We start from the raw sequence: 115343 nt of genomic DNA, 5'->3' as shown, positions 1-115343 counted from the left end.
CGACGACCTGACGCGTGCGTTCTATCGGAAATACCCGGATCGGCGGATGATCGCAGCGCATCGCCGGCTCCTCCGCGATGGCCCGCGCAGCGTGGATTTCCGCGCGCTCGCCGAGCAGAAATTCAACACGGCGTCGGACGGGCTGTCGGTCCTCTTGGCAATTCTCGAAGAGAGAGGGTTCGATGCGGTTCACCTAATCCGGGTGGGAACGAAACCGCTCGACGCCCTGTCGGTTGTCAGGATCGTCATCCCCGCCTTGCAGCCGCTCTTGCAGGGGTAGAGACCATGCGCCCGAAAGTCGTCTTCACCGGCCCTACCGTGTCCCATGCCGATGCGTTGAAGGTCGTCGACGCGGTATGCCTTCCCCCGGCCGTGCAAGGTTCGATCGTTTTGGCCGTGCAGCATTTCGACCCGAGTGCGATCCTTGTAATAGACGGCGGTTTTCAGGCCGAGCCGGCGGTTCGGCACAAGGAAATCCTGTGGGCCCTCAGCCGCGGCATTCATGTCGTCGGCGCGGCCAGCATGGGTGCCCTTCGAGCAGCCGAGCTGTTCCCTCATATGCAAGGCGTCGGGCTTATCTACCGATGGTATCGCCGCTTCGCCTTTGCACCCGACGACGCGGTAGCGGTATTGCACGGACCAGCCGAGGTGAATTTCGCTCAATTGACGCATGCGCTGATTGACCTACGCCGGACCGTTCGCGCCGCTTGCCGGCGCGGCGTGATTTCACCCGAACAGCAGGCGAGGCTCGAGGGGGCGGCGCAGGCCGTCAACTTTCGCGAGCGCACCCTGGCACGGATGGTCCGGGATGCGCACGACGGCAAGGACGACGTCGAGAATTTGTGCAGGGAACTCGGCGCGGCTTTCGTCCAGCAAAAAAAGCAAGATGCCCTGCGGGCACTCGAACTTTTGCGGGAGCAAGCATTTGAAAAAGCACACCCCATGCCGGAATTGCAGCTAACCTCGGCCTTCTCCAAGGATATGGATGATGCGGGGCTGGCGCTATAGGCCCTGGCCTCTTGGCGGTCGATGATTTACGTGACGTAAGCGCCGTGATACGGTCATAGGCTCAGAGGGGGCCAAGCAATTGGACGCGGTCGATCGTGTCGTTGCGCAAGATCCCGCGTTGGGAACGCGGTTCCTGGTCTACGCGCAGGTCCCTCACCTTTCGGGTTACGGAACACCTGAGACAGTATGGATTTCTACTCCACCGGATCTGATCCGCCCCGGTCCGGAAGATCACCGCATCTACGTTCGCGATCCGCTCCTTGACAAAGAGCCTTACGACTACCCTTATCTGCCACCCTTTGCCGGCGAAATCTTTCCGCCCGCGGAGGCTGGCTTTGACGGCCATTTCGATCAGCTTTCCTTGACATCGAGGCAGTTCCTTTCCGCGCACGCTTTCGCCTCGGTCAGCCGCGTGCTGGACATCTGGGAAAGCTACCTCGGCAAACCGATTGTCTGGTATTTTGCCGAGACGTACGAGCGGCTCGAAATCATTCCGTTCGTTGACTGGGAGAATGCGCAATCGGGTTATGGCTATCTGGAACTCGGCCGAGAGCGCGGCATCGACGGAGGCAACTATCCCTATGCGCTCAACTTTGACGTGATCGCACATGAGGTCGGCCACGCAATCTTGTTTTCGCTGTTTGGGACACCAGCCGGCGGCCTGACTCAAGGCGATTTCGGGCCGTTCCACGAAGCCAGCTCGGATCTGGTCTCGCTCTTGTCCTTCCTGAATTTCGACAGCGGCATGGACCGGCTGCTGCGGCACTGCGATGGCAACCTGCTTGTTCTCAATGAATTGAACCGGATTGCCGAACTGACTGGCGATCGGCAGATCCGCCTCGCCAGCAACGCACGCCGCATGTCGGAGGTGACGGCGGAAATCCATGACAGGTCACGGCCGTTCACGGGAGCTGTGTTCGACACGATCGTCGACGTCTACCACGCGGCATTAGTGCACGAGGGGTTGGCCGACGAGCGGCTGCTGGGGATCGATATCAGGGATGTCGACCAGTCCGACATGCAGCGCATCTCGGATTTCACGTCCCGCGCCTTCCGCGCTCGGCCCTTCATGTTCAAGAGCATGCTGATCAGAGCAAGGGACGAGGTGGCTCTCGCACTTGCTCAGGCATGGCCACGCCTCGATGCGGATGACCTGTCGTTCGAAAAGGCCGCGGCGTTGGTGGTGGACGCCAGCGATCGCGTCGCGCCGATGCTCGCGGAAAAATTCGATGAGAACTTCAGCTGGCGGGAGATCTTGTGAACTGAAGGATGCAGCAAAAAGGAGCGAGGAAAATGAGCGACGACTATCACCGACCGACACTAACGTTTCCATCAGGCGCTTACAACGCAACACAGGTCAGGCTCTATGGCTTGGGGGCGGAAATTGGACTCAGCATGCCCGGTGCGCCAGCACCCTTTGGGGACACCGGCATGTATGTCGAAACCGCGCCTGGGGAACCCATCACCGACGAGCAACATGTCAAAGCACTTGAAGTGTTGGAAAAATACAACAGCAACAAAGGCCGCCACGATATAATGAATGGAAATATTCCATTTCCACCAATACCAATCAGAGTCTCCTATCATTTCAAGATCGACCTGAAGAATTTTGGCACTGCAGTCATTTCAACGGCAGGAAGTACCTTCCTGTTCGGATCATCTCCAGAGCAGAAAACATCGTGCGGGATAATTGTCGGTTATGCGTATGAGGGACATACTTACGATTTGCCAAAGCCCAAGATAATGATCATCCCGGCGTTTCCGGAGCCCAAGATTCCGGCGGACGATTCGGAATTTGACGCCAAGGAACCTGAAGGCTACGCGGTTTGGCTCGTAGATAAGCTCGACGAATGCGTGGAGTTGGAGATGAACCAAGGCTTCATCGAACAGCTCGTTCTTGACGCCAACATGCCGGGGAAGCGCTCACCAACAATGTACGCTTCCAAGATGACGATGGGCCACCGCAGCGGAAAGCTCAACGACTAGTCTCTCATGTTCCCTGTCAAGGTTCAAGGCAACAAGGCTCGCCTGCTTGGCAGGTTTGCCATGCAGTCGGATCGGCTGAAACTGCACAGGGCTGGGCGTGGAACTCAGAGACGACGGTTGATCAGACTCTCATCCGCGGGTTGGATACCGGCCTTCGGTGCCTTCGTCTCGGGGCTGTCGTCGGTCTAGAGGGCGGGCGTCGGGCGCGTCGGCTCGGCTACATAACTGGCGACGGGAGTTCCGCACCTTGGCCCTACCTCCAGGATCGTCGAAGAAATCGACACCAGTGATTATCGATGTTTGCGCGGTTGTACACAGGCCAAGTTTCCGGGGGAAAGTAGCGGTATCCGAGCGCAACGCAATGCTTGTCGTTGTCACCGCCGGCCGAGATCATCGAATGCTGTCGACACGAACGCGCTTCATCACATCGATATGCGAGAGGCCCTCGGCGTCCTTGGCGTGTCCGGCAAACGGCATTTTAGCTGTCGCGCGAGTCAACGAGTGTGTCTGCTTTCCGAATGCTACCGCCCGAAACCGGACAGGCAGGAAGCGGCCCCCAAGCTGCCGATCGGCAACGCGCCCAAGAGCGGCCGTTGAGGGGATCTTTGCTCCGGCCCGATAGCAGACCTTGCTGGCGACCACCTTGAAATCGCAGTTGCGCCAACACCTGACATTGCTGTTAGAATACCGGAAGGTTGCGATCAAGCCCGCGCTGGCCCTTTGTAGAAGTGCAACGTGAAGATTCCGATTACCAAACCGTTCTATTGTGAAAAAATGTCGAGATTCCGGCTGCCGATCTACCTCGCTGCGAATGGGAGGACAGATCGATTGATTGTCGGTCGACCTAGTATTTCTACTTTCATTCTGCCTATGGTTCGCATCTCGACCTAGTGGGCAGCGCTGCGACCGAGGGCTAGGACCTGCATGCGGCAATCACACGGCAAACTCGAAGCTAGGATTGGGCATCTCACGCGGGAGCTCAACGAAGCGCTCGAACGCGAGACGGCGACCGGCGAGCTGCTTCGCGTCATCGCCTCGTCGCCAACCGACATCAAGCCGGTCCTGGACGCCGTGGCGGCGAGCGCCGCCCGTCTTTGCGACGCCTATGACGTAATCATCCGGCTCAAGAAGAACGACATGCTCCATCTCGGTGCGCATTCGGGCCCGATTGCGGTCGATGAGGCGCCGTGGCCACTGGAGCGAGACCGGGTAATGGCGCGATCGGTGATCGATGTGAGGACCGTGCAGGTCGAAGACCTGTCCGAGGCTGGGACCGAATTCGCGGCAGGACCGGAAAAGGCCATTCAGTACGGCTTTCGCACCATTCTGGCGACACCTCTCGTGGGGGATGGAAGAGCGATCGGTGCGATTAGCCTGCGGCGAAGAGAGGTGAGACCGTTCAGCGACAGGCAGATCGAGCTTCTGAAGACCTTCGCCGACCAGGCCGTGATCGCCATCTCGAACGTGCGGCTGTTCGAAGAAGTGCAGGCACGGACGGCCGAACTGACCGAAGCGCTTGCTCAGCAGACTGCGACCGCCGACGTGCTCAAGGTCATCAGCCGGTCGGCCTTCGACCTTGAACCCGTATTGCAGACGCTACTCGATTCGGCGATCCGCCTGGCAGGCTGTGATATGGGCTCGATCTCACTGCGCGATGGCGATTGGCTACGGGTCATGACCGGGACCGGTTGGACAGATGAACTTCGCGCTTATGAAAAGAGCCATCCACACCCGATCGGGCGTGGGACATTTCAAGGTCGAGCGGCCCTCGAAGCGGCAGCCGTCCATGTGCCCGATGTGTCCAAGGATATGGAATACAATAGGCCGGAAGCGGCGAGCATGGGCCATTTCCGCGCGGCCCTTTCGGTCCCCCTCAAGCGAGGCCAAGACGTGATCGGCGTCTTCGGTATGGCGAGACGGACCGTTGGGCCGTTCTCACAACGCCAGATCGAACTGGTGGAGACCTTCGCCGATCAAGCTGCCATCGCCATCGCGAACGTGCGCCTGTTCGAGGAGGTGCAGGCGCGCAATCGCGAAGTAACCGAGGCGCTGGAGCGGGAGACTGCGACGGGCTCCATCCTGCGCGTCATCGCCGCGTCACCGACCGACATCCAGCCGGTCCTTGACGCCGTCGCCGAAAGCGCCGCGCGCCTCTGCGACGCCTATGACGCGACGATCTACCTGCGACGCGCCGGTCGGCTGGCGGTGGGAGCCCATCACGGGCCGATCCCCGTCGACGACACCGGCCTGCCGGTCGCCCGGGGCGTGGTCACCGGCCGCGCGGTGCTCGATCGCGCGCCGGTGCATGTCCTAGATCTGCAGGAGGCCGGCAGGGAGTTTCCGGTCGGAGCCGAGTTTGCTCGACGGCTCGGATTCCGCGCGATCCTTGCGGCTCCGCTCCTGCGCGAGGAGGACGTCATCGGAGCGATAATGATCCGGCGCGCCGAGGCAAGGCCATTCACCGACAAGCAGCTCGAACTGCTGAAGACTTTCGCCGACCAAGCCGTCATCGCGATTGAGAACGTCCGCTTGTTCGAGGAAGTGCAGCAGCGGACGCGGGAGGCTACCGAGGCGCTAGAGTACCAGACAGCGACCAGCGATGTGCTTGGCGTCATCAGCCGCTCGCCCACTGATGTGCAGCCGGTGTTCAACATGATAGCGCAAAGTGCCGCCCGTCTTTGCGAAGCGCAGTTCTGCTTCGTCTACAGATATGATGGCGAGCTCCTGCATTTTGTGGCGCATCACGGCATCACCGAAGAAAGCGTTCATATCGTACGTAACACCTTCCCCGTGGCACCTACTCGCGGCAGCGCCGCCGAACGGGCGATCCTCTATCTTGACGTGGCGCAGATCCCGGACCTCACCTTGGACAGTGAATTCACGCACCGCGCCGCAGCGGCTTTTTCGGGCCTGCGCAGTGCTGTCGCGGTGCCGATGCTGCGTGACGGCCTTCCCATCGGTTGCATAGCAGTTGGGCGTGCTGAGACGGGCGTTCTTGCCTCCAAGCAAGTAGAACTTCTGAAGACCTTCGCCGATCAAGCCGTCATCGCCATCGAGAATGTCCGCCTTTTCGACGAGGTGCAGGCGCGCACCGAGGACCTGTCGCGCTCGCTGGACGACCTGCGCAAGGCCCAAGATCGACTCGTGCAGACCGAAAAGCTCGCCTCGCTCGGCCAGCTGACCGCGGGAATCGCTCACGAGATCAAGAACCCGCTCAACTTCGTCAACAACTTTTCCTCGCTGTCCGGCGACCTTATCGTGGAGCTGCGCGAGGCGCTGCAAGGCGCGGCGCTTGACGACAAGACCCGCTCGGAGATCGACGAATTATCGGACATGCTGAAGGGCAATCTCGACAAGGTAGTACAGCACGGCAAGCGTGCCGACTCGATCGTTAGGAACATGCTGCTCCATTCGCGCTCGGGCTCGGGCGAGCACCGGCCGATCGACATCAATGCGGTCGTGGAGGAGAGCTTGAACCTCGCCTATCATGGCGCCCGCGCCGAGGGGAATGGCTTCAATATCATGCTGGAAAGGAATTTCGACCCAGGCGCCGGCAAGATCGATCTCTTTCCGCAGGAGATCACCCGAGTGCTGTTGAACCTGATCTCCAACGGCTTTTACGCGACAACGAAACGGCGTGCGGCCAATGGCGAAACCGGCTACGAGCCGGTCCTGGCGGCATCGACGAAGAACCTGGGCGATGCGGTCGAGATCAGGATCCGCGACAACGGCACCGGCATCCCGCCGGAGGTGAAGGAAAAGATGTTCAACCCGTTCTTCACCACCAAGCCGGCGGGCGAGGGAACGGGGCTCGGCCTATCGCTAAGCCACGACATCGTCGTGAAACAGCACGCAGGGACCATAGAGGTCGACACCGAGCTGGGTTCCTTCACCGAATTCCGCATCGTTTTGCCGCGTGGCGCCGCGACGCTCGCCAAAGCTGGAGGAAGCGCTTGAGTCTGCTCATCCTGATCGTCGACGACGAACCCGACATCGAGGTGCTTTTCCGGCAGCAGTTCCGGCGCGACCTGAGAGCCGGGCGCTTCGACATGGCATTCGCGCTTTCGGCGCCGCACGCTCTCAAAGTGATCGAGGCGGCCGAAAGTGCCTCGCTGATCCTCATCCTATCGGACATCAACATGCCGGGCATGAGCGGCCTCGAGCTCCTGCCGAAAGCGAAGGCGTTGCGTCCCGATGTGCCCGTGATCATGATCACCGCCTATGGCGACCCCGAGACCAAGCGGAAGGCGCTCGAAAACGGCGCCGAGGCCCTGTTGACGAAGCCCCTCGATTTCGTCGCGCTGCGCTGCGAGATCGACGCCCGGGTTGGGCTCGCGGCGTGACGGCGCTGATCCTCGTCGTCGACGACGAGCCGGACTTGGAGCCGCTCGTCCTGCAAAAGTTCCGCCGCCAGATCCGCGACGGCGCCGTGAGCTTTATCTTTGCCCGCGACGGCGTCGAGGCGCTGGACGTGATCGCCGCCAATCCCGGCATCGAAATGGTCGTTGCCGACATCAACATGCCGCGCATGGACGGGCTGTCGCTGCTTGCGAAGCTCCAGGACGCCGAGGAGCGTTTGTCGACCATCATCGTGTCGGCCTACGGCGACATGGCCAACATCCGCATGGCAATGAACCGCGGAGCCTATGATTTCCTTATAAAACCGATCGATTTCGCCGACTTGGAGACGACTATCGCCAAGACGCTGAGGCACCTTGCCCTTCTGCGCGACGCGCGGGGCAAGCAAGTGGCGGCCGAGCGCGCGCACGCCTCGCTGTCGCGCTATTTTTCGCCCAACCTCGCCGAGCGGCTCGCCAGCGACGCTGGAGAGCTTGCCTGGCAGCGACGCGAGGTGGCGTCGCTGTTCACTGACATCGCCGGCTTCACTGCGCTGGCGGAAACGCTCGACCCGGCGGTACTGGGCGAACTCCTTAACGTGTACCTCGCCGGCATGACCAACATCGTTTTCCACCACGAGGGCACGGTGGCCAAGATCGTCGGGGACGCACTGCATGTGCTCTTCGGCGCGCCGGGCGAGCAGCCCGACCATGCCGCCCGCGCCGTCGCCTGCGCGCTTGACCTCGACGACTTTTCGGAAGACTTCCGCGCCGGCTGGCGCGCCAGGGGCGTGGCGCTCGGCCCCACCCGTATCGGCGCCCACGCCGGGCCGGCGATCGTCGGCAATTTCGGCGGCGCCCGCTTCTTTGACTACGCTGCCTATGGAGACACGATCAACATCGCGGCGCGGCTGGAAGCCGCCAACAAACAACTAGGCACTCGTATTTGCGTGAGCGAGAGCGTCGCGAGGCAAGTTATGAATTTCCGAGGGCGGCCGGTGGGTGACCTCGTGTTGAGAGGACGAACGGAGTCGCTACGCGCTTACGAGCCAATAAGGCCTGAGCAATGCGACGAGCTCGCGACGAAGGATTACCTCGCGGCCTTCGCTAAGCTGGAAGCCGGCGACCCTAGTGCGGTCACCTCGTTCGCTGCTGAAGTAGGCAGGCGCGCAGGGGACCAGCTTGCGAGCTTCCATTTGAAGCGATTGCTGAACGGGGCAACGGGTCCGCGGATCAACATGGATTGATCGATTCGATGTTCAATGCCCGCTTCCTCTCCCTTCTATTTCTGAGGCTCGTTCCCGATTCTTCAATACGTGGACGGCACCGGCGGGCGCGCCGATCGTAGGATGGCGCGCACCTGTAACATCCTTGGCCATCGACGCATCTTCGATCGAATAACCGATCAAATAGACGGTGTAAGGTAATGTTGCGGAGATAAGCGACGGCTTCGGGTTCTTCAGCTCGTCCGACTTGGGTGAAATTCGGGCGGCCGCCCCTTCAGGCGAATATCTGCCTTTCCATCTTGGCTGCGCAAAGCGGCCTGGCAGCCTTCGGCCCCAAGGCTGCCTGTCAGCTGCCGGCCCCGTGCCCGCCTGGGCGCGCTGCCGTGCGAAATAGTTGAGCGCAACATCGCGCCGCTGGCGTTCCGACAAAATCTCGAGCCCTCTCCGCGGACAGCGCGTCGCGATACTCTGTGGCGCGGCGATCGCGTTCGTATCTGCCGTACCCGCCCACGGTAGCGGATAAGACAGCTCGCCGGCTCCTGTGCGCATGACGCGTCCAGACACTGCTGGGAGCGCGGCGCCCCCAGATGGTCCGAAACATGAGCGAAAGGTATTTCAGCCGGCCTGGTTGCGCCGGTCGAGATTATTGCCCGAAGGCGGTGACACCTGCGTTCGATGTTCAACCGACTCCGGTGGAAAAACGTAGTATCAGCTTTAGCGGGCGCAAGCGGGCCGGTAGGTTTGCAGAGCGGATAGTGAGGATCAGACCCCTGGGTCCGCGTGCATGCGATGTCGTTCAGAGGCTCTTGCGACCTGCTTTGGCGAGCCTCGCTGCGATCGAGCTATTGTCGGTGGTAAACGCCACTCGCCGCGATGAGGCGCACCAGCTCCGCCTGCCGCCGTGTTTCCGTCTTTTCGAACACGTGCTGCAGGTGGGTGCGCGCCCTGGTCAAGCTGATGCCGAGCTCGTCGGCGACCGCCTGAAGCCCTTCGCCACGGGTGATCGCGGTGGCCACGGCCGCCTCGGCCGGGGTCAGCCCGTAGAGATCGCGCAACTGGGCCTGCATGATCCGCGGTGCTCTGTCCGGATCGGCCACGAACACGATCGCGGCTGGGCGGCCGGGCACGAACCATGTCGACTCGATTTTTGAGCGGCGCAACCAGCACGCTCAGCGGTCGACGCGGCAGCGGGCGCGCGAGCGCCATGACGCCCCCCGAGGCGTCTAACCGCTCTGCGGCCGTGGCAATCAACCGGCGAAATTGCGCGGCATCCGCTTGCTTATTTGCGCGCAGCGCCGATTTCTCGATCCTGATTCCATCGGCTTCGGTGAGCAGCGCTTCGGCCGCCCGGTTGGCGAACAGGATTTCGCTATTCGCCGCCACGATCTGCACGCCCTGGGCGACGCGGTCGAGCGCCTCGACATTGGCACTCCTGGCGATCTCCGAACGCGAGAGGCGCAATCCCACGCTCGCCGCTCGAACCAGATGCGGCCCGACGCGGCGCAGCCGGTCGAGATGTTCGGGCTCGAACTCGCCGGCTGTCCTGGAGCGCCCGCAGGTGAAAACGACGCGCATGTCCCGTTCGTTGGCCAGCACGACCCCGATCGGGTGGCACATGTCGCCGGGCCGGCAGAAGTCGTTATAGAACTCGGAGCGCTGGTAGACTTCGCGCGGCAGGAGGTCCCACACCGGAATCAACGCGCCGGCGCGCAGCCTGGCGATGCGCGGCAGGAACACATTGGTCTTGTAGTAATACTGCGCGTAGGTGAGGTCCGCCTCCGGCGGCATGCGCACCGAACTCGCTTCGCTGCGCAATGTCCTTGCGTTCTGGAACGTCAGCTTGGTAGCGGCGCCTTCGAGGAAATCCGACAGCGTCTCGAGAACCTGCGGCCAGCGGCCGGGTTCGACCGCCGCATCGTAGATCTGTCCGACCATGCCGTCGAAGTCGTGCATGCGTGCCGGTTTCACCGCTCCCTCACCTGACGGGATATGCAGTCTGCCGGAAGCCGGCTTTGCTGACAACCATTCTCCCCGCATCTCATATGTTCATACGAGGCGACCGCCCGAGGTCAGCGTGTAGCTATCGTGACGCCATCAAGCTTCACTCCAACCACATGTGGCGAAGATGCAAACGCGGGCAGCACCTGGTACTCAGACCGATTGGAACGGTACGCACTACGAAACGCTCCTGACGGCGCGCGAGACCGGCGGCAAGCTCGGGGCATTTGCATCCAATGCTGGTCCGGGCGACGGACCGCCACGCCACCGCCATTTCGAGGCCGACGAAATCTTCGTCATTCTCCAAGGACGGCTGCGCTTCTGGCGCGCCGGGGAAACTTCCGAACGCAGCGCCGGAGAAATATTCCACATTCCCGCTGGCGTTGAGCACGCGTTCGTCGTCGTCGAGCCTGCGCAATGGATCGCCATCCTGTCCCCGGGAGGTCTCGAAGGCTTTTTCCCGGCGGTTGCCGGGCAGGGACTGGAGATTCCGCGAGATCTGGCCGCTATCAAGGCGATCGCGGCCCAGTTCGACATGGAGATTACCGGGCCACCCTTCACGATCGCTGGGCCATAGCCGCACTGGGCGTGTCGCCGCATTTGGCTTCATCGGATCGAATGGTATGATGGTCGGACCGACCGAGTTCGGGAATGTCGATGGTCGGCTGAGATGATCCACGAAGCTGCCACCAAAAAGGGGCGATGATCATGGAAGCAGCGCCGCGTTCACAGGTTGCTGACCACTACGCACGAGGCACGCTGATCGCAGACATCCGTGATGGTCTTGCCGCCATGGGGAAAACCGAAAGCACGGTCATGGCCGAGGACCTTTCGCCGGTGGACGAGTTTCATATTGGCGGCCGCGCCGCCACGGGAGAGTTGGCAGGGCAACTTGCGCTTACGACAGAGGATCGAGTGCTCGACATCGGCTGCGGCCTCGGCGGACCGGCCAGACAAATTGCTGCGCACTACGGCTGCCAGGTGACTGGCATCGATCTTACTCGCGACTACATTGACGCCGGCAATGTCCTTTCCAGTTGGCTCCATCTCGAGGAGCTCGTCTCGTTGCAGCAAGGCGATGCGTTGGGGTTGCCCTTCCCAGATGGATCGTTCACCGCCGCTTAGAACATTGCCGACAAGGGCGCACTGTTTTCGGAGGTTGCGCGGGTGCTTCGCGCGGGTGCGCGTTTTGGTGTCTTCGACGTCATGCGCGCCGGGGCGGGCGAGCTGGCTTATCCGCTGCCATGGGCGAGTACGGCAGATACGAACGCGATCGCCGCGCCAGAGCAGTACCGTGACACGCTTTCCGCGGCGGGGTTCGAGATTTTGTCAGAGCGCCAGCGGCGCGATGTTGCGCTTGACTATTTCGGGCGGCAGCGCGCCCAGGCGACTACAGGGCGAGCAGTACTGGGCGTCCAGACACTCATGGGAGCGCGGCGCCCCCAGATGGTCAAAAACATGAGCGAAAGTATTTCAGCCGGCATGATCGCGCCGGTCGAGATTATTGCCCGAAGGCGGTGATGGATCGTTGGCTCTGGCCGCTTCGGGTCAGAGGAGCCCTGCCCGGGCAACGTCCAGTAGGAGGTCACTTCGGTCAACTTGCGCACCATGCGCTTGACGAACTCGGACGGCCTCAACGGCGACCGGCGGCAGTCAAGCTGCGCCGAGTTCCGCCTCTGGCAAAACAACCTTGGGTTCCTTGGGTTGTATCCTGCTCTATGCAAGCTTTTGTTTTTTGAGATAATTTTTTAGGACAATGACCTGCCACTGAAGTTTCATCCAACGGCGATTAGAGCCTCGACCGTTTCTGTTACGCCGTGGGGCGCGGGTTGAGCAACCGGCGAAGACGCGGAGCCTTCCATCAGCACAGCATCGGAGCCGGTTGCGGTGATGACCTCGGCATAGGCCGCCGGGGTCTGGTAGCCGAGCGAGGAATGCGGCCTCGCGGTGTTGAAGTCCTCCCGCCATTCGGCGATGGCGCTGCGGGCGTGGTCGAGGCCGAAGAACAGGCTCTCGTTCAAGAGCTCGTCGCGCATGCGACCGTTGAAGGATTCGACATAACCGTTCTGCATCGGCTTGCCCGGCGCGATGTAGTGCCATTCGATCCCGTGGTCCTTCGACTATGCAAGGATGGCGTTCGAGGTGAACTCGGTGCCGTGGTCGGAGACGATCATGCCGGGCTTGCCGCGCTGGGCGATCAGTTCCGTCAGCTCGCGAGCAACCCGGCGGCCGGAGATCGACGTGTCCGGAATCGCGGCCAGGCATTCGCGCGTTACGTCGTCGACGATGTTGAGCACACGGAAGCGCCGGCCGCAGGCGAACTGGTCATGGACGAAATCCAGCGACCAGCGCGCATTCGGCTTTGCCTCTACCAGGATCGGCGCCCGCGTGCCGACCGCTCGCCGTCTTGCCCGGCGCTTGCGCACCGTCAGACCTTCCTCGCGATAGAGACGGTAGATACGGTTGACCCCAGACGCCTCGCCCTCGCGCCTGAGCAGGATGAACAGCCGCCGGTAGCCGAAGCGTCGGCGCTCGTTCGCGAGATCGCGCAGGCGAGCGCGACCTGGTCATCACGGCCGCGGGCGGCCTCCCGGGCGAGGTCATGAAGAACTGGCGCGTCAAGTCGCCCAATACGTTCGACTGTGAATTCGGCTTCTCGTGCATGGGTTACGAGATTGCCGCCGGCTGGGGCGCCGCGCTGGCGGATCCCACGCGAACCCCGATCGTGATGATCGGTGACGGCACTTACATGATGATGAACTCAGACATTTATTCCACGGTCCTGTCGGGCCATAAGATGGTGGTGATCGTCTGCGACAATGGCGGCTACGCCGTCATCAATCGTCTCCAGAATGCCAAGGGCGCGGCGTCCTTCAACAACCTGATCAAGGATTGCCGTGTCAAGGAGCCGTTCAGCGTCGATTTTGTGAAGCACGCCGAATCGATGGGCGCGCTCACCCGGCGTGTCGACAGCCTCGCGGACCTCTCGCAAGCCGTCGATTGGGCGCTCGGAACGGACCGGACGACGGTCATCACGCTGGTGTCCGATGGTTTCACCTGGACACCAGGCGACGCCTGGTGGGACGTGGGTGTGCCCGAGGTAAGCGCCAGGCCGCAGGTGCGGGAAGCGCATGCGGAACAGGCTCAAGCTCGCAGGAAGCAGCGCGTAGGCGTCTGACTTCATCGCAAAACATCCCTCTCTTCCAACTCACGCTCGTGCTGCCGCATTGGCAACGACAAACACCGAATAGAGCGACTGCCGCGCAGTGATGAACAGGCGGTTGCGCTTGGCGCCGCCGAAGGTGAGGTTCGCCACCGTCTCCGGAATGCGGATCTTGCCGATCAGCGTGCCGTCGGGATCGAAGCAGTGGATGCCGTCGCCGGCTCCCGCCCACACACGCCCGGCCGTATCCACCCTGAACCCGTCGAACAGGCCAGCGCTGCAGGTGACGAAAACGCCGAGTTCCCCGAGCGTCGCACCTTCGACGGCGAACTTGCGGATGTGCCGCGGCCCGTCCTTCTGGTGCGTGATGCCGGTGTCGCCGACATAGAGGATGGCCTCGTCCGGCGAGAAGGCGAGACCGTTTGGCTTGGCCATCGTCGAGACGACGCGCGCCACCTCGCCCGTTAGGGGGTCGGCGCGGTAGACGTGGCAGCCCTCGATCTCCTGCTCGGAGCGGTCGCCCTCATAGTCGGTCGCGATGCCATAGGGCGGATCGGAAAACCACACAGTGCCGTCCGATCGCACCACCACGTCGTTTGGCGAGTTCAGCCGCTTGCCTTCGAAACGGTCGGCGATCACCGTGATCGATCCGTCATGCTCGGTGCGGGTGACGCGTCGCGCGCGATGCTCGCAGGTGACCAGCCGCCCTTCCGTGTCGACTGTGTTGCCGTTGGCGTTGCTGGAGGGCGCACGAAACACCGAGACCACGCCGTTGGTATCGTCGTATCGCATGATGCGGTCGTTCGGGATGTCCGAGAAAACCAGATACCGCCCGGCCGCGAACCATGCCGGACCTTCCAGCCAGCGCCCGCCCGTCCACAGCCGCTCGACCGCCACATGGCCGACGAAACAGCTCTCGAACCGCTCGTCGAGAACCTCGAAGCCAGTGCCCTCTATGTCTCCGAACATGCCTCATCCTCCGCGAAACCGGAGCTATCGATAGCCTTCGGGGCGAGCCATTTTCAAGACTTGACCTGCAAAAATGTTAGCGATAACATCGCTGCCAGTTCAGATCCGTCTGTTTGGCTTGGGAGGGCCATGGATGCGGCCCAAGCTCATAGAATTCATCGACATCTCCAAGCGCTTCGGGGGCACGCTGGCGTTGAAGTCGGTCTCGCTCGACATCCACGAGGGTGAGATCGTTGCGCTGCTCGGCGAGAACGGCGCCGGCAAATCGACTCTCATCAAGACGCTGGCCGGCATCTACAAGCGCGACCAGGGCGCGATCCGCTTTCGCGGCGAGGACTATCATCACCGCCCGCCTCGCCCCAACCTGCCGCAGAAGGTCGCCTTCATCCATCAGGATCTCGGCCTCATCGAATGGATGACGGTGGCCGAGAATGTCGGCATGGCGCAGGGTTTCTCGCGCCGCTCGGGCCTGATCGACTGGCGCGACACCGAGCGTCGTGCCGAGAGCGCCCTGGCCCTGGTCGGCTGCGCCTTCGATCCGGCGACGCGCGTCCAGGATCTTTCGCGCACCGAGAAATCGCTGGTTGCCATCGCCCGCGCGCTCGCTACCGAAGCCGACGTGCTGGTACTCGACGAGCCGACGGCAAGCTTGCCCGCGGATGAGGTCGAACGCCTGTTCCACGCACTGCGACCGTTGCGCGAGCGCGGCGTCGGCATGATCTATGTCTCGCACCGCCTGGATGAAGTGTTCCGCATCGCCGATCGGGTCGCCGTCATGCGGGACGGCCGCATGGTGGCGGTCAAGCCGGTCGCCGAGACGACGCCGCAGGAACTGGTCGATCTCATCGTCGGCCGCCCGGCGCACCAGATGTTCGCCAAGTCGCGCTGGCAGGACGGACCCGAGCGGCTGAAGGTCGAGGATTTGCGCTGCGGCAATGTCGGACCGGTCCACTTCGAGGCGCGGTCTGGCGAACTTCTGGGACTGGTTGGCCTGCGTGGTGCTGGACAGGAGGCCGTCGGCCGCGCGCTGTTCGGCGCCGAGCCTTTCGACGGCACTGTATTACTCGACGGCAAACGCCTCGGCCTGTCTTCGGTCGGAGCGGCCCTTGCCGCCGGTGTCGGCTTGATTGCGCGCGACCGCACCGAGGAGTCGGTAGCGCTGTCGCTGTCCGTGCGCGAAAACATGTATCTCAACCCGTCCGCCGTCGGCCGCGGGCTTTTCTCCTTCATGACGCCGGCGCGGGAAAGCGAACTGACGCAGGAGCTCGGTACCCGGCTCGGGCTGCGGCCGAACGATCCGCATCTGCCGATCGAGGCGCTTTCTGGCGGCAATCAGCAGAAGGTGGTCGTCGGCCGCTGGCTGGCGACGGGTCGCAAGCTGCTGATCGCCGAGGATCCGACGGCCGGCGTCGATGTCGGCGCCAAGGCCGAAATCTATCGGCTGATCGCGGCAGCTGTCGAAGCCGGGCTGGCGGTCGTCGTCGTTTCCACCGATTTCGAGGAAGTAGCGCATATCTGCCATCGCGCGCTCGTCTTCTCGCACAACCGCATCGTGCGCGAACTGGCCGGCGATGCCTTGACGACGGCGGCGCTTATCCATGCCGCCTCCGTGTCCGAAGCCGCCTGAGGAGTATCCATGAACTCGATCAAATCGACTGCGCTGGAGCCGACCCGCTCGGAACTCTCCGGGCTCAGCTTTGGCCAGAGGGCGGCGCGCTACCTGCCGGTCTACGGCCTGCCGATCCTGACGCTGCTGCTCATCCTGCTGTTCTCGCTGCTCCTGCCGCGCACCTTCCCGACGCTGCTCAATTTGCGTTCCATCGTCTCCGACAAGGCGATCATCGCCTTGCTGTCGCTGGCGGCGATGATCCCCATGGCTTCGGGCCGCATCGACCTGACGGTCGGCTACGGCATCGTGCTCTGGCATATCCTGGCCATCAGCCTGCAGACCGCCTTCGGCATCCCCTGGCCGATCGCGGTGCTGATCGTCCTGCTGCTCGGCGTCGTCACCGGCTTCATCAACGGCCTGCTGGTCGAGGTGGCACGCATCGATTCCTTCATCGCCACGCTCGGCACCGGCACCGTGCTCTATGCACTCGCCATGTGGTACACGGGCGGCCGGCAGGTCGTCGGCGTGCTTCCCGAAGGCTTCCTCGCCCTCAACGGGACGATGCTGTTCGGCCTGCCGATCACTGGCTACTACGTGATCGTCCTGGCACTGGTGATGTGGCTTGTGCTCGAATACATGCCGATCGGCCGCTACCTCTACGCCATCGGTGCCAATCCCAAGGCTGCAGCGCTCAACGGCATACCGGTGCAGAAATTCGTCATGGGCGCCTTCGTCGCTTCCGGCGCGCTGACGGCGCTTGGCGGCGTGCTGCTCGCCTCCAAGCTCCGCATCGGCCAGGCCAGCGTCGGCCTTGAATATCTATTGCCGGCGCTGGTCGGCGCCTTCCTGGGATCGACCACCATCAAACCCGGCCGCGTCAATGTCTGGGGCACGATCATCGGCGTCGTCATCCTCGCCGCCGGCATTTCCGGCATCCAGCAGTTCGGCGGCTCGTTCTGGGTCGAGCCGCTGTTCAACGGCGTCACCCTGCTCGTCGCCATCGGCATTGCCGGCTACGCGCAGCGCCGTCGCGGCGCGGTCGTGCCGCCTCCACCCAGCCACCAGCCAACCAACAAAGACAAATGACAATGCTTAATGGGAGAAGAAACATGCATCGCAGAACAGTCCTTCAGCTCGGCGTCGCCTGCCTGGCGCTTGGCATTGCCTCGAACGCCCTGGCCGACCCGATGGCCGACGCCAAGGCAGTGGTCGGCAAATATGCCAGTAAGGTCGACAAATGGGATGGCCCGACGACCGGACCGAAGGGCGCGGCCGGCAAGACGATCGTGGTGCTTGGCGCCGACATGAAGAACGGCGGCATCCTTGGCGTCACCAAGGGCGTCGAGGAAGCAGCGGCAGCCCTCGGCTGGACCGTCAAGACACTTGACGGCGCCGGCTCCATCGGCGGCCGCACCGCGGCCTTCGGCCAAGCGCTGGCGCTCAATCCCGACGGTATTATTATCAACGGGTTCGATGCCGTCGAGCAGAAGCCGGCGCTGGAGCAGGCCAGGGCGGCCAAGATTCCGATGGCGGCATGGCATGCGGCGCCGACGGTCGGTCCGATCGACGATCTCGGCATCATCGCCAACGTCTCGACCGATCCGATGGAAGTGTCGAAGGCTGCCGCCGACTGGGCTTTTGTCGACGCCAAGGGCAAGCCCGGCGTCATCATCTTCACCGACTCGACCTACCAGATCGCCATCGCCAAGGCCGACCGCATGAAGAAGGAAATCGAGGATCTCGGCGGCAAAGTGCTCGAATATGTCGACACGCCCATCGCCGAGACCTCGCAACGCATGCCGCAGCTCACCACCTCGCTGCTGCAGAAATACGGCGACCAGTGGACTCACTCATTGGCGATCAACGACCTCTATTTCGACTTCATGGGACCGTCACTGGCGGCGGCCGGAAAGTCCGGCACCGACGCTCCGATCAACGTGGCGGCGGGCGACGGTTCCGAATCGGCTTACCAGCGCATCCGCTCCGGCCAGTTCCAGAAGGTGACGGTTGCCGAACCCCTGAACCTGCAAGGTTGGCAGCTCGTCGATGAGCTCAACCGCGCCATGGCCGGCGAGAAATGGTCTGGCTACATCTCGCCGCTGCATGTTGTGACGTCGGACAATGTCGAATTCGACGGCGGGCCGGATAACCGGTTCGATCCGGGCAACGGCTACCGCGACCAGTACAAGAAGATCTGGGGCAAATAGGCGCCGACGAGTACCTCTGCCAACGGGCAGGACGGTCAACGGCCGGCGGGCAACCCGCCGGCCGTTCTGTTTTGCCCAGTCTCAGGCCGTATGACGCGCGATCACCTTCGGCGTCATGCCGACGACCACCCGATCGTCAGGCGCCCGGCGCCCGTTGAGCAGGTCGAGCACGAGTTCGGCGACACGGATGCCGATCTCATGCGCCTCGACATCGATCGTGGTGATCGACGGCACCGACTGTTCGGCGAGGTCATAGGCGCCGAAACCGGCAATCGCGACGTCGTCGGGAACGCGGATGCCGCGCCTCACGCATTCCATCAGCGCGCCGAAAGCCGAAAGATCCGACACGCACATCACGGCTTGCGTGTCCGGCCAGCGCGAGATCATCTCGACCATGGCGGTGGCACCCTCGCGCATCGAGATCGGCGGCACGCCGGAGGCGATAACGCGCGAGGCGTCGAGGCCGCGGTCCTGTAGCGCCGCGACGAAGCCGCGCCGGCGGTCGAGGCCGCGCGTGTCGCGCGACGTGTCGCCGCCGATGAAGCCGAGCCTCGAGTAGCCGCGCTGAATGAAATGATCGACCATCAGCCGCCCGGCCGCGGCGTTGGAGAAGCCGACGACGTGACCGATCGGATCATCCGGCAGGTCCCAGGTCTCCACCACCGGCACGCCGGCATTCTCCAGCATCTTGCGGCAGCGCGGCGTGTGCCGGCCGCCGGTGACGATGATTGCTTCCGGCCGCCGCCTCAGCAACTGGCCGACCAGGCGCTCCTCCTCCTCGACATTGTAGTCGGTGAAGCCAAGCAGGATTTCCAGCCCGCTGTCACGCAGGCCCTCGGTCATGCCGCGCACCGTGTCGGCGAAGTTGGCGTTGTTGATCGAAGGGATCGTCACCGCCACGAAACCGGAGCGGCGCGACGACAGGTTGGCGGCGATACTGTCGAAGACATAGCCGAGCTCTTCCGCCGTCTGCAGGATGCGGTCGCGCGTGTCGGCGCTCACCGACGCGTCGCTCTTGAAGGCGCGCGACACCGTCATCGTAGAGACGTTGGCGCGATGCGCGACATCGGCCATGGTCGGGCGCTTGGGCGAAGGCTGCATCGCCGTACGTTATCGATATCACTGCGGAATGCAACGCGCCGCGATGCTTATGCGAAGACGATCTGAACCTTTATCGCCCGGCTGCGGTCATTGGCAAGTTCGAAGCCGGACAAGGCCTCGTCGCAGGCCACGGTGTGGGTGATCAGCGGCTTGACGTCGATCAGTCCCTTGCGCATCAGCTCGACCCCGACGGCGAATTCGGGGTGGAAGCGGAACGAGCCGTTGATCGTCAGTTCCTTGGCGGTCACTGCCGACATCGGCAGCGCCATCTCGGCACCACCGAGGCCGAGCTGGACGATGGTACCGCGAGGACGCAGCGCCGCGATGCCCTGCGCCAGTGCCGCCGCGGCACCCGAGCATTCATAGAGGATGTCGAACGTCCCCTTGTCAGCGAGATACGGCGCCAGCCCTTCCGGATCGGCGTTTGTGTTGATGGTCTTGTCGGCGCCGGCGCGCATTGCCATCGCCAGGGTGAAGTCGGTGATGTCGACGGCAACGATTTCGGCGGCGCCGGCGCGCCGCGCGCAGAGGATCGACAAGAGGCCGATCGGTCCGCAGCCGGTCACCAGCACGCGTTTGCCGAGTATCTCGCCGGCCCGGCGTGTGGCGTGGAGACAAACCGCCAGCGGTTCGGCCATCGCCGCCTCGCCGGCGCTCAATCCATCGGCCGGCACGCATTGCAGCGCGTCCGCGACCAGCATTTCACGGAAGGCGCCCTGGATATGCGGGAACGGCATGGCGCTGCCATAGAAGCGCATGTTGAGGCACTGGTTGTGCATCCCTTCGCGGCAGTACCGGCAGCTGTAACAGGGCCGCGACGGCGACACCGCGACCAGCTGGCCAGGCCGCAGTCCGTCGACGCCGGGGCCGAGCTTTTCGATGACGCCGGAGACCTCATGGCCGAGAATCATCGGCTCTTTCAGGCGCACCGTTCCGAAGCCGCCATGATTGTAGTAGTGCAGGTCGCTGCCGCATATGCCGCCGGCGGCGAGACGCAACAGCACCTGCCCCTGGCCCGGCGCCTCGACCGGACGGTCCTCGATGCGCAGGTCCTTCGCGGCGTGGATGACGATCGACTTCATGGTCAGTGAACTCCTCGGGCAATTCCAGGAACAATGTGCAGCGGTTTTCCGTCCGAATCTGCGTAGGACAAGCCTAAAGCACCGGCGTGAGCAATGGCTGGCCAGCGAAATGGGCGGCAAGATTGTCGCGCACCAGTTTGCCCATCGCCTTGCGCGTTTCGATGGTGCCCGACGCATGGTGCGGCTGCAGCAGCACATTGTCGAGCGCCAGGAAGCGCGGATTGAGCTTCGGCTCGCCTTCGAACACGTCGAGCGCGGCGGAGCCCAGCACCTTCGTCTCGAGCGCATCGAGCAACGCGTCCTCGTCGATGTTGGAGGCGCGCGAGATGTTGATCAGCATGCCGTCCTCGCCGAGTGCCGCGAGCACATCCTTGTTGACGATGTGGCGCGTCGCGGCCGATGCGGCAAGCGTCACGAACAGGAAGTCCGAACGCCTCGCCAGCTCGACCGGATCGGCGACGAACGTCCAATCCGGGGCGAAATCCTTCTGGGCGACGTCGCTGTAGGCGATGTCCATGTCGAAGCCGGCGAGACGCTTGGCTACCTCGTAGCCGATGCGCCCAAGACCGAGCACGCCGGCCCGCCGGCCCCAGACGCGGCGCTTGAGCGGGTAAAGCCCCTTCGCCCAGCTGCCATCGCGCACCCAGCGCTCGGCACCGATCATGCCGCGCGACTGGCACAGCATCATGGCGATGCCGAGATCGGCAACGTCGTTGGTCAGCACGTCCGGCGTGTTGGTGACGCGCACGCCTCGCTCCCGGCATGCCGCGAGATCGACCGCATCGAAACCGACGCCGTATACGGAAACAACCTCAAGCGAAGGGCAGGCCTCGATCATGGCGCGGTTCGCGCCGAGCTCGCCACGCGTGGCTATGCCGCGCACTTGCGACCCGATCCCGGCGAGGAAAGCCTGCTTGTCGTCGGCCGCGAAATAGCGGTGCACCGTGAAGGCTTCGTTGAGCGGCTCCTCGTCCCATGCCGGATAGGGTCCAACCTGAAGGATGTGAGGCCGCTGCATCGCTATTCTCTCCACTTGACTTGACAGATCATGTTATCGATAACATAAGACGCTCAGCGACAAGAGGCAATCGGAAAATGTCATCCAATCTGTTCAATCTCGGCGGGCGCACCGCGCTCGTGACCGGCTCCTCTCAGGGCATCGGATTTGCTTTGGCCAAAGGGCTGGCCGAGGCCGGCGCCAGAGTGGTGCTCAACGGCCGTGACGAGGCGAAGCTCACGGTTGCGGCTGGGCAGATTCCAGGCGCTGCGACGCTTGCCTTCGACGCGACCGACCACGACGCCGTCAGGGCCGCAATCGACGCCTTCGAGCAAGCCAGCGAGCCGATCGACGTTCTCGTCAACAATGCCGGCATGCAGTTCCGCACGCCGCTGGAGGATTTTCCCGCCGATGCGTTCGAACGCCTGCTGCAGACCAATGTCGCCAGCGTCTTCCATGTCGGCCAGGCGGTGGCCCGGCACATGATCAAGCGCGGTCGCGGCAAGATCATCAACATCGCCAGCGTGCAGACCGCGCTCGCCCGGCCGAGCATCGCGCCATACACGGCGACCAAGGGCGCCGTCGGCAATTTGACCAAGGGTATGGCGACCGACTGGGCCAGGCACGGCCTGCAATGCAATGCGATCGCGCCCGGCTATTTCGACACGCCGCTCAACGCGGCACTCGTCGCCGACCCGGCCTTCAGCGCATGGCTCGAAAAGCGCACCCCGGCCGGCCGCTGGGGCAAGGTCGAGGAGCTGGTCGGCGCCTGCGTCTTCCTGGCCTCCGACGCATCATCCTTTGTCAACGGACACATTCTCTATGTCGATGGCGGCATCACAGCTTCGATCTGACCGGCCGCCGAGCATGGTGGTCATGGGCGTCACCGGTTCGGGCAAGACGACGATCGGCGAGGCTCTCGCCCGCGCAATCGCGGCGACATTCGTGGACGGTGACCAACTCCACCCTGAGGCCAACATCGCCAAGATGAGCGCCGGCATTCCGCTGGACGATGCCGACCGGTGGCCATGGCTGTCCAAGGTCGGCGAAACGCTGCGGCTAGGGCCCGCGCCGGTCATCGTCGGCTGCTCGGCGCTGAAGCGCGCCTATCGCGATTTCATCGCCGAGCAGGCGGGCGCGCCGGTGCTGTTCATCCATCTCGACGGCTCGCGCGAGCTGATCTCGAAGCGCATGCATGAGCGCACCGGCCACTTCATGCCGGCCAGCCTGCTCGACAGCCAGTTCGCGACACTGGAAGTGCCGGGCAAGGACGAGAATGCGATCGCCGTGCCGATCGACGCGCCGCTCGACGAGATTGTTGCGGACATAACAGCGAAATTCGGGGAGCGACCATCATGACCAACGCAGTCGCCTTGATCGGCGCCGGCGCCATGGGCGGGGCAATCGGCGAACGCCTGCTCGCCACCGGCAACCGCCTTTTCGTGTTCGATCTCGACAAGGCCAAGGTTGAGGTGCTGCTCACCAAAGGCGCGACCGCCATGGCGAGCGCGTCCGAGGCCGCCGGCGCGTCCGACTACGTGATCCTTAGCCTTAATTCGGCGGCGATCGTGCGCCGCGCCGTGTTCGGCGATGCCGGCGTGGCGGCTGGGGCGAAGCCCGGCACGCTGATCATCGACATGTCGTCCATCGACCCCGACGCGACGCGCCAACTCGCCGCTGACGTCAGCGAGAAGGGTTTACGCTGGGTCGACAGTCCGCTGTCTGGCGGCGCGCCCAAGGCGCTGACCGGAGAATTGACGCTGATGGCCGGCGGCGAAGCCGAGGACGTGGCCGACGCCTACAAGGTGCTGCGCCACGTCGCCACCAATTACACGCATATGGGCCCGGCCGGAGCGGGGCAGACGACCAAGCTGATCAATCAGGTGCTGTGCGCGCTGAACTTCATGGCCGTCGCCGAAGCGACCAAGCTGGCGCTCGACGCCGGCGTCGACGCGCTCAAGATCCCGCAGGCGCTGAAAGGCGGCCGCGCCGACAGCGCCATCCTGCAGGAATACCTGCCGCGCTTCGCCACCCGCGACTACCGGCGAACCGGCCGCATCGACAACATGGTGAAGGACCTCAACGCCGCCCAGGACCTGGCGCGGCGCACGCACACCGCAATGCCGCTGACGGCCGTCTGCGCCGAGGTGCACCGGCTATTGACCGCCGCAGGGCTGGGCGGCGAGGACCAGGCGGCACTGATGGAATTTTTCCAACGCAAGGATGAGGAACCGAGCAGATGATCACGCGCTATGCGTTGTTTGAAGGCAAAGTGAAGGAAGGTCAGATCGAAGCGTTCCGCAAGGACGTGATTGAGACGGTTCTGCCGAAGTGGAAGGCCTTCCCGGGCGCGCTCGACGTTCGAGTCAGCTTCGCGGAAAAACGCGACGATGGTGCGCCTGAATTTCCGATGATCCTGGCGATCAACTACCCAGATATGGCGGCCGTCGACGCGGCTTTGGCCAGCCCCGCACGCGCTGAATCGCGTGCCGCGACAGAGGATGTGTTGTCCAGGTACTTCGAGGGTCGCATTCACCACCACGTCACCATCGCCAACGAGTTTTCATTGGCCGGAGATTGACGAATATCAGGACGGAGATTCGATACCTACCAGAGCTCGACAGGAGTCGCAGCATAGAATGCAGTGAGGTCGGATTGGCGCATTCTTTTGACAAAGCGTGCCAGTCACGCCTAACGCCGCCGGCGACGCGAAAGTTTAGCCGATCACGACAAGTCGCTGTCGGGCTACAAGGTGACGCGGCTCACCCATTCCCTTTAGGCCGCCACGCGCCTGGAACGCGGTGCCTACAAAGGGACAAATTCAAGGACAACGCCTATTTCGACGACTGCTCCGAGTTCTGCGAGAAATGGAATCAGTCGACCTTTGGCTACCGTGCCATTCGCCACGACCTGAAAAGGGGCTTGCCGAGGCACCGCCAAGAGAGGAGCCGGCACTACTTGCCGTGTTTCCCATGTCGTGCGGTCGAATCCCCGGCCACGCTGAACAGCGTGGCCGGAAATTCTAACTTATGTCGGAGCCGCCTTGGCGGCTCCTGGTTCTGCCATTCATTCGGCGGCGACTTCGAAGCCTCACCTGCGTCGCTCGCGCTAGTGCGTTCGGAAGATGCCGCATCTGCATCTTCCACGGCCAAATGGTCCGCTGCGGCAGACTCGTCCACCATAGCGCCCCCTGGCTTTGACAGGGAGCAGGTCGCCAGCCGTCGCCGGCCCCAAGTCCTTAGGAGCGCGGGCAACCAGACGGTCCCGGTGTGCCGTCCGGAATTATCTGTCGCTGTCCGGAATTAAGCCGGGCTGCGGAGGTCGTCTGCGGCGGCGTTTCGGCGCGCGCGTAGAAGCCTGAGCACATCGCTGCCGCACGACATGCCGCGAAGCGTGCTCTCTATCCGGGGAAGACGAATGCTGCCGAAGCTGCTGGTCCCGGCAGCGCAATTCTGGAGGAGATGGCAAAGCGCGCGAAGGGAGGGATCGTGTCCCGCGGCGTGGTGTAGCTGGCGGCATTGATCGCCGTGCTATCCGGCATGGGCCGGGCTGATCAGCGCGCCACGGCTGGCAGGCTGATCAGGGGATCATCGCTCATCTGGCTGATCGTTTCCAGGGTCATATATCTGGCCCGCTGCACTGCCCATTCATCGTTCTGTTCGAGCAGGATTGCGCCGACGAGGCGCACGATCGCATCGTCGTTCGGGAAGATTCCGACGACCTCGGTGCGCCGCTTGATCTCGCCGTTGAGACGCTCGATCGGATTCGTCGAGTGGAGCTTGGCGCGATGTTCCTTCGGGAAGGTCATGTAGGCCAGGGGCGACGGCGCGCCATTGTACGGACGCGGCCTCGGGCGCTTCGAACGGGACCAGCTTGTCCCACCTCCGGCTTATGACGACACGCCTTCTTACCCCCTGTCCGATCGACCATGCCGTCCAACCTTCATGCCTTCGTCAAAGCGTGCTAGATCTCCTTAGGACCAGTCGGGAATTGATTGTCGTTGGGGCACATCGGTAACCTGTTGTCCGAAAGGCATTGGTAACCTCTTCGGCACGAAAGCGGCGGGAAATCATCCACTTAGCAGTCCAGCCAACGACAGATAAACCTGGACTCTAGCCCTACCGACGACAGATATTTCCGGACGCCATACCACTGTGGCGTCCGGAATTATCTGTGGCAGTCCGGAATTAAGTCAGGGCGTCGCTGTCGCGCGCAAGTCGCCTACGCTGAGATTCTGACGTCATCTGTCTCAAGGGGTTGCGGGGGAAGTACAGAGCCGAATCTTAGTCGATAAGGCTGCTGCTTTGGTTTACCAATCCTGGGGTTTGGGTTGACCAATTCCCAATCAAAACATCTCCTTAAGGACCAGTCGGAAATTGATTGTCGTTGGGGCACATTGGTAACCTGTTGTCCGAAAGGCATTGGTAACCTCTTCGGCACGAAAGCAGCGGGAAATCATCCACTTAGCAGTCCAGCCAACGACAGATAAACCTGGACTCTAGCCCCTACCGACGACAGATAATTCCGGACGCCATACTGGTAAACTCCGTGAAATGCCAACATTTCCGGACATCACAACAGTTCCCCACTGCCATTTATGCGACTTTTGAAGCACGAAGCGTGAACATCGTACGTTTCGCGCCAGAAGGGGTCATTCGGCTGCGGTCCAGATGCTTGGCGCGGGAGAGTAAACCCAGACCCGCGCCGGCTTTGCCACGAATGACCGCAAGGGAGATCAGCAGCCTGACGCAGAAGTCGGCTGGGTACTCCAGACCACGAATCCAACGCCGACGGGAGATTTTAAGTACCAGGCTCGGCGTTGTCGCCACGGAAGTGGTAGCTGTCCACCACCCTCTCGCGAGCAGGGCCGAACAGTGGCGTCGAGAGTAGATCCTCCAGCTTGGCGTTGGCCGACCAGGGCTCGTCTATGAGGCACCAGTCAAGCAGGGAGTGGTCGCCATCTTTGGAGATCAGCAGCCCAACGCCGATCCGAGTTTTCAGATCGTACTTCGCCGCTCGCGTGAACAGCTCCACGGCGTTCGTTCTCATCCTAATACCGTCCTCGCCGGTCACCGGCCAGTCGGGGTCCATACTTGCGACCATGAAAGTGCAGTCTGTCTGCGGGAATGCGAATCTGAAAGGTCGACGAGGTGTTCCGGCCTTGCTAGCCTCGAGGGAGACGACAAGCCGCCTTTTGAACTCGCGCCAGATGGATCGCGGGACGCGAGCGAACTCCTCCATGATCCGGTAGTAGTCCGTGCTCCTTTCAGGGTTGACGATGTGAAGTTGGAGGTCCCGCAGGATGTATGAAAGATCAAACCCGCCAAGGTCCTGCACGAAGGCGCGCAACTTCTCGATCGATCCAGGCTCCGGCAAATCCATCTCCGACAGGAACGCGACCATGATGTCGGGCTCCTCCACTACCACGCCGGCCTCGCGCAGTTGCGGCAGGACCGACTCTCGATATTCGAAGTACAGCCGCACGTCGTCGGGGACGCGCAGTTTGTCCAATATTCCCAGATAGTCGTGCGCGGCCACGATATGAATGAAACCAACCGTGGCCGAGACGTGGAACTTGGTCTCCCAACAGTCCGCAGGCAGCAGCCGACCAGGAAGGAAGACGACGATCTTCTTGATGTCTAGGAGGTCGACCCCCTTCACCGCTATCTCGTGACCCTGTTCGTTCGTGAGGCGGATCTCCTCGTGCTCGGCCAGGTACCGCACCGTGTCCTTGATCTGATCCGTCGCTTTCCGGAGGACCTTCCTCCGGAACCACTGTCGCTCAGCCTCAGGGTCCGACGTCTCCTCAGCCCGTTCTTTGAGCTGGAACACCATAGCCAATGATCCGATCTTCACCATTCCGTCCGCCAGTTCGACCTGCTGTTTCGGACGAGGGAAGAATCTCGTTTCGGAGAAGGTGAACTCCTTCCAGAAAGTGGTGGCATTGAGCTGTGAGGTGAATTTTTCAAGCGTCATGTCGTACAGATAGGCTATTGCCGGTACACGTTGAAGTGCGGCTAGGGGTCGCCTTTGCGGGTGCTCTCTTTGACGTCGAGAGCAAAGCCCAGATGCTCGAGCACCGCGGCGCATGGCACCTTGCCCTTCAGTTCTTCAGTTGCTGCTTTTCCATCCTGCTCCGCACGCGCTTCGCGCTCCCTTCTCTTCAATTCCGCGCCGGATTTTCGGTGCAGGAACTGGATGCCGCGAAGAGCAAGGCGGGCAAGGGCGCGGCCGGCAAGCCGGCGTTTGTGCCGGGTGGCGCGAATAGAAGGCCGCGGCGCAGCTTCCCTTGCCGGGCGCCGCGCCCAAACGGCAAAGACCAACCCTCATCAGCTCCGCGGTGATGCCTTTCGCGTCAGGGATGAAAGCCCGAAGTGCGAAGACCCGCACAGCGGGGCTTCGGCTCGCCTACAGCCCGGCTCCTGGGGAGGACGCCCACCCCTCAAAAATGCTTCGTCCGTGCACTATCATTCTGCTCCTGTGCAACGCTTACGAACAACATGTCCGCTGGGTCGAATACAGCCAGATGATGATGCAGGATCTCGAACTCGGGATTCCGACGCAGCAGACGGAACTGCACCTGCCGCAATCCGATCTGGTGCGGATCAATGACATGGCGCCGTGATGCCGCTGCCGGAAACGGGGTCGTGCTGGTGCCGATGAACTTCAGCTATGCGCCGCCCAATAGGCCCAAAGTCGGCCCCGACTTCAATATCCGGTCGGAGGGCCGCGACTTTTCCAACAGTGCAGATGCCTAATTCCGGCCTCGGGTTTCTTCGAGTTCACGGGCACAAAATATCCCAAGACCAAGCATCGCTTCACCCTGGCGGGATCGCCCTTCCTCGCGATTGCCGGGCTCTGGCGCGAAGCACAGGGCAATCACCGGGTGAACTTTACAATGCTGACCACCTCGCCGGGGCCCGACATCGAGCCCTACCACGACCGACAGGTCGTCGTGCTGCAGCCGCGAGATTGGGCCGCCTGGCTCTATCTTTACCAAGGCGCAGGCCGAGCTGTTGCGGCCATTGTCGGCTGGGTCGCTTGCGGTCGAAACGGTCCGCCCCGGTTCAGACTAGCCCCTCAGGTCAGAGGGGATGATGCCAATCCGAGCAGCCAGACAGCGTCAGGAATTCGGGGGCTGGGAAGACATGTACCGCCCGGACCAACTCTGCGGGAAGCGGCCGCTTGATGTTGTCTTCGACATCGGTCGAGTTCGGGCTGCGCGTTCCCTGGGCGATGACGTATCTTTGCCCAATGTTCATCGCCAGCCGCAGGCCGCGATCGCGACCACACCACGCGACGGGGATTTCTGCTTCAACTATAGCGGGCCGCCCGACCCCCGCGATGACCTTGCCCATTTCCGGGTGCCGGTCATGCGAATTGTAGACCGCCTCCCCACCCCAATAGCGGAGAAGATCTCCGATACCGCCCTCGCCCGCGCGAGCTGGGGTGAAGAAACAGAACCACAGCATGCCAGCCCGGTATCGCTCCGCGGCTTGGTTGACTGCCTTTAGGCGCGCGCCATGGTTCGACGAGATCAGTTCGTGCCGGATTGCGGCATCGATCCGACGGGACACGAGATCGACGTCGAGGAGCGCCATTCCATTGGCTCTGATGTCTTCGACCTCGTGATCGGCGAGACGCGTGCAATGCCAACCGACGACGCTGTATGGCTCCAACGCCTCGACCACCGCGTAGACCGCAGCATCGTAACGGTCACTCAACGGACCTTTCTCGCGCGAGCGGAGCGCATCTCGATTGGTGGTGAGCACGTCAAGGAGATCAGAGAGCCACGCCTCGGGACGATCGAGCTCGATCGTTGGGCGTCGAGCGTCACTCATTCCCGTTGGCTTCCCGCGCGGCAGCGGCGGCCATGACCCTGTCCCCCTGATGCCTGGCCATCAGCACGGCGAGAATGGTCATGGAGGTCAGTCGAGAGACGCGGAAGAATGCATCGCACACTTCGTAGTACACGCTCTCATCCTGCTTGGGATCGGTGCCGCTGATCGCCATAGTCGCCATCTGTGTTGCCGCATCGGTCTCGGTGATCGCCGTAAATAGATGGCGAAAGCTGAGATGGACGAATTCAGAGGTCTGGCTGTAGAGGGGCTCGATCCAGGGATGCTCCTCCGCGAGCTTCTTTTTGAGGAATGCGTCGGTGAGGCGCTCGGGCTTGCCGCCGCCGGCAGCGGGATTCGAGACCAGGCGGTCAAAGGTGGCGCTCGCCTTTGAAGATGCGCTGAACGTCCGCCTCGACATTCGCCATCATCCTGAGGCCGTTGATGCGCATGGCGGTATCAATCTGCGTGCGCAACAGAATCGTCGCGGAGGGAAAGTTCCTGGTCTCGATGAGCGTCCGGAAGCCGCGGGACTGTGACAGCGTGCGCTGCGTAGCGCCCAGGATGAAGAAATCAACGATGTTGACCGCGCCTTTCGGCAGGATGGCGTGGGCCTTGTCGACGAGCTCGGTCTCAAGTTTCGAGATGGCGCCGAGCCGATGCGTCAGCGTTCCTGGCTGTGGCGTGCTATCCCGCTCAGTCATTGGCGACCTCTCTCGATAGGCGGATTGCGCGGTTGCTAAAGGGCCGATTCGCCAAACGCTGCTTCGGCTTCGCTGAGGCAGCGAGTTCAGAAGACAATCGCTTCGCGGATGGCCGGCATGATCAGGCGACCGTCGGCATCCCGCAACCTGCTGGCGTCCATCGTCGTCACCATCGACACCATGCCGGGCATCGAGGGATCCGCGAGCACGGCCGGGGACTCGAAAGCGTCATTGCGCAGTTCAAGTCCGCCTCGAAACTCCTTGAGCAGCGCGTCGCGCTTGGGCTTGATGAAGCTCTGGAAAATAGACGCCTGCTGCCAGTCGGGCCACTTTCCCTTGGCCCACGCTTTCCGGTCGGAAGTGTCGCAGTCGACCTTTTCGAAGACGTGCCCTACCGACCTCAGAAGGGTGATGATAGCGATGTATTGCGACTGGAACACGATGATGGGCTGCATCGTACTGTCCTGCCGTTCGAACCGCGCGACCAGAGTTTTGATGAAATCGAGCTGCGCGCGAGCCACCAACATGGTCATAACGCCCTGAAGGCGGATTCGATGTCGGCGACTGGCGTGCTGTTGTCGAAGCTATGGAGGACGGCGCCGGTCTGGGTGCGGTCTCTGATCTCGATCTTCTCTGTCTCGTGGTTGTAGGCAAACACATAGACATTCCCGCCGATCTTGGCCCAGAGCATGTTGGCTGGTGTGCCGGCAAAGCTGCGAATTCGGATGGAATCGGGTTCGCCGCGCCAGATGATGCCGCCGAGGATGGCGAGCGCGACCCCCTTAACCTCACCGGCATGGTGGTCCGCGCGGCCCATGACGCCCTCGGCATAGGTGTGCAGTTCCTCGACGTCTTTCGCGGTGATGGCCAATTTGTCCTCCGAGGGTTCGATTCGCGTGATCGGTTATCGCCAAGACGCGATGACGAGATGTCGCTACTGGCGGATGAAGCGACCAGGGCGATTGCCCCGGTTGTTACAGATGAAGGTACTGCCGGTGGCTTCGCTGGACAGCATGACTGAGCCGCGCCGAGGCTGAAGCACAGCTGCAACCGCAGTGGTGAAATCAGCCCATGACATCCCACGCGGACGCACGATCACTAGCGACGTCTTGTGGGGCAGGACCTGTGCGTTGAGCCCCAACCTGCGCAACCTCCTCGCGGCGATACGAATGTTGTCGCAGATGACGCGGTTGAATTCTCCGAAGTACCTCATCTCTCACTCTTCCTCTTCGTCATCGGCGGCAAACGAGATCGAAACGGACGCTAGTCCATTGCTTGGACTGAAGCCGACAAGCACGCCCTGGCGTGTCAGAGCCTTCCTTATCGCCTTGAGTGTTGCGGGCCGACCTTCCCGTCCTCGCTCCACATTGGAGACCGTCGCCGCGGACACGCCAGCCTCTGTGGCAAGCGCGGCCTGATCGAGCCCGGCCAACATACGAGCCGCGGCATAGGTACGACCGCGGGCTTCGGCGTTCGTCAGGCTAAGCGGCATCGCTCGTCTCCGCCTACTTAGTGTGAATTTACATTCATCTGAATACAGCACAATTTTTGTGAAGGCAAGCTATTTTAAATCGCGTGTCTTCACCCTGATGGCTCGACCTTCAAGGTTGGATCAACAAGGTCGCGCGGCTTGAACCCCTTTCGGCAGGCTGCGGGGATCTGGGCCGGGGCCGCAAATTACTGGTCTGTGACATCAGTTGAGACGATGTCGCCTGGTGCAACATCGAAATCAAGCATTGGCGAGATAGAAGCGTCGATGCCCGGTCGGTCCACTATTGCCTGGAAATGACGCTGCGCGAGGGGAGGCGCGGAGCGCTACTGGTCTCGACCGGCGGGATCGCTCCCGCCGCTTTCCGGGCGCTGCGCCGAGGTCCATCAAGACTTCATGCGCTTGGCGGACCAGTCCAAGATCGTCACGAGCTGCCGCTACTTTGCCAAGCGAATGTCCGGCTTATGGGCCGAAGAGCTGCCCGTTCGCAGGGTTCTGTTCGAAGATACGGTTTGACCTGAGCCGGGCTCATGCCGCGACCGCTTGGTCCGGAGTGAAGACGTGGGGCAGATAGTTCATCAGCGTCTGGCCATCGGCACTGCGGCTGAGCTCGATGGTGATCAGCCGGTCGTTCTGGAATGCTGGGCTGAGTTCGAGCGAAAGATAGTCGAACAGGGGCTTTTCGTGCACCGCGATAATGATCTGGCGCTGCAGGTTCGATTTGGCCAACATTCTGAGCAATGCGGTAAATTGGGCAATATGGACCTCGTCCATGCTCTGCACGGGATCGTCGATCACCAGCCAGGGGAGATCGGGGGAAACCGAAAGATGTAGAGCGAGGAAAAGCGTGAGCGCGGACGTGTTGAGGTTGCCAGCACTCAGCATCGCGCGGGGATCACCCCCTTTGCCGCCGGAGCGATACCAGGTCTCAAGCACTGCCTCGACCGGGCCGCCATTGGTTTCGGGGACGGCAAAGGCAGGGACAAATGGCTCTTCCGGCGCCAGCCGCACGAAGAGGTCGCGCCACACCCGGTTTAGCGAGCCATTGAAGACTTTCCTGACAATGGCGGTCCGGGCCTCTCCGGCGCGCTTTGCCAGCTCGCGGGCGTCAAGAATCAGGCGGTCCGCGCGCTGTTTCGCGGCATTCAGCCGGTCAAGGCGACCCTGAGCGGCCCCCGTTGCATCAACGACTGGTTGCCTCAAGGCATTGAGGCGTTGCACTTCAAGGGCGTTCCCCGCCATTTCGCGGCGGATCGTCTGGTTCGCGGTATAGATTTCGACGAGCCGTGAGGCCTCGGCGGCAAAACGCGACAGTGCCGCAGCGATGTCTTCGGTGGGGGCCAGAGGCGCCACGCCGAGCTCCGTGCCGAAGCGCTCGACCGACTGCCGCAAGGCCGTACCGCCCTGGTCCTGAACGGCGAGATCCGAAAGCGCGCGGGAAGCCGTAGCGGCCTCACCGATCAGGCGTTGACCTTCCTCCACGTCGCTGGTCATGCCGGCCAGTGACAGGTCCACTTCCTGCAAGAGCGCCACCCGGGTCCGAAGTGCGTCTCGATTGATGGCGTCGAGGCGTCGCCCTCGGACCTCGCCGAGCTCTCTCTCGGCGACAGCGACGGCCGAGAGGGAGGAGGTCCGATCGCGGCTCAGGGCCTGGAGCTGCCCGGCAGCAGCGGTGAGCTCTGCTATCCGCGCAGAGACATGGGCCTGCAGCGGCACCTCTGAGGTCTCTTTGAAATTGCGACCGCAAACCGGGCAGTCGTCGGTATGGATATGCGGCAGGACGCCGCTCAATGCCTGGGCAAGGGCGCCGCCCTCAGATGCGAGGTTCGAGATTTGCTGCTCCAGCGCCTGTATGCGGGCCCGACCGCGTGTGACGGCGCCTTCATGATCGGCTTCCAGCTTGGCGTCGGCCGCGTCCTTGTCGAGCACATCCTGGCAACGCCGTAGCTCTTCGCGCACCGCTTTTGTCGCGGCGGCGTGGGCTGGCTGGGGTCCGCCGGCGCTCACCGACGGAAGGTCGGAGAACAAGGGCATGAGCCGTTCGAGCACGGCCTGAAGCGTGGCTCCCTTGGTCGCGGACCATGCCGCGAGCGCCCGGCCGGCGTTCTCGCTGCGGGGCTGCGCGGCAGCGCGATCGCGAGCAAGGTCTGTGCTGGCGATCTGCTGCCATTGCAAGGCAGCGGCCTCAACCTCGCGGCGCACCGTCGTGAGCCTCAGGAGTTCGCTCTGCTCGGTCTCGCCGGCAGTTGGGCCGGTGACGGAACGGTCGCCAACTGAGACCAACCGATTCGACAGAGCGTCATTCTGCTCTTCCAGCTGGCGGATCCTGATATCGGTCTTCTCCAGTTCCGCACCCAGGCGGTCACGTTCGCCCTCGACCTGGGGAATGGTGTCCCTGGTCTCGCCATATCCCGGAACGCCGCTTCGCAGCCGTCGCACGTCGCCGGCGTCATGCAGCCCATCGATGATGGCATCGAGGTGATCAAGGCCCAGCAGGTCCTTGACAAACTTGGTAAGGGCGGAATCCGAGCGCTTCGCGGAATCCTGATAGAGCTCGAGAAGGCGGCCCAGCGATGACTGCGCGAGGAAGCAGCGTTCGGCATAGAACCGGGCGAGATCCGGTCCGAGCAGCGCCTCGCCCTCTATCGCATTGGCGGTCACCTTGAGGCTGGTCTCATTGCGATCGAGGCCAATCGTCTCAATCTTGAGCTCCGCGGACTTGGCGTCCTTGTGGACGAGGTGGGCTGCGTAGTCGGGATCGACCCCTTGGAGCGACGCGACTTGGCCCGTCAGAGCCAGCTCGATGGCCGACAACAGACTTGTTTTGCCCGCTCCGTTTGCGCCATGGATGAGGACTATGGGAGCATCCAGCGGGACGGTGATGCTCCCCTTGATGCTGCGGAAATTTGTAAGGGTGATCGAACTCAACTGAGCAGCGCTCATTCCGAAGCTCCCTGTGTTAGCTCTGGCCCAAGATCGATGTCTTCTTCTGGTTCGATTTCGGCCTCGATGGCGGTGTTGAGAAGCTCGTGCAGATGTTGCTGGACGCCGTCTGCGCCTTGGTCTGCGAAGGCGACCAGGCCGACGATATTTTGGTCAAGATCGGCGGATCTGCTGACGATCGAGCCTAGCGATTCCGCCGTGTCGCTGGTCGGGCCAGGCAGCTTGAGCGGCAGCAGGACAGCCAGCCAGTTCTCCAGCAGCGCAGTTGTCGCTCCATGTTCGGTGACACCGACGGGAAGCACACGGCAGACCTTGGTCATCGCATCAAGCGTGGCGGCGGAGGGTTTGGGCCCAACGAGGATCGTGGTCAGGGGACGTTTGGAGCGGGTGACGTCGAGCGCGCGCGCCACCCCTTCCACCTTGCGGAGGATCCTTTGTTCGGTGTCGAACGCCGTGTCAGCGACAAGGATGAGATCGGGCGACGGGCTTTCGCCGACCAGGGCGGCTGGAAGGTCGAAGGTTAGGCCAGCGATCGACAGCGGGACTGACAGCGGGCGGTAACCGGCTTCCGAAAGCAGCGCGACGACTCCCTCGACTGGCGTGGCACTGGTCATATCGCTGCCTCCGAACGAAACTGCTGCATGAGATCTGCCGCACTGGTCGCGTGCTGGAGCAGGTCGTAAATGCTGACCTCCCGCAATCCCAGCACGCCCGTCCGGCCGGGTGAGCTTCGGGGCGAGCGGGGCATCGGCGGTGGCTTCTCGGCACTATAGACCAGGACGGCGTCCTCGTTGTCATCGATATGGCCATTCTGCTGCAGCCGGATCGCTGACCGGCCATTGGCCGCAAGGACAAGCTTGGTGCTTGCCGACGCAGTCACCACCTTCACTGCACCCGAGGCGGGATCAGCGGGATCACTTTCGGCTAGGGACCAGGTGCCGTCCGCCACGCCAATACCAAGCAAACCGGCAAAGACCGCGATCTCCGGCAATCCGGATGAAGGGAGGGCCTGGTCGGCCGCAATCTGGTGAAGCGGCAAGGGCGTTACAGGGTTGTAACGGCGCGGGGCAACCCCTGCGGCTCCGTCCCGGAACATCGTCATCGTGCGCGAGGTGTGGTCGACGAACTTGCGGACGAACTGCAGTCGATCGCCATTGTCGATGGTCGCCAGATGGTCCCGCAGTGCTACCACTCCCTTTTGCAGAGCTGCGCGCGCCGCGGGGTCGAGGGTACCCTGGACCGTGTCGACCATGACCTGCATCTTGTCGGCGATAACAGAGAGGACGAGCGCGAGCAAAAGCGGGTTGGCGTAGGCTGTGACGAGCGACTGCTCGTTGATCTGGTCGCGGGCCGCCGCCGTATAGGTCTGCGGATAGACGTTCTTGAGTAGTCCTTCCTGGTCGGCGCCGACCTGTTCTCCCGAGAAGACGAAGCTGGGCCTGTTTCCAGGCCAAGGCCAGCGCATCACCGACTCCGCCTTTGCGAAGAAGGCCTGAATATTGGAGTCCTGGGCCGACAGGCCCATCATGATGGTCGGCTTCGAAACGGCAATATCGAGCAGACGGTTGATCACGGCCTGATTTTCGGGTGCGGCGGCCCAGCGGTTGATCTGCGAGTAGCGGCCGACAAGAAACGGCCTGTAGGTTTCCTCGTCAGCGACGGCCAACACCGCGCAGCCGTGAAATTTGATAATCTGACCGGTAAGCTCCGGCTGACGAAGATCCTCGGCGCGAACGCAGACCACGAGCTTGGGAACGCCTCCTGTCAGTTCGGCGACAGCCTTCTCGACCAGCCCGTCCCAGTTCGCCGTGGCGATGCTGGACGCACTGCCCTCGAGAACTAGAATGCCCATACACAAATGCTCGACGTCGGGTTCGATGGCGGGGTTCGCGAAGGTGGCGGGGACGCCTACGCCGTCCCACAGCAGATAGTCGTCGGCCTTCCCGGCGACAGTGACGTCGAGCAGCCGAGCATAATTGTTGGTCAGCCGCGCGACAATGGCGGCCTGGTCCGGCCAAGCAGCGAAGCCAAGGGTGAGATCGACCCTTGCCCATTCCTCGGCCGACAGCGGGGCGAGGCCGAGGGCACGCTTGAGGGCTACGTTGTAGGGACAGTTGGGGTTGGTCGGATCGATCTGCTGGCGCAGAAACTCCATCACACGCACGATGATGTGCCTCAGGCCATCCACCCGCCCGAATGAGATGCCCGAACCAAGCCAGAAGGCATACTGGTCCTCGGCGATGCCCCTCGCGACGCTGCGAAAGGGACCATCGAGGATCTCGAGGGTTTTACGAACGGAAATCGTTGAAGCGCTTGGCGCAGCTGGCATACTTTGGCTTTCGACGCACGGATAGATATTGACCGTAGATGAGCATGGCGTGCGCGGCTAGATGGCGACACCGCCAAGTAGAACGCCATGCTCCGGAAGCAGACCCTATTTCGGCGTGTCCGCGACCGGCACATCTCCATTGATCCTCGCTTGCAGCTTTTCGACGCGCGCAAGGATCTCATCGAACGAATACGATTTCTCGTCGAACATCATCGCCTGCATGGCCTGGTAGTCGGTGCGCAGGTCTTTTAGGCGATACTCGGCCGGGATCAGGCGCAGGGTACCCGGATGCGCGGTGTCATAGTTCGCCCAGCTCGATCGAAAGTACACGGCCTTGTGCCTGGCGACCTGCGCCAACATCTCGAAGTCGACCGCCGCCGCCTGCCCCTCAGCCGTGTCGAGAAGCATCGCCACATCATAATAGTGGCGTGAAAAATACTGAGGGGTGGGAGAGTCTTCGGGACGGTGCGCTTCTGAGTGAAGCGCAGTGACCTTCTCCCAGAACGTTCTGCGCGCCGCCAGGACCGTAACGGTGCAATCCGGATTCTCGAAGAAAGTTGGGAAATCGTCCGCTGAATAGGGTCGGATGGTCTTCTGCTCGGTAGGCCAAGGATCGCCGCGCGCACCGAACTCCAGTTTGACGCGCGGGGTGATGTAGGTGACGCCTTGATAGTCCTGACCGGTCAGTGCTGCCGGGTAGTGAAAGTTCAGGGTTTGGGGATCGTTGGCGTCGATCTCGAGCGACCAGTTGCCCTTTACCGGCTCGGCAAGTTGGGCGGCGATCGCCTCTCGCAGGGCAGGAAGCATCTTGTTGGCGATGTGCTTTTCGACATCGGTCATGAGCGCATCGATGAGCTTGGCGGACTGCTTCTTGCTGATCCCTTCCCGCTCTGGATCACGATCGCCGTCATAGCCGAGGCCGGCACGGTCGAAGGAGAGGTCAATGTCTTCCGAAAAGCGTCGGATTGCACCATAGGCCTTGGAGAGAGAGGTGCCGCCTTTGAACACCAGAGTGGGCGCACCGCCCTTCTGGAGTTCAAAGAGACGCTTCAAGGTCCAGCAAACCCAGAAGTCCTTCTCGATGATAATGCTGGCGACGCCACGCAAGGCGGCGGACTCGCCGAAGACAGCCGCTCTTTCGGACGCGTCCTGGCGAGCGAAGCTATCCATTGACCGCGTCCGATCTGGTGTCCGCAATGGCGCGCAGCGTAGAGCGCATCCAGGCGGGGGCCTGAACGACCGTCGAGGCTAGCCTCTTCTTGTCGCTCGGCGACAGCTGGCGCGACGCGACATGAACGATATCGGCCGCCCGTGACGGCCCCAGGTGGCGCAGCGCCTGAACAACAGTCCCCGCCGCGCTGCCCGGTGCGATGAGATGCTTGGGCGAAGCGTGGCGGAGATCGACGACGCGTTTTCCGAGCACCACCCGACGGGATGGACCATCCGTCAGGTATGAACTGCGGGCCGGAACCTGGGTCGATAGACCGAGGACATTTGCCGCGCGCGAGCCGGCAACCTGCACCTGAGAGCCTGTCTCTCTGGCCAGTGCCTGGGCAACGTCATCGGGGGCCGGAGAAAGCGGGCCAAGCTTTGGATGCACTTTGGGGAAATCGTAAAGGCCTCGAGCGAGGCGACGGAGCCTGCCGCTCTTGACGAGGCGAGACAGAGCCTGATCGATCGCCGCCCGCCCAGCCAGGTCAAGGAAATCGGTGGGTGTGAAAACGCTGCCACGCCCGCTGCTGCGGGCGCGCCTTACAATCCGATCCGGAGCTGAAGACGGTGTCATATCCATGTGTCAGAAAATAGTTCATATTTTTCTGACACGCAAGAGATGAAACTAATCGGCGGCAAACCCTTGTTTTCTGACCTTTCGGGAAAGCCTATAGCCGACGAGCACTGTCCCGGACATACTCTTCGAACGTCAAGAACGACAAGCTGCCCTTGGCTGCGTTGGACTTGGCAATGCGGGTCTTGCCGATCCGCTCCTGGAGATAGCCGCAGAGCTCGGGCAGTCTTTCAATCGACAATGCGCGCCAAGCGGCCCGGAACCTGGCTTCGATGTTCTTGGAGATTGCGCCATAACTGAACTTGGTTGCCCGAGACGTGTCGGCCGAGGCGAACTTATTATAGCGCCCGATCAGGTACTGGACATAGCGGCTGGCGTCTTGGTCCGCCCCAATCGTTCCTGCGGCAGGAAGGATCTTCACAGCGTTGCGGGCAGCCTTGATGTTTATGGTTCGCCCGACGATCGCCCCTGGGCTGGCGATCACAACGTTCCCGGCATTGTTGTTGACCTCGACGCGCCGCATAGAATTGAGCAGGAGCTTTGCGTAAAAGGCATCGGTCTCCTGTTCGGGGCGGCCGAACTGTCTTTCCCCGATTGCCTTGAGTTCTTCGAGCGCATCGACGGAATAGAGTTCGGGTTCTTCGTCGACGATCCGGTGGTGCCGACGGCAGAGGAGAATCAGGTTCTTATAGGCGTGTCGCGCTTCTTGGGTCTGCGAAGCGTCGAACCGGGGGCCTCCAGGGCTCTGCGCACGGATGTGACAAATCTCACCAGTGAGCGTTCCGTTCACCTCGACGAGCGGGGATGGGCAGCCAAGAAACGCGCAACTATTCCCCGACATGGCGAACAGCCGGCGGATCGTTTTTTCCGATGGTCCCGACAATCTGCCCCCAATTCTCGTCTCGCCCTTAAGACCGCTGCACCAAGTCTACCAGAAATACCTCACGATCGACCGGAGACCGCCCCGCCCGGCCCAAGGCCTGGCCGATCAAAGCCGCTACGACGCGCCTAGCCAGCCTTCGGGCACGGAACCGATCGGCACTTGAGATCGGCGCCATCGGTCGCCCATGTACATAGGCACTGCGAAGATTGAAGAGCGCTTCGAACTCGGTGCCGGCGGCAAGATCATCTAGAAGAGCTGCAACCCTACCCATCATGATCTGAGTGACCCTACGGCCCTTCCGAGGATCGCTCGCGGGCTTCCCACCGTAATCCGATTGCAGCCCGAGCGCCGCTTCGAGAACCGTCAGATGTGCGATGAATTCGTCGATGCCGGTGGAATGGTATGCTCGTACAAGGAAATGCCGGATCGGAGTCTCGAAGAGGGGCGATTTGAAGGCGCAAGCAATATCCGCCCACGTTCCGTCGTTGACATAGATCGGCAACTCCGAGGCCTCGTCGGCGAGGCTGAAGCGGGCGGGTATCTCGACCTCCTCCGCCGATTCGCCATAGGCGTCAAAATAGGTGTACGGAAGCCAGGTGAGGCTGCTGTCGAGCGGAGGCGGCTTCAGAGGAACGCAAAGGTCGTCGTTCACCGAATAGACCCAGGGAATGCGAAATCCACGCCAGTCGACTTCCTGCGCCTGCGACCAATCCTCCCACGGCGCTAGCAGCAGCAGGAAAAGGGCCTGTTCCACGGCCGGCGGAAAGCGGTCCTCATGGGCGGTGATCGCACCGTAGTCGCGATTGATCTCATACATGAAGGGACTGGTCCGCGCGCCCGGCTCGCCGGCAATCGGCAAGGTCTCTTCGACGACGAGCCAATAAAACTCGGAGAGCCGCTCCCAATCCGGCTGGGCGTTGGGGAAGGTCCGGGTAAGGCGGGGCGCATCCAGAATGGTCATGAGTTCGCTCGACGAAAACCTGCTGAGGCGGCTGCTCCCGAAGTCGACAGGAGGCGGGTCGTCCGCCCAGTCGAGGGGGCAGAGATGGACGATCCTTGCGGTTGTCGTGGTCAAGGCAATGTGCAGTCCCTTTGCAGCCTGTTCGGCCGTCAATGAGAGCGCCTGCTTGTCCGTCGGCAACAGCATCGGGCAACCGAGGGACTTCAGGATATGCCACAGAGATGTGGTAAACCAGAGCCCGGCGCCGACGGAATAGGAAGTTGCGCAGGCCTCTTTGAGACCCAGAAACTCGGGTGTCTCAAACGAATTGTCTGGGCGCGGACCTCGACGCCGCCACAAAGCTGCGATGGCCTCCGAGATCACTTCTGGAATCAGGTCGGTCATGTTGCGGCGCCCTATACCGGCACTGTGCGGACAAGCTTTCGCGGCGGCAACTACAAATGCCTAAGCTGGAATGGGTCGAGGCGCATTGAATGCGTCGTCTAGAAGGCTATTCCGCGGCGGCCCGGGTGCTACAGGATGGGCAGACCAGCCTGTCGTTCGGCCTCCTGGTGCCGCTGTAGTAGGGATCGCGGATCCAAGCGGGATGTTCGTGACGGACGACGAGATCAGGAGGAATTGCCCTGGCGAGGGTGAATGTGAAATCGCGTTCAGGCACCCAATCCGGGCGATTGACCTTGATCCGAGTCCATTCTTGCAGGAGCGCTCGGGCGAGCTCGTCCCGGATGCCGGAGCTCACCATGTTGAGGGGGAGATCCACCAGGACAATGGTCGGGTAGCCCCACTTCAGCAGCGCATTGTGGGCGCCGAAGCCCAGGATGCATTGCATCCATTCGCTGCCATAGAGCAGGTAGTGCCCCGCACCATTTGTCTGCGCCCGGTCGTCGAGCGCGAGATGGATCTGGCCGCGGTCGCGGTCGCGATTTTCGAACTGGGCAATCATCCGGTCGATATTCGCCTGATAGAACGCCAGCCCTTCCTCGGCGAAGACCAGGGCTCGTAGATCTGCCGCGAGTACGCTCGGATCGTTAAGCCGAAGGCCGTTTTGATGGTACGACCCGGGGTCTGCCGTGCGGCAGCCATGGAAAGCCCTCACTCGAGCGAACGACAATGCGTTTGAGAGGATTTGGATAACGTCGTAGACGTCGTCGTCGAGCACCCGCTGGGTGAGCTTCAGCCAATCGGAATCATCCCACGCCAGATCCTGCTCGGCGAGCCTCTGCAGATGGCGGATGCCGTTCTTGTTTAGTCCAGGACGCAACCAAGTCGAGAGCGGCGACACATATGAGGCCGGTCGCTTCCACTCGATCAGCGTTCGTTGCCACAGCTTGCTCAAGAGCTTCTCATTGTTCGTCCATTGTTTCGCTTCGAGTACAGAACATCCTCCGGCACGGCCGGTCTTGCAACTAACAGCGGCCGCGAAGCGTGTGGTCTCCTCCGCTCTTGAACTGCGCTTGCCGGCTACCTTGGTTGCAGCGCATATGGGCAGGACCTACGGTCCCGGTGAGTCCGCGCTATTGCAACACCTTTCGTCACGATTTTCCGCTGGGGCAGAATGCCGAACATAGAGGACAGTATCAGCAATGTTCGCGCCTCGCGGGGCGGCCATACGTTCCACGAACGTTGGGCGGCAAGGCGTGCCCTGCAACTGATTTTTCCTAAGGACCGGCTCTTTGCAATTGCCGTTGAAGGCATTTCGTCAACCGAAATAGCGAACCCGGGTGCCGAGGCCGAAGATGTAGCGGACCTGGTCCTCTATTACGGCGAGGGAAACGATTTCGCCTCGTGCGACAGACTGGAGACCGTCCAGTTCAAGTACAAGGAGAGGGGATCCCCTGTAACGGCGTCCTACCTAAAAAAGACCATCGAAAAGTTCTGCGACACCCTGGTTGGCTACGAGAGCGAATTCTCAGGCAACGAAGTCGACGCGAAACTTTCGTTTTCCTTCGTCACTACGGCTGAATTCTCCGAAGGCTTGTGGGATGCGATCGAGGTTCTGAAGGTGGGTCGGATGTCGGCAGATGGCACCGATGCTGAGCCGATCCGGTACCTGACGTCGCTATGCAAGGCTCACAAGGTAGGCGATCCGCGACGGCTGTTCTCGAAGATCGAGTTCCGTGCGGCCGAGAAGAGCCTGCCAGGACAGAGCAACGCGCTCCGCCGGACCCTGACCGATTGGTCCGGCGGAGCCGATGGGCCTGCAAGATTGCGTTTGTTTGGCCTGCAGGAACTTATCCTGAAAAAAGCCGGTCCGGCGGGGCAGAACAACAACCTTGTCCGGCGCGAGGACGTTCTCGATGCCCTAGACTGCGAACCGGAGGATCTGTTCCCCGCCGATACGCGCTTCATCGATGTGGGTGCCGTGGTGAAGCGCGCGGAGCTTGGTGCTGTAGGGGAGCTGGTCCGAAATTCGACGCTGCCGGTCTTTGTCCACGCCGAGGGTGGTGTGGGAAAGACCGTGTTCATCCAGGGCCTGGCAGCAAAGCTGACGGGTCAATTCGAAGTCGTCGTCTTCGACTGCTTCGGCGGCGGCGCGTACCGGTCGGAAGATCAGGCGCGGCATCTGCCAAGTGTCGGCCTGGTGCAGATTGCCAATGAGCTGGCCTCGCGGGGGCTATGTGATCCGTTGCTGCCCGGCGACAGAGACCGCATCGGCCTCATCAAGGCTGCGCGTAAGCGCTTCGCTCAAGCCGCGAAGGCAGTAACTGAACAATCCGAGAAGAGCGGAATTCTGATTGTCATCGACGCCGCCGACAACGCGCAGATCGAGGCCGACAACCGAAAGCAGGACGCCTTTCCGAAACTACTGCTGTCGTCGCTCGACAACGAGCCACTCGACGGCGTGAAATTGCTCCTCACGGCACGGACGCATCGTATGCCTGATGTCGTGGGTCTGACAAAGGTCGAGCCATTTGAGTTGTTGCCGTTCTCCGAAGCTGAGGCGCGCCAGTTTCTCGAGGATCGCCTTGAGACCGTCTCCAATGTTGAATTCATAACGGCCGTGGCGCGGTCGGGCCGCAATGCACGGGTGCTCGACTACCTTGTGCAAACCTGGGAGAGCAACGTGCGCGGTAACGCGCCCAAAACCCCGATTACCGTGCAAGAAATTATCGCACAGCGGTGCGACAAGATATTCGCCGACCTGAGGATCGCTGGTTGGCGGGACGCCGAGGTGGTCGAGTTCTTCGCCGCACTCTCGCTTCTGCCCCCACCTATCCCCTTGGGCGAGCTAGCGACCGCACTCGGGTGGTCGAAGTCTCAGGTGAGTACTGCGGCAGGCGATTTGGTGCCAATGCTGGAACTCGTCTCGCACGGTGCCATATTTCGCGACGAGCCGACCGAATCCTATGTGCGAGAGCAATATTCGCGTGAAACGGCCGCACAACAGGCAATCGCCGAGCGGCTGCTAGGAGCGCAGAGCGCATCAGCCTACGCCGCAGAGGCGCTTCCGCACTTCCTCGTCGTCATCGACGACAGCGATCGGGCTTTTGCGCTAGCGGATTCCAATCAATTTCCGACTGCAATACAATCCGATTATGGCCGTCGGCGGCTGACGCTGGCGCGACTCAATGCTGCCTTTCGACTCGCGGTGAACGCGAACGACATCGATCGCGTACTGGGACTGACCATGCGGTTGTCGCAAGTTGCCGCGGCCAATGTCCGGGGTGACCTGTTTATTCGCCGTTCGCCGGCGCTCGCGACGATGTTGGGCGACCCTGACGCCTATCGCCGGCTGTTCAATGACCGATCGGGCTGGCGTGGTGCCAGAAATGCAAGGCTGACGGTCGCGCATGGTTTTGCTGGCGAACAGGCAGAGGCGCTCATTCAACGTGAGAGCACTATCCGATGGGTTAGATGGCACTGGGAACAGGCCCAAGAAGAGGGGGACAGGGATCGTCAGGCCCCTTCCGCCGCTGATCTCGCTGCGGTCTTTTTTCAATGCGTGCTCGTCGGCGAATACGGTCTTGTCGACCGCAACCTGTCACGGTGGAACAGCAGCTTCTCCCTGTCGGTATGCCGCGAAATGGTATTGTTGCTGAACCTTTACGAGCGCCACGGCGGCGATGTTGTATTGGACAACTTCATAGGGTTCGCATCGAGCAAGACGTGCAAGTCGTTCGCGCTCAAGGTCTCGCTATTGGCTGGGCAGAATCGGCTGAGCGCAGCACAGGCGAAGTCGCTCACGCGAGCTGTTGCCCCTACTCCCAAACAACTGGAGCTGAAAATCAACGACGCGGAGGGCGAACCTGAGCGGGCGATGGAGAACGACGCAGTCCAGGCCGCCTTGACCGCACTATTGTTTAGTTCTCGCGCAGCCGCGCGGCGTATCCTCGGTTCATCGATCGTGGCGCGCCCGTCGAGTTACGACTACAGGGAACGCTACGGACCCTCGGAAGCATGGGGGCCTATCCTGCGAGCCTGTGTGCAGGCGTGGTCGAGCGGCAAGCGCGTTCGCTACCACCACCTCCTGCCCTCCGAGATAAAGGTAACGCGCCAGGCCAAGGGCATTGAGAGCCAAAAGGATCTGGTTGCCTTCCTTGGTCAGCTTCGTGCGGCGCAGCCCCCAGACGCCCGGCGCGGTCGGGTCAAACAGCGTCCGAAGTTGCGTTTCACCGAGCGGGAGCGTGACGGGATCGGCGGCGGCGTCGGGCTTGTGCTCGCGCTGATAGGGCCGATCGAGGATGCGGTACTGACGGGGACGGGTGTCTCGGCCAAAAGTGTCCGTAGTTTCATCGCGATTTGGAAGGAACGGCTCCGCACCGATGTGCATCGCATGGCCGAGCGATCAACGGACTTCCTGTCCCGTACCATTGGGATCGGGTGCGCTCGACTCTTGCTTAGGCATGCCGACGACGTGCTGGCTGACGATGCCCAGACACTGATCGAGCTTATTTCCAATGACCGCTTTTACATTGGTCAAAAAACGGGAGTGCTGAGCCTCCTCGCGGAGCGTCCCAATCTACACGATCTCGCCGGCCGGTTCGCGCGCCACATAGCCGAGCACATTGGCAAAGATGACAATGTGGAGCAGCGCGGGGAATCCTACGCCGAGCTCGCCGCGTCGCTGGTTCCAATGAGCGTGGGGGAAGCGCGGCACTACTACCGCCAGGGGCTCGCGCAACTCGACCAGATGGGTGGCGAAGACCACGACAGAATCTACTCGCTGCTGCACTACGCCTCCGTTCAACGGGGAGGGTTCGTTCGACCGGCCCTGGCGCAGCGCATGATGAACCTGTGCCAGACCGTGGTGCACCAAGACTCTGGTAAATTTGCGTGGCCACTATTCGCGCGCGCGGCAGCGAAGTCGATCGGGCCCGCGGCGGCCCACAAACTCTTGCGATGGGACGATCAGGACGTTGCCGACTTCTCGTACGGGCTGCCGCTACTGGCGTGCTTCCTTGCCAAGTATGGCGCTCTCGACGCACGACGGGGCGCGGTCCTTGTCTCGATCTGCGAAGATCATGGGTGGCATGGGTGGCAGATTGGCGACGGCCTCGGTGACCTCCTCGGTGTCGCCGAGCCAGGCGATCGGCGACCAATCCTGCTGACCATTCTCAACAAACTCAAGGCAGAACGGCCCTTTGGTGCCTGGCCATCACTCTGGGAGGGTATTCTAAAGGCTGGTGACCGGTTCCCCGACAGCCTCGATGAAGTAGATCGGGCGGCGCTGTTACTCCTCACGGCCGACGACGCACGCAAGCAGGACGAATTCAATAGCCGGAACAGCTCTGAAGAGAGATCGGTTTTGGCAGTCGCAAAGGGCAAGAGCTCGGACGCTGAAGTCGATAGCTGGATCGCCCAGCTCGTCGATGCCTGCGATCCGACTTGCGCGCTCGCGATCGATGAAGCCTTGAGAAAAATCGCGGACGACAAGTCGCTGCCCTATTATGGGAGGAAGCGCTTCCTGGATGGCCTTGTTGAGCAGTGCCCGTTTGACGACCGTTTGAGCTTTGTACTCTCCCTGTGCGAATGCTCTGAACTCGAGTTCGACCGCACGACCGATTTGATCGTGGCGTCCGTCGCCTTATGGGACGAAGCCGTTGCTCACCTGCGTGCAAGTGCAAAGCACGTTGTCGAGAAGCTATTTGAGAACAAAGGATCGGAGCTTTTCAATCTCAGATTCTCGAATGTCACTCGCCACATCAGCACCCTTTCGGACTTCTGCAAGGACCCTGGGTTCGTCTTGGGTCAGGTGCTGCGCACCGTGGCCCGGGAGCAGCTCGAACTTGACGGCGATGAATGGCTTCAACTGGCAACCAGCCTCTGCCGGGAGGCCTCCTCCAAGGCAGGTCTGGACGCACTGGAGACCCTCTTGTCCGGATCGTCGGCGCGGATGGCAGATGAGATTGGCGAGGGCGCTTGGCGAGAGGAATTCGAGTCAGGAAACAACCAGGCAAAATTCATTGGCGGGATCATCTGGCATCTGCTCGGGGACGACGACGCCTATGTCAGGTGGGCAGTGGCCAGAAGCTTGGGGACGCTGGCCGATCTGGGCCTACACGAGGAGTTCACCGTTCTTCTCGACGGCTTCGATCAAACCGAGGTCGCGGCACTGGTTTCCCGGGAAACCAGACTATCGTTTCAGAATTCTCAGCAATGGCTCCTGATGGGATTGGCCCGAGCGACTCTCTTCCATGCAGAAAAACTCCAGCACCTTCGACCCGGTCTGGTGGCGCTTGCCAAGCAGCCCAACGTCCATGTGGTGCATAAGCTCCACATCGCCAGATGCCTGGAGAACCTTCGGGTCAAAGGGGCACAGGACCAAGAACTCGATGCGCTGCGGGCGGTGATAGACGTACCTCCACACGGCTTCATTGAGGGGGATGCCTGGCCCGCCGCCGTGGAGTCTAAGTCGGGATTCTCATTCGACTATGACTTTGCAAAGTCGGAGGTGTCCCGTCTGGCAAGGCTTTTCGGGTTGGCGAACGAGGCGGCCACCGACGCCATCGCGGCAGAGATAACGAAGCGATGGCCGAAGGCGACGGGGCTAAACCACTTCCCAGGCCGCGATCGATATGGCCGGGATGGAGACGAGCGGTACGAGTTCTACCGGGAGCATATCCAAAGACATGCTCTGTTCAGTGCGGCCACCACCCTTGTCGGGAATGCGCCCATTGTGAAGCATAGTTACGATGACCCAGATGATGGCTCACCTTGGGCAGACTGGCTGCATCACTACGACATCACCTTTGCGGACGGATCCTGGCTTTCGGATCGGAAGGACTCAGTCCCAGCCGTGGCGAAAGCGAAGCTGCTCGGCCGCAGGATTGGCCAGCAGGAAACGCTTAAAGACCAGGGCACCCTGCTCCAGGCTCTGGGGCTCGTTAGCGAGAGCGTTGAAGGTCTCGTTCCCATCTATGGGAGCTGGGTCTCATCAGACGGGGTGTACGTGCGCATCGTATCTGGACTATCGGCGCGCCGCGGATCGATCGGGAGATGCGCGGCGTTTTCCAAGCTGAGTGACCATGAACTCTGGCTGCCAATGTTCTGGGACCAGGGCCGGTACGAGCGCCGGCGTAGCCATACAAATCCCTTTTTGCCATTTGTTTGGGCACCGGACGCCCATGGCCTTGGCATCGACGTCGGAGACGAAATCGCGGCGCAAGGCCCTGCCGGAAGGCCGCGGCTTGGCATCGAGCTCACCGAACAGCTTGGGTTAAGGCTCAATTCCGATGCCCGAGAATGGTACGATAGGGATGGGCATCTCGCGCTCAGAAGTCAGGTGTGGGGCAATTGGGAGCCGGCTCCAGGGCAACGGCAGGTCGACCATCACAATGACGGCGAGATCCTGTGGGCCGCGCCCGCGTGGCTCGACCGCACGCTTTCCCTGTTTGGCAAGCGGCTCGTTTACTCAATCAAGCTTTCAAAATACGGATCGACGCAGGAGTATGATGAAACAACAGGTGTCACGGCGGTGTTCGTTGGCCTCAGGACCGACGCAGCCGAACCTCGCACCTGGTACGCCAAGAAAGCCTCACGCCAAACGAGCTGAGCCCGATCTCGCAAACCAAGGCATACTGATGCCTTTCATTCGCGGAAGCTTGAACGCCCTCTAGCGATGCTGGCTGTCCAATTCGCCCCAGGCAGCGTCCCACAAGTCCTCGCTCTCAACCGCAACCACAGCGGTCGTTTTCCGATATTCGGCGAGCACCTCCGCTGCCGGCCGTCGCCGGTCCGTCACGGCATCCGCGTAACCGCTGTGTTCATGGCCGTCAGGTTCGAACCATTCCATGCGTTCGACGCTCGCCATCGGATCGCCCTTCGTCCCGCGCGAGATCCTGATGATAGCCGAGCCGCCGAAATCCATAATGTCCGCATCCATAGCGACGCGTCGCCACAGCCTAGCCATCTAACTCTCCACACCCATCTTGTTCCACGGTGGCTGGATCATCTTGATTAGCCCGGCTTCTAGCCCGGCGGCGGTGATCACCGGCAAGCCGTTCCACTCGAGCGCAGGGGGCATCGCGATGTAGATCTCGACGACTGTGCCTGCCGTTACGTGTTCGTTGATGATCTGGTTCACGCGGGCGCTGGTTTTTTGTCCGGCCTGGCCGAGCCGGTAGTTTGACATGCGGCTGCGGATGCCAGCCCGACTCACGCCGATGTACTTGATGAGACCGTTGACCACGAACACGTAGACGCCGGCGTCGCGCGGTGCGGAGGTGTCGAGCCCGATGCCGCCTGCGCCGTCGGCCACCCACGTACCCAGACGCTCGAATCCGGCGTCCGCGAGCACGTCGATCGCGACATCGGCGCGAACCTTCGGGATCGGCTTTGACTTGGGAACAACGACGAGGCCGCGCTGGAGGCCGCCTTCGATGCCGGCGTCGACGGCCACCTTGCGGACGTGTTGGTACCGGATGTTGAGGAAGTCCGCGATCTCCGTCCGCATGTACCCTTCGTGCAACAGCGCGCGGATCTTCTCGCTCTTGGTCTCCAGCCCTGCGATGACGACAGTCATTTCACGCTTCATTGGCGAAGAAGCTGCGAGATCAGCTTATCGATGTCAACTGCTTCCACGGACGGCGTTGGCGGCAGCTTGTATCCAGACAGGCCCAGCTCCCCAAGACTTTGGCTTTGCGTGCATCCGCGCGAGTTTGACGTCGAGAACCCTTGGTTCACCGGCAAGACCAATGTGCCAACATTCTCGCGAGAGGAAATGCTGGCGACGCAACTGCGAGCGCTGCTCCAGCGCGACAAGGGTCGCGATCTATACGACCTTGCTCATGCGCTGGGAACATTTGGCTGGATGCCAGCATGTTATCGAGCTCTTAGGCTAATACCTTGGGTCGTCTGGCCAGGCGCTTTCTCGGGCTCAGGCAGAGGAGCGTATGCTCGCCAAACTCGCAAACCCGCGCTTTCTGACCGACATGAGACCACTGGTTCCTGCCGAACAGGCCGCGCTTTTGACAGACGACTCGACCAGGACCTCATTCCGAGACGTGTTTACCAAATTTATCGAGTTGATACCCGGGGCTGCCTGGGCTCGCACGGACGAGATGAAGTCTCGTTTCGAAGTCTAAGGGCTGCACTAGGACACGACAGCCGTGCGGCAAGTCATGGCACCTTGTCATAGGCAAACTGGCAATCGGCAAGCACGGTCGTCGGTTGATACTCTCCCCATCCGCCGCCCCGCTGCCGACCGCGCTCAGAGAGCAAATGCAGATTTTTTCTTGCTCTGGAGCCGATGACATAAAGTAGCTTGCAGGCGCTCTCAGCGGGAGTCAGGTCGTTAAAGTTTGGCACCATGCCCTCAAGCAGCGCATAACTGATCACAGTGTCGTACTCCGCTCCCTTCACGCCGTGGATCGTCGAGACAGTGATGCCTTTCCGCCCTTCAAATACCCGCTTGAACGTTGCAATCTCACCGATATATTCCGCGCCTTCCGCCTGAAGTCGTTGAATGCGAGCGCGCGAGCTCTCAAAAAATGCATCATGATGCTCAGCCAGGGCCGGAAATGCCCTGAAATCAACGCCGATAGTGGCGAACAAGGCGTCAAAAAACTGTTCCAGATAAGCGAGCCCGTCCTCCTCGCCAATCGTGATTGAATTACACGTCCTCAGCAGGGATTTTCGGGTAAGCTTTCCAATGGCTACCCCGGCATCGCCCAACGCGCCCAACACATCGCCAATCCAGCGAAAACGGCGGACATACATGTGAGGCGATGCTTGGGTTAGGACGATCTTCGAGAGCTTGTACCAAAAATTGTCGATGTCGCGCGCGAATGGCACCATACCCGGTCCATCGAACCCATACTCCGGCAAGGCCGCGACGAGTCGCCTGGTCATGCTGGCTAGGTGGACCCATTGAGGCGCGAGAATGCAAATCTCGTTCGGCGCGATTCCCGCCGTTTCAATACTGTATCGGACCAGCCGGACCAGCTCCTCTTCCAGACCATCTCGGGCCGTCAGGGGGTCGAACGATATCAGACTGGCATATTGCCTATCCTTGCCCTCAGCGGAGATTTTCGTGGCGTAGACATTGTAGTTGCCGAAATATCCAACGATCCGCTCCGAACTTCGATAATTGCGCGACAGATCCATCTCTTTGAAATCGACTCCCGCCATCTCGCTAAATTCAGCGGCAGTAATTGCGTATCCTCCAAGCGATCCGTAGATCGCCTGGTTTGGATCCCCAACGATGAAGGCCCCGACCTTGCCTCCGCCAGCCCTCAGGATCGAGGCGAGAATTGCGTACTGGATTTCTTTCGTGTCCTGATACTCATCGACTAGGACGTACGAGAAAAGTGAACTCAGGAGCTTGCTGATTGTCGGCTGACTTATGATCAGCTCGTGCGCAAAGTGCAGGATAAGTTCGAAATCTATCTGGCGATTTTGCAAAAGCAATGCGTGATACTGATCGAGCGCCGAGGCCACGTTTAAGCGCCTGGGGGCGTGGCACGTCAGAACACGGCCCGCGGGAGTGTAGTAGTGATTGCAATCCCAATGGGTGATGTTCGGGTAACGATAGGGGGAACAGACCTCGGACAGAAGTCGTTCCGTATCGTGCGAGTTTATCACCCGAAACCCATACTTCAACGCATCGTGATAGATGGCATAGGGTTTCAGGATCCACTCCAGGCAGAACGAGTGAATCGTTCCGATCCAAAGCTGACTAGTGTCGACGCCAAGATTCTCGATCCGTTCGTGAATTTCATCCGCCGCTCGATGAGTATAGGTGATTGCCACGACCCATTGCTTTTCGGATTCGAGTTTTGAGAGCTGGCTGGCAATCTTATAGGTAAGCGCCCGCGTTTTCCCGCTGCCCGGACACGCGACCAGAAAGACATTCTTCTCTTCGTTGACCGCAGCTTCCTGCTCGTCGTTAAGGTCGTCTTTGTTCCAGACGAACACGATTCACACCCCGGCAAGAATGTTGTTGATCTCGTCAGCCGGAAAAGCTTGCAGCATCGCAGCGCGAACGCCTGGGAAGTCCAGCCCCCTGTCGCGGAATGCCTGGAGATTGTCCCGGAACGATGCGACAGCGGCCGCATCAACGCCGTCACTCTTCGCGATGTGATCGATCCGATGGCTGAGAATATTGAAAGCGACAGGCTGGCTGAGCGAACCTTGTGCGAAGAAAAGTGCCTTTACGAGATAATCCGGGATAATTGTGCGATGATCGATCACCCTGCCGACGCGAATGGCAAACCAGCCTTTGCCAGCGTTTCCAGCCATCGTCAAAACGCGCGAGCCAAATGCCGCGATGTCATTTGATTCAAGTTCTGCCTTGGCTAGCGTGATCGTTGCGGGGTCTTTGTAGACTTCGTTCACCACCGAGACGACCTTGGCCCCGTTGCCGGCGGCAACAAAGTCGACCTCAAACGTGTGCGAGGCGAAGAAGAGCTTGACCCAAGGATTGTCTTTGGCGAACTCGCCGAGAGCAGCTTTCCTCGCAATGCCGCCTTTTTGCGATCCCAGAGCTCGCTTCTTAGCTGTGGCCAATGCTGGAGCATCATCCGGATTCGGATCCGTGTCGATGAAAGCAGCATCGAGGTCGGTCACAATACTACATCGTTTGCGGATGCGCTGATCATGGAACAGAACGGCGACGTTTTCGAACCCGGTGCTGCGGATATTGATCAGGCTCACTCCAAGCTCGTCCAGACTGACGCCCAGCACCTTCTTGATGATGATCGGTATCAAAATTTCTTCGGCATCGCCTTCGACTAGGATCACGCTCTTAGCAAAAAGCAGGTTGCTGCGAACGGCATCGAGGTACCGTTGGATATTTCCCACCTCCAAAGGTGTCAGCCCTGTGGCAGGCTGAAATGCCTCGCATCGGGCGGCTACCCGGCCAAGGATGTTAATGTTCTCGACGTTGCTGACTTCGGAGATATGCGGCGAATGGGTCGAGTAAATCACTTGCGTGTTGGGATAATTGAGCTTGTCGAACAGGGTCTTCTGAATGTGCGTGTGGATATGCGCTTCCGGTTCTTCGATGAGCAGAAAGTTTGCAATCGACTGCTTGACCCTCTGGTATTTGAATTCAAGCAGCTTGAGGGTCAGGTAGATAAGATTTGCGCCGCCCAGACTGAGCTCCTGGATCCCGCCTTCGTAACCCTCTTCAGATTCGCCAACGAACAGTTTCAGGGATTGAAAGAGCCGATCCGCTTCGTCAGATAGATCGGAGCGGATAGAGAGGGATGTTGGCGAATAGGTATCCCCGACCGTGTCGTTTATCGTCTTGCGGATATCGGATCGAACCTCCTTCACGTCCGAGAGGCCCTCGATTGCTGTGTTGAGATCCTTCACCTGCGTGGTGATGGGCGCAAACTCTGCCGGATTAATCTCCCCGCTCTTGCTCTTTAGCAAAGTCAGCAGGGGGTTCGTTCTATTGTTGTGGAACTCAGCGACGACATCGCGCAAGGCCTGCACGAAGGTAAAAGAGACTTCTCTCGTTATCGAGAAAATGCCCGGGATCTTGCCGCCGATTTCTGGTGGATCGAGATCCGCGCTGAATCTGACGTTTTCAAAATCACCGACCAGGGCGGCGTAAACCGCGGGATCGGTAAAATCGGCCGTGCTTTTGCCGGTAAGGACCGTCTCATAGTCATCGGTTGTGAGGGTCAGAAGAATGGCGTCCAGGCCGGCCTTATCCCCCTCATCAAGCTGAGACAGTCGGCTGCGGATCACGGCCTTCGGCCGGAATATCAAATTGTAGGTTGCCCGACCGATCGCTCCGTCTTCGATATTCCCCGATCCATGTAAGAAGAGGGTTTGTATCGTCTCGTCGTCGGAGACTTCGTCGAATTCCAGACTGACAATAATCCAGTGGCCACGCCAGTTGGCCAAACCTCGATGAAAATCTCGCTCCTCTAGCCGCAGCGCAGAGCGCAGCATACTTTCGTCGAGAAGAAGCCGGATAGCCCGAAAGAGATTGGTCTTTCCCGACCCGTTCTCCCCTATGATCGTGTTGATGCCTTTCCTGAAGACGATGTTTGCCCTCTGAAAATTGCGATAGTTCACGAGCTGAAGTTTGGATATGTGCACGGTGTCCCCCCCGGACTTGTTTTTGCTCTGCCTTATGACCGGTCGGAGAACCTATCGTAGGCGGTAATTTTGCGCGTCTTTATATCAACTTCACGCCGGTAAATCTCCGTACGCAGATAGGAGAGTTCCGACTCCTTCGCATCGTCATCGACATCGATGTACCAAGAGCGTGGGCTTTGGCTGCCCTCGGCATTCCACCGATAGCCCCGCGCTTTCAGCACGTCCTTCAGACCGAATGGAGAATTCTCGGCCCATATCCTCCAATTCGAAAGGCGCGCGCGCTCCAACAAGCGGCTCATTGCGGGTATTCCCGGCTTTGGCAACGATAGTGAGAGCAGCTCAACCGCGGCCGCACAGTCCTGAAAGGCGCGGTGGCGCTCGTAGAAAAAGCCGGCACCCGTCGCCAGGTAAGCCAGCTTCGTGCCTTCAAACCCTTCCCCTGCCCAATCAATTTGGGTCATCGAGCAGGCCCACGGTTTGGTGATGAAGGCGTCGCTCAGCCGTTCGAGAAATCTGCGATCGAAGGCTGCATTGTGTGCAATTACAAGCGATGCCGGACTCACGAACGCGGCCACCTCCGCTGCAGCAATCGCCTGCCCAGCCACCATCTCGTCGGTAATGCCCGTCAGCGCCGAAATCGCCGCTGGGATCGGTTGGCTCGGTTCGCGGAACTGCTGAAATGGCACCCCGACATTGAATATCGTCCCGTCGAGCCCATAGGTGAAGGGCAACATGGCGAGTTCGATAATCTCGTCACTGGTCGGATCGAGGCCCGTTGTCTCGACATCCACGAACAGCCCGATTCGCGTTTCAGTGCCTTCTGGAGGTACAACGGCCAATCTCGGCTCGAGCCGACGAAGCACACGATATCGGCCACTCGAATTCAGGGCTTTGGCCATCGCCTCCAGTTCAGTGTTCCGATCCGATCCATCAGGCTTCCCGGTCGCTGAAAAGAGAGCCATCAGCTACATCCAAATTGTCTTGGGCGATATCGAGATGGACCTTTTCTCTTCCAAATCGTCGATAAACGCTGACCATCGATCCCGTCCCATCCTCATTGAGGCATAGCCGGCCGCCATGGCGGAGAATGACTTCAACACATCCGCTAGGTCGTGGATGAAGCCTTCCAGAAGCCGCGCTACGGATTTGCCGTAAGCGAGAAATATGGCGTCGCGGTAATTTGCTTTTCCACGATATCGAGAGGCCTGGTGCAGGAATGCTAGTCCCCGCTTTGCGTACCACGCATCACGCATCTGCCTGGCGGCGAGGGTCCGAAAGTTGTCGACGCCCAGCGCCTTGAACTCGCGGTCGTCCACTAACCTCTCTTGAATATTCCACTGTTCCCAACCCGCAGTGCCAGATAGGTACTCGGCGCAGCAGCCCCAGGCTTGCTCAGGGGTGGCCGGCACTGTTGTCAACGAATGCTTCCCGCGACCCCTGAAAGGTGCGAGCTCGCGCTTCAACGTGCTTTCCAACAGGTTGGATAGGCGGTCTCCGAAAGGCGCCATAGCGAGACCGTTTGCTGGAAACTGGCGATCCCACTGTTGTGCGGTTGCGGCGTGATTATCTGGGAACGATCCATCGCATGCCGCGATCATCGCCGATGCCGCTCCATAGACGCCGTAGTACCAAGTCACTATTCCTACCCGAGCGACATCCGCCTTGTTCGGAACATCTGCGATTGCCTGCAAAGCAGCGATTTGATGCAGCGAAAGAAGGAGCTGCTCAAAAATCGAGTTGAGCTCTCTTTCAGTAATCGACCTGCGTTGTACATTGCCATAGAATCGTCGGGCGGCTTGGAAATCAAGCTTCAGGCCGTCAACGAGAATCGCCAGCGAGCGAATCCAGTTAATTGTTTAAGGCAGTGCGAAACGCACGTCGGGTACGTCGGTGGCCTTCTCGGCGAGAGTTCCATGCTCTCGCATGCGTGCATATAACGAGTAGTTCTGCACTATCAGCCTCCCCTGGCGCTTCAGCACTCTAAACGAGTCGGATCCACTTCGTAGCAACTACGTTCGGAAACCCGTATTTCTACGGTGCCTAGGGGGCCACGAGCCCTTGAATGTCGATGATTGCCCGCAGCTTATTGTAATCAAGGCCATCTGGCGCCGCGTCTAAAAAGCTGCGCATATGCTCGGGACTATTTGCCCTGCCGCTCATCGCAGCATGTTCAATCTCCTTCCGTCGGACGAGAGGACCTATTTTCGGATCCTGTAACCACTGGGCCTCAATCGCGACGCCCTCAGCCGACTTCTCCAGGTGATAGGTGTAGGTCAGACCGGGGAACAAGATTTGATCCAGAATGATGACGTTTCCGACCGGATTGAGATCGGGGTCCTCGGTTATGCCAAGTGTCAGATCGGTTTTCTTGCCGCCAAACTCAAGCCAGGCGTGCGATATCATGACGTCATCGGACCCATCGTTGATGTAGCCCACAACTGGAACCGTCTGAACGCCTTTGTCAGCAAGATACAGGTGCAGGAAGAACGTCATCCGATAGCACATGCCGGTCGACTCGGCCGGCTTGATGAATCTATTGAAAAGACGCTCTGCCACATCAGCGATGACGCACTCACTCGCCGTCAATGTTTCGTACCACTGTTTCTTCGCCACAGCTCGCTGTTTTGCCTGCCCCATTGCCTCAAAGAACTCCCCATCCTCTATACCGTCCCTACCCGTCATTTCGCGGACGCCAAGCTCGCTCACCTAGCACCGGGAGAGAAAGCCTTCCATCCCATCGATTTTTGACCTGCTCTTGTTCTGCCCCCTAAAGCGAGTCCCTACCGAGACCGCCACTCAGAGACATTTCATCTTCGACGATCTGTGCTTTTGGCTCTTCCTCGTCCTCGTCGTGCTCCCCGCTTCCCAACCCGGCCGGAATATCGCCTGCCAGCAGCTTCTCCTTGGAAAGTAGCCCTGCGTCCTCGAGCGCTTCGAAATCCGGAAGGTCGCGCAGTGTGTCGAGTCCGAACTCCAGCATGAATTCTTTGGTCGTAACGTAGGTGTAGGGCGCGCCCGGTGTCGGGCTGCGCGGACCAGAGGCGATCATATCAGCGCCGCGCAGATGGCTGATCAGGTCGCGAGAAATCTCTTTCCCAAAAAACGACGACAGTTCGCCGCGGGTGATCGGCTGGAAATAGGCGATGCACATCAGCACCAGTACGTCCGACTGCGTCAAGTCCACGGCACGCCCACCGCCGCCGGTGCCAGATGCACTGCCAAATGCACTGCGGATGGCGTCGGCATAAGCTGGCCGGGTCAAATGTTTCCAGCCGCCGGCCACGGCGACCAGGTCATAGGGCCGGCCGCGCAGCTCCTCGCGAATGTCATCGATCAGGAGATCAATGCTGCAACTTTTGCCGACGATGCGGACCAGCGTTTCGCGAGTGACAGGCTCGCTGGCCGCGAAGATGGCGGCCTCGACGCGCTGCATCCATTCCCGCCAACGCACCTCCGGCGGCAGATGATCCAGCTCCCGGTCAAACAGCTGGTCAGCTGATCGCCATTCGCCCGATCGGCTCTCATCTGACCGGCTCCCCCCTCGTCTGCGCGTCGCCTCCGCCATTGTCTTCACAGCCCATAGATGCGGAAGGTAGCGCGGCCGGACAATTCACGCACGGCACCGAGCTCGACCAGCCGGTCGAACAGGCGGCGCAATCCGCGGTCGCTCATTCCAGCGATGTTTTCCGAGGCAACGATCGCGTCGTCGGACAAGAGCTTTTCGACAACAGCATCCGCCGCCTTGGCCCTGAGTTTCGGGGCAACGGCAAGCAGCCGGTCCGCGCGGCGCTCGAGCTCGGCGGAAAGATCGATCGCGCGAAGCGCGGCGCGCGCCTGTGCAGCGAGCAAACCCTTTGCGCGCTCCTGCCCTGTCTCGATCCCCGCTGTCGCAATGACGGTGGTGAAGCGCTGGGGCCGGCCGCGACCAATGCTCCAGCCCGGCTCGGCGCCGAGCAGCGGCACGGCATGTGCCCAGCCCAGGCGCTGCGCCAGCAGGGCGTCGACGAGCCAAGGCCCGAGCCAGCGCCCCAAACCATGGCGCTCGGCGGCGGCGACAGCGCCGGTCGTCATTCCCGTCGTCCCACTGCTGGCGGTGAGCTGCCGAAGATCGTCCGTAAGGTCGCTCACGTCTTCGTCACTGCGCGCGAGACCGAGGTCATCCAGCACCGCGGCGAGGTTTTTCTCCGTCAGCAGATCCTCCGCTGGCCGAGATGCCAGCCGACGCCAGGCAAGGAGCAAAAAACCGGCGGGTCCGACATTGTCGCCTGGTCGTGTGAGCAACACGGCGTCGCGCAGCGCGCTTTCATCCTCGACGCGGCCGGCCTGCTTCGCCGTTGTCGCGGCCGCCGCAAGCGCCAGGCGCCGCCGCCAGGCGCCGGCCGATCGCTCCTGCCGACGGACCACCGCATCCAAGGCGCCGATGGCTGCGCCGGCAATGATGGCAATGTCCTCAACCTCTTTCCCCGCAAGGCTTTGCGCATCGAGAATGGCTCGGCGCAGCCAACCCGGCACCATCGCCCCCGCCACGTCCGCAGGGGCGCCGGGAAGGGCGCCGTGGTGGCGCAGGGAGGGTTTGGGCCGCAGAATCATCGCAGACACGATGAATCATGACGGCGCTTTTGGCAACAGAAGTGGACGAAAAGCGCTGCGCCTGTCGGCCCGCCATAATGAGCGATAATGTTGCATTATCGTTCGTTTTGCTCTCTAAATGAGAAATGGCTGTTTTCATCGAGCAAAAGCCCAAAAAGCACTCTCAGGAGAGCTCCGGACCGTCCCACAGCACGGCTGCGCACGACGATGCGGGCGCGCGGCTGTCGGTCGAGCCGCAGGACGCGATCGCTGACGACTTGCCCGACATCATCGACGTCGTCCTGGCGATGGGGACAACGCCGGAAGAACCGCCGGCCGAAGCTCCCTCCCCTCTTCCGGACGTCGCCAATCCGCGCCTGCCGGCGCATCTCGAGGCGCTTGCTGGGCGCGCCCGTGACTATGTCGAGGCGGCGAGCTCGGCCAACACTCGCCGCGCCTACGCTGCAGACTGGAAGCACTTTGGCGCCTGGTGCCGCCGGCAATATTTTGACCCGATGCCGCCGGATCCGCAGATGGTCGGGCTCTACATCACGGCGCTGGCTTCTGGGTCTGGAGGGGATAAAAAAACCGTTGCGACGATTGAACGGCGTCTGTCCTCGCTGACCTGGAATTATGCCCAGCGCGGTCAGCCGCTGGACAGAAAAGACCGGCATATCGCCACTGTGCTGGCCGGCATTCGCAACAGCCACGCCAAGCCACCTGTGCAGAAGGAGGCCATTCTCCCCGAAGATCTCATTGCCATGCTGGAGACGCTCGATCGAGGCACGCTGCGCGGCTTGCGCGACCGCGCCATGCTGCTGCTTGGCTTTGCGGGCGGACTTCGCCGCTCGGAGATCGTCGGGCTCGACGTGGCCCGTGACCAGACCGAAGACGGTCGTGGCTGGATCGAATTCTTCCCTGGCAAAGGCGTCCTGGTCACGCTGCGCGGCAAGACCGGTTGGCGCGAAGTTGAGATTGGCCGCGGTTCGGCGGACGCCACCTGCCCTATCGTGGCCCTGGAGGCGTGGCTGAGACTGGCACGAATAGGCTATGGGCCGCTGTTTCGCCGTGTCACCGCCCAAGGCAAGGCGGTCGGCGCCGAGCGGCTCAACGACCAGGAGGTGGCACGGCTGGTCAAGCGCGCGGCACTTGCTGCCGGCGTGCGGGGTGATCTGCCGGAAGGCGAACGCGGCCAAAGGTTTTCGGGACATTCGCTGCGAGCCGGTCTGGCCTCCTCAGCCGAGGTCGACGAGCGCCATGTGCAAAAGCAGCTCGGCCACACCTCGGCTGAAATGACCCGCAAATACCAGCGCCGTCGCGATCGGTTCCGCGTCAATCTCACCAAAGCGAGCGGGTTGTAGCAGGAAAAGCCCCCTCCCCTGCCCCGCCAGATGTCCAGAAAGACCAGATGACGATCTGGTTTGAGTTGGCGCCGCAGGCCGCCAAACTCGTTGAAGGGCTGTCATAGCCAGGATAGCTGGTCCTTCGGCAACCGTCCGCTCGGATCGAATACCGTCACCTTGTGCGGCAGATCTGGCCCCCAATCCCAAAGCACGAGATTGCAATCTTCTGCCTCGGCGCCCGGCGCAAAGCTTGGCACCAGAATGCCGGCAATGCCTCGAGAACGCAGGCGGTCATGGACATCCCATGAAGCCGGGCGTTCCCCGTTGCTGAGCGCCGTCGCCCAGGCGCACGACACCTCGTCGAGCGTGACGGACGCTTCTCCCCTCCCCTTCCCCGTTGTCAGGTCCACAATGGCCTCGCAATCAACCTCGTAGGAACACAGCACGCACGGATCGATCCGATGCGCGAAGCCCTGATTGGCTTCCTTGACCGCCGTCATGATGGTCAGGGCCAGGTAGAGTGCGGGCACACCTTTGGGATTAAAGCGCGCACCCCTGATCGCGGCTCCCTCACCGGAAGTCGGTTTGAAAGCCCAACGCGGATCATGTGCCCTGTAGCAGGTTCCAACGAACCTCAAGCAAAGCCGCCAAGCGCCATGTGATCGAGATAGTCACGAACGGCACCAGCCTTGCCCTCTTTCACGAGCGCTTCGGCGGTGCGCCCTCCGAATGCCGCAAGCGGCTGGGCTCGATACCACGCCATCGCCTGGTCCTTTCCCCCCGCCCAATCCGTCACGCGGCTGATGATCTCAAGCATCTCACGAAGTCGCCCCTGTGTTTTGGCGGCGCGGCTGCGCTCCAATCGATAAAGGGTCTCGCGAGCAAGGCCGGCCGTCTCGGCCAATTGGCCCTTGGACATTCCAAAGCCATCCGCCACCTGGTCGACAGCAATGTTCCCGGCCGGATCCATATAAAGCAAAACCAACGGTGCGTTCGGGGCGATTTTTCTGAGTGCGTGGCCCACAGCTTACATCCTGTCATATCAGACGTCACAAATACTAGGCAAAACATAAGGCACTTTACCGTTAGCATCAAGTCTCGCAACCGAGGCGACCACCGACGAGGCTGTTGGATGGCCCGCTCGCGGCTGATCAAGAGCATTCCCCTGCCTCGACTTACGACGTGACAGCACGTGACCCAGTACACCGGCTAAACAGCTTGGCCTTGAGCGGGATTGATCAACGACCAGGCTCGTCCCTCCCCAATCAATCCCAGCCTTTCCGTTTCATGCTGAGCCGCAGTGCCTCGCTGATCTCAGCGGATCTTGGGCCGCTGGCCGGCCCATCCTGATGCGCGCTGTCCTTCCAGAGCGGCTTGCCGGCGTTCTGGCTGGTCTTTGCATCAAGCCTTGCACGCAGCAGCGCCATGACCATCGGCCACACCGAAAACTGGCCGTTGCGAGCCCGCTCCGTCAGGTTCCTGAGATAGCCGCCCCGACTGTTGATCTGGTCGGTTCGCTGCAGCATCGCAGCTATCGTGATAGCCGCGTTTTCAGGCCCCATCACCTGGACCGCCTCCTGCCATGCGCTGGGGCTGACCCCCATATGGGGCCGGGCAAGTTCGGCCGCCGCAACAAAGTCACGCCAGGATCGAATCTGGGCGCCGCGGCCCATGTTTAGGATTTCCGGACATGCGTCCAGCACCATTCCCAGAGGCAACTCCCGTTTGGGCAGGCTGTGAACATTGTTGTCGGACCCGGCACTGCCGCTCGCTTCTTTCTCGTTTCCCTGGCGGTCTTCAGTTTCATCGTTAGAATGAGAGTCTGGGTTTGAATTCTGTATGTGGCGCTCGGAATGGGACTCATTGGCGTTCATATCTTGTGATTTAACGAATGTTTCCAGCAGCTGATGCACTTCGGCCCAGATGTCCTCCAACTCGTCGGCAACCGACTCCAGCAACTGGCGTGAGGCTGTCCGCGGCAATCGAGCGACCGCCGCCTCATACCGCTTCTGAAACCGGCGCCAATCACACGGAACCTGTTCATTGAGCCCTGCATCGATCATCTTGACGATGTCGCGCCGGCAGATGGTGAGACGCTCCTTGACCAGCCTGTAGGCCTTCCGCTCGGCTTGCACGGCGGCCGCCAACTGCTTGAATTCCTCGGCACGAGCCACGATTGGCGCAAGGTCGAAGCCATAGGCCTGCTCGATCTGCCCGCCCTCCCCCTTGCGAGCAAAGCGTTTGCCATTCGGGCTGTCACGACGGATCACCAAGCCACACGTCACAAGGACGGACAGGTGGCGCCTAAGCGTCGCCGGCGACATGCCGTTGGCACGCCGGATCAGCTGCTCATTGGAGGGGAACACGACCAGGCCCCCCTCCCCGGAAAGATCGTCCTCGCGGTGAAACGACAGCAGCGCATTGAGGATCGCCAGCGAACGATCGGTCGCGCCTATGGCGTCCCTGGCCTCTGTGATGTCTCGAAAGGCCTGCCATTTGGGCACAGCCGCCGTTCGGTCGATCGCCTTTGCACCTGCCTGGCTTGCCATCTGAGCAAGCGTCAGTGGCCGCCGCCCAAATGGCGTCGTTGAGATATGCGTAACCATTTTCCCTTTGCCTCTAGTCAGACAAAAGAAATCTGCTCGCCAAACGACGCCTAATAGCACTTGACAGTGATTCGCGGATTTGCGATTCTCGGCTTGCTACAGACCTGAGAAGGGCTTCCGTGACGGTGACGTTCGGGGGCCTTTTTCTTTTGCGGTTCAGTCTCCTGTTGTCTTCCTGGATTCCGTCTCTCGGAACGCCTCGAACAGTTCCTCGAGCCTGCCGGTAATGAAAGCACCGAACGCCGATGCCTCTCTGGATTTAAAAGCCAGGGTGAAAACCTTCCCGGTATCGGTGATCCTTGCCTTTACGGAATTGTCTTTTGTCGCCCAGGCCCTTTCCACGGCCCTCGTCGGCGTCGATTTCGCACCGTGGACGGTTGCCGCCAGCAGTTCATAAAGGGCCTGGAACCGCGCATCGCTGCCGGCTTGCTGGAACTGGGCGGACTGGACATGCGCCTGCGCCCTGGCGGCATTGGCCGGATGCTCCATGAGCTTGGCCAACTGCCACCAGCGGTCACGGCCGATCCCCTTGGCCGCCCCGATGGCCATGATGACGGATTCGGAGACGTTGCTCGACACGGACCGCATCTTCGAGAAGGTCGTATCGTCGAGCGCCAAGGCCGATTTAACGATATCGGCCGAATAGCCCTGCTTGAGCAGGCGCTCGGCAAACAGCGTCCGCTCGACAAAGGACAGGTTGGCGCGAGCCGCATTCTCCTGGCCCTGGGCGACGACGTGATCGCGATCGTCCATTTGCTTGACAACGGCTCGCACTGGGCGCCCCAACGCACGTGCGACCCTGACGCGCCGATGCCCGAACACTGTCTGGTAGCGCCCGGGGGAAGCCGGATGCGGCCTGACCAGAATGGGCGAATCCTGTCCGCGCTCCTGGATCGCCCGCACCAACTCGGAGAATTCCTGCTCATCCTCGCCAATCCGGTCCGACACAAACGAGGTGTCCACCAGCTCTGGGTCGAGATCGACAACCGAGCTTTTCGACAGCTCTTCAAAGGACTGCATGATGGATCGCGACGCGCCGCGAACAGCGTAGCTCGACACATCCCTGGTCTGCTCCACCGCAGCGGACCCCATCACGCTATCGAAAATGTCCTTGCGCGCCATTCAGCCCCTCCTCAAATCAGCTACCAGTCTGATTTTGTGGACAAAAATCTGCGTTTTTACTGCAGTAAAATTCATCGCCATCACGCCCTCCCCCACGCGCGATGGACGAGCGAGACGATTTCGGAATTGACCGCATCAAGCGATTCCATCGCCCGATCGTAGGTCGTGCGCGTGAACGAAGATTTCTCGACCTCGTAGAGCGTCTGCTTGGTAAGCCCGGCGTCCGATATGGCAGTCGACTTCAGCATCGGATGCTCAAGGATCTGGCCGGCCAGCATCGATTGCATGAAGCCTACCATCTGGGCCTGCGGAATGTCGGTGGGCTCGTAACGGGTGATCAGATACCTGAACCAGTCGAGTTGGATCTCGGCTCCGGCTCCCTTGATGGTTTTTAGGATGCCGCCGAGCATCAGCAGAAACTGGCTCATGGACATGAGATCGAGCATTTGCGGATGAACCGTAATCAGCACCGACGTCGCTGCCGACATGGCGGTCAAGGTCAGATAGCCGAGCTGCGGAGGACAGTCGACGACGACGACGTCATAGCGATCGTCGACGTCGCTCAAGGCCCTGGCTATGCGCAAGAAGAACTGGCGGCCGGCATTGGATGATTTGTCCTGCATTGCCAACGGCGTATCGTACTCATATTCCTGAAGTTCGAGATTTGCAGGAACAATGTCGAGGCCGGGGAAATTCGTCGGGACGATGACGTCGGCTATGGACCTACGCTCCGCATCATAGCGGATCGCCTCATAGAGCGAGAGGTTCCGGTCGAGTTCCGGCTGGAAGCCGTGGAGTGCCGACAAAGACGCTTGCGGATCGAGATCGATGGCAAGCACGCGATGGCCGGTAAGTGCCAGGTGCTGGGCGAGGTGAGCCGCGGTCGTGGTCTTACCGCTTCCTCCCTTGAAATTGACCACCGCGATGACCTGCAGCTTATCTCCGGGCTTGCGGTGCGGGACGTATTTCTTAACCTCCGTCCTGCCATGCTGGTCGAGGAAATGGCGAAGCTCCAGCATCTGGTCCGCCGTATAAGAGCGTCGACCCGACTGCGCTTGTTCGGGCAGGGGCCCCTTGCCTTCGAGATGGAGGCGCTTCAGATTGTTTTGCGACACACCAAGATAGTGCGCGACCTCGGCCATGGAGAAGGTGCGCAGGGTCTTCGTGGCGTTCGGAGGAAACTTCTCCATGCGCAGCTGATTGAGCCGACGCGATATCTCCGCCCCGTGCTCGAGGATCTTGTCGTCAAACTCAAAGCTGGGCAACCGCATCGCGATGTTCATACTTCCGGAAACCTGAATTGGCGCTTTTTGCTGGGAAACAGCCCAACAACCGCCATTAAGCTCCGATTCGCCATCCCGAGCAAGAGCTTTTGGGTTAACAGGAGGTTAACGGCCCGAGCGGTCAACACGCCGGTAAAAACGTCTGCTGGAGAGAGCTACCACGCTGTTTCGATTTAGGTTTTTGTGGAAATTTACTGCAGTAAAGTACAAACAGTAAAGTTGCCACCACTGTCGCCACACCGGGGAGGGGAAACGGCGTCCTTCGACCCGGGGGGCGAGATATCTCTGCATGGGCCGGGGCCCTGGTGTCGGTCACCCGCACACATGGCCTGGCGGCCGGGCGCGTTGATCAGGAGCAGCCCTGCAAGTTCAGAACTGACTGGCCCGAAGCGCCTGGCACAACGCAGCGCGAGCGCGTGCCGGACGGCTGCTCTATTCCAGGCGCGCCGCCGGCGACAAGCGGCTACTGCCAGCGGCGACGGCTGCTGAGACGGTCATGAGCGCCAGCCCCGCCGTGTCATAAGCCGGCGCATCGCACAGGCTAAATTGCGTTGTAGTGGCCAATGACGGCGATTACCGACTCGTAGACGATAAAGGTCCTGGTGATAGCTTCCTTGTGCCTCCTCAACCCTGTCATCTGCGATACCCAGGACAAGCTGTTGCTGCTCGAGTCATTGGCTTCGTCCACGGCCTCTGGCCCGCGTTCGCCATCTCGGCTCCGAGCAGGCAACATTGCAAGACACTGCCGCTGCGATGCCGAGCCTCAACCGGAACGTGCCGCTAGTCGACGGCAAATTCGGTCCGGGCGTTGTTTGGTCTCCTGGAACCTCGAGCGGAGCTGGTGAAAAGCAGGCCGCTCACGGAAAGGATCACGAGGAGCGCGCCACTCGCCATCCATATCGACGGAACCTCCCCGAGAAAGGCCCAGCCGAGCAACACAGCGATGATCGGGTTGACGAAGGTATAGGTCGCTACGAAGGTTGGCGTGACTTTGCGGAGCAGCCAGACGTAGGCAGCAAAGGCGATCACCGTTCCGGCGACGGTGAGGTATGCCCACCCAGCGACCGACAACGCCGTGATCGAGGAGGGGTGAACAAGGCTCACTTCGCCCTTGGCGGCACCGACAACCGCCAAGGCAGCGGCGCCAGCCCACAATTCGATGATAGACATCACCAATGGGCTGCTGGACGTTGGGGACCGTTCGGATACCACCGTTCCGACGCTCCAGGACAGGGACGCGCCAAGCAGCAAGAAGATGTCGATGAAGTGCACCGCCCCGATTCCGCCAGCACCTTCTTCCCAGGCTATCAGCGCAACGCCAACGACACCGGGGACAAGAAGGGTCAGTGACAAGGGGCTTGGCCGATCGGGACGTCGGAGGCCTGTCTGAAGCGCCGCAATCCACAAGGGAATGGTCGCCAGCATGATTGCGGCCAGGCCTGTTGGAACACGCTGCTGAACGTTGGCAAGGATGCCGTGACATCCGCAGAAGAACAGTAATCCGCATATGACGCCCAAGAGCAGGGACCTCCTGGACGGAGGCTTCGCACCGGATGCTGCGGCAATGATGAAAAGGATCAGACCACCCACGAGGCAGCGCGCCGCGATCAGCAGGAATGGCGGCAGTGATTGCAGGGCCAGCGCCAAGGCCAGGTAAGTCGAGCCCCAGATGAAGTAGATGGCGCCGAAGGCAGCTATCAGGAGAAAACTTGCGCTGGGGAGCTTCATAGGCGTAAAACCTCTTATGAGGTTAGAATTCGGAGATCGCGCTTGGGTTCCCCGCACAACCTGAAAAAGCGGCAGCCGACCGATGTCGCAAAGGAGGATCTAGCGATCCGCTTTGTCAACACGGTCGCCTGGCGCCTGCGGCAAGCCACTGAGGAGCGGCTTCCCACGCTCGCGGCACTGCTGGATTGGCTTGATGAAAACGGCGTGCGCATTTCCAACGATTCTGCTGAACTCACGCGGGGGAGGGGAGGGCACTTTCAAGGGGCCCAAACCGCATATGCAAGCGCCATAGCGCTGCGCGAGACGATCTATGCACTCCTGGTGGCACAGATCAGAAATGTCAGTCCCGTTGCCGACCACGTCCAGGCATTCAATCGTTTTCTGCATCACAGGCCAGCCGCTTTGCTGGAATGGCGTGCCGGGAAATTCGGCTGGAACGGCTCGCATCCAAATGAACTCGATTTTTGCACGCCGATCGCCATCTCCGCGGCTGAACTCATGACCGGCTCGCGGGCAGGACGGGTCAAGCAATGTGCCGACGATCGCGGCTGCGGCTGGTTGTTCATCGATGAGAGCCGGGCGCAAAACCGTCGTTGGTGTTCCATGGGAGACTGCGGCAACCGCGCCAAGGCGTCGCGCCATTATGCCAGGATCCGCGAGACCCGAACCGGGAACTGACGCCATGGCAGCCATCCACAGATGTTGCTGTAAAAGCAGGTGGCCCTGAGTCACGCCTATCATAGCGTCAACTGTAGCGGGCCTTTTCGCCACAGTTCAGTGACAGGATACCAGCTGGCATCGGGTTTGCCGGAGGGGTGTAAGGTCGTATCCTACATCGCGCAAGCTGGATCAGACACTATGTGCAACGACTACGAGCAACACATTCTGTGGGCTGAATACTGCAAGATGATGCAGAGGCTCGAACTCGGGATGCCTACCGGGCAGAGCGAAGGCGATCTGCCCGAGGCCGACGACATCAAGATCAACGATGTCGGCCCGGTGATGCGCGCCGCCGGCAATGGCATCGAACTGGTGCCTATGAACTTTAGCTTCCCGCCATCGAGCCCGCGCGGCGGACCGGTTTTCAATTTCCGCTCCGAAGGCCGAAGCTTTGCCAATAGCAACCGCTGCCTCATTCCGGCCTCGGCATTCTTCGAGTTCACGGGCAAGAAATATCCGAAGGCCAAACATCGCTTCACAATGAATGATGAGCCGTTCATGGCGATCGCCGGCATCTGGCGGGAAGGGCAGGGCGGAGCGCCAGCGGCCTTCACGATGCTGACAACCGGTCCCGGACCAGACGTTGGGCCCTATCACGACCGGCAGATCGTCGTGTTGAGCCCGCATAACTGGGCGCACTGGATCTACCTTACCAAGACCGAAGCGGAGCTGCTTCAACCGTCGCCTGCAGGCACACTGCATGTTGAAACGGTTCGGCCAGGAAGCGACTGATGAGCGCTGCTGGCGGGGCCCAGATTGAAGCCCCTGCTGTTCGGTGACAGGCCCACGACTGCGTACAGGCGCGGCGTCAGCCAGCCTGGTTGGCGGTGGCATTTTCTTTCCAGCCGTGGCGCAGACCAGCCCGGCCAATGCCGGAGAGCACGGCGACCGACAGCTACACCACGTTCGGGACACGATCCAGCCAGCGTGCATCGGCGGGCCTGATCGTCACGGAGGCGACGCAAATGTCGCCTATGGAAAAGGGTAGCAGATCGCGCGCTCAAAGCCCGTCGTCGTTGCGTTTCTTTCCCTTGCCTGCAAAACAGCTTCTGGGGGCGAATCCGGTTACCTGGGTCTCGAACCCGCACTAGAGGGAACATTCTGCCTGACAGTAAAATTGTTTAGCGATACCAGAAATGTCGTGCGGAACGATGAACAGACGATCTGCTTGGCGGATTGGAGCCATCGGCATCGGGGGACATTAAGTCGCCGGGTCTGAGATAAAGCGCATTGGTATTCGAGGAAACCTGATGTACCAAGAAACAACATATTGCTCGGCCTGGCCTTTGGCGTTTCCTTGGCACTTGTGCTTAGCGTCATTGAGTGCAGCCCTAAAGTAAGTTCAGCATCGCTATGTCCGCAGACGAGACCAAAAGAGCCAAACTCGAACGCCTGATATCATCCGTACCGAAGCACGAATTCGAGTTTCTGATGAAGCTCGGAAAGCTCAGCAGGCAAGAAGCGCAGGCGCTCGTCGAGAAGCACAATGGCGATCGCGCCCGGATATATGCTGACTTGGCGGCCAAAAGAACATTCAGATGGTAGGGACACATTGCCTGCGAGTTCCTCTAAGTCGAGCACGACGCCGACCCTGGGACGGCAATCTTGCGCCATCCCCATTCTCTCTACTCCAGCGTCGCTATATGGCGGTATGACGGCACCATGTAACGCATGACGAAAGGGCTAGGGCCGCCGACGAGCCCTGCCGACCTCCCGCTCCGGACGGCTCCAGCTCGCTGCCGCGAGGGGAGGGATCGTGCTGTATCGAGTCGCCGCAGTCGGCATTCCCGACGCTGCTCTAGCATGCCGTCCTTCAGCCTCTGCGTTCCGCTCTCCAAACAGGTCTGAACAGCAAGTCCGCAATGCTCGGTTTGCACTCGATCCCTCCCGGTCCCGGCGATGGTGGTGGTCGTCCGATAGGCTTAATTGCGCTGTAGCTAATATAAGATATACCAAGCGTTGCGGGAGGCCCCCCGACCGCGATGGCCGGTGCGGCCCGCATCCCAACATCCCAGACCGCGCCGGCCATTCCAGCTCGTGTCCAATGAGGGGATGTAGCTCGCGCTACAAAAGCTGCTTGCATGTGGATTTGACAGCCCCGCGATGAGCGTGCCGCGCGCCGGAGGCATCGGCGCTGCGCCATGCTTTGGTGGCGGACACCCAACGTTTGCCTCAAAGGGCTACGATGAGGGTTTGCAGGCAAGCAGCTAAAGGGAGATGGAAATCACCCAGGCGCCGGCGCCGCGGAAGGATGGGCGGTCGAACACGCAAGGGTGCGGGGAGCCGGCCCGGCGGAATCCCTGGGAAAGGTCAGCCGGCCCCCAATGGCCGTGCAGAGCCAGCCCTTTGCCCGCCTTGCTGCCGGACGGCAATGCGCCCCTCGCTCAGGAGGCATCTGGATGCCAAGTTGCTCCTACATACAGATGTCAACTGTTTATATAGCTGCATTCGAAACCCGCATATTCCGTCATGCCTCGTAGATCGAGCACGCGAACACGGCCTTGCCGGAATTCGAGAAATTTACGCTCGCGCAGTTCGCGCAGCATCCTGTTGACATGAATCGGAGTGAGGCCGAGGGCGTCCGCGAGATCGTACTGGGTCAGAGGGCATTCATAGCTATCGCGGGTGACGAAGCCTATGTGTTCCAGGCGCGTCCTCAATTCGAGGAACAGATGTGCGGTCCGCGCCAGGGCACTGCGTCGACCAACATTGGTGAGATGTTCAGCGATGACGGCCCCCTTGTGCCCAAGAGCCGCGACGACCAGGGAGAAAAGATGGGGGGATTTCATGGCTGCGAGCGTAAATGTCTTGGTCGAGGCTACCAAGACGTTCAGTTCGGTTCGAGCAACAAACGTTTCAAGCGCGCCACCCCCGCTCGACCGGGACAGGACGAGATCGCCTTTCAAGGCAAAATCAAGGATCTGTCGCTGCCCCCCTGCAAGTTCGTGCGACAGGCAACCCCAGCCCGACTCGACTATGAATACGCGATCATTGTCCTCACCCTGGCTGAAAATGACCGTCTCGGGTGGATAACGCTTCGGTGTGAACCCCAGCGTCTTCATGAGCGCCGAATCTTCGTCGGCAAGCCTGATATACGATGACCGCTTTTCATTCCCGCCCAAAGACTGTGAAGCGTACAACATCTATAATCCCGCCCGATGTCTTCCTTTCTATCCCCAACGGATCGAATGTACATTAAATTTGGCGTGATGGGTACCTGTGCGACGTCGCAGCTACCAGCATGCGAAAGCAAGCGTTGTACGTCGCAACCCCGCAGCTAGCTTTTATTTCTTGTGAAAGTTTCTTGCATGGAATCGACTATTTCGGCGGCGATGAAGCTGCTGCGATTGTCCACTTGGCCGGCGGCATTCCGCAAGGTATTTGATGCGTCCTTGAGCAACCCTCTTATCTGTCTTGCCGACAACAATTCCGATGCCTCAAGTTCAAGCAGCACCGATTCACTTACGTGCAACGCGGCAAGGGCAACAGCTCGAGGCCTGGTGGCCAGTAATTTCAAGAGATCACTGCTGGGCCTAGTACGCGATTTCTTTTTTGCCATAGTATGCTTCTCAACTGTCCGGACAAGAAGGGTGTTTGGACTCACATCACCTCGCCTTGAGCGATTTAATCGCGATCCGCGGCGGCAACGGGATTGGAAAAGCTCAATCTGTGCGTCGCTTTAGACATATTGTAAGCATGCTATCCCGGTTTGGAGCGACGACACAGAGGCAGGCATACCGAATTAGCCGTAGCTTGCCCTTCCACCTTGGGACACCACGATACCGCCGTCGCCGCTGAGACGTCGCATCGGAGAACGGCGACAAGTCTTTTATCAGAGAAACCATGGTCACTTCCCAGCTCACGGGGTCACCGCTTGCCGTCCGCGACGGGTCTCGCCACCTTTGATCGGACGGGCGCGTACATCGCTGGCCTGCCACGCCGTCGAATTCTTCCGTACCCAGCCGGATGAATAGTGTGGGGCCGACCGTGAGGCTTAGCCCAGAGCCCGCGCGGCGACGCTCTTGCCCAGGCCCAAAGCCGGCATCGGGAAAGATTCGATCTGCCCTTCGGTCTTGTCCAAATACTGCATCAAGGCCGTCACCAAGTGGTAGAAAATGCTGGCGGGAACCTCCGTTGCCTGTGATCTTCCGCGCTCGTCAATTCTGTCGATCCACAAGCCAAGGGGGGCGGGATCGATATGCCATCGAAAGAGGCGGGCGACACGGGCCTCTATCTCTGGTTTCAAATTAGGCCCGCCTATGCCGTCCAAGGCTATGGCTGCCTTGATGGCCTCGCATTGCGGCCAACTGCGGGAGAGCCGGTCGATTGGCATTCCCTGCCGCGACACAGCCGCGTAAGCCAGACCCGTAGCCCTATTCAAGCCGCTGGCGATCGCGGACGAATAGAGCTTCCGTGCATAACTGGCCAAGTCCTTTTGTCCGCTTTTTTGAGCGAAATCGATGAGAAGCGAGGCCCATTCGAAATGGTGGCCCGGTTCGGTCGACAGGCCTTTTTCTCCAGGCAAAGGTAGCCAGTCGACGTCGAAATTTTCCCCCACCGTCCAGCTCTCCTGGTCGAAGAAATGGCATCTGAAGAGATCTACCACGCGAGCCGCCCGGCGCAGATAGGTGCGGTCGCCACTAACGTCATGCCACGCAAGGAAAGCCTCCAGCATGTGCATGTGCGGGTTCGAAAACCGCATCCCGTTCGAGCCCGAGGTTTCCAGGAAGCCGTTCAGACGGTCGTCTTCGAGATGCGCGTCGATGAAATGAAATGTCTCTTGTGCCAGTCGCAAGGCCTCGCGATGGCCGCATCGATGAGCATGGCAAAGTGCCAGGAGTACGCAGGAATGATCGTATGCGTCCTCCGCAGGGTCAGCCACGCTGCCATTGACATTAAGGGTGCGCACCCAGCCGCCACGGGTGGTACGGCCATATTTGGCAATGAAGTCGATGCCGTGGTCGATCAGCTCGTCGGCTGGTCCGGCCCAGCCGCGTTCCTTGGCCACCGCGAAGGCGTAGATCTGGCGAGCCATGGTGCGCATGCGCTTGGGCTTCCCCAGCGGCCTTGTGTCGAAACCGAGCGCCTCGTGAAAGCCGCCGTTCACATCATCGACCCCTACGGTGGACCAAAGCGGCAGGGTTTCGTTGAAGAGCCAATGTTCGACGCGCTTGCGCCAGGAACCGTTGATGATGACCCGGTCTCCCGAGGGCGTGTACTTCGTCTCAAGCCGTCCGCTCTTTTCCAATTGCTCGACGACCTTCTTCACGTTCTGGCTGTGGCTGACAGGGGCGACGAACACCGCGTCCGGTGTCGCTACTACCGCAACCCCCTTCATGCCGATGACGGTCAGCAGCCTTCCTTGGCTTCTAAGGTAGGAGCTGTCGCAGTCCATGGCGACGATGTCGCCCATCACGACATTGCCATTGCCGTCTGTCGGGCTGGCTTCGAGCAGCGATTGCCACGACCCAAGGTCGTTCCAGCGGAAGGAAGCCGTAACCATGGCAATATCGCGTGCATGCTCCATGACGGCATAGTCTATCGAGGTGGAGGGGACGGCCGAGTAGAAACCCTGGGGGAGACAGATACCCGAGAGGTCCGTTCGTGCAGTCTTGTAGGCCCGTTCTGCAGTTTCCCAGATGTCCGGCTGGAACTCGAGAAATGCCCGGCGCATGGTGTCGGCACGAAACAGGAAAATGCCGGCATTCCAGTAGAATCGTCCTGACGATACGTAGTTGCGCGCTGTCTCTGCGTTGGGCTTTTCGACGAAGCGCGAAACTGCAGCCACGCGGTCGTCAGTTGCTGCAACCTCGATGTAGCCGTATCCAGTTTCCGCATGCGTTGGCTTGATGCCGAACACGATGATGCTCCCTGACTCGGCGGCATGAACGCCCGACTCGACGGTCTCCCAGAATTGCGCGTCGGTCGATATTTCATGATCGGAGGGAACCACGAGCACAAGTGCATCGCTGCCATGTTCCGAGATTGTCTGCAGGGTGGCTATGGCGACGGCTGCGGCGGTATTGCGACCGACAGGCTCGAAGATCGGTTTACCGCCGTTCAGGCCGAGCGAAGCAATGTCAGAGATAACACGATCGGCATGTCGTTCGGAAGCGATCAGGTAGATTGGGGTCTGATTGTCGGGCCGCGCCTTGAGCCGCCGGACAGTCTTTGCGAGCATTGAACCGTCGCCCGAAAGGTCGTGGAATTGCTTTGGATTGTCTTCGCGCGAAAGCGGCCAGAGGCGTGAGCCCACGCCCCCGCTCATGACAAAACACACCAGCTCGGATGCCATATTCGAGTCCCTTCTCAGAAATCTCTAACTACTGGCTCGACCTTTGGATCTTGGCGCAACTGCAGGTCGAGAGCATCGACCATGTCGTGGCGCCCTTTGGACGGAGCAGCGCACCAGAGCCGGATGATAGGCTTCTCCGACGAGGCTGTCACTGTGGCCCCGGCGAGGAGCTGGCAGCAGCGGCGTGAGGCAGGCAGACTGCGAAAAGCCATGCCGACATCCTGGACCAGGCCGCCAAGGAACAGCCCGGCGATTGGGCGCCAGGCAGCGATCAAATGGCTGCCCAAGTCACGTCCACTACCATCCAGCGCGGCGGCCGGCCCGACACCGCGTCGTGATGCAATTGAGTTTGTAAAGGACACCTTCCGCTCCGAAATCGCTCACGAGGGAGGGTTTTAGCATGCTGTGGGGCGCCGGCCTCGTCAGGAATTCGGGCAGTCCTGACACCCAGATACGCTCCCCTCATCCAATAGGAGATGCCAATCGGCCGCCGAAAGGATGTCTCGTAGAGGCGAGAGCGTTTTGTATTCTGGCACATGCGTTCCATTCGGGCGCTCACGTTAAGGATTGGGCCGCAAAATGCCGCTTCCCGCATTGAGGTCCCCGTCGCGCGAATATGTCGATGAAAGGCGCCTTGGCCGGCTGGTTCGCCTTCTTCAGGCCACGCAAGTCGAAATCGAGAAGGAGGCGACGCAACTCTATCCGTCGGAAAACGCGATGGCGGACTGCGCCGCGTTTTCTGTGCAGGCGCTCGAGAACGGCGAAACCCTCGACGTTATCTCCGTCAGGATCGATACGCTCACACATAATATGATGTTGAATCACAAACGGCAGGTCTCGCTGCAGCGGCAGCTGTCATTCGTGCGCAGGACTCAAGCAGAATTGCAGCGCCTTCTTCCCTCCCATAGGACGTAGCCGCATACGCCAATTGGCGGCGTTTACCTTCCGCACCGCCGGGATAGTCTTTTGGGGCAATCTGGGATCGCGGGGCCGCAGCTTTCCACCAGACATCGGCCGGACAACATGCTTCGCCTGCATCAGGATGGCGCGTGCGCCGGAGTTTCCCGCACGCCTGCAGGAGAAGTTGAATGGACCGCATGTTGCCTCATCAATGGCCTGCGACAACGAACAAGCAGGGTGCCATCAGCCAGGAGTTTATCGGCCTCGCTGATATAACCGGATTTTTGCGGCGTTACCTCAGAACGATCATTGCCTGCCTTGGCGCCGCGCTCTTGGTGGCCTGGTTCTACAACTCGACCACCGACCCGGTGTTTACCGCCAGTGCGCAGATCCTGATCGAGCCGAAAGTGCCGCAACATCTCCAGGAGGGCGGAGAAGTAAACCTGTCATTGGACACCGCGCAGGTGGAAAGCCAGATCGCAGTGATGCAGTCGGAAAAAATCGCCGCGATAGTCATTGAGCAGCTGAAACTCGTCGAAGACCCTAAGTTCAATCGTCCACACGCGCCGATTTTGCCGGAGGCATTCAGAAAAATAAAAATGGTCCTGGCTGACGCTTTGGGAGCCCAAAAAAGCGCCCGGCTGACCTCGCTATGGGAGTATTTCGGCTTGGGCATGCCAGAACCCGCCGCATCGCTGAGCGACTATCAGAAATTCCGCCACACAATGTCGAGTTTCCGTGACGGCCTCGATATCCGCAGGGTCGGTGTTTCCTACGCCATAGACATTTCCTTCACCTCCGTTGATCCCGAGGGCGCATCCAACATTGCCAACGCCACGGCCGATGCTTTCGTGCATGAACAGATCGAAACCAAGGCCGACGCCGCACGGGAAGGTGGCGCGTGGCTCGAGAAGCGTCTTCAGCAACTTCGTGCGCAAATGAACGCGGCCATGGCGAAGGCTCAGGAGTTCCGTTCTCGGCACGACTACAGCGTCGGCAATGAGGCCAACAATGAAGAGGCCAATGCCACGGACGGCGTCAACGCCGTGCCGACGCTCGAAGAGCTCGAGGTGACCGCCGAGACCTATCAGAAGATGTATGAAAGCTTTCTCCAGGCCTACACCAACTCGGTGAGCCAGCAATCGTATCCGGTGGCCGACGCGAGGGTGATCACGGCCGCGACAGCGCCGCTTTATCCGAGCGCTCCAAGGCCGAAACTGGTCCTTGCCTTCGCCGCGATTGCCGGGCTCATTGCCGGCATCGGAATTTCGTTTGTGAGGCACACGCTCGATTGGACCGTCAGGTCGCCGCGGCACATCAGGGAGAACCTGGGCATCGAGTGCCTCGGAGAGTTGCCTTTGACGAGCAAGCGAATGGAATCTGGTCACATTGACGAGGTCAAAAGACGTCCCTACTCGCGATACAGCCAGTGCCTCAGGAAGGCACGGGCCGAGATCAGCCTTGCGGAAACCAACCATCAGGTCAAATTCCTCGGGTTGACCGCCGTATCCAACGGCAGTCCCAAGAGTTCCGTCATCAGCAATCTCGCCACGCTTTACTCGATGTCGGGTCTAAAGACGCTGGTGATCGACGCCGATGTCCGGCGATCGGTGACCACCATGCGGCTGCTCGGCCGCTCGGTTGCCTATGACAGACTGTGCCAGGACCCGATCCGGCTCAGCATCGTGCGCGCACCAGGCCGATCGTTCGACCTGCTTCGCAGTTCCGTGGTGGAGGGCACCGACTTGTTGACGCCACGCAACATGGAGGCGTTCCTCTCGGAAGTTACAGCTTTTGGTCTCGCCGATCACGAACTTGGCGCTTACGACGTTGTCATCGTTGACCTGCCGACACTGGCCTCGGGAGCCGACGAACTGATGGTCGGATCCGTTCTGGACGGTGTCGTCATCGTTGCGGAATGGGGCAAGACGCATTCCGAAACGCTGCGGGACCTTGTCAGAGCGTTGCAGGCCAGCAGGGCGCATGTGCTTGGAGCCCTTTTGGCGAACGCTCGGGCGATGACATCCAAACAGCGCACGACATGAGAAGGGCAGATGCGTCGTTGAAAGCCTGCAAGACGTTCCGGATCATCCCTTGGCATTAGGGTTAGGGTGGGGCGCGTAGCGCTACCTCCTTTGCCTTTCTTGCCGAGCGTCCCCCAGATTGGGAAAGTGTCAGAGTCAAACAATTCGAAACAATGATCGTCATGACAAACGCCTTCGAAAAGCAGTCACATCTCGCACCCTCGAGTTGGGGCCAGCCATCCGTTCCGGTGGCAGCCGACAACCGAGCGGTCCTGCATGTTGTTTCGGCTCCCGACCACGACAGTGGCGGGGTGTTGTTGATCGACTTGTCACCCGCCATTAGGGCAGGTTCTATGAATCCTCCCGTGGGAGGTCTTCTGAAGCGAATCCTGGATTTGATCATAGCGGTCACGGCGCTTGTCATGGCCGCGCCGGTAATGGTTGCTGTTGCCCTGCTCATCAGAATCACGACAGGCGGCCCGGCGGTGTTCCCGCACAGCCGGGTCGGCCTCGGCGGAAGACCGTTCAACTGCTACAAGTTCCGTTCGATGGTCGCCAATTCGGAAGCCGTTCTGAAAACCTGCCTCGAAGCCAATCCCGACATCAGAATGGAGTGGGAGAAGACCCACAAGATCAGGAACGACCCGCGCGTGACGTTCCTCGGGCGAATGCTGCGAAGGTCAAGCCTCGATGAACTCCCCCAGCTCTACAACATTGTCCGTGGCGACATGAGTTGCGTGGGGCCGAGGCCGGTCGTAAAGGAAGAGCTCCAGCATTACGGCGACCACGTAGCGGACTATCTCCGCGCCAGGCCGGGGCTGACCGGTCTTTGGCAGGTGAGCGGAAGAAGCAGCGTGGACTATGCCACGCGCGTGGCGCTGGACAGCCACTATGTTCGGAACTGGTCTGTCTGGTCCGACATCGTGATCCTGTTCAGGACCGTCTTCGCGGTGATGCGCTTCGACAGGACCTCCTAACCCCGTTACCCGTCACTCCGCGGTTTGCCTCCAGCGGACGGACACAAACACGCCGATGATGTACGCGCCTGCCAACACGAATGCCAGCATCAGGAATTTGAGGACGCTCACATGGCCCGGAAATCCAAAGCCGTTCCAGGCCAAGCTTCCAATCGCAAGCAGGGCAGTGGCTGCGAGAAGGGCGGAAACCTTGAACCGCAGGCCTATGAGAGCGCCCGCAGCCGCCAGGGCGATTAGTGTCATGAGCACCGACATCTCCAGTGGCAGGACGGATCAACTCACTGCGGCACAAGGTTCCGTCCGGGGCCCGAGGGCCCACGGTGCTCACTGATATGCGGCCTCAAAGAGCAAGGCAAGTGCTGCGAGCATTGCCTAGACGGTCGGCTTGAGTGCCGAGTCTTGCTTCATCTTCCTGATCTTCCTGAATGGCTTCGGCCGCCGTGGTTTCAGGGCACAAGCCAAGCCGATCATATGGAGGCGATCGAGAGCGTCACAGGATCTGATGCGGGGGGACCGATCAGCCAACTGGTCAGTTGCCCTGGCGGATCGCGGACTTGATCAATTGATGCCCTGAACCGGAACCGTCTCGGCCTGAAGGCTACCGCCTGCAGGTATGCTAGCCAGACCTGCGTCCGGCGCCGGGATCTCGACCTTCACTGTGTCGCCGGGTTCTAATGCTGTCGTCTCCTCGGCGGGAAGTTCGGCTGTGCTGCTATCCGTCGTCCGGACGATCTTGAAGATTGGCTTGGCACTTTCGGAGCGTTGCCTCAGAGCGAGCAGGGCGGGGACTGCAATCTCGGTTTCGTGCAGTAACTGCACCGCGGTATCGGCCTTGCTGGTGACTTCGTTGAGCTGCAGCTGGGTTTCGCGCAAACCTTCGGCGACTTCGCTGGCGTGCCGGTTGCTGATGTTGAGAATCTCGATGTCGGTCTTGCTGATCTCCTGCCTCACGCGCAGCAGCGAGGTCTCGGCAGCGAGCCTGTCCCCTTGCATCTGCGCGACCGTCCCCTCAAGCGATAGCTCGCGTGGTGCAACCGCCAGTCCCTTCTCGACAAGCGTCGAAACACTCGCGAGCTCCTTCTGGACAAGCTCGATCTGTTTGTCGTGGAATGTCAGTTGCTGTCCCAGCGAGTCCAGTTCCTTTTCCAGGAAGTCCCGGAGTTCATGGAGTGAACGCAGTTGCGTCGTCAGCGCGTCCTTGCCGATCGCAAAGATCTTGCGCTCCTGGTCCATTGTCGATGCAACGGTTTGGTTGGAAGCCCTGTCGTTCAATTCCGCAGGAAACGAGATCTCCTCGCTGCCGGCCAGTTCGGCTTCGAGGCGCGCCTTGCGGGCAAGAAGGCTGACATTGTTCAGCGCCAGTAAACCCACATCGCCCTGGCCTGAGATGACTTCCCGCCCCAGCCGCGATATGTCGTCCTGGCGTATGGGCAGGCCGCCCGCGATCCCCACCGCCTGCAGCACGGTCAGTCCGGGCCGATAAGGAAACTCCCCGGGCTGCTTGACATTGCCGACGATGTAGAAAGGTCTGTACTGCACAATTTCTACAGCGACATCGGGCTGGCGGCCGAGCCCCATGTTCCGCATCAAGCGATCGCCGATGGCCCGGGCGAGGTCGCCGGGAGCGGTGCCCTGCGCGCGTATCTGGCCGACAAACGGAAGGAAGAGCGTGCCGTCGGCACCGACGACGAAAGCGTCGTTGAGAGCCGTCCATTCGAAAATCACATCACGTGATGCGCGCCATTCATAAACCTTGAGCCTGACCTTATCTTGGGGTCCGAGCAGATACTCGGCAGCCGCGGAAGGCAAGGCGCCGGCGACTGTCGCGGCCAGTGAGGCAGACGCGATCGTCAAAACCCATTTGCGCATTGTCTTCCCCTTCGTCAGATTTTCAAGATGTACTCGGGTTCGATTCGGCCAATCGCGACGTGCAGGATAGCGAGCAGGTTACCCCTGAGCCTGCCCCTACGGTCGACATACGGCTCGGGCCACAGGCTCTTTGCCAGATTGGCTGCAATATTCCTGAGCATCAGGGGAAGCGCGAAAGAGGCCGGCACGGACCCCTTTCTGATCAGATAGATCGCATTAGCAACCTGGGAGTAGCCAAATCGCTCTCCGCTGACGCGACCTGTCTTGATGCCAAGATGGACTCCCCTGATCGAGGATACGCAGACCACCCGGCCTTTGGATCTCAGTTGGCTGGTGAAGTCGATGTCCTCCTGCCAGCCATACAGGACGAGGCGCTCGTCGAAACGCAAATCGCCCACAAGCGAGGAACGGACCGACATGTTACATCCGTATGCACCCACATGGTCGATTGCCGAAGGTCCGGCACTGCGGGTGCCCTCTGCTGCCCGCAGTGCCGCTTCGGCATCGTCCCAGGTGAGGCCAGCATTGGCGGCCCCGTCCTTGATGACCCTGCCCATCACCACCGCCCATTCGTCATTTGTGATAAAGGCTTCTTCGACCTGCTTCAGGTATTCGGCCGATGGGACGAAATCGTCGTCGAAGAATGTGATGATGTCGAAGCGCGCCAGCGACGGCGCAAGAGCCGTGTTCCGCTGTGCGGTCAGCCCCCTCGGCCCGAAAACACATTTTACAGGAAACGGGCAACTGGCCGGCAAATCAACATGTGTGGCGTCGGGCGCGGACACTATGACTTCATCGGGAAGTCTTTTCTGGCTACCCAAATAGCCGAGCAGGCGCGCAACCTGCGCGCTGCGGCCTAGGGTTGGGATAATCACTGCCAGTCTCATGCCAGGTCCATGTTTTGCTGTCCGCCGACCCTAGGACGGCGAACACACCTGGACAGCCTGCATAAAAGGGTAAGGACAGCCCCGGGTTACCTCGGAGCACAGGCTTTTGGCGTATTGCGGGCCGACTCGCTCCAACCAAAAGGATTAGGCCGGCCCGCGCTCGCAGCGTCCTGTAACCGATCGGACGACTTGCAAGAGCCATGGCATGAAAGGGAGACTGCCGGCAGTGCGATTGCTGGCTGCGGCAAGGGGGGAACCATGCTCCACGAACGTTCTTCCGACCTGGCAATCGCCGCCAAATTCGCGGTGCCAATCGAGAAACCGCCGACCGCGCCGGGAAGTGTCGACAGATACGCGAGAACAGCGGTGGTTCACGACTGGTGCCCCAACTTCCGGGGAGGGGAGCGGGTTCTTGCGCAAATCTGCAAGCAGTTTCCGAATGCCGAAGTCTTCACGCTTTTCGATTTTCTGCCGGCCGACGTCAAAGAGCAATATTTCCGGGATGTGGAATTCCATACGTCGGCAGCCAACCGGATTCCCATGGTGCGGAAGTTCTACCGGTCTCTTTTCTTCTTTTGCCCTTTCCTGATCGAGCAGTTCGACGTGACAGGCTACGATGCGGTGATCTCCTCTTCGGCCGCGTTTTCGCGCGGCGTCATCACCAGGCCGGATCAACCGCATTTATGTTACGTGCACAGCCCCGTCCGCTATGCGTGGGATGAGCAGTTCTCCTATCTTCAGCAGGGAAGGTTGGGCTTTGGTCCCAAGGGAATTCTCTATCGATACATGCTGCACCGGCTGAGGACGTGGGATACCAGGACCGCGCATGGTCCGGACCTGATGTTGGCGAACTCGAACTATGTCCGTTCCCGAATCCAGCACATCTACGGGCGCGACGCGCGTGTCGTCTTCCCGCCGGTTTGCGTAGGAGAACTGCCGTGTGTGGAGGACAAGGATGACTACTACGTCTCGGCATCCTTCCTAGCCCCATACAAGCGCACCGACCTGGTCATCAGGGCCTTCAACGAAATGCCGTCGCGACGGCTGGTCGTCGTTGGCGAGGGACAGCAATCCGCCAGCTTGCGATCGCTGGCTGGGCCCAACATCTCGTTTTCGGGTTTTCTACCCCGCCAGGAGTATGTAGAGACGCTGGCGCGGGCAAAGGCCATGGTCTTCGCGGGCTGCGAGGACTTCGGCATCGCTTTGGCCGAGGCGCAAGCCTGCGGGACCCCGCTGATTGCCTTCGGCCGAGGCGGCGCGGTTGACATCGTGCGGCGCCTGGGGTCATCGGCCGAGCCGACGGGGGTGCTGTTCAAGGCGCAGACTATCGAGTCTCTCAAGGCGGCGGTCGTGCGCTTCGAAGAAAACAGCCACGCTATCACCCCCAGTGCCTGCACCGCCAATGCAGCGCGCTTTTCCGAAGAGAACTTCGATCGCGCGATTCTGGAATCGATCGGGGCAGTCCAGTCGCTTCACGACATCATATGAGTTCGCGCACCCTGGCGCCCTTGGTTTGTGCGTCGAGGCCGTCGGCGGCCGCCATGGCCTTGAGATAAAGCAACGCCGTCGCCCTCCAGCTGTATGCTGAGGCTCTTGCCCTTCCCTTCGCCACCATCTCCGTTCGCAACGCCTGAGAACGATGAAGTCGCATGAGGCTGTCGAACCATGCCTCCGGATTGTCGGGAGAGGCGTATAGGGCCGCGCTCGCGCAGACCTCAGGCAGGCTTGCGCGGTCGGAAACCACCACCGGGCAGCCGACAGCCATCGCCTCGAGGGCAGGGAGGCCGAAGCCTTCGGTAAGCGACGGGAAGGCCAGGCAGAGCGAGTCCGCAAGGAGAGCAGCCAACTCGCCATCCGAAACGCGGCCAAGCCAGTGGATGTTTCGCGCTTGCGTGCGCGCAGAACCTGACCGGTAAACGCGTGATTCCGACATGCCGACAATGGCTATCCTGAGCCCGGCTGCTCCAAGCCGGTCAGCCATGTTCAGGACGAGGTCTACATTCTTGTGAGGTGCGGCACTTCCGATCATGACTATGGTGTCCCGGGAGGCCGCCAACCGTGTCGGCGCCGAGTGTTCAGGCTTCCAACGCAAGACATGCTCATGGCCGTTAGGGGCCACGAGGGCTTGGTGGGCCTGGATCACGCCTTGGCGGATGAGTTCACCGAGCGAGAAATCGGACACAGTCGAAATACCCCACGCAGTCTTGCCAAGGCAAGGCAACAGCGTTCTGTAAAGGCTTCTGAAGGCGAGGGAATAGCTCTGCGGCGCGTTCCAGACATTTGCGTCATGAATACAAACGATATGTTTGTGGGCAAGCAGCGGCCCGGTATTGCACAGGCTGAGCAGACCGCCGCCGTCGAGAGCGAGGGTAAGTCGCGCTTGCTCCCAAACATGCCCGCGCGCGCCACCGATCTCGCGCCGTTCGATGGACGTGAGGGGGATATCCCCGGATCCGGGTGGACAGAGCAGGCGGAGCTGGAGATCGCTGGCAAGTGGTACCCGCTCCTCAATCAACGAGTCCAGCGAACGGACGATTTCACGGGCATAACGTTGCACGCCCGTTGTCGCCTGGGAAAGAAAGCGCCCATTGATCGTCCAACGTCGTGGCATGCCCTTACCCCCGAGACCTTCACTGTGGAGCGGCCATAGGGGCGCAGTCACTACGGCCATTCGGTCACCTGTTCGCGCGGAGCCTCATCCGGCCGGGCGAGGGCGGTGTTGAACCTACCTCGAACGTTGGAGGGCCGTGCGCGACCGAGAATGCTAATCTGACCACAGGTGCGGCCGGACCGGAGAGGGTTATGGGCAATTCCGAATTCGATGCGACGCAGTCGCCGTCATCAAGGCGGTTGAATGGCCACGACAACCGCACACAGCTGGCGGGAACCCTTGTCGAAGACGCCAAATACTTGGTTGGTATACCCGAGCGAAAGTCACGGGATCAGGGGGCGGCGAGGCGACGCTGGACGATAAACGGAGACTTCACGACGCTTCGCCGTAATGGAGTAGCCCGCTATGCTCGCGAAGTGACCATGGCTCTCGACGCTCTCATTTCGGAAGGTCATCCCCTTGGTCGCGACCTGGACATGGATCTGTTGATCCCACGCCCACTAACCGAACCCTTGCCCCTTAAGGCGATCGCCGTCCGCATCATTCCGGAATTCAACAGACCACGACTTCCTCAATTTTGGGTTCAGGCGCAGTTGCCCTGGCATGTGCCTGGCGGGTTGCTGAGTTTCTGCAACCTCGCTCCCGTCATGCTTAGCCGTCAAATCGCTTGTATCCACGACATGCACACCAGGCTGATGCCGTTGAGCTATGCGAGAGGCTTCCGGTGGGCGCACCGCCTCATCCTCCCAGCGCTCGGCAGGCGGGCCGCTCGTATCACGACGGTCTCACAGCTGGCGCGAAGTCACCTGATCAAGTTTGGAATAGCACCTGAGGAAAATATCGTCGTCACCTACAACGGCAGCGACCATGCCAGGAGATGGGATGCCAAGAAATCGTCCCTGGCCGTGGATAGGCGTAGGCCGTATGTCCTTTGCCTTGGCCGGGGCGACCAAGAATACAAGAACCTGGAGCTTCTCGCCCGGCTGGCCCCACTCCTCGATGACATGGGTCTGGATCTGTGGATGCCTGGCGACGTCAACGAAGACACGATCCTGCGATACGTTGCGAAACTGCCCGACAACATCGTCTTGCTTGGCCGCATAGGCGATGACGACTTCAAGAAGGCGCTCGAGGGCGCTTTGTGCTTCCTGTTCCCCTCACGCATCGAGGGTTTCGGGCTCCCCGCGATCGAGGCGATGGCGTCTGGCTGTCCCGTCATTGCATCGAGTTCGCCGTGCCTCCCGGAAATCTGTGGGGACTCTGCTCTTTATGCCGATCCCGACGATGTCCATGCGTGGGCCGAGAAGGTCCGCCAGCTTATGCTCACCCCAGCCTTGCGCGAGTGGCTGGTGACCAAGGGGAGCGCCAGGGCAAGCAGTTATTCCTGGCGGTGGATCGCGTGGAAATACCTGGAACTGATGGTTCAGGTCGACGCCGATTTCGCGGAATTCGACAGTTGATCGGGCCGCAGACGTCGCAAGAATCCTTCTAAAGAGGGTGACCGTGCCACGTTCAAGCCCGAAAGAATTCGGCCTCATTGCACCAACTGAATCTCGCTCAGGAGCAATGCCTAAGCCGAAAAGGGGTGCCCTCCAACCCGTAAGTTGAAGCGAAGAAATGGGCCTGAAATTGTAAGAGTATGGGCGAGTGACCTTGATCGCAAACCACCGAAGTTGACGCGTGAACACTTATGTTCACCCAAATGAGAGCGAACGACTCGTCATGCAGTCTCAGAATGCGCAAGTTGGAACGGTGCTTGAACCCTGCGAGCATCGACTTGCCGTGGGCGGTGCCCCCAGGCAGACAACTGCAACGAGCGGTAAGAGGCCAATTCGGATTGCTCTGATAGGGCAGTTCGGCGTTGGAAATTTCGGCAATGACGGTTCGCTCGAGGCTATGATCGACACGCTTCGGCGGATCTGCCCCGAAGCTGAACTGGCCGTTATTTGCACATCGCCCGAACATGTGAAGAAGGTCTTCGCAGTTGAAGCCATCAAGCTGACGCGGCCAGATATCAAGGTGCGCTGGCTCGACCGGGCGAACCGCACCCTTGGTCGGGCCCCCTATAAGATACTGGGGCCAATCCGGGCGTTCCTAAAGCTCCGTGGCTTTCATGCCGTCGTGCTACCCGGAACGGGTGCCTTCGATGATTTCGGCGACACACCATTTGGCATGCCCTACCTTTTTCTCAAATGGTTGGTGATGGCGAGGTTGCGTGGATGCGTCGTTGCCTTTGCCAGCATAGGCGCCGGGCCTGCGTATCACCCGCTCAGTCGCGTGTTCTTTGGCTGGGCTGCCCGCTGTGCGTCGTACCGGTCGTTTCGCGACGGAATCTCACGCGATTTCATCCGATCCCTCGGCGTCAATGTTGCTAGCGACCGGACTTTCCCCGACCTTGCCTTTGGCCTTCCAGTTCCACCCGTCGAGCGCGGGGTCGCGGCAGCCACTGTCGTTGGCGTCGGGGTCATGAATTATCGTGGCCGCTCCGGCGGGGACGAATCGATCTACAACGCTTATATCTGCAAGCTCGGGGAGTTTGTCGCACGCATTGTGATGCGGGGCTTTGCCGTTCGACTTATCCTGGGTCAGGACAATGACGAGGTCGCGGTGATCGACGTCATCGAACAACTCCGCGGCTTGCTCTCCCACGCTGATTTGGCTCGGGTCGTTTACACCCGGTCTGCATCGCTTCACGACGTGATGGCGCAAATGCAGACGACTGATGTCGTCGTCGCAACCCGATTTCACAATGTCGTCTGTGCCCTGCGGGTTGGTCTCCCTGTCATATCTCTGGGATACCTCGAAAAGCATGATGCTCTTGCAGCCGACACGGGTCTATCGGCCTTTTGCACCAGCGTGGAGAGTTTCAGCGTCGAATGGCTCGAGTCTGGTCTGGACGCACTCCTGGCGGAAAGGGAATTGCGGGCGCGGCAGGTGCGCGAAACAGTATCGCGGTACAGACAACAGCTTGAGGTCCAGGCAGCCCTCCTGCAGACACAGGTGTTGGCCCGTGCAGTGTCTCGCCCACTCTTGTCGACGTGAGGTCCGCCCGCACGATGCTTGGATCTGCGAATGGAGAACCGAAGAGCGGGCGCGGTCTCGAGAAGACAGCGGACCGGTAGTGCCCCAGGCCAACAAATGTGGAAGGTTGCTCCATGCCACTAATTGACATTGTGATTCCAAATTACGGCTATGGGCGCTACTTGCCCCAGGCTGTCGACAGTATTTTTCGGCAACAGGTGGAAGACATCAGAATCCTAATCGTTGACAACGCTTCCACAGATAACAGTGTCGATATTGCGAAAAATCTGTCCAGGCGAGACAAGCGTATTACAGTCATCGCGCGTGCGAGAAATCTCGGTCTACACGCCTCCTGTAACGAAGGTATAGATTGGGCCAAATCGAAGTACTTTGCGATTCTTTGTGCTGACGATCTTCTTGTCGATGGTTGTTTTCATCGCACCTTACCGATCCTTGAAAAAGAGTCCGGCGTTTCCTTTGCGTGCGGAGCCGAGTTGGTCTGGCACGAGAATCGCCCCTTCCCCGTAATTGAGAATCCCGCCGCCGGCGACTGGCGATTTCTGTCGACGCGATCGTTCGCTTTGGAGCGGTCCCTCCCCAGTAAGGTTCTTTTCGGGGGCGGTGCGGCGCTGATAAGAACCTCGGACCTCAAACGGGTCGGCCATTTTCGATCGGAGATAGCCTACAGCGAGGACCTGGAAATGTTTTTGCGCCTTTCGCTGAACCGCAGAGCGGCGGTCACAAACGCGATCCATGGAATAAGGCGGGTGCACGGAGCGAATCTGTCCGCGGTGTTCTGGCAGGATTTCAAGCGCGAGATGGTCGAGAGGAAGCTCGCCTTCGATAGTTTCTTTTCGCACGAAGCGGCCTGCATGCCTGGGGTGGAACAACTGCGGCGAAGTGTGTACCGAAATCTTGGCAAGCGGGCATATTGGTCTGGTCTATCCCACATCGCCCGCGGCCATCGGCCAGCTGGGTTTGATCTGCTGCGGTTTGCGGCTGAGCTCTCGCCAAGCCTGGCCTACGTCCCGCCGGTCGACTACTTGGTTCATCTTCCAAATCCACTTGGCCACATCCGACAGCGCCTTGGGGAAGTTTGGAGCCGGCATTGATCGCGACGCGGCAGGCATGTGGCTCCGAGCGCGGAAGCGACCTGCCGGGTCGGATGCCTAAGCCGTGAGCAGAAAGCGCATCGGTGTCGTTTACCTGACCGACGGCAGGCGCGACGACCTGACCTATGCCAGCGTGCTGTCCTTGGGGTTGAACCATGCGCGAGAGATAGACATTCATATCGTTCAATCCGGGTTTCGCTCGGCGCCCCCGGCTGCGGTGCTCCGAGTGCTCCAGGCGAGAGGCCATCAGCTGGCGACGCACGCCTTGTCGCAGGTTGATCGGGGTTTGCCCGGTCACGGACACATAACGTCGACTGCGTATGAAAAATCGGAAGCCATCGCCGCAGTTTCGGGCGAACATGAGGTTGTCTGCTACCTTGACAACGACACGCTTGTCATGCGGCCCCTTGATCTCGCACATGCCGCCCCGAAAACACAACCTCTCGCTGCGGTAGCCGATCTTTCCATATCAACGGGTTTCGACAATCCAGCATTTTTCAAGAACTGCGAAGAACACGGCCTCGAGCGGCGCTACTTCAACTCCGGAATGATTGCCCTCAACGTCTCCCGATGGATCTGCTCGGGAATTCCTGAACGCTACGAATCCCTGATCCAGACACATGCGAACTTTTGCCCCTATTGGAACGGGTCGTGCATCCACGTCGACCAATGCGCCTTCAACATTGCTGCCAATCGGAGGTGGGAGGCGCTTCCTTTGGACTTCAACGTCCAGAAGTCGGCATTCCAGACAAGTCATTGGCATCGGGCGTTGATCCGGCACTACACTGGGCCGGAGAAGTTCCTTCCGGCCAGGGCGCACCGCACCGATAGCAGGGAGCGAGCCGTGCTATGCCGCATTTCGCGTGAGTGCCAGGAACTTGGCCTTGAGATCCCCCCTGCGTATCTGGGGTTGCCGTACTGGGCCAATGGATTGCGCAGGAACGCCGACCGGAGCAAGATTTCGCGGCTGATCGACCAGTTTCTAGCGGTATGATGTGTTCGGTCCGTTTGGCATCAGGCGGGTGACACGCTGTTGTCCGTGCAGGGAGGACCCGCGATCAACCTGCTGAAACCCGGTCACGCCTGAGTGCCGGGAAAATCTTGATGATCTCATCGACAATGGGATGCCGGGTGACGATCAGTCCAGCAGCCCATCCCCCCAACGCGAAACCTGCCGCCATTATTGCTTCCATGGGGGAGAGGTGGAAGCCGGAACCGGATATCCCCATAGCTGCCAGAGGCAGGACCGCGCTCGCCAAGGCAACAACGGCGCTTTTCCATAACGCCGCGGCGATGGCCCTCCAGCTCAGTCCCAGCCTGCGTCGCACGAAGCCCAGGGCAAGATATGCCTGGAAGGGAATGGTCACCAACATGCACCAGGCAGCTGCGTGCAATCCGCCGAAGACGATGGCTCCGCCCAGGAGAACCCCCGAAACCGGGAAGACGATCAGGGCGCGGATGAACAAGTCCCGGATCGCCCCCATGGCAACCATTACGGGGTAGTTGAGTTCGAAGCTGAAGGAAAAGAGCAGCGCGATTGCGACGATTTGAACGAGCGGCGCGACTTCGGTCCACTGATGACCCAGCACGACGTCGACGGTCGGGTACGCCAGGACCGACAGCACCAGGAGCGCCGGCCAGTGGAGCGCGGTGATGAGGGAAAGGGCGGATAGATAGGGGCGTTTCAAATCCTTGCCTTGCCTGGCTTCGGCTGAGAAGGCGGGCAGCACGACCGCTATTGCACCGCTGATAACTAGTTTGTCGGGAATTTGCCCGATCCAGAGCGTCCTGCTGAACAAGGCTGCTGCATTAGGCGACACGAAGCGGCCCAAAAGGAGCAGGGGCAGGGCGTCAAATGTACGGAAAAGTATGGCGATAGCACCGTTGTATCCACCGAACGAGATCATTCCGCGCCAATTGGCCAGGGATGGCTTGAATATCCAGAAATGGGGGCAAAGCGCGAGTCCTAGGCCCGCGCCAACACCACTGCCGATCAGCCAAGCCCAAGAGAAGCTCATGAAGCTGAAGCCCGCCCATGCCAGTCCAATCGTGGCTGCACAGTTTGTCACGGCTCCCGCTATGTCGATCGCTGCTATCTTGCCGAAGGACATTTCCCTCCGCAGGAGTGCGGTGATCAAGCTCAGCGAGGCGTCGACGAAGAGGCACACCGAGATGACCCTGAAATAGGCGACGAGGTTCGGCTCGTTGTAGAACGACGCGAGGAAAGGGGAAGCGCCGACGATGGCGGCCGCGATGATACCGGTGAGGATGAACGTCACCGTAAAGGCGCTGCGGATATCCTCGCGGCTGAGTTCCTTGCTCTGGATGAGGAAGCTTGAACTGGAGAACTCCCTCACGGACAGAGCTACTGCCAAAATGGCCATGCCGATTACCGACACCCCGATCTCCTGGGGCGTTAGTATCCGGGAGATCAAGGCTGCAGTGACAAAGTTCGTCGCGAGCAAGACGTAGCGTTCACCCACGCTCATCAACAGTGCGCGTCTGACCGAAAGCATGGTGTCCTTTCCCCGCGGCGCGGTCGCCTGCGCCCCCGTGGATAGTCCAACAATCGAGGTTGAAGGTCATGACGTCCAATAGGCTAGGGAAGGACCACCGACTAAAGCGGTAGCAACCGAACGGGAACTTGACTGCTCGGACAGCGGCGCAACCGGGTCAAGACTGATGGGCTGGATGAAAGAGGACCGCCATCTGATCAGGTCGGCCATTGTGGAAAGGCCAACTCTTCACTTGGTCCGGAAGAAGCCGCCAGCAAGGATGACGGCCTCTTCGGGCTGAAGCCGGCCGAGGTGATCCGGAGCGCGACGCTTTATAGTGCGGAGCCGAGCATGGATATCCGCTTTTCTCCGCTTGACTAGGCACCATGCATAGGCAGCGACCTCCGAAAGCAGTAGCGCCAGCCCTCCGTTCACCCGTATGGGCAGATTGCGTCGGGCGGTTGCCGTACCGACTATCCAGCCTGAATTTCACCGGGAGGTCCGTCGCAATGTCCTTTCGTTTCGCAGCCGCTGCAGTTTGCCTGCTGGCGACAGCAGCTCCCGCCTGCGCCGATCTGCTTTGGGGCATCAATGGCCATCCGGTAACGGCGTATCCGGGCATCCCGATTGGAAGGCAACTGGATTTCATAAAGGATCTTGGCCTGAAGTCGTACAGGGTCAACGTAACGGACGAAGATGACGCAAATGTACTTGCCGAGCTCGTGCGTGCGGCAAAGTTGAGGGGGATCGAAATCCTGCCGGTCCTCACGCCGGCCATCGATTTGGACAAGTATAGCGCTGACGAAATCTATGCGAAGAGCCGGACATTGGCGATCGCACTCGGCACCAGATTCAAGACCGACATCCGGGTTTGGGAACTCGGCAACGAGCTGGAGAATTTCGCCATAATAAAGCCTTGCGAGACCCGCGACGACGGCTCGAAGTATCCGTGTGGATGGGGGCCGGGGGCAGGAACGGGAGTGCTCGACTACTACGGCCCGCGCTGGGCCAAGGTGAGTGCCGTTCTCAAGGGTTTGTCCGCAGGCATGAGCCAGGCCGATCCCGGAATTAGGAAGGCGATCGGCACCGCCGGCTGGGGTCACACAGGCGCGTTCGCGAGGATGAAACAGGACGGCGTCGATTGGGACATCTCGGTTTGGCATATGTATGGCGAAGATCCGGAATGGGCCTTTCGCGAAATCTCGGCCTACGGGAAGCCGATCTGGGTGACCGAATTCAACAATCCCTATGGCAGTCAGCGCAGCGAGCGGCAGCAGGCCGATGGCATCAAGCAGACGATGACGCGGCTTCGCCAACTCAGCGGGAAGTATAAAGTCGAGGCCGCGCAAATCTACGAACTTTTCGACGAAACTTACTGGGCACCCAGCTTCGAGGCTAGTATGGGATTGGTCCGGCTCACCGCCGCCTCTGATAGCAAATGGAGGGTCGGCGAGCCGAAGCCTGCCTACAAGGCGGTGCGTGAGTTCACCCGCGGTTCACAGCCGCTGCCCAAACCGGATCGGGAGTGCGATCCCGAGACCACGGCCGCGAACAAAACCGTTTATGTCAGGCAGGCAAGCTTCGCTTACTGCCTCGTGCTTGGCCACGAGGGTGACGCTGCCAGCTTGGCCCGGTGGTCGGCAGCACTTGAAAGCGGACAGAGCCAACTCGCCAGCATGATCATGGAGATGATGCGCACGGACGATTTCGAAACCGGATATGCCACGATCGGACTGACCGACCGCGCCTATATCAGTTTCCTCTATCTGCTGCTGCTGGACCGCCCTGCCGACGAGGATGGGGTGGAAAGCTATGCCCGGCAGTTGCGCGCTGGCACCATGAGACGTGAGGACGTCGCCTTCGGCATTGTCCATTCAAGTGAGTTCAACTCCAAACACGCTGCCATTCGCGAAGCATCCACGGTGCCGGCCCCAGGGTGAAGGAGAGGAGTATCCGGGCAATGCAAATGGCGCCTTTTTTGTTGGCCGGCGCCCTTGTGGCCGCTATGACGATGGGAAGCTTGGCCTGCCAAAGCGATAGCGGGACAAAGTTCCCGCTGCGCATCGAATCGGGAAAAAGCTATCCGCTCGACAAGGACGGCCGTCCGTTCTTCATGCAAGGCGACTCGCCGTGGTCCCTGATCAGCGACCTGACCGAGGAAGACGCAGATCTTTACCTTGAAGACCGGAAAGCGCGCGGTTTCAATACCGTACTGGTCAACCTTCTCGAGCACCGTTTCTCCCGGAACGCGCCTGCGAACGCATATGGCGAGAAGCCATTCGCCGACCATGGCGATTTCGTTGCTCCCAACGAGGCGTATTTTGCTCATGCCGACCGCATTCTGCAGAAGGCATGCGACCTTGGTTTCCTTGTGCTGCTCGCTCCTGCATATCTTGGCTATGGCGGTGGCGCAGATGGGTGGTACCGGGAAATGTCCGCCGCCGGGGTAGGCAAGCTTAACGCCTTCGGCCACTTTGTGGGACGGCGCTACCGGCACTTCGACAACATCATGTGGGTCAATGGAGGCGACTACAATCCTGCTGACAAAGATCTCGTCAGGGCTCTCGCCAAGGGAATCATGGACGAGGATCCCGACGCTCTCAGCACTGTCCATGGCGCTTCCGATACCGCGCCACTCGATTTTTGGGGCCGCGAACCCTGGCTGAAGGTAAACAACGTCTTCACATATGGGCCGGTCTACACATCGGCGATCAGGGAGTACAATCTCAGCAGGGGCATGCCTTTCTTCCTGATGGAGACCGCCTACGAGTTCGAATACGGCGCCAATGAATATCGAATCCGAATTCAGGCCTACCAGGCGATCCTCTCAGGCGCCTTTGGCCACCTGTACGGCAACAACCCGATATGGCATTTCGGGGGGCCTGGCTTGTTTCGGGAGACCATGAGTTGGAAGGAGGCTCTAGACAGTCCCGGCGCAAAAAGCATGGGGGTGCTTTTCGCTTTGATGTCATCGATAAAGTGGTGGCTGCTCGAACCCGACAGTAAGAACAGGCTGCTGGTCGATGGCACGGGCAAGGACACGGGAAGGGCAGTGGCCGCGACCGCCAAAGACGGATCCTACGCTGTCGTCTACATGCCAGCCAACGACCGCATCACAGTGGACCTGGCGCAGCTTTCGGCGGCTTCGGTCCGCGCTCGCTGGCGCGATCCAACCAGCGGAGAGCTGACGGATGTCGAAGGTTCTCCCTTCAAGGCGGAACGCACGGTTTTCCAGCCGCCAGAGCTAAACAGCCGCGGATACAGGGATTGGATCCTGGAGCTGATAGCTCAAGGCCGCCCCGAAGCGCAAAGTCAATGAGCGCGCGATTGCGTGCAGCAGGCAACGCAAGGCAAGACGCGCCGATTCCTCCGAAAGCATTAGACGAGCGCCACTGCAAAAGAGGTAAGCGCCGGCAACGCCTCCTCGAACGGGGAATCCTGGGCGTCCATTGGCGTTCTCCCCCGTTCCTTCAAGCCCAAGTAGCCTCCCGGATACCAATATCGAGTTTGAGAAGAGGTGCGCGATGAAAGTCATGGTAACCGGCCATCAAGGCTATATCGGATCGGTGATGGTGCCGATGCTGCTTCGTGCCGGGCATTCGGTGACGGGCTATGACAGCGATCTCTACCGGCGCTGCACCTTTGCCGCTGGGGGCGAGCGGGCTTCAATTCCATCTGTCCAAAAGGACGTCAGGGACGTGCATGCGCGCGACCTCGAAGGGTTCGATGCCGTCATCCACCTTGCGGCCCTTTCCAATGACCCGCTGTCCGACCTTGATCCGGACATCACCTATGAAATCAACCATAAGGGCAGCGTCCGCTTTGCCAAGGCGGCCAAGGACGCCGGCGTGTCGCGCTTCCTGTTCGCCTCGTCGTGCAGCAATTACGGACAGGCGGGCGACGGGATGGTCGATGAAACCGGCGAACTGAACCCGGTCACGCCCTACGGATGGTCGAAGGTCCTTTCAGAACGAGATATTTCCGAACTGGCCAGCAGCAGCTTTTCTCCCACCTATTTCCGCCCCGCCACGGCCTATGGGCTCTCGCCGCGGCTCCGTTTCGACATCGTGTTGAACAATCTGGTCGCGTGGGCGGTCACCAAAGGCGTCATCCTCCTGAAGTCCGATGGAACACCGTGGCGGCCGATCGTCCATATCGAGGACATTTCCAGGGCATTCATTGCCGGGCTGGAGGCGCCCCGCGAGGCCATTCACGATCAAGCCTTCAATGTGGGACGAACCGACCACAATTACAGGATCCGGGAGATCGCCGAGATCGTCGCCGAGATCGTGCCCGAATGCCGGCTTGAACTCGCGCCCGACGCCGGACCCGACAAACGCTCCTATCGGGTCAACTTCGACAAGATCGCGCTTGCCCTGCCTGCTTTTAGGCCACAATGGGATGCGCGCAAGGGTGCCGAGCAACTCTACCAGGCATACCGGAAGTCGAATGTCACGCTGGAGGAATTCGAGGGGCCGCGCTTCCAGCGTATCGGTCATATCAGGCATCTGTTGACCAGCGGACTTCTGGACGAGCGGATGCGGGTCGCTGGAGCATCCAAGCCATTGGAGGAGGCGCTCGGATAAGCTGGATGGAACACCTGAACCCCGCCGGGATCGGCCCGCCGCCGGCAACCGGAATCGGTCACGAGATTTATGGCCTGGCCGAACGTCTGTTTCCCATCTGCCGGAGCATCACGGGAAACGGCGTGCGAGCAACGCTGGATGTCTTGTCACAGCATATCGAGTTGGAACGGCACGAAGTGCCCACCGGGACGCAGCTGTTCGACTGGACCGTTCCAAAGGAATGGAACATACGCTCGGCAACCATCACAGGCCCGGACGGACATACGGTCCTCGATTTTGCGGACTCCAACCTGCACGTCGTCAACTACAGCTTGCCATTCAAGGGGATCCTGACGCTCGCACAACTGAGGCCGCACATTCATACTCTGCCCGATCAGCCGCAACTGATCCCCTACCGCACCAGCTATTACGCCCCGACCTGGGGCTTCTGCGCCGCCCACGTCCGTGTGGCTGACCTGCCCGACGGTTTCTACCATGTGGAGATCGACGCCGAGCTCGAGGACGGCACTCTCACATACGGTGAATACCTGCACCGCGGTCAGACCGAGCGGGAGTTCCTCCTCTCGGCGCACATTTGCCATCCCTCGCTTGCCAACGACAACTGTTCGGGCTTGGCGCTGCTGGCGATGCTGGCGAGAAGTCTCAAGGCAAGGAAGACACGGTACAGTTACCGCTTCCTATTCGCTCCCGGCACGATCGGCGCGCTCGCGTGGCTGTCGCGCAATGAGGACCGAACATGTCTCATCGACCACGGTCTGGTGCTGTCATGCGTTGGCGATTCAGGAGGCCCGGCATACAAGCGCAGCCGCCGCGGCGACGCCTTCATCGACCGAGCCATGTCCCACGTGCTGGGGCATCGCGCCGGGGCAAAGCTGATGGATTTCTCCCCATATGGTTATGACGAGAGGCAATATTGTTCGCCGGGCTTCAACCTTCCGGTCGGCATGTTCCAGCGAAGCGTCCACGGCACATTTCCCGAATACCACACATCGGCCGACAATCTTGACTTCATCAGCCCAGAGCATCTCGAGGATTCCTTCCGCATCTTGATGGAGGTGATCGACATTGTCGAAGAGGACTGGACGCCGTTGAACCGCTTGCCCAAGGGCGAGCCGCAGCTCGGCAAACGCGGCCTTTATGCAGCCGTGGGAGGGCAGAAGTCGTCGGGGGCGACGTCGATGTCCCTGCTTTGGGTGCTGAACCTCGCCGATGGGCAGCATTCGCTCCTGGCCATGGCGGAGCGCTCGAACCTGCCCTTCAAGGAACTGGCCGCTGCTGCGAAACTGCTGTTGGAACATGAGCTCCTGGTAGTCTTATGAGGCCGTTACGGTTCGCCGTCTGACAAGGGGCCAACTTTTGTCCCTTTCCGACATGGCTGTCGGCATCAAGGGCCATGCGATGGAAAAGGTGGGGTCATTGTAGAGGACGCCGGTCGACGCGTTGGGCGTATAGAACTGTGATATGAGATACGAGACCACGGTGCCATCGGTTAGGGTTTGGAGGCCGTGGGCGAAGCCGGCAGGGATATAGAGCTGCGTCATGTTTTCGGAAGTCAGCTCGAAACCAAGCCACTTGTAGCGTGTCGGCGAATTCGGACGCAGGTCCACGACGACGTCAAAAATCGCGCCGCGGACACAGGAGACCAGCTTCACCTCTGCGTAAGGCTCCTCCTGGTAGTGCAGCCCCCTGAGAGTTCCCTTTTTGATCGAATGAGCCCGGCTGTGCTGGACAAAGCGCGTCGCCAGACCACAATCGGCCATCTCCTTCTCACAGAAAAGGCGGGTGAAAGAACCACGGTCGTCAAGCATGGGAGTAGGCTCGATCACCCAGACCCCTTGAAGCTCCGTTTCGGTGAACTGCATGCCTTGACTCCCCGGCGCCGAGCGAGACTGCCGCATCAATTGTCAGCGTCGCCAGCCCACGCTGTAAGGGCTACCTAAGCCTTAGCTGGCCTCTCCGATAGCGGTATGTGCGGATGAAAGCTGACTACCCGTTCGGCGAGCCTGGCGTCGGGATCACCGCCGCCGGCTCGCTATAAGGATTAACGCGCCCGACGGATTGGCAAATCGAAGCGGAGAGGGCCGGATCCTAACCTGCCGTCATGTGCCTACTCAGGCGCGGCAGGCATGGGTTCTGCGGAGCGGACCCGCGGGTTAGGTAGAAGACAGGAGCGGGGAATGAATATTCAGGCTATCGAAACCGTTCGCAGTCACGGTGCGGCAAGCCGCGATGTCGGTTGCAGGCTCTGCGGGTCGCGCCTGCGCCACACCTTGGTGGATCTAGGCATGTCCCCGCCTTGCGAAAGCTTCCTGCAGGCCGAGCAGCTTGACCAAATGGAAGCTTACTATCCGCTCAACGTGCTTGTCTGCGACACCTGCTACCTGGTGCAGCTCAAGGAGTATCTGAGCCCCGAGACCATTTTCAGCGAATATGCCTACTTCTCCTCGTTCTCGTCCAGCTGGGTGGCTCATTCGAAAGCGTATTGCGAGGCCATCACCAGACGGCTTGGGCTTGGTCCTGACAGTCTTGCGGTCGAGCTCGCAAGCAACGATGGCTACCTGCTGCAGCACTTCCTGCCACTGGGCGTTCCTGTATTGGGCGTCGAACCGGCAGCCAATGTCGCGCGCGCCGCGATCGAGAAAGGCGTGTCCACCAGGGTCGACTTCTTCGGGGTCCGGCTGGCAAATCAACTGGTCGGGGAAGGACGACGCGCCGACCTGATCATTGGCAACAACGTCCTGGCACAGGTCCCGGACCTCAATGACTTCGTCGCCGGGATAAGAATCCTGCTCAAGCCTGAGGGCGTGGTCACGCTCGAATTTCCACATATTGAGCAGCTGATGGCGGAGAACCAGTTCGATACCATTTATCATGAGCACTTTTCATATTTCTCGCTGCTGACGGTCGAACTGATGGCGGCGCGCCACGGATTGCGGCTGATCGACGTCGAGGAGTTGCCCACCCATGGCGGCTCGCTGCGCGTCTATCTCGCCCATGATGGCAGTCGCTGGGGCGTGGATGACAGGGTGGGCAAACTTCTCGCCCGAGAAAAGCGGCACGGGCTAACGGAGATGATTACCTATGCCTCCTTCGGTCACAAGGCGCAGCGCGCCAAGCGCGACCTGTTGGCGTTCCTTATCTCGGCCAAAAACGAAGGGAAGAAGATTTGTGGCTACGGCGCTCCAGGCAAGGGCAACACGTTGCTCAACTACTGCGCTATCGGGACCGACTTCCTTGACTTCACGGTCGACCGTAATCCTTACAAGCATGGTCGCTTCACACCGGGGATGCATATCCCGATCAAGTCCGTCGACGCCATCGACGAAGTCCGGCCAGATTACATCCTCATCCTGCCGTGGAACCTGAAGGACGAGATCATCGAACAGATGCGCCATGTCGCCTCCTGGGGTGCAAGGTTTGTGGTCCCAATTCCCTTTGTGGCGGTGATCGATCCATCGGAGTTAGGCAGATGAAAGTTGTCCTCTTCTGCGGCGGTCGCGGAACCCGGATCCGCGACTATTCCGACAGTATACCCAAGCCGATGATCCCGCTTGGCCATCAGCCGATCCTGCGCCACGTGATGCAGTGGTACAGCGATTATGGACATGACGAATTCGTCTTGTGCCTGGGCTACAAAGCCAATGTCATCAAGGATTTCTTCCTCAACACACGGCCGCAGACCTTTTCCGATTGCGTGGTCACGCAAGGAGGTCAAGACGTGAAACTGCTCGGAGACCAGGTCAAGGACTGGAGCATTACCCTGCTTGATACCGGGGTCTGGCGCAATATCGGCGAACGCCTCTGGGCGGCAAGGGACCAGGTTAAGAACGAGAAGATGTTCCTGGCCAACTACTCCGATGGTCTGACCAACGTCGATCTCGACGACGTGGTGGCGAAATTCGAAGCCAGCGGCAAGATCGGTTGTTTTCTCGCGGTGCGCGCACCACTGACATACCACTTGGCCGATATCGCGGAAGACGGTCGCGTGCGTGAGTTCCGCACAACAGATACCTCGGAGATCTGGATCAACGGCGGCTACTTCCTGTTCCGCCCGCAAATCTTCGACTATATGCGCGATGGCGAGGAGCTCGTTCTGGAACCTTTCAGACGACTGATCGACGACAACATGCTCATGGCGTACAAACATGATGGCTTCTGGCGATCGATGGATACGCTGCGCGATTGGCAATCGCTCGAAGACATGGTCGAACGGGGCGACATGCCCTGGAATAGAAAAGTTACCGCCGAGAAAACCAGGCGCGGTCTGGTAATGGCCGCTTCATGAGAGGGCTTGGCCTCGCACGTGGCGGGGAGGAACTCTCGATCCTCTGCCTTGGCGCCCATTCCGATGACATCGAGATCGGCGCCGGCGGCACTATCCTTGGCCTGATCGCATCGGGGGTGAAACTGGACGTCCACTGGTGTGTGCTGAGCGCCGGCGGCCAGCGGTCGGTCGAGGCCCGCGCTTCGGCCGAAGCGTTCCTGAACGGGTCGAAGTCGTCCGTAATCGACATCGCGGATTTCGAAGACAGCTATTTCCCGGCCCATAGCCGGGCGATAAAGCAGCGGTTGATAGATCTAAGATCTCGCGTCCACCCCGACCTGGTGCTGACCCATGCGAGGTTCGATGCCCATCAAGACCACCGGGAGGTCAATCAACTGACCTGGAATGTCTTTCGCGATCATCTTGTGGTCGAATACGAGATTCCCAAATGGGATGGCGATCTTTGCCAGCCAAATGCCTACGTGCCGCTCTCTGCCGCAGTGCTGGAACGCAAGATCGAGCTTCTGCAACAGCACTTCGGCACGCAGCGCTCCAAGGACTGGTTCGACCGCGACACATTCGCGGGGCTGGCGCGATTGCGCGGGATGGAGTGCAGGGCGCCGGAACATTTCGCCGAGGCATTTACACTCAGAAAAGCCAGACTTTTTTAGCGGATTTCCGTCCCGATCTGCTTGAGGGCTTGCCTAAGCCAAGGGGGCACATGGTTCCTGGAGAAGACTTCGGGTCGGGCTTTGCCTTCACGAGCCATCCTCGACGTTTGGTGGCGATCTTCGCACGACACTTATGGCGCACCGCGCTCTGCCAGATCGGGGTTACCGGCTCATGAAGTGGGTACGAGCCCGCGGGTTTCTGATTGCCGTTTGGTCTCACTGCTCGCTGGCCGAGGGTTCTGTGAGACGGCCGATATCTGGGCCTGTGCATCGCCATTGTTGAAGCGACGAAACACGATCTGCGAGGGGCGGCCGACCAAAAATTGGCTTGCTCCCGAATCCAGGGCCTTGGCGTACACGCCCAGAGCACCATCGACGGCGTCTATGGTTTTCATGACGGCCGCGTCGTCGTGCGTGTAGCTGACGACGAGAGATGGCATGAGGACACCACGCTTGATCGTCTCCTGCAGGAACAGGGAACGGTATGTCTGTGAGGGCTTGCCGTCCTGGTCAAGCGTGGCGTAGGCGAGACAGCTGGGGCGGCCGACAACTTTGAAGTGCCGATCCAATCCATGGCGTCTGGAAACCTCCGTGATACCTTCCTTCAATTTCGTTCCCTGACGGTGCAGGTGTTCGATGACGGACTGGTCCTGATAAACCCGCATGGTCGCGATGGCCGCGGCAAGCGCGTGGGTTTCCGCACCATGCGTGGTCGACAGCAGAAAGACACGGGGGCGATCCGTATGCTCGAGCCCACCCAGCCGCATATATTCGCGTTTGCCTGCCAGGGCGGAGACCGAAAAACCATTGCCAAGAGCCTTGCCGAATGTCGACAAGTCCGGTTCGATGCCATAGAGCCTTTGTGCTCCCGCTGCATGCCACCTGAACCCGGTGATCATTTCGTCGAGAATGAACAGCGCGCCATTTTCCCGGCAAAGCCGGTGGACATTATGCAGGAAGCCGTCGACCGGATCGTCGCCACGGGAAGGTTCCAGGATCAGAGCGGCCACCTTACCCGGGTGCCTGTCGAACAAATTCTTGACACTAGCGATGTCGTTGTACCGGAAAGTGAGGGTCAGGTTTTGAACCGCTTCTGGAATTCCCGCATTCATCGGTGTGGTCCCAATGAACCAATCGTCTGTCGAAAAGAAAGGGTGGTCGGCGCAGCACGCGACGAGATCGCGACCCGTGTAGGCGCGGGCAAGGCGGACGGCGCCTGACGTCGCGTCCGATCCGTCCTTGCAGAATTTTACCATCTGCGCGCCGACGAGTTCAAGGAAGGTTTCGGCGCAGTCAACTTCGATCCTTGCGGGGCGCGTGAAGTTGGCTCCGCCTGCAAGCGCCGCCTCCACCGCCCTGAGCACCGTTGGGTATGCATGCCCCAGCCCGACGGAACGGTTGCCCATGCCGTATTCGATGTATTGGTTTCCATCGACATCCCAGACGTGGCACCCCAGACCACGTTCGATAAAGCCCGGCGCGAGAACGGGATACTGATCCTCGCCTTTCGCGTAGGTGTGGCTGCCGCCCGGGATCAGCTCGCGGCCACGTTCTTGAAGGCGACCCGATTTGCGAAAACAGAGGCTTTGCTCAGGCATGCGGACTGCTCCAGTTCGAGAGAAAGTCTAGATGTCTGAGCCTGGATTTTCGCGTTCTCCATAAGGTCACCGGTTTAGCACTTATGGTGGATGGTTGGCGCGATTGTGCGGTCTTGTGCGGCAAACGCGACAACCGACAAGCAGCATCAAGGCGCAAGTGAATGAGTTCGCGCAGCGTTGCCTGCTGCCGGGAGCAGCTAATCCAGCGTAGGTTGCTTGAACTGGGCTCAACGCTGGAACATGGGGGAACAGTCCGGCAAGTCCTAAACGCTCATGATATTGCGCCGCGGCTGCCGCGAACTACGACCCCTCGCCCGCGGACGACCCGGGAATTCCCGGTGATCCTGCCAAATAGCCGTCCCCTACGTGATCACGCCATTCACGGAAAAGAGGCTTATGGTAAACAGCTAGCAGCGGTCGATTCCCCCTCGGATGTAGCCGCTCAGAATGAAGCCCGCCCGGGTCGCTACCGTGGCGGGCTTTTCGTTGACGGCGACGCGCTTGGTGCGTTCGCTACATAAGACCCGCGATCGTACATTGAGGGAGGCGGCTTGTGATTGCGATCACCGTTCAGCCGCAGTTCCTTCCGCGAAGAGATCATTGACCTTGTATGCGACTTCCGTGCGGTTGGTCGCCTTGAGCTTCTTCATGATGTTGCGGATGTGCACCTTCACCGTGCTTTCGCGCAGGTTCAGTTCAAAGGCGATGATCTTGTTGGCCTTGCCGCGTCGGAGCGCCTGCGCGACCTCAGCCTGCCTGAGCGTGAACATGCCGGTCAAAGGCGCATCACGGCTGCCTGAATCTATCAGGTGCCGCATAGACAGAACGCTACTTGCCGGAACGAAGATGCCTCCCGCTGCCGCAAGATTGATTGCCTCGACACAGACATCGATCCCTACAGAGGTTGGAATGTAGCCACGCGCGCCACATTCGAGAGCCGTCAGTATCTGTGCAAGGTCTTCGGTGTCCGCCAAAATCACTACGGGCACCGACTTGAATTCGCTCGAAATTCGCCTGATCTGGTCCGCGATACCCTGGTCAGTGACTTTCCGGCCACCTAGGTTGAAGAGAATGGCTGCAAGTGTCATCCCCTCTTTGGCGCGCCATTCGGCAATCGATCCCATGGCTTCGACGGCCATGCCGAGATCGTGGTCTTCCAGAGCCGATGCGAGACATTCGCGGTCGAGCGCCCTTCCGTCCAGGATGAGCAGACATTCCCTGCCTGCTCGTTGCATCATTCCCGCTCCGCCCGACGGGATGTCTGCCTGCTCTGCCGAAGTATATTTATGCATTCCTACTGTGGAGCCCATACTCTTACCCACCCTTTTACCACGCGATCCGCCCTGCGGCGGCCAATTAGCCCCTCACTCTGCAGTTCCTTCAGAAATTGAAAAATAGCGCCCACCGTTTTGGGAGCTTCAGCTGGAATTCGCCCAGCCTTGCACCCACTGCTGTTCCCTGTTCCCAATCCCAACCAGAACAACCTGAGCTTATGGGCTATTTATCAGCCGGCGCTAACTTAGATTAACATTTAGTTAAATTTTTGAATCTGCGAAAAACACTAACGGCTAGCCCCGCCGCGGGCGCTGCGGTGTTAGGTAAAACAGCGAGCTGGCCAGTCGTGGATGTATTGTGGAGCGTCTGAATACCGCACGACATCGCAACGCTGTGAAGGTGAACCCATCCGAGACGGCTGGCCTCGGCGGTCCTCATCCCATAGGCGTAGCCAAGGACTGCTTGCCCCTCCGGCAGTCAAAAGCCAATGTATCACCAAAGCATCGGTTGATTGCTTAGGCGCCGACACTGTCATCTAAGCGCCTGCTTCGCGCAACGCTCCCTGGCGCTCCTTGGACGCTGTGGCAAATGCCAGCTCGTAGACCGACAGAGCTACGCCATGTATAGCTCGGGCTCACGCGGTTCCCTGGGGATCATTCTCGGTCAGCCAAGATACGTCCAGAACAGGTCCGGCATTCTGGACATCGGCTTCGAAGGCGTCGATCAACCTTTTGGCGGCTTTGCTGGCGATATGACTCTCAGGGTAGGTGGCCTTCACGGCCCGTGCACACTCGTAAACCTCCTTGAGTTTCCTAACCTGCTTGAGCCCTAACGCGCGATATACTCCATGGCTGGTCATATCGCCTCTCCTCCCTGTAGTGGAATTCTCCGCTGCCCGGCCTACTACGCGCCTGCATTGACAGAGAGTTTCCTGGCTGAAAGCAAAAAACTGCGTGCGACTGTAGTAAGGTCGTCGGCTTCCCGGGTCGAGGCGTTCTTTAGGGGGCCCGCCGGAACCAGGGCTTAGCCATTCGCGGGAGGGTACGACCCGCTTCGCGCCTCCGTCGCAGACCTGTTTGTTCTCGAATTGTGCTCAGGTGCATGTTTTGGCGCTACATTGATGGGGACATTCGATCACTCAACGCCAAGCGCTTTTGAGCGCACGCCACCACCTTGATTATCAAGGCCACGGAAGTGACGTCGGGACGAGCATTGGCGCGCTCTACCATCGCGGGTGGAGGGCTACCCCCTTTGACTCACTTGCGAGGACATCCAGCTGTCGAAAGATTAGCGATCGGACAGCTCGCTGTATCCGCGTCACAGGGCCAAACCAAGCGGGAACTCGTCGGCATGCAGGTGTCTCTGCCGGGACTGCTAATATGCGCGGCTATTTTGGTCACGTCCTACTATTCAAGGGGAATGCTGATCATCGGCTTGATCGCTTCCCAGGCTTTCGGCGCGACGGCCGTCATGACACTGACCTTTCTGGGCGGGTCATCTCCATTGATCTATACTATGTTCGCGGCCTTGCTTGTCACGACTGTCGCTGCAAGACGTCGCATATGGCTTGATCTTGGACTCGTGTTCGGAAGCATCCGGACGGTCTGGATCCTGACAAGCCTCATGTTGTACGCAGTCATCGGATCATGGTTGTTTCCGAGATTCTTTGCGGGACAGACCGCCGTATTCGTGCAGTCCAAGACCCGCGGCATAGTCATAGAAGATTCCCTGGCGCCGGTTTCCGGCAACATCTCTCAGACCGGCTATTTCGTCCTTGGTGGACTCGCCGCTATAGCGCTTTGCGCCCTGCTGCTGCACTCCGACCGGATCGACCAGGTCCGGCGCGGCTTCTTCTTGTGGTGCGGCCTCCACACGGGGATGGGAGTCTTCGATTTCATCAGCAAGACGGTGGGCGCGGGAGACCTGCTGGGCCCGATCAGAACCGCCAACTACGCGATCATATCGAACGCGACGGAGGCCGGATTCGTGCGGATCACCGGACCTTTTTCGGAGGCCTCTTCATTCGCCAGCGTTTCCCTCGCCTGCCTGGCATTCTGCTACAGCTACTGGAGAAAGACGAAATCACCGCTGGCCAAATGGCTGTCTGCCATCCTGCTCTTCCTGTCCATTCTGTCGACTTCATCGACGGCCTATGTCGGGCTGATACTGCTATGCGTCCCGGTTGCTTTGTCGATGCTGGGCTCGATCCTGAGGGGAAAGGTCGAGGGCGAAGAGATCCTGATAATGGCTCTCTTGGTGTTGGGCGGGACAGCCATGTTGGGCATAAGTCTTTACAAGGCCGAGGCGTTTGACCCGTTCGTCAGGCTGATCAACAGCACCATCATCAACAAAGCCGATTCCGCCTCGGGCCATGAACGCACCTATTGGAATGTAAAGAGCCTGCAGTCGTTTCTCGATACCAGCGGCCTGGGCGTGGGGTTCGGCAGCTCAAGAGCATCGAGTTGGCCGATCGCTGTCCTTTCCCAGTTGGGTTTGTTCGGGTCGCTGATGATGGGTGTCCTGCTGTGTGTCCTGGCTAGGGGGCTGGGGGCGGTTCGGCAATGGGTGGCCCCAGAAACAGACGCCGTCGTGGCTAGCGTCAGGAATGCTGCCCTTGCAAGCATAATTGCCATTTCGGTATCGGGCGGCAGCGCTGATCCAGGCATCCTCTTTTTCATTGCACTTGCAGTCGTTTGCGCCACGAGAGTCAGTGCTCGGCGCGGCATTGCGGCATTCGAGCGATCTAGCCCGGCGTCCGGCGACGGCGCGGCCAACGCCGTGTACTCCGGTTCCGCCGAGTTGGCTTTGCGACGGCAAAGGTTGCTGGCAATGTGTCAGGGCCCGGTGATGTTCAAAATGGACGGGGATGTTGACTAACCGGCGACCCTGGGCTCGAACGCCCTTGGCTGGGGCGCCAGTCGTCTGGCAAGGAGAGGAGGGTTGCCGCCAAAAGCTGGTCGCAGCCTACGGGCTGTGCCGGATAGGTGCAACACGCTGGCGCCACAATCCTGCCTGACCTCACCTGCGCATCCGACGGCTATATCGTTGCGGGGCAGCTCATCCGTGCGAAGCTGATGCCGGTTTTGCGAATTTTCAGAAGACTTTTATATTGCAATCAATATTTGCTTCCATCACGGGCCTACGGCTTTCGTCGGATACGACTACCGAAAGCTTGCTTTGCAACTCGCCCTGAACTTCGTCCTGTGCCATGGCGACCAGCATTCTGACTGCGTCTACCCGGGCCTCAAGCGCACCGACGTAATGGGTGCCCTCGGTGTCGGGAAAATGGGATTTGCCGTCCCGGACATCGAAAAAAAACAGTGGCATTTTGCATCCGCGCTTAACAACAAACCGCTCGTCAAAGCGGGGTTTTGCATCTTGCTCACGGCTGCTTAGGGCATTCGCCCACAAGATTCTAGCAACCGCAGATGGTCAACCGGAGACGGTTGTGGAGAACTCAAATCCGGTTGATCACAAAATATTAAAAAGGTTCGATTGGCCGACAAAACCGTTTCCCGAGACTTCGCCTTCTGCACGTCGGAAAAGCGACAGCCATCGCCTTTTCAAAAGCAGTGTCGGCCCGCTAAGGCCGCAGCAGGCGTCGAGCCTGAGTAGGCTCAACCAAACTGATAGATAGGCCTGAGGAACGGTTCCGGTAAGCTGCCGCCTCGACAAGCGCATTCGTGTCGTTTTCATCGTGCGGAGTTTCCTTTCGTGCCTCTGAATTTCATTGCCGAAGCCCGGCCCAACACCTTCGCGTTCGAAACCTCTGCGCTGATCAAGGCATGCGGCTTCAGGGAATATGACGCGCGCTGGTGGTTTGGCCAGGTCGCGCCCGAACTCAACCTGATCGGCGTCCAGGCGTTGGGTATGGGGCTCGGCACGATGATCCGCCGTCTCGGGGTTGGGCCTGACATCGTCACCGGACATGATTTCCGTTCCTATTCGCTTGGCATCAAGCTGGCGTTGGTTTCCGGGCTGATGGCGACCGGCGCACGGGTGAAGGATATCGGTCTGGCGCTGTCGCCGATGGCCTATTTCGCGCAGTTCGCGCTCGATACGCCGTCGGTGGCCATGGTCACGGCCTCGCACAACGAAAATGGCTGGACCGGCATCAAGATGGGAGCGGCGCGGCCGCTGACCTTCGGCCCCGAGGAGATGAGCGCACTGAAGGCGATCGTGCTGGCCGCCGATTTCGACCTTGTTGGCGGCGGCTCTTATGATTTCGTTTCCGACTTTCGAGAGACCTATCTCAACGATCTGACCCGAGACAAGCGCATCACACGTAAGCTCAAAGTGGTTGCCGCCTGCGGCAATGGCACTGCTGGTGCCTTCGCACCTGAGGCGCTGGAACGCATTGGCTGCGAAGTGATCCCGCTCGATGTCGAGCTTGATCATACGTTTCCAAACTACAATCCCAATCCGGAAGACATGCAGATGCTGCATGCAATCAGGGACAAGGTGCTGAAGACCGGGGCCGATGTCGGGTTGGGATTCGATGGCGACGGCGACCGCTGCGGTGTCGTCGACAATGAAGGCAAGGAGATCTTCGCCGACAAGGTCGGCGTCATGCTGGCACGCGACATTTCCAGCCAATATCCGGGTTCGACCTTCGTCGTCGACGTCAAGTCGACCGGACTGTTCAACACCGACGCGGTGCTGCGCGCCAATGGCGCTGTTACCGACTATTGGAAGACTGGCCATTCCTACATCAAGCGCCGGGTTGCCGAACTCGGCGCGATCGCCGGCTTCGAAAAATCGGGCCATTTCTTCTTCAACCCCCCGATCGGGCGCGGCTATGACGACGGACTGGTCACGGCAATCGCCATCTGTCAGATGCTGGACCGCAACCCCGCCAGTTCGATGGCCGATCTCTACAGGGCCCTGCCGCTGACCTTCGGCACGCCCACCATGTCGCCGCACTGCGCGGACGATGTGAAGTACGGCGTGGTCGAACGGGTGGTCTCCGATTTCCAGGCTCTGAAGCGGGACGGCGACAGTTTCGCTGGCCAAAAGATCGGCCACCTCGTCACCGTCAATGGGGTGCGGGTCGTTGCCGAGGACGGTACCTGGGGTCTGGTGCGCGCTTCGTCGAACAAGCCGGAACTGGTCGTGGTCGTCGAAAGTCCGGTCTCGTCCGAGCGTCGCCGCCAGATGTTCGATGCCGTCGACGCCGTGTTGCGCCGCAGTCCGGAAGTCGGCGCCTATAACCAAACTTTTTGAGCGGGCCAAGCGGCGAGAATGGCGGCTTGGTGCAACTGACTATTGCAAAGTGGGACGACGGGCTCTTGCATCCTCAGGCTCCAGGGCAGGCTCTGCCGGGGTTCGCAGCGTCAAAGCTGTGCCGTAATGGGCCACCCGCAAATGGTCCCTCAATTGCATCTCCCATCCAGCGTCAGGGGTGAACCTTTGGCGAGCGCTGGGATAACCATCATGATTTCAAACACACCGCGGCTCGGCTGCAACAGGTGCAAACTTGCTCTTGTCGGCGATGAGACACGACCCTCGAATGTCCTGAGATGCCCTGGGTGTGGGGCTTCAGACACGTGCGAGAATGTCATGCTGGAGATTGACGAAAGGCGAGCCGAGGCGCTCTCGCGCGCCCTTTGCCGCCCAGAAATGCGGCGTGTAAGAACGGGTCGGACAAAAGTGTACCGTTTCGCGCTCCTGTTTGGGACAGGGCGGCTCGTGCGAGCCGACGTCAAAGACGGGCAGTAGCATCGCGCCGGCGGGCGGCCTTTGCCAGGCCGACAGCAAACGCCAAGATCAGGTGCTTCTGTTGACGTGATCGCGAGCCGTAATGGCAAGCTGTACTCCACGATTGTCAATTGGCTGCCATGCACCTTCCTCAGGCGAACGATTTGCGGGCAGTATGCAAGCTGTATGTAGCCATCTGAAAAGAGCAATTTAGGTAACGGCCCGCACCGCGGCCCATGGCAGCTGCCGGAAGTAGGCGCAACTTCAGAATTCGTCGGAGGCTCTTAGTCCGTAAGACCTACTTGAATATTTGCCAGACTATGATGCATCCTGAGGCCACAAATGGTCCTTGGCCCGGTTACCTCAGTGCTGAGCTAGTGGCACTCTGACTACGGTCGTCGAAACGGAGCTCAACAATGACGCCCAAGCGCTTCACCCGCCCGGTTCATGTAATTGTGGGACTTGGCTTTGCGCATGAGGTGTCATCTGTCATGGATGCCTATCAGCTTCTTGACGAATGGGTCGGGTTCCGCAGCCCAACACATGCGGCCACACTTGCGCTTTTCCGGTCGGCCCTTGCAGACGACAAAGATGCTGAAACGGCTCGCCTTGCCTTTGAGGCATTTGCTCGATCTCGGGGCATTCTCGCCGCGGAGGAAATCGTGTCCTCTGGTGGTGCTGCAGAAGAGTGGATGACAGCCTATGACAGACGGTCAGAAGTCGTGGTTGATGGCTAGTGCACGTTGCCCAACAGTGACTTCGGTTTTGGGAAGGCGACACCATAAGACCTACGTGAAGCGCGTCGCCTGAAATCCGTCTCGACGCCTGAAATCCGTCTCGACGCGAAGCGCTTCAGGCGATGACCGCAGCGGTCACCCCGGTGGCTTGGAAGCTCTGGACGTGTCCGCACGAGGCCACCTCAGCGGGCGATCGCGCCACGATCCCGACGGTTTGTTGACAAAATCGGCAAAGCTCAACCAGATATGGGCTCGGCGAGTTCGTCGGCCGCTTCACTGACGCCGCAAGCAGCCGCCCGCTCGAGCCAGACCCGGCCGGCCGCGGGGTCGCACTCCCCGGCCAGGCCATTGACGAGGTAACGCCCAAGCATGAGCTGGGCTTGGCCATGACCACGCCCGGCAGCGGCGGCGAACCATTTCTGCGCCGCCTTGTGGTCAACCGGCAGGGCCTGGCCAGCACCGTACAGCGCACCTAGTGCAAACATCGCCCCAGCGTGGCCGTCGAGAGCGGCCTGCTTGAACAACTGCGTTGCGACCTCTGGCTCGCGTGCGCCACCGCGCCCGTTGAGCAGCATCTCGGCAAGCGCGACCTGTGCGTCGAGGACGCCGGCTTTGCCCGCCCGGGCAAACCAGAGGCGGGCCTGCCTTGGGTCCGTCGTCACGCCGCGGCCATCCTGGAGGAGGCGGGCATACATATATTGCGCCTCCGCGACACCTTCGGCGGCCCGCCTCAGCCACTGCGCCGCTTGTGCCTCGTCCTGGCGCACGCCAACGCCGTTGGCGAAGCAGAGCCCGAGATTGAATGCCGCAATCAGGTCGCCCGACGATGCGGCCGCCTCGAACCAACCGGCAACGCTTGCACGATCGTCTGGCTCGCCGGCTCCTCCGAGGACGAGATTGGCGAGGTCGATCTGTGCGTCCTGATTGCCGGCATTGGCAGAGGCGCGCAGCCAGCGTGCTCCCTCTTCGACGTCCTCAGCCACGCCGTTCCCCGTTAGGTAGAGAGAGGCCAGGGCGCGGGCGGCGGCCTGGTGACCCGCTTCGGCCGCCCGCCGATACCAGTTTGCCGCTTCCGCAAAATCGGGCCGCTGGTTTTTCACATAGCGATCGCCCAGGAGATAGGCGGCCTCGCTGTTGCCGGCCAAGGCGGCACTGCGCATCCAGGCCTCGCCGGCAGCGGGATCATGGTCGACGAGGCCCCCATCAATCAGTGCCAAGCCCAGCCGGAACTGAGCGGAGGGAAGGCCCTTCTCTGCGGCGGCCTGATAGAGTCGAGCGGCGGCCGCCAGGTCGCGTGAGACGCCGAGCCCGTGCTCGGTGAGGACCGCCAGAAGATAGGTTGCGGTCGGCAGGCCGGCGTCGGCCGCGCGTCGTACCTCGGCCGCAATCCTGACCCGGTGTTCGCGATTGCCACGCCGGGCGAGCGACAGGGCAAGGCCAAGACATCCTTCGGCACAGCCCGCGGAAGCCGACTTCTCGTACCAGTGATGCGCCGCATCTGCGTTGCGCATCGGCTTGGGGCCGCTGGTGAGGATATAGCCAAGGATCGCCTGTCCGGTTGGCGAGCCCGCCTCGGCGGCCTTTGTGGCCAGTTCGAACGCTGCCGTGAAATCCGGTTCGCCTGGGCGGTCGCGTTTGAACAATTCTTCCGATCCGGCGCCTTCACTGGCGGCTTCCGCCGGGACCAGCCCGGTCACGTAGAGAGCGGCAAGGAGCGCCTGCGCATCGGCGTTGCCGTGATTGGCTGCTCGCAGCAGCCAACGCGCGCCTTCCACACGGCTGGGCGGCACACCCGCTCCCTCGAGATAGCAACGCGCGACCCGGTATTCGGCCTCGACCATTCCCGCACGCGCGGCTACCGCCACCAGCGGAAAGGCTTCAGCTGGTTTGCCGGCGTCGAAAAGCTGGATTGACCGGCGCAACGCTGCCGCCGGGGAGACGCGTCCAGCCAGCCGATGCAGAATTGTCATCGATCCCGAACCTCTGATTGCTCCGATCCTCTATGGCTCCCGCATCGCTTCCTGGCTGACCGGGAGCATCACTGCGAGTATGTACTTGAGCACAGTACGCCGACCGACCTTGACGTCGGCGGTCACCGGCATTCCGGGGCTGACGGTGGAACCGGCAGGCACGCCGTGAAGAGCGACCTGATCGATGGAAATGCGCACGCGATAGAACGGCTCGGCGTCGGAAGGCAGCATGGCCAGCGAGCTGTTCGGATCGCGGGCTTGCTCCTGGGCAGAAAAGGAATCCGGGCTGAGCGTCCGCACGGTGCCATGCGCGAGCCCATATTGCGAATAGGGGAAAGTGTCGAACTTGATAACCACCTGGTCGCCGACATGGACGAAGCCGCTGCTGCGGCCGACGATGTTTGTCTCGATCTCGAGCGGCGCGTTAGCCGGTACAAGGGTGATCAAGCGCTCACCGGACTGCAGTACCGAACCGACCGAGACCTTGGCCACCGATTGGACGGTGGCGTCGGCTTCACTCTTCAATTCAACCAACTGCTTGCGCAGCTTTGCCTTGTTGAGAAGTTCGCGCGCGTCGGATATCCGCGAACTCGCCTCCGACAGGCTTTGCGAGACATCGGCTCGCCATCCCTGAATGTAGCCGTCGCGCTCGGCGGCCACGGCCTGCTGCTGGAGCCTTGCGGCTTGGGCCGTCTGCTCGGCATTGCCAAGCGACCGGGACATTTCGGCGCGATTGTCTTCGGCCAGCAGTGTGTTGAGGCGGCTGCCCACCTGCCGTGCTTCGAGCTGCTTGCGCATCTGTTCGATCGAGGCCGCCACAGTGAGCCGCTGGCGGTAGCCGTCGGCATCCGACAGCGAACGCGAGATCACGGAACCGAGTTCGTCGCGCTGGCGGTCGAAATTTTCGACCTTGGCGTCGTAGACCGCCTTGCGGCGCTCAAAGATCGATGCCTGCAGGGTCCAGCTTGGGTCCAGACCGTCATAGTTGAAGACCTTGCCGTCTGCTTCCGCCTTCAGGCGCGCGACTTCGGCTTCAAGCGTCGAAACCTGCATCGCAAGCGCAGCCAGGTCGGCTGAAGCAAAGGTCGCATCGAGGCGAGCAAGCACTTGACCAGCCTGAACGTGCTGTCCTTCACGAACGTCGATGGAACGCACGATCGCCGTCTCCAGCGGCTGCACGAGGATGTTGGGCGCGTTTGACACCACCAGCCCCCTTGCCGTCACAACCTGATCGACCGGTATTAGTCCTGCCAGGGCGATCAGCGCCATGACGAGGCTCGCAATGATCCAGACGATGCCGCGCGCCGTGCGCGGAATGGGTGCATTGGTGACGGCGCTTGACGGCCACTGGAACTCCAGTATGGCCGGGGTTGTCGGATCCCTCGTTTCCATCCGCTGCCGCCGGGCGGGGAGGGCGATGAGCGAGGTGCTACTCATGGGTTACCAAACCTGAAAGCGTAGATTGTCTTGGCATCGTCAAAGCAACCGCGGCGGTATGGCGACCGGACGGCCTTGGCGGCCATCGAGGTGCCGGTTTTGCTGCGACCACAGCTGGCGATAGAGCGTGCATCGCTCGAGCAGCGTCGCGTGCGGCGCGACGTCGAGCACCTTACCCTGATCCATGACCAGGATGTTGTCGCATTCTGTCAGCGAGGACAGCCGGTGCGAAACGATGATCATGGTGCGCCCGCTGGCGATGCGCATGAGGTTGGCGCTGACCACTGCCTCGCTCTCGGGGTCGAGCGCGCTGGTCGCTTCGTCGAGGATGAGGATTGTCGGATCGTGGATGAGGGCGCGCGCGATCGCCAGCCGCTGCTTTTGACCGCCTGACAGATTGGGCGAGCCTTCCTCGATGTAGGTGTCGTAACCATTGGGCATCCGCTCGATGAATTCCTGGGCACCGGCGAGATGCGCGGCGCGCATGGCGTCGGAAAGCGTCAGCCCTGGGCGCCCGGCGATGATGTTGTCACGGATCGAGCCGCGGAACAGAAAATTGTCCTGCAGCACCACGCCGAGCCCTTGGCGAAGATGGCGCAGGTTGATCTCCTTGAGGTCGACGCCATCAAGCTTGAGGAAGCCGCTGTAGTCACGGTTGATCCCCTGCAGGAGGCGCGCGATGGTCGATTTCCCCGACCCGCTGCGCCCGACAATGCCGAACATGGTGCCGGCAGGGATGTGGAAGCTGACCCGGTCAAGCGCGGGCGTCTTTGTAGCGATATAGCTGAAGGTCAGGTCGCTGAACGCCACCTCGCCGACGAGCTTGGGTCTCAGGCCGGTGGAATTCGAGCTGCTCTCCAGGGGCCGGTTGAGAACCGACGCTGCCTCGCCGATCGCCGCACCGACCTCCTCATAGTCCTCAACCAGTCGCGCCAGGCCGACCAGCGGCTGCGCCACGCGCTGGGAGATCATCATGAAGGCGAACAGGCTGCCGACCATGTAGCCGGAGCGGTCGTTCATGGCGAGATAGGCGCCGATCAGCATGGTGCCGAGCACCATCACGCGTTCGATCGGCGTGACCAAGGTCTGCGGCCAACTGGCGAGCTGGCCGAAGGCGAGACGGGCCTTTCCCGCTTCAGCCACCCGTTCATCCCAGAGCGCCTTGCGCTGCGGCTCAAGGCCGAGCGCCTTCACCGTCTTGATGCCGACGACAGTTTCGCCGAGCGCCGCCGACTTCCAGGTCTCGGCTTCGACCACCCGTTGGTACCTGCGGCGCAGCGGCTTGAGATAGGCAAGGATGATCAGCATGATCACGACCGCGCAGGCCACCACGATCCAGGCCAGCGTGGCGTTGATATAGAACATTACAGGCACCAGCACGCACAGCGTGATCAGATCCAGGAACGTGCTGAGGAGCTTTCCGGTCAGGAATTCGCGGATACGATAGACCTGGGCGAGGTGATACATCGTCTCGCCGGCCGGATGGCGCTCGAAATAGTCGAGCGGCAGGCGCAGGAGCCGGCTAAAGACGTGCAGATGCAGCTTGGTGTCGAGACGGGCGCCGACGACGTTGATGATCAGCCGCCGCGCATGGCCAAGCAGGGTCTCGTAGACGAAAACCACGGCAATCACCGCGGACAGGAGCACCAGAGTGGACAGGCTGTTGAACTGCAGCACCTTGTTGACCAACGTCATGACCATCAGCGGCGGCAAGATGGTAAGGACACTGAGCGTGAACGAGGCAATGGCGATGTCGCGCAGGGGGCGGCTTTCGAGCCGCACCAGTTCGGCCAGCCAGTGCAGGGTGAAAGGCGCGTCCGCTGCCACATGCGACCGTGTAGGGCGCAGCAACACGGCCTCGCCTGTCCACACCTGGGACAGCCGCAGGTCGTCGACGGCGGTGACCTCGCCGTCGTCTGGCGCGTCAGCACTTTTGAGGAAGACGACGTTGCGCTCGGCACTCGCGCCGGTAAGGAGACCCGCGCCGCCATCGTTGAACAACAGGACGACCGGTCCGGTGTCCTGGAAGCGCAAGAGGTGGGCCCAGCGGATGCGTATGGCGCGCGACCACATGCCGGCGTTCTGCGCCCACTCGGAGAGATCGGCGGCGCTCGGGACAGGGTTCGCCGTCCTGAATTCCGAGGGATCGAGTTCGACGCCGTGATAGCGGGCGGCCCGCAGTACGGCCTTGAGGCGCGCCCCGAGCTGGTCGAGCTCGGCGGGACCGCCGGGCGCATTCTGGCCGTCGGCCTGGTCCGCCGCAGCCTCGACTTCGGTGCCGGCGCGGATCCGGAGCGGCTGATTGTCGGCATTTACGGGAACGTTTACCACAGGCTTCTCATCCGGTACGCTGCGCCAACGATCCACAATGCCCAGGCCGAGGCGTTTCTGCCGAGGTTCCTGGCAATGGCGCACTGTACTCCGAACTGATCGGGAGCGCGACTCTCATGGCATTTCCTCTCTCGAGATGATGAACGCGCGGGTGCCGATTTCCAGCGAAGCCCGCGCGTCCTTTTTTCAAACTTGGACGAGTTCCCGTTCGTCCGTTCAACAGTCCTGCTCACTCATGTGGCTTCAAGAGATCCTTCAGGGTCGTCTTGACGGTGTGGTCGTTGCTGGCGTAGCCGGCGCCAGGCTTAGTCTGGTCGGAGGTGAGGTCGGTGCTCGCCCCGGAAGGCTTGTTCGGGTTCTGACCAGATCCGCTGATCGTCTTGAGGACATTCAACAAGTCTGTCGTCACCGATTTGGCTGCAAGCCCGATCAGGTTGCGGAACGACGCTTGGCCGCCGGGGTCACTGCCGTTCCCGGCCGAGCTCGACGGCAGGAATTGCGTCGTGTCCTTGAGGCCCAGCGTGCTGGCGGTGACGTTGGCTTTGGAACCGCCGTTTCCGTTGCCAGAGTTGCCCTGACCTTGGTGTGAGCTGTTGTCGGCATTGTTATGATCTCCGGAATTACCCGGCGCGGGCTGTTCTCCGTTGCCGTGGCCGTTGTTGCCGTGACTACCAGTCTCACCACCACCCGAACCGGTCGGGCCAGTCGACCCTGTTGGACCAGGCGAGCCGGTCGGACCGGTTGCTCCGGTCGAGCCAGTCGACCCGGTGGCACCGGTCGAACCTGTAGCACCCGTCGAGCCGGTGGCACCTGTCGCCCCGGTAGAACCAGTGGCACCTGTGGAGCCGGTTGCACCGGTAGACCCAGTGGCACCGGTTGCTCCAGTCGAGCCTGTTGCTCCGGTCGAGCCAGTCGCTCCGGTCGGACCTGTCGCTCCAGTTGCTCCTGTGGCACCGGTATGACCTGTCGCACCGGTCGAGCCCGTAGCACCCGTCGAGCCAGTCGCTCCCGTTGAGCCCGTGGCGCCTGTTGCCCCTGTCGAGCCAGTCGCTCCGGTCGAACCCGTCGCTCCAGTTGCTCCGGTGGCACCGGTATGACCAGTCGC

The 115343-nt window shown here is 60.7% G+C and carries 96 protein-coding genes and 4 pseudogenes (1 of these 100 running past the window's edge); 44 read left to right on the top strand and 56 right to left on the bottom strand.

Features of this window, described 5'->3' with window-relative positions:
* The 7 genes from LB557_RS04735 to LB557_RS04705 form a co-directional block, all read left to right on the top strand.
* Positions 1-280 carry the final stretch of a YcaO-like family protein gene (locus tag LB557_RS04735; RefSeq protein ID WP_224642352.1) on the top strand. 875 nt of this gene lie to the left of the window's left edge, so 280 of the gene's 1155 nt are visible here — the last part of the coding sequence; its start codon lies beyond the left edge, outside the window; the stop codon is at positions 278-280.
* Between the two features lie 5 nt (positions 281-285).
* A complete protein-coding gene (locus tag LB557_RS04730; protein WP_224642351.1) occupies positions 286-1008 on the top strand; it encodes a TfuA-like protein in 723 nt (240 codons plus the stop codon).
* A 79-nt stretch (positions 1009-1087) separates the two neighbouring features.
* Positions 1088-2269, top strand: coding sequence for a hypothetical protein (locus tag LB557_RS04725; protein ID WP_224642350.1), 1182 nt, complete (start codon positions 1088-1090; stop codon positions 2267-2269).
* 32 nt (positions 2270-2301) lie between these two features.
* Complete coding sequence (locus LB557_RS04720) at positions 2302-2994, top strand: hypothetical protein (protein ID WP_224642349.1); 693 nt, start codon at positions 2302-2304, stop codon at positions 2992-2994.
* Between the two features lie 924 nt (positions 2995-3918).
* On the top strand, positions 3919-6951 hold the full coding sequence (locus LB557_RS04715; protein WP_224642348.1) for a GAF domain-containing protein: 3033 nt from the start codon (positions 3919-3921) through the stop codon (positions 6949-6951).
* Complete coding sequence (locus LB557_RS04710) at positions 6948-7337, top strand: response regulator (protein WP_224642347.1); 390 nt, start codon at positions 6948-6950, stop codon at positions 7335-7337. The genes LB557_RS04715 and LB557_RS04710 overlap by 4 nt, the downstream gene beginning before the upstream one ends.
* Positions 7334-8578 carry an adenylate/guanylate cyclase domain-containing protein gene (locus LB557_RS04705; protein ID WP_224642346.1) on the top strand — a complete coding sequence of 415 codons (1245 nt, stop codon included), beginning with the start codon at positions 7334-7336 and terminating at the stop codon, positions 8576-8578. The genes LB557_RS04710 and LB557_RS04705 overlap by 4 nt, the downstream gene beginning before the upstream one ends.
* 12 nt (positions 8579-8590) lie before the next feature.
* Here LB557_RS04705 and LB557_RS04700 read toward each other — a convergent pair whose 3' ends face one another.
* Both LB557_RS04700 and LB557_RS04695 read right to left on the bottom strand, forming a co-directional pair.
* A complete protein-coding gene (locus LB557_RS04700; protein WP_224642345.1) occupies positions 8591-9106 on the bottom strand; it encodes a hypothetical protein in 516 nt (171 codons plus the stop codon).
* Positions 9107-9399: 293 nt separating this feature from the next.
* On the bottom strand, positions 9400-9624 hold the full coding sequence (locus LB557_RS04695; RefSeq protein ID WP_224642386.1) for a LuxR C-terminal-related transcriptional regulator: 225 nt from the start codon (positions 9622-9624) through the stop codon (positions 9400-9402).
* A gap of 193 nt (positions 9625-9817) precedes the next feature.
* Here LB557_RS04695 and LB557_RS04690 point away from each other — a divergent pair, with 193 nt between their 5' ends.
* The 4 genes from LB557_RS04690 to LB557_RS04675 all read left to right on the top strand — a co-directional run bounded on the left by LB557_RS04690 (position 9818) and on the right by LB557_RS04675 (position 12076).
* A complete protein-coding gene (locus LB557_RS04690) occupies positions 9818-10540 on the top strand; it encodes a hypothetical protein (RefSeq protein ID WP_224642344.1) in 723 nt (240 codons plus the stop codon).
* 142 nt (positions 10541-10682) lie between these two features.
* On the top strand, positions 10683-11132 hold the full coding sequence (locus tag LB557_RS04685) for a cupin domain-containing protein (protein WP_224642343.1): 450 nt from the start codon (positions 10683-10685) through the stop codon (positions 11130-11132).
* A 131-nt stretch (positions 11133-11263) separates the two neighbouring features.
* Positions 11264-11680 (top strand): methyltransferase domain-containing protein, encoded by a 417-nt coding sequence (locus LB557_RS04680; protein WP_224642342.1) that lies wholly within the window; start codon positions 11264-11266, stop codon positions 11678-11680.
* A 42-nt stretch (positions 11681-11722) separates the two neighbouring features.
* Complete coding sequence (locus LB557_RS04675) at positions 11723-12076, top strand: hypothetical protein (protein ID WP_224642341.1); 354 nt, start codon at positions 11723-11725, stop codon at positions 12074-12076.
* Positions 12077-12330: 254 nt separating this feature from the next.
* Here the strand turns inward: LB557_RS04675 and LB557_RS04670 are convergent.
* Positions 12331-13116 (bottom strand): annotated as a pseudogene (locus tag LB557_RS04670) (IS3 family transposase); the annotation flags it as partial.
* A 2-nt stretch (positions 13117-13118) separates the two neighbouring features.
* On the opposite strand from LB557_RS04670, the gene LB557_RS04665 reads away from it, so the two are divergent.
* Positions 13119-13733, top strand: a complete 615-nt coding sequence (locus tag LB557_RS04665) for a thiamine pyrophosphate-dependent enzyme (RefSeq protein ID WP_411970528.1) — start codon at positions 13119-13121, stop codon at positions 13731-13733.
* A 30-nt stretch (positions 13734-13763) separates the two neighbouring features.
* Here LB557_RS04665 and LB557_RS04660 read toward each other — a convergent pair whose 3' ends face one another.
* Positions 13764-14687: an SMP-30/gluconolactonase/LRE family protein gene (locus LB557_RS04660; RefSeq protein ID WP_224642340.1), complete on the bottom strand. Its 924-nt coding sequence runs from the start codon at positions 14685-14687 to the stop codon at positions 13764-13766.
* A 133-nt stretch (positions 14688-14820) separates the two neighbouring features.
* Between LB557_RS04660 and LB557_RS04655 the strand changes: the two genes are divergently transcribed.
* The 3 genes from LB557_RS04655 to LB557_RS04645 are packed head-to-tail and all read left to right on the top strand — an operon-like array spanning position 14821 to position 18503.
* Entirely contained in the window at positions 14821-16314 is a 1494-nt protein-coding gene (locus LB557_RS04655; protein ID WP_224642339.1) for a sugar ABC transporter ATP-binding protein, read from the top strand.
* Positions 16315-16323: 9 nt separating this feature from the next.
* Entirely contained in the window at positions 16324-17382 is a 1059-nt protein-coding gene (locus LB557_RS04650) for an ABC transporter permease (RefSeq protein WP_224642338.1), read from the top strand.
* Between the two features lie 23 nt (positions 17383-17405).
* Positions 17406-18503, top strand: a complete 1098-nt coding sequence (locus LB557_RS04645) for a substrate-binding domain-containing protein (protein WP_224642337.1) — start codon at positions 17406-17408, stop codon at positions 18501-18503.
* 81 nt (positions 18504-18584) lie between these two features.
* Here LB557_RS04645 and LB557_RS04640 read toward each other — a convergent pair whose 3' ends face one another.
* From LB557_RS04640 to LB557_RS04630, 3 genes are all read right to left on the bottom strand, one after another.
* Positions 18585-19604, bottom strand: coding sequence for a LacI family DNA-binding transcriptional regulator (locus tag LB557_RS04640; RefSeq protein ID WP_224642336.1), 1020 nt, complete (start codon positions 19602-19604; stop codon positions 18585-18587).
* A gap of 47 nt (positions 19605-19651) precedes the next feature.
* Positions 19652-20686, bottom strand: a complete 1035-nt coding sequence (locus LB557_RS04635; RefSeq protein WP_224642335.1) for an L-idonate 5-dehydrogenase — start codon at positions 20684-20686, stop codon at positions 19652-19654.
* Positions 20687-20759: 73 nt separating this feature from the next.
* Positions 20760-21704, bottom strand: coding sequence for a 2-hydroxyacid dehydrogenase (locus LB557_RS04630; RefSeq protein ID WP_224642334.1), 945 nt, complete (start codon positions 21702-21704; stop codon positions 20760-20762).
* A gap of 77 nt (positions 21705-21781) precedes the next feature.
* Between LB557_RS04630 and LB557_RS04625 the strand changes: the two genes are divergently transcribed.
* From LB557_RS04625 to LB557_RS04610, 4 genes are read left to right on the top strand one after another with little or no spacing between them, the layout of a single operon-like run.
* Positions 21782-22537, top strand: a complete 756-nt coding sequence (locus LB557_RS04625) for an SDR family oxidoreductase (RefSeq protein WP_140663788.1) — start codon at positions 21782-21784, stop codon at positions 22535-22537.
* Between the two features lie 13 nt (positions 22538-22550).
* Positions 22551-23042, top strand: a complete 492-nt coding sequence (locus LB557_RS04620) for a gluconokinase (protein ID WP_224642333.1) — start codon at positions 22551-22553, stop codon at positions 23040-23042.
* On the top strand, positions 23039-23926 hold the full coding sequence (locus tag LB557_RS04615; RefSeq protein WP_224642331.1) for an NAD(P)-dependent oxidoreductase: 888 nt from the start codon (positions 23039-23041) through the stop codon (positions 23924-23926). The genes LB557_RS04620 and LB557_RS04615 overlap by 4 nt, the downstream gene beginning before the upstream one ends.
* Complete coding sequence (locus LB557_RS04610; RefSeq protein WP_224642328.1) at positions 23923-24264, top strand: hypothetical protein; 342 nt, start codon at positions 23923-23925, stop codon at positions 24262-24264. Before LB557_RS04615 ends, LB557_RS04610 begins: the two co-directional genes overlap by 4 nt.
* Positions 24265-25236: 972 nt before the next feature.
* Here the strand turns inward: LB557_RS04610 and LB557_RS04605 are convergent.
* Positions 25237-25500 (bottom strand): annotated as a pseudogene (locus LB557_RS04605) (transposase); the annotation flags it as partial.
* Positions 25501-26483: 983 nt separating this feature from the next.
* Complete coding sequence (locus tag LB557_RS04600) at positions 26484-27659, bottom strand: hypothetical protein (protein WP_224642326.1); 1176 nt, start codon at positions 27657-27659, stop codon at positions 26484-26486.
* 17 nt (positions 27660-27676) lie between these two features.
* Between LB557_RS04600 and LB557_RS04595 the strand changes: the two genes are divergently transcribed.
* Positions 27677-28027: a hypothetical protein gene (locus LB557_RS04595; RefSeq protein ID WP_224713014.1), complete on the top strand. Its 351-nt coding sequence runs from the start codon at positions 27677-27679 to the stop codon at positions 28025-28027.
* Between the two features lie 134 nt (positions 28028-28161).
* Positions 28162-28759, top strand: a pseudogene (locus LB557_RS04590) (SOS response-associated peptidase family protein).
* Between the two features lie 9 nt (positions 28760-28768).
* Here the strand turns inward: LB557_RS04590 and LB557_RS04585 are convergent.
* From LB557_RS04585 to LB557_RS04520, 14 genes are all read right to left on the bottom strand, one after another.
* Positions 28769-29524 carry a hypothetical protein gene (locus tag LB557_RS04585; RefSeq protein ID WP_224642322.1) on the bottom strand — a complete coding sequence of 252 codons (756 nt, stop codon included), beginning with the start codon at positions 29522-29524 and terminating at the stop codon, positions 28769-28771.
* The gene (locus LB557_RS04580) at positions 29517-29942 is read right to left on the bottom strand and encodes a hypothetical protein (protein ID WP_224642320.1); all 426 of its coding nucleotides are present in this window, start codon (positions 29940-29942) and stop codon (positions 29517-29519) included. The genes LB557_RS04585 and LB557_RS04580 overlap by 8 nt, the downstream gene beginning before the upstream one ends.
* A complete protein-coding gene (locus LB557_RS04575; RefSeq protein ID WP_224642318.1) occupies positions 29893-30225 on the bottom strand; it encodes a hypothetical protein in 333 nt (110 codons plus the stop codon). The genes LB557_RS04580 and LB557_RS04575 overlap by 50 nt, the downstream gene beginning before the upstream one ends.
* An 86-nt stretch (positions 30226-30311) precedes the next feature.
* Positions 30312-30680: a hypothetical protein gene (locus tag LB557_RS04570; protein WP_224642316.1), complete on the bottom strand. Its 369-nt coding sequence runs from the start codon at positions 30678-30680 to the stop codon at positions 30312-30314.
* A 74-nt stretch (positions 30681-30754) separates the two neighbouring features.
* The gene (locus LB557_RS04565) at positions 30755-31096 is read right to left on the bottom strand and encodes a hypothetical protein (RefSeq protein WP_224642314.1); all 342 of its coding nucleotides are present in this window, start codon (positions 31094-31096) and stop codon (positions 30755-30757) included.
* Between the two features lie 345 nt (positions 31097-31441).
* Positions 31442-31717 (bottom strand): multiprotein-bridging factor 1 family protein, encoded by a 276-nt coding sequence (locus LB557_RS04560; RefSeq protein ID WP_128304744.1) that lies wholly within the window; start codon positions 31715-31717, stop codon positions 31442-31444.
* 525 nt (positions 31718-32242) lie between these two features.
* Positions 32243-34657 carry an AAA family ATPase gene (locus LB557_RS04555; RefSeq protein ID WP_224642311.1) on the bottom strand — a complete coding sequence of 805 codons (2415 nt, stop codon included), beginning with the start codon at positions 34655-34657 and terminating at the stop codon, positions 32243-32245.
* The gene (locus LB557_RS04550) at positions 34654-35271 is read right to left on the bottom strand and encodes a hypothetical protein (RefSeq protein ID WP_224642309.1); all 618 of its coding nucleotides are present in this window, start codon (positions 35269-35271) and stop codon (positions 34654-34656) included. The genes LB557_RS04555 and LB557_RS04550 overlap by 4 nt, the downstream gene beginning before the upstream one ends.
* Positions 35268-36986, bottom strand: a complete 1719-nt coding sequence (locus tag LB557_RS04545) for an SIR2 family protein (protein WP_224642308.1) — start codon at positions 36984-36986, stop codon at positions 35268-35270. Before LB557_RS04545 ends, LB557_RS04550 begins: the two co-directional genes overlap by 4 nt.
* Positions 36987-37091: 105 nt before the next feature.
* Positions 37092-38156: a nucleotidyl transferase AbiEii/AbiGii toxin family protein gene (locus LB557_RS04540; RefSeq protein ID WP_224642307.1), complete on the bottom strand. Its 1065-nt coding sequence runs from the start codon at positions 38154-38156 to the stop codon at positions 37092-37094.
* The gene (locus tag LB557_RS04535; protein WP_224642306.1) at positions 38149-38778 is read right to left on the bottom strand and encodes a DUF6088 family protein; all 630 of its coding nucleotides are present in this window, start codon (positions 38776-38778) and stop codon (positions 38149-38151) included. The genes LB557_RS04540 and LB557_RS04535 overlap by 8 nt, the downstream gene beginning before the upstream one ends.
* Positions 38779-38866: 88 nt before the next feature.
* Positions 38867-39655, bottom strand: a complete 789-nt coding sequence (locus LB557_RS04530) for an HNH endonuclease signature motif containing protein (RefSeq protein ID WP_224642305.1) — start codon at positions 39653-39655, stop codon at positions 38867-38869.
* Positions 39656-39680: 25 nt separating this feature from the next.
* The gene (locus LB557_RS04525; RefSeq protein WP_224642304.1) at positions 39681-41000 is read right to left on the bottom strand and encodes a hypothetical protein; all 1320 of its coding nucleotides are present in this window, start codon (positions 40998-41000) and stop codon (positions 39681-39683) included.
* A gap of 106 nt (positions 41001-41106) precedes the next feature.
* Positions 41107-41952 carry a hypothetical protein gene (locus LB557_RS04520; RefSeq protein WP_224642303.1) on the bottom strand — a complete coding sequence of 282 codons (846 nt, stop codon included), beginning with the start codon at positions 41950-41952 and terminating at the stop codon, positions 41107-41109.
* A gap of 219 nt (positions 41953-42171) precedes the next feature.
* Here LB557_RS04520 and LB557_RS04515 point away from each other — a divergent pair, with 219 nt between their 5' ends.
* Positions 42172-48609 (top strand): hypothetical protein, encoded by a 6438-nt coding sequence (locus tag LB557_RS04515; RefSeq protein ID WP_224713013.1) that lies wholly within the window; start codon positions 42172-42174, stop codon positions 48607-48609.
* 60 nt (positions 48610-48669) lie between these two features.
* Here LB557_RS04515 and LB557_RS04510 read toward each other — a convergent pair whose 3' ends face one another.
* On the bottom strand, positions 48670-48966 hold the full coding sequence (locus LB557_RS04510; protein ID WP_224642834.1) for a hypothetical protein: 297 nt from the start codon (positions 48964-48966) through the stop codon (positions 48670-48672).
* Positions 48967-49578, bottom strand: coding sequence for a GIY-YIG nuclease family protein (locus LB557_RS04505; protein WP_224642835.1), 612 nt, complete (start codon positions 49576-49578; stop codon positions 48967-48969).
* A 42-nt stretch (positions 49579-49620) separates the two neighbouring features.
* Here LB557_RS04505 and LB557_RS04500 point away from each other — a divergent pair, with 42 nt between their 5' ends.
* On the top strand, positions 49621-50193 hold the full coding sequence (locus LB557_RS04500; protein WP_224642836.1) for a nucleotidyl transferase AbiEii/AbiGii toxin family protein: 573 nt from the start codon (positions 49621-49623) through the stop codon (positions 50191-50193).
* Here LB557_RS04500 and LB557_RS31710 read toward each other — a convergent pair.
* The 7 genes from LB557_RS31710 to LB557_RS04465 all read right to left on the bottom strand — a co-directional run bounded on the left by LB557_RS31710 (position 50175) and on the right by LB557_RS04465 (position 58700).
* Positions 50175-51971 (bottom strand): UvrD-helicase domain-containing protein, encoded by a 1797-nt coding sequence (locus tag LB557_RS31710; RefSeq protein ID WP_224642837.1) that lies wholly within the window; start codon positions 51969-51971, stop codon positions 50175-50177. The genes LB557_RS04500 and LB557_RS31710 overlap by 19 nt on opposite strands.
* Positions 51972-51974: 3 nt before the next feature.
* Complete coding sequence (locus tag LB557_RS04490; protein WP_224642838.1) at positions 51975-54110, bottom strand: AAA family ATPase; 2136 nt, start codon at positions 54108-54110, stop codon at positions 51975-51977.
* A 32-nt stretch (positions 54111-54142) separates the two neighbouring features.
* Positions 54143-55072 carry a 3'-5' exonuclease gene (locus LB557_RS04485; RefSeq protein WP_224642839.1) on the bottom strand — a complete coding sequence of 310 codons (930 nt, stop codon included), beginning with the start codon at positions 55070-55072 and terminating at the stop codon, positions 54143-54145.
* A gap of 3 nt (positions 55073-55075) precedes the next feature.
* Positions 55076-55747 (bottom strand): hypothetical protein, encoded by a 672-nt coding sequence (locus LB557_RS04480; protein ID WP_224642840.1) that lies wholly within the window; start codon positions 55745-55747, stop codon positions 55076-55078.
* Between the two features lie 403 nt (positions 55748-56150).
* Positions 56151-56816 (bottom strand): hypothetical protein, encoded by a 666-nt coding sequence (locus tag LB557_RS04475; RefSeq protein WP_224713012.1) that lies wholly within the window; start codon positions 56814-56816, stop codon positions 56151-56153.
* Between the two features lie 61 nt (positions 56817-56877).
* Positions 56878-57675, bottom strand: coding sequence for an SMC-Scp complex subunit ScpB (scpB, locus tag LB557_RS04470; protein ID WP_224642842.1), 798 nt, complete (start codon positions 57673-57675; stop codon positions 56878-56880).
* Positions 57676-57680: 5 nt separating this feature from the next.
* Positions 57681-58700 carry a DUF1403 family protein gene (locus tag LB557_RS04465; RefSeq protein ID WP_224642876.1) on the bottom strand — a complete coding sequence of 340 codons (1020 nt, stop codon included), beginning with the start codon at positions 58698-58700 and terminating at the stop codon, positions 57681-57683.
* A 125-nt stretch (positions 58701-58825) separates the two neighbouring features.
* Between LB557_RS04465 and LB557_RS04460 the strand changes: the two genes are divergently transcribed.
* On the top strand, positions 58826-60040 hold the full coding sequence (locus LB557_RS04460; protein WP_140722035.1) for a site-specific integrase: 1215 nt from the start codon (positions 58826-58828) through the stop codon (positions 60038-60040).
* 101 nt (positions 60041-60141) lie between these two features.
* Here LB557_RS04460 and LB557_RS04455 read toward each other — a convergent pair whose 3' ends face one another.
* The 6 genes from LB557_RS04455 to LB557_RS04430 form a co-directional block, all read right to left on the bottom strand.
* Positions 60142-60660 (bottom strand): RES family NAD+ phosphorylase, encoded by a 519-nt coding sequence (locus tag LB557_RS04455; protein ID WP_140663897.1) that lies wholly within the window; start codon positions 60658-60660, stop codon positions 60142-60144.
* Entirely contained in the window at positions 60657-60992 is a 336-nt protein-coding gene (locus LB557_RS04450; protein WP_140664019.1) for an antitoxin Xre/MbcA/ParS toxin-binding domain-containing protein, read from the bottom strand. Before LB557_RS04450 ends, LB557_RS04455 begins: the two co-directional genes overlap by 4 nt.
* Positions 60993-61287: 295 nt before the next feature.
* A complete protein-coding gene (gene repC, locus LB557_RS04445; protein WP_224642843.1) occupies positions 61288-62628 on the bottom strand; it encodes a plasmid replication protein RepC in 1341 nt (446 codons plus the stop codon).
* 156 nt (positions 62629-62784) lie between these two features.
* Entirely contained in the window at positions 62785-63750 is a 966-nt protein-coding gene (gene repB, locus LB557_RS04440; protein WP_140824280.1) for a plasmid partitioning protein RepB, read from the bottom strand.
* Positions 63751-63830: 80 nt separating this feature from the next.
* On the bottom strand, positions 63831-65033 hold the full coding sequence (gene repA, locus LB557_RS04435; protein ID WP_140620207.1) for a plasmid partitioning protein RepA: 1203 nt from the start codon (positions 65031-65033) through the stop codon (positions 63831-63833).
* Positions 65034-65813: 780 nt separating this feature from the next.
* Positions 65814-66761 (bottom strand): EamA family transporter, encoded by a 948-nt coding sequence (locus LB557_RS04430; RefSeq protein ID WP_224642844.1) that lies wholly within the window; start codon positions 66759-66761, stop codon positions 65814-65816.
* A 42-nt stretch (positions 66762-66803) separates the two neighbouring features.
* Between LB557_RS04430 and LB557_RS04425 the strand changes: the two genes are divergently transcribed.
* Both LB557_RS04425 and LB557_RS04420 read left to right on the top strand, forming a co-directional pair.
* Complete coding sequence (locus LB557_RS04425) at positions 66804-67439, top strand: CGNR zinc finger domain-containing protein (RefSeq protein ID WP_224642845.1); 636 nt, start codon at positions 66804-66806, stop codon at positions 67437-67439.
* 180 nt (positions 67440-67619) lie between these two features.
* On the top strand, positions 67620-68213 hold the full coding sequence (locus LB557_RS04420) for an SOS response-associated peptidase family protein (RefSeq protein ID WP_140620203.1): 594 nt from the start codon (positions 67620-67622) through the stop codon (positions 68211-68213).
* 666 nt (positions 68214-68879) lie between these two features.
* On the opposite strand, the gene LB557_RS04415 is transcribed toward LB557_RS04420, so the two are convergent.
* The 4 genes from LB557_RS04415 to LB557_RS04400 all read right to left on the bottom strand — a co-directional run bounded on the left by LB557_RS04415 (position 68880) and on the right by LB557_RS04400 (position 73776).
* A complete protein-coding gene (locus LB557_RS04415) occupies positions 68880-69101 on the bottom strand; it encodes a hypothetical protein (protein WP_140717086.1) in 222 nt (73 codons plus the stop codon).
* Between the two features lie 806 nt (positions 69102-69907).
* Positions 69908-70624: a Crp/Fnr family transcriptional regulator gene (locus LB557_RS04410; protein ID WP_140620199.1), complete on the bottom strand. Its 717-nt coding sequence runs from the start codon at positions 70622-70624 to the stop codon at positions 69908-69910.
* Between the two features lie 134 nt (positions 70625-70758).
* Complete coding sequence (locus tag LB557_RS04405) at positions 70759-71040, bottom strand: hypothetical protein (RefSeq protein ID WP_140663915.1); 282 nt, start codon at positions 71038-71040, stop codon at positions 70759-70761.
* A 435-nt stretch (positions 71041-71475) separates the two neighbouring features.
* Positions 71476-73776, bottom strand: coding sequence for a mannose-1-phosphate guanylyltransferase/mannose-6-phosphate isomerase (locus tag LB557_RS04400; protein ID WP_224642846.1), 2301 nt, complete (start codon positions 73774-73776; stop codon positions 71476-71478).
* A 579-nt stretch (positions 73777-74355) separates the two neighbouring features.
* Between LB557_RS04400 and LB557_RS04395 the strand changes: the two genes are divergently transcribed.
* From LB557_RS04395 to LB557_RS04385, 3 genes are all read left to right on the top strand, one after another.
* Positions 74356-74691, top strand: coding sequence for a hypothetical protein (locus LB557_RS04395; RefSeq protein ID WP_224642847.1), 336 nt, complete (start codon positions 74356-74358; stop codon positions 74689-74691).
* Between the two features lie 173 nt (positions 74692-74864).
* Complete coding sequence (locus LB557_RS04390) at positions 74865-76721, top strand: GumC family protein (protein WP_224642848.1); 1857 nt, start codon at positions 74865-74867, stop codon at positions 76719-76721.
* A gap of 152 nt (positions 76722-76873) precedes the next feature.
* Entirely contained in the window at positions 76874-77677 is an 804-nt protein-coding gene (locus LB557_RS04385; protein ID WP_224642849.1) for a sugar transferase, read from the top strand.
* A gap of 12 nt (positions 77678-77689) precedes the next feature.
* On the opposite strand, the gene LB557_RS04380 is transcribed toward LB557_RS04385, so the two are convergent.
* From LB557_RS04380 to LB557_RS04370, 3 genes are all read right to left on the bottom strand, one after another.
* Positions 77690-77920: a hypothetical protein gene (locus LB557_RS04380; RefSeq protein ID WP_224642850.1), complete on the bottom strand. Its 231-nt coding sequence runs from the start codon at positions 77918-77920 to the stop codon at positions 77690-77692.
* A 315-nt stretch (positions 77921-78235) separates the two neighbouring features.
* Complete coding sequence (locus tag LB557_RS04375; RefSeq protein WP_140722017.1) at positions 78236-79546, bottom strand: polysaccharide biosynthesis/export family protein; 1311 nt, start codon at positions 79544-79546, stop codon at positions 78236-78238.
* 14 nt (positions 79547-79560) lie between these two features.
* On the bottom strand, positions 79561-80433 hold the full coding sequence (locus tag LB557_RS04370) for a glycosyltransferase family 2 protein (protein ID WP_224642851.1): 873 nt from the start codon (positions 80431-80433) through the stop codon (positions 79561-79563).
* 258 nt (positions 80434-80691) lie between these two features.
* On the opposite strand from LB557_RS04370, the gene LB557_RS04365 reads away from it, so the two are divergent.
* Entirely contained in the window at positions 80692-81921 is a 1230-nt protein-coding gene (locus tag LB557_RS04365; RefSeq protein WP_224642852.1) for a glycosyltransferase, read from the top strand.
* On the opposite strand, the gene LB557_RS04360 is transcribed toward LB557_RS04365, so the two are convergent.
* Entirely contained in the window at positions 81914-82990 is a 1077-nt protein-coding gene (locus LB557_RS04360; protein ID WP_318013326.1) for a glycosyltransferase family 1 protein, read from the bottom strand. The genes LB557_RS04365 and LB557_RS04360 overlap by 8 nt on opposite strands.
* 245 nt (positions 82991-83235) lie before the next feature.
* Between LB557_RS04360 and LB557_RS04355 the strand changes: the two genes are divergently transcribed.
* From LB557_RS04355 to LB557_RS04340, 4 genes are all read left to right on the top strand, one after another.
* Positions 83236-84504, top strand: a complete 1269-nt coding sequence (locus tag LB557_RS04355; RefSeq protein ID WP_224642854.1) for a glycosyltransferase family 4 protein — start codon at positions 83236-83238, stop codon at positions 84502-84504.
* 220 nt (positions 84505-84724) lie between these two features.
* Entirely contained in the window at positions 84725-86086 is a 1362-nt protein-coding gene (locus tag LB557_RS04350; RefSeq protein ID WP_224642855.1) for a polysaccharide pyruvyl transferase family protein, read from the top strand.
* A 113-nt stretch (positions 86087-86199) separates the two neighbouring features.
* Positions 86200-87177 (top strand): glycosyltransferase family 2 protein, encoded by a 978-nt coding sequence (locus LB557_RS04345; protein ID WP_224642856.1) that lies wholly within the window; start codon positions 86200-86202, stop codon positions 87175-87177.
* A 64-nt stretch (positions 87178-87241) separates the two neighbouring features.
* The gene (locus tag LB557_RS04340) at positions 87242-88171 is read left to right on the top strand and encodes a glycosyltransferase family 8 protein (protein ID WP_224642857.1); all 930 of its coding nucleotides are present in this window, start codon (positions 87242-87244) and stop codon (positions 88169-88171) included.
* A gap of 64 nt (positions 88172-88235) precedes the next feature.
* Here LB557_RS04340 and LB557_RS04335 read toward each other — a convergent pair whose 3' ends face one another.
* Positions 88236-89693 carry an oligosaccharide flippase family protein gene (locus tag LB557_RS04335; RefSeq protein WP_224642858.1) on the bottom strand — a complete coding sequence of 486 codons (1458 nt, stop codon included), beginning with the start codon at positions 89691-89693 and terminating at the stop codon, positions 88236-88238.
* Positions 89694-90181: 488 nt separating this feature from the next.
* Here LB557_RS04335 and LB557_RS04330 point away from each other — a divergent pair, with 488 nt between their 5' ends.
* The 4 genes from LB557_RS04330 (at position 90182) to LB557_RS04315 (ending at position 95577) form a co-directional block, all read left to right on the top strand.
* Entirely contained in the window at positions 90182-91612 is a 1431-nt protein-coding gene (locus tag LB557_RS04330) for a DUF4214 domain-containing protein (protein WP_224642859.1), read from the top strand.
* Positions 91613-91632: 20 nt separating this feature from the next.
* Complete coding sequence (locus tag LB557_RS04325; protein ID WP_224642860.1) at positions 91633-92991, top strand: DUF4038 domain-containing protein; 1359 nt, start codon at positions 91633-91635, stop codon at positions 92989-92991.
* Positions 92992-93196: 205 nt separating this feature from the next.
* Positions 93197-94258 carry an NAD-dependent epimerase/dehydratase family protein gene (locus tag LB557_RS04320; protein ID WP_224642861.1) on the top strand — a complete coding sequence of 354 codons (1062 nt, stop codon included), beginning with the start codon at positions 93197-93199 and terminating at the stop codon, positions 94256-94258.
* A 5-nt stretch (positions 94259-94263) separates the two neighbouring features.
* Positions 94264-95577 carry a DUF4910 domain-containing protein gene (locus tag LB557_RS04315; protein WP_224642862.1) on the top strand — a complete coding sequence of 438 codons (1314 nt, stop codon included), beginning with the start codon at positions 94264-94266 and terminating at the stop codon, positions 95575-95577.
* Here LB557_RS04315 and rfbC read toward each other — a convergent pair.
* Positions 95572-96120, bottom strand: a complete 549-nt coding sequence (rfbC, locus tag LB557_RS04310; RefSeq protein WP_224642863.1) for a dTDP-4-dehydrorhamnose 3,5-epimerase — start codon at positions 96118-96120, stop codon at positions 95572-95574. The two genes, LB557_RS04315 and rfbC, sit on opposite strands and share 6 nt — an antisense overlap.
* A gap of 315 nt (positions 96121-96435) precedes the next feature.
* Between rfbC and LB557_RS04305 the strand changes: the two genes are divergently transcribed.
* Genes LB557_RS04305 through LB557_RS04295 form a run of 3 tightly spaced genes read left to right on the top strand, consistent with a single transcriptional unit; the run spans position 96436 to position 99193 of the window.
* Positions 96436-97731 (top strand): class I SAM-dependent methyltransferase, encoded by a 1296-nt coding sequence (locus LB557_RS04305; protein WP_224642864.1) that lies wholly within the window; start codon positions 96436-96438, stop codon positions 97729-97731.
* A complete protein-coding gene (locus tag LB557_RS04300; RefSeq protein WP_023774755.1) occupies positions 97728-98543 on the top strand; it encodes a sugar phosphate nucleotidyltransferase in 816 nt (271 codons plus the stop codon). Before LB557_RS04305 ends, LB557_RS04300 begins: the two co-directional genes overlap by 4 nt.
* Positions 98540-99193: a PIG-L deacetylase family protein gene (locus LB557_RS04295; protein WP_224642865.1), complete on the top strand. Its 654-nt coding sequence runs from the start codon at positions 98540-98542 to the stop codon at positions 99191-99193. The genes LB557_RS04300 and LB557_RS04295 overlap by 4 nt, the downstream gene beginning before the upstream one ends.
* Positions 99194-99363: 170 nt before the next feature.
* Here LB557_RS04295 and LB557_RS04290 read toward each other — a convergent pair whose 3' ends face one another.
* The 3 genes from LB557_RS04290 to LB557_RS04280 form a co-directional block, all read right to left on the bottom strand.
* Positions 99364-100791, bottom strand: coding sequence for a glutamate-1-semialdehyde 2,1-aminomutase (locus tag LB557_RS04290; protein ID WP_224642866.1), 1428 nt, complete (start codon positions 100789-100791; stop codon positions 99364-99366).
* 563 nt (positions 100792-101354) lie between these two features.
* Complete coding sequence (locus LB557_RS04285) at positions 101355-102029, bottom strand: LuxR C-terminal-related transcriptional regulator (RefSeq protein ID WP_411970520.1); 675 nt, start codon at positions 102027-102029, stop codon at positions 101355-101357.
* Positions 102030-102700: 671 nt separating this feature from the next.
* Positions 102701-102925 (bottom strand): hypothetical protein, encoded by a 225-nt coding sequence (locus LB557_RS04280; protein ID WP_224642867.1) that lies wholly within the window; start codon positions 102923-102925, stop codon positions 102701-102703.
* Between the two features lie 491 nt (positions 102926-103416).
* Here LB557_RS04280 and LB557_RS04275 point away from each other — a divergent pair, with 491 nt between their 5' ends.
* Entirely contained in the window at positions 103417-104943 is a 1527-nt protein-coding gene (locus tag LB557_RS04275; protein ID WP_224713011.1) for a hypothetical protein, read from the top strand.
* A gap of 216 nt (positions 104944-105159) precedes the next feature.
* On the opposite strand, the gene LB557_RS04270 is transcribed toward LB557_RS04275, so the two are convergent.
* Complete coding sequence (locus tag LB557_RS04270; RefSeq protein ID WP_023781630.1) at positions 105160-105393, bottom strand: DUF6894 family protein; 234 nt, start codon at positions 105391-105393, stop codon at positions 105160-105162.
* A 387-nt stretch (positions 105394-105780) separates the two neighbouring features.
* Here LB557_RS04270 and LB557_RS04265 point away from each other — a divergent pair, with 387 nt between their 5' ends.
* Together LB557_RS04265 and LB557_RS04260 are read left to right on the top strand one after the other, a co-directional pair.
* Positions 105781-107289: a phosphomannomutase/phosphoglucomutase gene (locus LB557_RS04265; protein WP_224642869.1), complete on the top strand. Its 1509-nt coding sequence runs from the start codon at positions 105781-105783 to the stop codon at positions 107287-107289.
* Positions 107290-108179: 890 nt separating this feature from the next.
* Positions 108180-108500, top strand: coding sequence for a DUF982 domain-containing protein (locus LB557_RS04260; protein ID WP_224642870.1), 321 nt, complete (start codon positions 108180-108182; stop codon positions 108498-108500).
* A 236-nt stretch (positions 108501-108736) separates the two neighbouring features.
* Here LB557_RS04260 and LB557_RS04255 read toward each other — a convergent pair whose 3' ends face one another.
* The 4 genes and pseudogenes from LB557_RS04255 to LB557_RS04240 all read right to left on the bottom strand — a co-directional run.
* Positions 108737-110341 carry an SEL1-like repeat protein gene (locus LB557_RS04255; protein ID WP_224642871.1) on the bottom strand — a complete coding sequence of 535 codons (1605 nt, stop codon included), beginning with the start codon at positions 110339-110341 and terminating at the stop codon, positions 108737-108739.
* A 159-nt stretch (positions 110342-110500) separates the two neighbouring features.
* Positions 110501-111862, bottom strand: coding sequence for an HlyD family type I secretion periplasmic adaptor subunit (locus LB557_RS04250; protein WP_224642872.1), 1362 nt, complete (start codon positions 111860-111862; stop codon positions 110501-110503).
* An 84-nt stretch (positions 111863-111946) separates the two neighbouring features.
* A complete protein-coding gene (locus LB557_RS04245; RefSeq protein ID WP_224642873.1) occupies positions 111947-114238 on the bottom strand; it encodes a peptidase domain-containing ABC transporter in 2292 nt (763 codons plus the stop codon).
* A gap of 229 nt (positions 114239-114467) precedes the next feature.
* Positions 114468-115343: pseudogene (locus LB557_RS04240) on the bottom strand (collagen-like protein); the annotation flags it as partial.

This window comes from Mesorhizobium sp. BR115XR7A (assembly GCF_020165315.1).
Classification (GTDB): Bacteria; Pseudomonadota; Alphaproteobacteria; order Rhizobiales; family Rhizobiaceae; genus Mesorhizobium; species Mesorhizobium australicum.
This window is presented reverse-complemented; position numbering and strand designations above follow the sequence as displayed.

What these genes read in the sequence shown, in the direction of transcription:
- LB557_RS04420 (WP_140620203.1), top strand. Translation starts at nt 67,620, where the DNA reads ATGTGCAACGACTACGAGCAACACATTCTGTGGGCTGAATACTGCAAG.
- scpB (WP_224642842.1), bottom strand. Translation starts at nt 57,675, where the DNA reads ATGGCGGAGGCGACGCGCAGACGAGGGGGGAGCCGGTCAGATGAGAGC.
- LB557_RS04250 (WP_224642872.1), bottom strand. Translation starts at nt 111,862, where the DNA reads ATGGAAACGAGGGATCCGACAACCCCGGCCATACTGGAGTTCCAGTGG.
- LB557_RS04330 (WP_224642859.1), top strand. Translation starts at nt 90,182, where the DNA reads ATGTCCTTTCGTTTCGCAGCCGCTGCAGTTTGCCTGCTGGCGACAGCA.
- LB557_RS04655 (WP_224642339.1), top strand. Translation starts at nt 14,821, where the DNA reads ATGCGGCCCAAGCTCATAGAATTCATCGACATCTCCAAGCGCTTCGGG.
- LB557_RS04615 (WP_224642331.1), top strand. Translation starts at nt 23,039, where the DNA reads ATGACCAACGCAGTCGCCTTGATCGGCGCCGGCGCCATGGGCGGGGCA.
- LB557_RS04535 (WP_224642306.1), bottom strand. Translation starts at nt 38,778, where the DNA reads ATGGATATGACACCGTCTTCAGCTCCGGATCGGATTGTAAGGCGCGCC.
- LB557_RS04660 (WP_224642340.1), bottom strand. Translation starts at nt 14,687, where the DNA reads ATGTTCGGAGACATAGAGGGCACTGGCTTCGAGGTTCTCGACGAGCGG.
- LB557_RS04515 (WP_224713013.1), top strand. Translation starts at nt 42,172, where the DNA reads ATGCCGAACATAGAGGACAGTATCAGCAATGTTCGCGCCTCGCGGGGC.
- LB557_RS04385 (WP_224642849.1), top strand. Translation starts at nt 76,874, where the DNA reads ATGATCGTCATGACAAACGCCTTCGAAAAGCAGTCACATCTCGCACCC.
- LB557_RS04260 (WP_224642870.1), top strand. Translation starts at nt 108,180, where the DNA reads ATGACGCCCAAGCGCTTCACCCGCCCGGTTCATGTAATTGTGGGACTT.
- LB557_RS04400 (WP_224642846.1), bottom strand. Translation starts at nt 73,776, where the DNA reads ATGGCATCCGAGCTGGTGTGTTTTGTCATGAGCGGGGGCGTGGGCTCA.
- LB557_RS04295 (WP_224642865.1), top strand. Translation starts at nt 98,540, where the DNA reads ATGAGAGGGCTTGGCCTCGCACGTGGCGGGGAGGAACTCTCGATCCTC.
- LB557_RS04255 (WP_224642871.1), bottom strand. Translation starts at nt 110,341, where the DNA reads ATGGTCGAGGCCGAATACCGGGTCGCGCGTTGCTATCTCGAGGGAGCG.
- rfbC (WP_224642863.1), bottom strand. Translation starts at nt 96,120, where the DNA reads ATGCAGTTCACCGAAACGGAGCTTCAAGGGGTCTGGGTGATCGAGCCT.
- LB557_RS04540 (WP_224642307.1), bottom strand. Translation starts at nt 38,156, where the DNA reads ATGGATAGCTTCGCTCGCCAGGACGCGTCCGAAAGAGCGGCTGTCTTC.
- LB557_RS04365 (WP_224642852.1), top strand. Translation starts at nt 80,692, where the DNA reads ATGCTCCACGAACGTTCTTCCGACCTGGCAATCGCCGCCAAATTCGCG.
- LB557_RS04580 (WP_224642320.1), bottom strand. Translation starts at nt 29,942, where the DNA reads ATGTCGAGGCGGACGTTCAGCGCATCTTCAAAGGCGAGCGCCACCTTT.
- LB557_RS04380 (WP_224642850.1), bottom strand. Translation starts at nt 77,920, where the DNA reads ATGACACTAATCGCCCTGGCGGCTGCGGGCGCTCTCATAGGCCTGCGG.
- LB557_RS04560 (WP_128304744.1), bottom strand. Translation starts at nt 31,717, where the DNA reads ATGCCGCTTAGCCTGACGAACGCCGAAGCCCGCGGTCGTACCTATGCC.
- LB557_RS04685 (WP_224642343.1), top strand. Translation starts at nt 10,683, where the DNA reads ATGCAAACGCGGGCAGCACCTGGTACTCAGACCGATTGGAACGGTACG.
- LB557_RS04290 (WP_224642866.1), bottom strand. Translation starts at nt 100,791, where the DNA reads ATGCCTGAGCAAAGCCTCTGTTTTCGCAAATCGGGTCGCCTTCAAGAA.
- LB557_RS04730 (WP_224642351.1), top strand. Translation starts at nt 286, where the DNA reads ATGCGCCCGAAAGTCGTCTTCACCGGCCCTACCGTGTCCCATGCCGAT.
- LB557_RS04345 (WP_224642856.1), top strand. Translation starts at nt 86,200, where the DNA reads ATGCCACTAATTGACATTGTGATTCCAAATTACGGCTATGGGCGCTAC.
- LB557_RS04315 (WP_224642862.1), top strand. Translation starts at nt 94,264, where the DNA reads ATGGAACACCTGAACCCCGCCGGGATCGGCCCGCCGCCGGCAACCGGA.
- LB557_RS04695 (WP_224642386.1), bottom strand. Translation starts at nt 9,624, where the DNA reads ATGCAGGCCCAGTTGCGCGATCTCTACGGGCTGACCCCGGCCGAGGCG.
- LB557_RS04395 (WP_224642847.1), top strand. Translation starts at nt 74,356, where the DNA reads ATGCCGCTTCCCGCATTGAGGTCCCCGTCGCGCGAATATGTCGATGAA.
- repB (WP_140824280.1), bottom strand. Translation starts at nt 63,750, where the DNA reads ATGGCGCGCAAGGACATTTTCGATAGCGTGATGGGGTCCGCTGCGGTG.
- LB557_RS04715 (WP_224642348.1), top strand. Translation starts at nt 3,919, where the DNA reads ATGCGGCAATCACACGGCAAACTCGAAGCTAGGATTGGGCATCTCACG.
- LB557_RS04545 (WP_224642308.1), bottom strand. Translation starts at nt 36,986, where the DNA reads ATGCCAGCTGCGCCAAGCGCTTCAACGATTTCCGTTCGTAAAACCCTC.
- LB557_RS04325 (WP_224642860.1), top strand. Translation starts at nt 91,633, where the DNA reads ATGCAAATGGCGCCTTTTTTGTTGGCCGGCGCCCTTGTGGCCGCTATG.
- LB557_RS04625 (WP_140663788.1), top strand. Translation starts at nt 21,782, where the DNA reads ATGTCATCCAATCTGTTCAATCTCGGCGGGCGCACCGCGCTCGTGACC.
- LB557_RS04275 (WP_224713011.1), top strand. Translation starts at nt 103,417, where the DNA reads ATGCAGGTGTCTCTGCCGGGACTGCTAATATGCGCGGCTATTTTGGTC.
- LB557_RS04600 (WP_224642326.1), bottom strand. Translation starts at nt 27,659, where the DNA reads ATGACGCTTGAAAAATTCACCTCACAGCTCAATGCCACCACTTTCTGG.
- LB557_RS04680 (WP_224642342.1), top strand. Translation starts at nt 11,264, where the DNA reads ATGGAAGCAGCGCCGCGTTCACAGGTTGCTGACCACTACGCACGAGGC.
- LB557_RS04610 (WP_224642328.1), top strand. Translation starts at nt 23,923, where the DNA reads ATGATCACGCGCTATGCGTTGTTTGAAGGCAAAGTGAAGGAAGGTCAG.
- repC (WP_224642843.1), bottom strand. Translation starts at nt 62,628, where the DNA reads ATGGTTACGCATATCTCAACGACGCCATTTGGGCGGCGGCCACTGACG.
- LB557_RS04630 (WP_224642334.1), bottom strand. Translation starts at nt 21,704, where the DNA reads ATGCAGCGGCCTCACATCCTTCAGGTTGGACCCTATCCGGCATGGGAC.
- LB557_RS04550 (WP_224642309.1), bottom strand. Translation starts at nt 35,271, where the DNA reads ATGACCAGTGCCACGCCAGTCGAGGGAGTCGTCGCGCTGCTTTCGGAA.
- LB557_RS04525 (WP_224642304.1), bottom strand. Translation starts at nt 41,000, where the DNA reads ATGACCGACCTGATTCCAGAAGTGATCTCGGAGGCCATCGCAGCTTTG.
- LB557_RS04700 (WP_224642345.1), bottom strand. Translation starts at nt 9,106, where the DNA reads ATGCGCACAGGAGCCGGCGAGCTGTCTTATCCGCTACCGTGGGCGGGT.
- LB557_RS04285 (WP_411970520.1), bottom strand. Translation starts at nt 102,029, where the DNA reads ATGATGCAACGAGCAGGCAGGGAATGTCTGCTCATCCTGGACGGAAGG.
- LB557_RS04355 (WP_224642854.1), top strand. Translation starts at nt 83,236, where the DNA reads ATGGGCAATTCCGAATTCGATGCGACGCAGTCGCCGTCATCAAGGCGG.
- LB557_RS04305 (WP_224642864.1), top strand. Translation starts at nt 96,436, where the DNA reads ATGAATATTCAGGCTATCGAAACCGTTCGCAGTCACGGTGCGGCAAGC.
- LB557_RS04415 (WP_140717086.1), bottom strand. Translation starts at nt 69,101, where the DNA reads ATGGGGATGGCGCAAGATTGCCGTCCCAGGGTCGGCGTCGTGCTCGAC.
- LB557_RS04280 (WP_224642867.1), bottom strand. Translation starts at nt 102,925, where the DNA reads ATGACCAGCCATGGAGTATATCGCGCGTTAGGGCTCAAGCAGGTTAGG.
- LB557_RS04370 (WP_224642851.1), bottom strand. Translation starts at nt 80,433, where the DNA reads ATGAGACTGGCAGTGATTATCCCAACCCTAGGCCGCAGCGCGCAGGTT.
- repA (WP_140620207.1), bottom strand. Translation starts at nt 65,033, where the DNA reads ATGAACATCGCGATGCGGTTGCCCAGCTTTGAGTTTGACGACAAGATC.
- LB557_RS04720 (WP_224642349.1), top strand. Translation starts at nt 2,302, where the DNA reads ATGAGCGACGACTATCACCGACCGACACTAACGTTTCCATCAGGCGCT.
- LB557_RS04465 (WP_224642876.1), bottom strand. Translation starts at nt 58,700, where the DNA reads ATGATTCTGCGGCCCAAACCCTCCCTGCGCCACCACGGCGCCCTTCCC.
- LB557_RS04555 (WP_224642311.1), bottom strand. Translation starts at nt 34,657, where the DNA reads ATGAGCGCTGCTCAGTTGAGTTCGATCACCCTTACAAATTTCCGCAGC.
- LB557_RS04430 (WP_224642844.1), bottom strand. Translation starts at nt 66,761, where the DNA reads ATGAAGCTCCCCAGCGCAAGTTTTCTCCTGATAGCTGCCTTCGGCGCC.
- LB557_RS04650 (WP_224642338.1), top strand. Translation starts at nt 16,324, where the DNA reads ATGAACTCGATCAAATCGACTGCGCTGGAGCCGACCCGCTCGGAACTC.
- LB557_RS04405 (WP_140663915.1), bottom strand. Translation starts at nt 71,040, where the DNA reads ATGGCAAAAAAGAAATCGCGTACTAGGCCCAGCAGTGATCTCTTGAAA.
- LB557_RS04570 (WP_224642316.1), bottom strand. Translation starts at nt 30,680, where the DNA reads ATGCAGCCCATCATCGTGTTCCAGTCGCAATACATCGCTATCATCACC.
- LB557_RS04645 (WP_224642337.1), top strand. Translation starts at nt 17,406, where the DNA reads ATGCATCGCAGAACAGTCCTTCAGCTCGGCGTCGCCTGCCTGGCGCTT.
- LB557_RS04335 (WP_224642858.1), bottom strand. Translation starts at nt 89,693, where the DNA reads ATGCTTTCGGTCAGACGCGCACTGTTGATGAGCGTGGGTGAACGCTAC.
- LB557_RS04500 (WP_224642836.1), top strand. Translation starts at nt 49,621, where the DNA reads ATGTCAACTGCTTCCACGGACGGCGTTGGCGGCAGCTTGTATCCAGAC.
- LB557_RS04510 (WP_224642834.1), bottom strand. Translation starts at nt 48,966, where the DNA reads ATGGCTAGGCTGTGGCGACGCGTCGCTATGGATGCGGACATTATGGAT.
- LB557_RS04640 (WP_224642336.1), bottom strand. Translation starts at nt 19,604, where the DNA reads ATGCAGCCTTCGCCCAAGCGCCCGACCATGGCCGATGTCGCGCATCGC.
- LB557_RS04620 (WP_224642333.1), top strand. Translation starts at nt 22,551, where the DNA reads ATGGTGGTCATGGGCGTCACCGGTTCGGGCAAGACGACGATCGGCGAG.
- LB557_RS04300 (WP_023774755.1), top strand. Translation starts at nt 97,728, where the DNA reads ATGAAAGTTGTCCTCTTCTGCGGCGGTCGCGGAACCCGGATCCGCGAC.
- LB557_RS04575 (WP_224642318.1), bottom strand. Translation starts at nt 30,225, where the DNA reads ATGACTGAGCGGGATAGCACGCCACAGCCAGGAACGCTGACGCATCGG.
- LB557_RS04320 (WP_224642861.1), top strand. Translation starts at nt 93,197, where the DNA reads ATGAAAGTCATGGTAACCGGCCATCAAGGCTATATCGGATCGGTGATG.
- LB557_RS04635 (WP_224642335.1), bottom strand. Translation starts at nt 20,686, where the DNA reads ATGAAGTCGATCGTCATCCACGCCGCGAAGGACCTGCGCATCGAGGAC.
- LB557_RS04450 (WP_140664019.1), bottom strand. Translation starts at nt 60,992, where the DNA reads ATGGATCCGGCCGGGAACATTGCTGTCGACCAGGTGGCGGATGGCTTT.
- LB557_RS04485 (WP_224642839.1), bottom strand. Translation starts at nt 55,072, where the DNA reads ATGGCTCTCTTTTCAGCGACCGGGAAGCCTGATGGATCGGATCGGAAC.
- LB557_RS04410 (WP_140620199.1), bottom strand. Translation starts at nt 70,624, where the DNA reads ATGTTGTACGCTTCACAGTCTTTGGGCGGGAATGAAAAGCGGTCATCG.
- LB557_RS04390 (WP_224642848.1), top strand. Translation starts at nt 74,865, where the DNA reads ATGGACCGCATGTTGCCTCATCAATGGCCTGCGACAACGAACAAGCAG.
- LB557_RS04505 (WP_224642835.1), bottom strand. Translation starts at nt 49,578, where the DNA reads ATGACTGTCGTCATCGCAGGGCTGGAGACCAAGAGCGAGAAGATCCGC.
- LB557_RS04585 (WP_224642322.1), bottom strand. Translation starts at nt 29,524, where the DNA reads ATGAGTGACGCTCGACGCCCAACGATCGAGCTCGATCGTCCCGAGGCG.
- LB557_RS04375 (WP_140722017.1), bottom strand. Translation starts at nt 79,546, where the DNA reads ATGCGCAAATGGGTTTTGACGATCGCGTCTGCCTCACTGGCCGCGACA.
- LB557_RS04460 (WP_140722035.1), top strand. Translation starts at nt 58,826, where the DNA reads ATGGCTGTTTTCATCGAGCAAAAGCCCAAAAAGCACTCTCAGGAGAGC.
- LB557_RS04270 (WP_023781630.1), bottom strand. Translation starts at nt 105,393, where the DNA reads ATGCCACTGTTTTTTTTCGATGTCCGGGACGGCAAATCCCATTTTCCC.